This window comes from Iodobacter violaceini, from assembly GCF_011601265.1.
Lineage (GTDB): Bacteria > Pseudomonadota > Gammaproteobacteria > Burkholderiales > Chitinibacteraceae > Iodobacter > Iodobacter violaceini.
Map to the genome: position 1 here is coordinate 230,687 of NZ_JAAOLX010000007.1, position 98,429 is coordinate 329,115.

The window sequence follows — 98,429 nt, forward strand, 5'->3', positions numbered from 1 at the left end:
ACCAGGCAAGATGGCAGCTTTATTTACGCCAGCGAGCCTTTTTGCCTGCTCAGTGGCTATACTCAATCAGAGTTATTGCAGACCAATCGCTTTGATATTGGCTTGATTTATAGTGCTGAATCTTTGAAATCAATTCAGGCAATACTGCCCTATGAAACACTCAGGTTTGAAACCTGTGCAAAATCCAAAAACGGTGAAGAATACTGGCTGGAAACACTTCTGGTTCCAATGATCACAGAAACAGAAAAAAACTATTATGAAATAAGCTGCAATATAACCGCCAGCAAACTCCGTGAAAAACTGCTGGAGAATGAAGTAAAAGACAGAATTCTCGAAGCTAATACCAACACACTGGCCTTAGAAAAAAGAAATGCAGATCTCATCAGGCTTAATGAGCAAATGAATAATATGCAGCATAAATTGCTTCAGTCTGAAAAACTGGCATCAATCGGCCAGCTGGCTGCCGGCATCGCACATGAAATTAATAACCCCATCGGTTATGTTGGTTCAAACATTAGTGCACTGGATGGCTATTTAAAAGAAATATTCACAATGCAAAGTAAGTATGAGTCATCCTTAGAAAAAAAAAGCATTGAATATATTACATTAGCGGAAGAAAAAAAATCAATTGATTATGATTTCATAAAAAATGACATCAGCTCTTTAATTATGGAATCAAGGGAGGGTATTAAAAGGGTAAAAGGCATTGTGCAAAATCTGAAAGAATTCTCCAGAATAGACAGCAACCAGATATGGGAAGAGGCTGACATTCATGCGGGCATAACCAGCACACTAAATATTGTGCAAAACGAAATAAAATATAAATCCGAAGTCATTCTGGATTATGGTGAATTACCATTGATTAAATGTGTTATTTCTCAGTTGAATCAGGTTTTTTTAAATATTCTGGTAAACGCCAGCCATGCCATTGAAAAACAAGGAAAAATCTTTATCAGTACACGTCAGCAAAACCAGCAGATTTGTATTTCATTCCGGGACAATGGCAAGGGCATTGCGGCTGAGCATTTAAGTAAAATTTTCGACCCTTTTTTTACCACCAAACCCGTTGGGCAGGGCACTGGCCTGGGCTTATCCCTTTCCTACGGGATTATTCAGGAGCATCACGGCCGGATTGATGTACACAGCAAACAGGGAGAAGGCACAACCTTCGATATTTGGCTGCCAATACAGCAGGAATGATTTATAAATAATGTCACGGATAATTGCATGCCTGTTTATTTCTCTGGTCAGCCTGAAAAAATACTCAGATTTAATTGCTGATCAGAATTTTTTTAATCAGATTTTGCTTAATATTTTATATTTACCCCGAACTGTGAAGGGATTCAATCGTGCCAGAAGCGGATCTTATCGATTACACAGCACCTGCTCTGTGCGAAGAGTTTACCGTGCTATGCGTCGATGATGAGGCCAATATTCTTGCGTCACTTCGCCGCTTATTGCGCAGATCCGGCTATCAAATTATTACGGCTGAAAGCGGTGCAGCGGCGCTGGTTATTCTTGGTCAAGAGAAAATCGATCTGATCATCTCTGATATGCGTATGCCAGAAATGAACGGGGCCGAATTCCTTTCTATTGCGCTTAATTACTGGCCCAATATTCCGCGTATTTTACTTACTGGCTATGCAGATATTCATTCAACAATTGATGCCATTAATAAGGCCAGAATCAGCCGCTATATTTCCAAGCCCTGGGATGACCAGGAGATGCTGGGTATTGTTGAAGAAGCGCTCACCGTAAAACGGTTGGAAAGAGATAAAAACCAGCTTAATTCACTGATAGGCGAGCAGAATAAAAAATTACAGGAATTAAATCAGTCACTGGAAGCCCAGGTGAAGGCCCGTACTTATGAATTAGAAGCTGCCATTAGTGAATTGCATGCCATGCATGAAAAACTAAAAAAAGGTTTTGTGACATCAGTCAGAGTTTTTGCAAATTTAATAGAAATGCGGGCCAATAATTTATCCGGCCATGCCCGTGTTATTGCCGATTTAAGCCGGAAAGTAGCAAGGCAATTAAGCCTGACAGAAGCAGAAATACAAGACACATTTATTGCCGCCCTGCTGCACAGCATAGGCAAAATAGGCCTGCCGGACTCATTGCTTGCAAAGCCATTTGTTGAAATGACGCTGCAAGAGCGCAATATTTATGCAAATTACCCCGGCAAAGGCCATGCTGCGCTGATGGCACTGGAGCAGCTGCAAGGCGCTTCTGCCATTATTCGCAGCCAGCATGAGCGCTATGATGGCCTGGGTTACCCCGATAAGCTGGTGGCAGCTGAAATCCCGATAGGCGCGCGAATCTTAGGCCTGTGCAGTGATTATGAATCTCTTCAGGCCGGTTTTCTTACCGGCAAGCCCATGCTGCAATCTGAGGCCATTAAAAACATCGAAAGCAGCAGCGGCAAACGTTACGACCCCAGGGTGGTTGAAGCATTTCTTTCCGTGATTGCAAGGCCGGAATACAGCCACGAGCAATTAATCCGCAGTAAAGACCTTAAACCGCAAATGGTGCTGGCCCGTGATTTGCTTGCCTCCGGCGTGATGCTGCTGGCAAAAGATCATGTTCTGGATGAGCGCCTGATCAGGCAAATTTGTGCATTTGAAAAAAGTGATCATTCCGCATTAGAAATCTACATTCAGGTGAAATAATGTCCCGGATACTGATAGTTGACGATGAAGCAAATATTCTTTCTGCTTTAAAACGCACGCTCAATGCCAAAGATGAATTTGACGGCACATCCCCAGGCTATGAAATTGATACCTATACCGATGCCAGAGCCGCCCTTGTTGCCAGTGAAGAAAAGTCTTTTGATTTAGTGATCTCTGATTACCGGATGCCCGAACTGGATGGTGTGGCTTTTTTAACGGATTTTCGCTATCGCCAGCCCGATTGCATACGCATTATTTTATCGGGAATGACTGATTTAGCCGGTTTGGTCCTGGCCATTAATGAAGTGGAGATTTACCGCTTTATCAGTAAGCCATGGAATGATTTTGAATTACGCTCTGCCGTTGCAGGCGCGCTGCGTTTTCAAAAACTGGCCATTGAAAACCAGCAGCTGGCTGATGAGCTGCGAAAAATCCGCAGTGAATCGCATAAACACAGCCTTACGCAAGTGAACTGGGGGCCGGATGGCTCTGTGCTTTTAGATGATGATGAAACGAGTTAAGCCAAAAAACGCTTTGTCATTTATTACATTTTTTTCTTAAAAATCATATTGTTATATTCGTTTTCTGGATTAAAGCCGCCAAAATGCGTAGAATGCTGCAATTCATATACTTTTGCAGAGATCCGTCACCATGATGAAGCTGTATTCCGGTACATCCTGCCCGTTTAGCCACCGCTGCCGCATTGTCTTGTTTGAAAAGGGCATGGATTTCGAAATCATCGACGTCGATGTTCACAGCAAGCCAGAAGATTTAGCAGTGATGAATCCATACAATGAAGTGCCAGTATTGATTGAGCGCGACCTGACATTGTATGAATCAAACATCATTAACGAGTATATCGACGAGCGTTTCCCGCACCCGCAGCTGATGCCAGCGGATCCTGTGATGCGCGCCCGTGCCCGTCTGATGTTGTTTAACTTCGAACGCGAGCTGTTTATCCACGTTAAAACACTGGAAACCAGCGGCACAACCAAGAAAGAAATGGAAAAGGCCCGCGCAACCATCCGCGATAACCTGACCCAAATCGCACCTTTGTTTGCCAAGCAAAAATTCATGCTGGGCGAAGAGTTCTCCATGCTGGATGTAGCCATTGCTCCACTGATCTGGCGCTTTGAGCACTACGGCATCGAAGTAACCAAGGCACTTGCGCCAATTATGAAATACGGCGAGCGTCTGTTCAGCCGTCAGGCCTTTATTGATTCGCTGACAGCAAACGAAAAAGCGATGCGTAAGTAAATTGCAGGCATAGAGGGAATCGTGAGTGAGCACTTACATCATCCCGCTCACCATTCCCCACTCTCCAGTCACCAAGGACAAACTATGCAAACCGTATCCACCAAGCCTTATTTAATTCGTGCTCTGCATGAATGGTGCTCGGACCATGGCTACACGCCTTATCTGGTTGTGCGTGTGATGGGCAAGCTGCAAGTACCGATGGAGCACGTTAAAAACAACGAAATTGTGCTGGATATCAGCTATAACGCCACGCACAATCTCAGCATTGGTAACGACTACATCAGCTTTTCTGCGCGCTTCAGCGGTGTTTCCAGAGAAATCATGGTACCCGTTGGCTGTGTGGTTTCTATCTTTTCGCGTGAAAACGGAGAAGGGATGGGCTTTGAATACGAAGGCCCGAATGAAGCAGCAGAAACAACGGACGAAGGCCCGGATGACACCCCGCCCCGCCCTACAGGCAAGCCACAGCTGCGAGTGGTTAAGTAAAAAAATCCCACCCCTGCGGTGGGATTTTTTATACCTGCCAGCGGTAAACAGCACCCGCCTGCGATTCACCAAATAAGCCCCCATCTGCGGTGTACATCTGCCCGTTTCAAACTACACTCATTTTATCTTCTTATTGCATTTCATTAATCTTGATTCAGGCTGGCTGCTTGCTGACTATTGAATCATATGGTCTCCGGCCACTCATCGCAAAGGGCACCTGATGTTTATTGCCGTCAGCCGCTTTACCGTAGCCAATAACACCCATGATGCTGTTGCTGAAGCCTTTCTGCAGCGGCCCCGTCTGGCAGATGACAGCGAAGGATTTATCAGGATGGAGGTGTGGAATCCCGAGTCAGATCCTAAGCAATTTATGCTGATCACCTGGTGGAAAAATGCCGAAAGCTTTCACAGCTGGCACCACAGCCACAACTACCGGCAATCCCATCAGGGCATCCCCAAAAACCTGAAGCTGATTCCAAATACAACACGCATCGAGTACTACAGCTTTCTCTGTGATTAAAGCGTGTGCATAAGGAGAACCATGATGCCCATTCTTAGTGAGATCCTCCTTGAGCACAGCAATGCAGCGGCAGACTATGCCACCACCCGAATTTATGCCTCCCACCCTGATCTGCAACATCGCTTTGGCGAGCAGGGAAAACGCAGCTGCCGGGCCGATATTGCACTGCATATCTCATTCTTAACCGGTGCTTTGAGCAGCGGTAACAGCAGGCCCTTTACTGAATACATCTGCTGGCTAGACAGCGTGCTGGCTGCGCGCAATGTGCCCGGCAGCTCGCTTGCAGAATCGCTGCACTGGCTGGCAGACTATTTTGAACACAAACTCACCCCCATTGACCACGCCATTGTTTCAGGCATTTTCAACGATGCCAGCAACGCTCTTTCTGCTGCCAGAGTATCAGCACAGATTCCCGCATTTATGCAGTGCCTGCCTGTGCCTCACCATTCTGCTGACTTACTTACATGCAAACTGGCAGCAGGAAATATTCGTGAAGTCCATGAGCTGCTGCAGCAAGCCCGCCTGGATGGAGCCGGGTATATATATATTGCGACCCACCTCTTACAACCCGCGATGTATCAGATTGGCCAGATGTGGCAACAAAACCTAATTAGCGTTGCCCAGGAACACCTGGCGACCACCATTGTGCAAAATGAGCTGGCCTGTCTGTATGGCCTTGCGGAATTCTCCCCCCCCAATGGAAAACGAGCCTTATTTGCCTGCGCAGAAGGCAATATGCACTCAATCGGGATACGGATGGTGGCTGATTCATTCGAGCTGGCAGGCTGGCAGGTACAACAGCTGGGAGCAAATCTGCCCATAACGGCTTTGCTCTCACAGATTTCAGCATGGCAGCCGGAGCTGGTTGGCTTATCGGTTTCTCAAGCCCAGCATTTAGATGCCCTGAGGCGGACGATTGAAGCGATTCACGGGGAGTTTGGTGAGCATCGCCCGCAGATCATGATAGGAGGGCTTTGCACCAACGCACTAAGCGAAATGTGGCGAATGCTGAAGGCCGACAGCTGGTCGCCTTCAGCAGATCTTACTCAGATAGTAACAAGCTGATGCCCTTCTCTGCCCCGCTGCCCCCGCAAACGATGATTCCCCCCATGCTGAGAGCCTTGGTTTCAATCAGCTATGCCATTCTTAACAGGGAGGGCAATATCATCGACGCCAACGATGGCTTTTATCAGCTGCTCCGGCATGACCCAGCCTCAAGGCCCCTCGATATCAGCCCTTTTATCATTAACCCTGATTTCAACACCCTTCTCGCTCAGATTGGGAGCAATGAAGATGGCATTTTGCACCGGGGTATTCTTAACTTTCTGGACAGCCAGGGTTCCGGGCATTCGCAGAGGGGCATCGTGTATTGCCGCAATGGCAATATCGAGATAATCAGTGAATACGATATAAAAGAAAGCGAGCAGCTTATCCAAACCGTGCTCACCTTAAATCAGGAGCTGGCCGACAAACAACGCGAGCTGGTGCGCGCCAACCGAGCCCAGGACAGCCTGCTCAAAAAACTGCAAGAGACCCAAAGCCAGCTGCTGCACAGTGAAAAAATGGCCTCAGTTGGCCAGCTAGCTGCGGGTGTTGCCCACGAAATCAATAATCCTGTCGCCTTTGTCAGCGCCAATTTAGGCGTCATGGGCGAATATATCAACGATCTGTTGAGCGTGCTCGATGCCTACACCGCGGCCGAAACACTACTCCCCGCCGGTACCCTCGCAACAATCCGCCAGCTTTATCAAAAAAAAGATATCAGCTATCTGCGGGAAGACAGCCAGCAGCTGCTGAATGAATCCCGCGATGGGCTGCGGCGGGTACGGGATATTGTGCAAAATCTGAAAGAATTTTCTCAAATTGAACAGACAAGCTGGCGAATGGCAGACCTGCACAAAGGCCTTGAAAGCACGGTGCAAATGATTCAAAGCAAGCTCCGCCCCGATACCATCATCCGGCGCGAATACGGCAATATCCCGCTGCTGCAGTGCCATTTAGCAGAGATCAATCAAGTTTTTCTTAATATACTTACGAATGCCTTACAGGCCGTTGGCAAAAAAGGATTAATCAACCTGCGCACAGGCTGTAATCAGGACTGGGTTTGGATAGAAATTGAGGACAACGGCTGCGGCATAGCACCAGAGCAGCAATCCAGGGTTTTTGAGCCATTTTTCACCACCAGACCCGTAGGCAGCGGCACAGGCCTTGGGCTTTCTCAGGCATGGAAAATCATCACAGACCACGGTGGCCACATAGACTTAAACAGCAACCCAGGCCAAGGCAGCCTCTTTCGTATTCGCTTGCCCTTAGTCAGGGCATGTTGACGTTTCATTCACAAGAGAGCTGAGCCCATAAAGCCATGCTAAGCAATCCTATTAAATTCAAAACTGCGCTTACATGCGCCACTTTATCAACCTGATACTATTTCAATATACTTACAAAACACTGTGTTACAGTGAGGCACAAGATGCAAAACCTGCCCAATGCAGCTATTGCCCCGCCCATAAGCTATTGAAAAAGATCCTATGCGCCTACTTTTGCTACTTACCCTGATGATGAGCCCTCTTGCTATGGCTGCCTATCAAACCCCGCCAGCCGAATTACAAGCCATCGCTGATGCCCCGCGTGGCCCCTTATTCCGCCTGGGGCCTAAGCACGGCACGGCACTGCTGCTCAGCCTGCCGGGTTTGCCCGGCATCAGCGATGTGGCTCAGCCCGAATTAAAACTCGCGGGCCTGCGTATCAACCCAAAAATGAGCAGCCAAAGCCGCTTTGATTTTGCCAATGGTGCCAGCCTGCTGGATATCAAAACCGGACTAAGCCGCAATATCAGCGGCCTGCCGAAGGAAGCGCGGATTGCAGATACGGCATGGTCGGCCAATGAGCGCTGGATTGCCTTTAGCCGCTGGGGCGATGCAGGTGTAGAGCTTTGGCTGATTGACGTCGCCCAAGCCAGTGCCCGGCCTTTGATTAAAGACCCCATCAACGCCATTGCAGGGGCAGGCTTTAGCTGGCTAAGTGCCAGCGAGCAATTGCTGGTGCAGCTTAAACCCGCAGGCACAGCGCCTACGGCAGCACTCACTCCAAGTGGCCCCAATACCCAGGACAGCCAGCCAGGCGCTAAAAGCGCAATCCGCACCTATGCAGATATGCTGAAAACACCGGCAGACGCCGATCTGCTCGACTGGCATCTGCAAAGCCAGCTGGCCACTGTCAGCCTGAAAGGCGAAATCAAAAAAATCGCCCAGCCACTGACCCTGCTGGCTGCCAGCGCGTCCCCTGATGGTGAATTGATTCTGACCACCTCGCTGCGCCGTCCTTATTCTTATCTGCTGCCGGTTTCTTACTTCCCGCAAGCGGTAGAGGTTTGGAATAAGCAGGGCAAGCTGCTTAAAACAGTGGCACTGCCGCTGCAAGACCGTATCCCGCCGGGCAACGACGCCGTATCCAAAGAGCCGCGTGATTTTGCATGGCGCAAAGATCTGCCCGCCACACTCACCTGGCTGGAAGCGCAGGATGGCGGCAATCCGGCGACAGAAGCAAAAACACGCGATGCGATCTTCCAGCAAAGCGCGCCCTTCACCGCCCCGCCACAAAAGCTGATCGGGCTGGCCTGGCGTGCCTCATCTCTTCAATGGGGAAGTGGCGATCTGGCACTGGTTGAAGAATCATGGTGGAAAACGCGCGATACCCGCACCTGGCGCATCCACCCCGATCACCCGGAGCAGGCACCTGAGCTGCTGGTGGCCCGTAAATCTGAAGACCGCTACGCCGATCCCGGCGAACCGGTAATGGCAAAAAACGCCTACGGCCAGAACATCATTAAAAGCGATGGCAAGGCTATTTATCTGATTGGTGAAGGCGCAGGCCCTGAAGGCGACCGGCCCTTTTTAGACCGCTATGAATTGGCCAGCAAAAAATCGGTACGCCTCTGGCAATCGCAAGCCCCATTTTATGAAATCCCCGTTGCGATGCTGGATGAGAACCGCTTTATCAGCAGCCGTGAAGCCACGACCGAAAGGCCCAACTTCTACCTGCGGGACTTAACGGGCAGCAGCCGTGCGCTCACCCAATTCCCGCATCCCACACCACAGCTTAAAGGCGTGCAAAAGCAGAAAATTCAGTACCCACGTAAAGATGGCGTGATGCTGGATGCCACGCTTTATCTGCCCGCAGGCTACGAAGCAAAACGCGATGGCCCGCTGCCGATGCTGATGTGGGCTTACCCGCGCGAATTTAAAAACGCCCAGCTTGCCAGCCAGGTGCGCGAATCGCCTTACCGCTTTAACCGCATCAGCTATAACGGCCCGCAAGCCATGCTGGCCCGTGGCTACGCCGTGCTCGACAACCCCGCCATGCCGATAGTGGGCGAAGGCAAAACCGAGCCTAACGATAACTATCTGCCGCAGCTCACCATGAATGCCGAAGCCGCAGTGGATGCCGTGGTAAAGCTGGGCGTTGCTGATCGCAATAAAATCGCCGTCGGCGGCCATAGCTATGGCGCATTTATGACGGCCAATCTGCTGGCGCATACCCGCCTGTTTAAAGCAGGCATCGCCAGATCCGGCGCGTATAACCGCACGCTGACTCCCTTTGGCTTTCAATCTGAAGACCGCAATTTTTGGGAAGCCAAGCCCGTCTACCAGGCCATGGCCCCCTTCAACTTCGCAGATCAAATCAAAGACCCGCTGCTCTTAATTCATGGCGAAATGGATAACAATTCCGGCACCTTCCCCGTGCAAAGCGAGCGCATGTACCAGGCCCTGCAAGGCTTGGGCGCAAGAGCACGCCTCGTGATGCTGCCCAATGAAAGCCATGGCTACCGCGCCCGCGAATCCATTATGCAAATGCTGTGGGAGCAGGATCAGTGGCTGGAAACCTATTTAAAAACCAAGCCATAAAACAAAAAAACCCATCCCTGGATGGGTTTTTTGCTGAAAATTGAAGCGGCACTCCCGCAAAATTCTATTGGCATCAATCAATATATTTGTCATGCTTACATGCAGACAGAAAACAACAACCGTTTAAAAAATTGACACAAAGCTCATGCCGTTTTACCACGCCATGGGCCCATTCATAAACAGAAGAGCAAGATGATTAAAGTAAAACAAACGGTACAGTTTCGCAGAAGCCAGATTCAGTACCTTAAACCCGAAATTGGCCGTCTGCTGGACCGGCGCAAAGGCTATGTACTGGATGTGTTTGTGCCCCTTGGCGGAACAAAAAGTCTAGTCAAAGTCCGCTGGATAGCCCGCCGCCCCACCGAAAACGATGTCACGATGGAACATCCGATCGAAGACTTAGAAGCGATTGCTTAACACCTCTGCTTACCTATGATGGCTTTTTTCAATGCCCATCAGGAAACACACCAAATTTAAACCATCATTCTATGGCGCCTTAACGGATCATGACGATACTGACTACTGCACGCCTGCGCCTCGAAGCAATCAGCGACCACCATTTTGACGGGCTGTTCAAAATGAATAGTCAGCCAGAAGTCATGCGGTACATCACCGGCAAACCAGAGACACCAACAGAAACCCGGGCAATGATAGAGCGCGTCAAGGCCCGCTGGACAGAATACGGATTCTCCTGGTGGAGTTTCATCGAAACCGACAGCGATGAAATCATAGGCGCAGGCTGCATACAACACTTGGGGCGTGACCCGGCCAATCCTCTGGAAATAGGCTGGCGTCTGCGTAAAGACAAATGGGGGCTGGGTTATGCATCAGAAGCCGCACAAGCGATGGCCGCATTTGCTTTTGACAAACTGGAAGCAGACTCCTTATACGCCGTCTGCCATCAGGATAATCATGGATCAGCCCATGTTATGAAAAAATTAGGCATGCAATATCGCGGCACAGAGCACTGGTATGAAATGGATACTGCAGTATGGTCTATGGATAAAGCAGCCTGGAGAGCAAAAGAGTAGTTCTGGCAGATGAACATTCAAACCGTGTGTTCACTCCGGATTTGCCAGTTTATACCCAAAAAAAGCCCATCAACGTGATGGGCTTTTTTTCATAACGCGGAAGCCATTAATCTCTTTGCATTACCGCCGCAAAGAAAGCATCGGCCTGATGCAGATGCGGAGATAATTTGAAGTAAGGGCCGGTCAGCGGGATTTCTACTTGTTCGGCTTTCAGCAGCTCTGCCGCATCCAGCAGTTTGAAATCTGGGTTAGCGGCAAGGAAGGCTTCAACAATGGCTTCGTTTTCGGATGGCAAGAAGCTGCAGGTGGCGTAAACCAGGCGGCCAGCGGATTTTACCAGGCGTGAAGCGGAGGCCAGAATACTGGCTTGCATGGTGTTCAATTCGGCCACGCTTTGCGGGTTCTGACGGAATTTCAGATCGGGATTGCGGCGTACTGTGCCCATGCCAGAACAAGGTGCATCCACCAGAACAGCGTCGATTTTGCCAACCAGACGCTTCACTTTCTGATCATTTTCGCTGGAAATCAGCTGTGCATTCACATTGGAAAGCCCGGAGCGGGCCAGACGGGGCTTGAAGTTATTCAGGCGTTTTTCTGACACATCAAAAGCATAGAGGCGGCCGCTGGAATTCATCATTGCACCCAAGAGCAGGGTTTTACCACCCGCACCCGCGCAGAAATCCACCACCATCTGGCCGCGCTTTGCGCCGGTAAGCAGACCCAAGAGCTGGCTGCCTTCATCCTGTACTTCCACACGGCCTTCGGTAAAGGCGCGGTATTTATTAATGGCTGGCTTGCCAGTCACACGCAGCCCCCAAGGAGAGTAAGGCGTTGGGATGGTGTCGATTCCGCCCACGTCTTTCAGCTCGGCAGCTACCTGCTCACGCTTGGCTTTTAAGCTGTTTACACGCAGATCCAGTGCGGCAGCGCCTTGCAGGCCAGCGCCCAGCGCAAGGATATCAGCGTCTGTCATGCCGCCAGCGATCAGATCATTCACGACCCATTCCGGCAAATCGGCACGTACATATACCGGTGCTTCGGCGAGTTTTTTGCTTTTACAGAGAGCAAAATTGTCTTTTTCTGTATCCGGGAACCAGTCGCCGCATTCACGCAAATTGCGGCGCTCTACCACTACCAGGTAAGCAGTAAGCAGGCTGCGCGCATTAGCCGGGCCACCTAAAACCCATTCCAGGCGAATTTTATTGCGCAAAATGCCATACACGCATTCGGCAATCATATGGCGGTCCTGCCCGCCCAGATTGGGATTGCTGCGAAAGAAACGCGACATGGTGGCATCGGACGGGGCGGCAAACACCAGCATTTCGGACAGAACAGAAATAGCGGCGTGGTAACGGGTATTATTTAAAGCAATCATGTCTTTTATCTTCGCATCATGCGGTTGGAGTTGGAGTTATGGCTATTGCTTGGAGGCTCCAGCACCATTTCCCCATTAATTTTTATATCATTAGCCCAGATATCGAAGCTGCCTTCGCTACCCAGTGATAAGGTCATTCGTACTGGCATATTGTGCCACTGTGGTGCCAGCCAAAAATCAAAAGTGCGGTCTTCAAAACGGCCCCGCAGCAAAATGGCTTCGATTTGCCTGTCACCTAATCGCAGGCTGGCCTGACCGCTGATTTCAAACGGTACGTCTTTATAAATCTTACGGCCGCTGGCGACGGTAAAAGTAAAATCTTTCATCCGCGAGCCTTGTAAGGCCAGTTGAAAGGCCGCAGAGAAAATATCCTGATCGCCCGCTTTTAAAGCTTCAACCTTGCTGCTGCCACCATCTTTAATGGTGACTTGCATATCATCCCAGTTAAACAGGGCCTCATTAATCAGCTTTTCGTCACGATAATCTGCAAAGCGATGCGGAATCACCCCTTTTTGCCCTACTTCACCATCACTGATAAAAGTGCGTGATTTGCTAAATAATGCGCCACGAAGCTTTAGCGAATAATGGCCATTTACGGCCTTCCAGCTCATACGGATAGGGAAGATCCCATAAGCATAGGTAATTTCTACCGCTGCGGGATAAGTTTGCTCCGCCACTAAAGGGCTTTCTTTGAGCGGAGGCAATTCTTCTTCAACCACTGCCGAGGCAATCACCACCACAGGTTTAACACTGCTTGCGGCCGAAGCCTGCGGCAGTTCTTTTACAACTTCGCTGGCAGCCACTGCCACACTGCTTGCAACGCGCTCTGCGGCAGGAGGGCTGCTTGCAACCATCCTGACCGGAGATTTTTTGGCCGCCAGCACCACAGGTTTCTCTGCGGGTTTTTTATGCAGCACAGGCCCATGGTGTAAATAGACGACTTGATGATCCGCAGGTTTTACCCCTTTCAAACCAGCAGGGCGGGCATCGTCTGCCTGCGCGATATCGCTCAGTTTTTGCGTGACTTTTTTTAGCTCACTTTCGGTGTAAGGTTGCTGCGTCAGCCAGGCATAAATTTGCTCATTAAATATAGAGCCCAGATGCAACAGCAGGGACAGCAGAGCCGCAATCCCCAGCAGCAAGCCCGGCCAGCGCAACATTAAAGCACCGGTGGCGCGATCAAAACGGCCGCAGGTGCGGGGCTATCCACGTGCACCCTGCCATTGATCAGCTTCAGGCGGTCTTCTACAAACCAGCGCACTGCCTGCGGGTAAATCAAATGCTCTTGCTCAAGCATTCTTGAGGATAAACTGGCTACTGTGTCGTCATCCAGCACGGCCAGCGCGGCCTGCAAAATAATAGGGCCATGATCCAGCTCGGCTGTCACAAAATGTACAGTGCAACCCGCAATTTTTACGCCATCAGCCAAAGCCCGCTCATGTGTATGCAGGCCAGTGTAAGCAGGCAGCAGGGACGGATGAATATTAATCAGGCGGCCAGCGTAGTGATTTACAAAGCCCGCCGTCAGAATACGCATAAAGCCCGCCAGCACGATTAAATCCGGGGCATAGCCATCAATCAGCGCAGCCAGTGCGGCATCAAAGGCCTCGCGGCCAGCATACAGCTTATGATCAAGCACGGCGGTGGCAATACCACGCTCTGCAGCCCAGGCAAGGCCTGCAGCATCGGGGCGGTTTGCAATTACGGCGCAGATATTTGCACCCGCAATTTGCGCGTCCACAATGGCCTGCATATTGCTGCCACGGCCGGAAATCAGGATAACGATATTTTTCATAAGTCTCAAAAGAGAAAGGGCGAGGTAAGTGCCCCTCGCCCAGTGTCTGCTCAGGCAGGCACGAGTGCCTGCCCTGCAACCATTACATGACCTGAGTCTGGTGCTCATCACCCACACGGGCACGGATCGCGCCCAGGGTGTAAACGGTTTCACCTTCTGCCTGCAGCAGGGCAATCGCTGCATCGGCCTGGTCTGCCGCCACAATCACCACCATACCCACGCCACAGTTAAAGGTGCGGTACATTTCCTGCGCGTCCACATTGCCTTCTTTTTGCAGCCACTGGAATAACTTAGGCATGGTCCAGGACTTGGCATCGATGGCCGCAACGACGTTAGCTGGCAATACACGCGGTACGTTTTCGCTGATGCCGCCACCGGTAATATGCGCCATACCCTTGACCGGCAAAGCTTGCATAAGTTTCAACAACGGCTTCACGTAGATGCGTGTTGCAGCCATCACTACATCGGCCAGGCTCTTGCCGCCATCAAATTCTGCAGCGTAATCAGCTTCTGCGCGGTGCATAATTTTACGAATTAAGCTGTAGCCATTGGAGTGAGCACCGTTAGATGCCAGACCAAGCACCACATCACCCGGCGCAATATCGTCGCCGGTAATGATTTTGCTTTTTTCGACCACGCCGACTGCAAAGCCAGCCAGATCGTATTCACCCACCGGGTACATGCCTGGCATTTCTGCAGTTTCACCACCGATCAGCGCGCAGCCAGCCTGCTCGCAGCCATTGGCAATGCCGCGGATTACTTCAGTTGCATTTGGCACATCGAGCTTGCCACAAGCGAAGTAATCGAGGAAGAATAATGGCTCGGCGCCTTGCACCAAGATATCATTCACACTCATCGCAACCAGATCAATCCCCACGGTATCGTGACGATTCAGCTCAAAAGCGAGCTTCAGTTTAGTGCCCACACCATCGGTACCGGACACTAAAACAGGCTCTTGGTATTTTTTACTGATTTCGACTAAACCGCCGAAACCGCCAATACCACTCAGCACCTCCGGGCGCATGGTACGCTTAGCGTAGGGCTTAATATTTTCAACCAACTGATCGCCGGCATCGATATCGACACCCGCATCGCGGTAGCTCAAGCTTTGATTGGTCATGCAAGGCCTCGTGAAACTGGCAGCGCCACTAGGGGCTTCTGCGCTAGAATGGCGAACATTCGTTATATTAGTGCAGGTGAATGCCCCTTTTAGGAACCGCACCTGCCGCAAAGCCAGACATTTTATCGCATCTTGTGAAAAAACACCCGCACGCTTGTCATCGACCTCTTGGAGCCCCTCCCGCATGAAGCAACTCGTGCTGGATCTGCAACTGCCAGCCCTGCCCTCTTTTGAGGATTTTATCCGTGGCGAAAACGCCGAGCTGCTTTATCAGCTTGGTTGTTGGAGCCTTGGTGAGGGAGACGTGCGCTTTCTCTATTTTTGGGGAGAACGCGGCAGTGGCAAGAGCCACTTACTCGCCGCCGCGCGTGCCATGCTGCCCGCCGGCACTCAAATATTTTTTACCGATGCCGCCCACGATGCCCTGCCTGCATCGCTGCCCAAAGAGGCAGCACTGATCGTAGACAACGTTGATGCCCTTAGCCGCGACGAGCAGATTCGCCTGTTTGATCACTTTAATACGCTCAAAGATGGCGGAGGCCTGCTGCTGGCGGCCGGCCCTAAGCCACCGATGCTGCTGCTGCTCAGGCCAGACTTAAGCACCCGGCTGGGCTGGGGCTTGGTATATCAGCTAAAACCACTCTCTGACACCGACAAAGCCGCTGCCCTGAAGCGCCGCGCCTATGCACTGGGTTTTGAGCTGGGGGATGATTTAGCCGATTACCTGCTGCGCCACGCATCGCGTGATTTGCCAACTTTGTATCAGCATCTGGATGCGGCCAATGATTTATCGCTGACTGAAAAAAGACCTGTAACGGTTTCTTTACTGAGGGAAGTGCTGCGCGGGGATTGGACAGAGTAAAAGCTAAATTACAAAGAATCGAGGGAACTGACCTTCGCAGTCCCCCGATTACATAAACCTCAAATTAAAATCCAATCAATAGCTAAGGTAAAATTTGTACAGACAACGACTGTTGCCCTGTAGTGATAGCCCAGCAATCAGACAGAGCGGTATAAACAGTCCCCCCATTGCTGCGGATATTTCCTGTTGTTGGTACACCGTCGTCAAATTTTTGATCCATCGCGCAGACATAACGACCATCAACAGCAGCATTACCGAGGGCCGTAGCGACCAAATAATTGCTCGTTGTTGCTGTATTAGTAGCAGCCGTCCCAACCGCAACAGCCCAAACAGAACCAAATGGATTTGTCCGCTCAGCAAGCGGTAAAATATTAGTACCGGCCGGAGGAGCAGAAGTCAGCACAGTCCAAAAACCAGCGATCTCATTAGCTCCTGCAATCAATCCGTTGTGTGCGCCTGCACTACAAGTTGTAACCGTTGCCGCAGCCGGGCAACCATCTCCTGGATAGCTGCTATAGCGCTCAAAATAAATATTCATGCCCGCTTGAATCTTATTAATGTTTGCTTGAGCAGATTTCACCTTCGCCCCATCAATCAAATCCTTGCCCTTAAAAGCCATCCCAAGGATCAGACCAATAATCACCAGCACAATGGCCAGCTCCACCAGAGTAAAACCACCTTGTTTAGCCTGACACCCCGCCTGATTCACACTCATTGCCCAGCTCCTTCGTCGATTTAGCCTCTCAGAGAATAGGGCCTGAACATCAGCAGAAGCATGTTATTACAAGGCCTTACAAGGTTTATAGACTAAATCTGGCCTTTGGGTGCATGGCGATTTAAGAGAGAAGCTATGGCCTGCCTTAAAGGCCCCTCTTCCAGTGTGTCAGCCAACTGCGAGAAAGCAGCGCAGGCCCCCTCTTTCAGATGTAAGTCTTTGCTTCGCATGGTATTTGTGGATTGCAAGCCGACTTGCACCTTGGGCTGAACTACGGTAGCTTTCCATCCGCCGGCTTGCAGTGCAGCAAGAATCTGAGGCGCGTTCAGACGTACTCTGGATGCCGCGGCACTACCACTTACACCAATTAATAAAGTATCGCCGGACCAGGCCACTCCAAGACAATGCGCTGACATCGCTGGCGGCAATACAGAGCGCACCAGCGTTAATACTCTCGCCAGATCATCAACCTGATGCATCAGACTGGCGAGCTGTCTGTCGTGCCCGACTTGCTGCAAAGTGGTTTTTTTCATGGCTGATGGCCTGTTAGGATAATGAAATGAATGTCATTGTGATGTCTGATCGCCTGGGCAAAACACTTACCCTTGATACACGGCAAGTGATCGTTCTGGGCCTGATTACGGCCCTGCTGATTGCTTCGGTCAGTGTTGCTGTTACAAGCAGCTTTAAGCAATCCCCTGCGCTGTGGAGACTGATGCCCCATAATAATGCCCGCCAGACCGAAATTGATGCTCTTGCCATCCGGGTGGGGGAGCTGCAGGCTAAATTATTACGCCTTGATGGTCTGGCCAGCCAGGTTGGCAATAAAACCGGGATTGATATTAAGCCCTTTTTATCCAGCCAGCCTGTGCCCCAGGGCGGTTTGCAACACAAGGGCACGGCACTGAGCACCGAAACGCTGGCCAATGAAATTGACGCGGCCAGCCAGAATCTGAACGCCAGGCTGGATCAGCTATCCTTAGCAGAAAGCGTGTTACTGAGACCTAAGGCGTGGCAACTGCCTTCAAAAGCCCCTCTCAATGCAGGCTTACAATCGTCAAGCTTTGGTAAACGGATTGATCCGTTTAATGGCAATCAGGTATTTCATGAAGGCATCGATTTTGTAGGCGATAGTGGCACACCCATTATGGCGGCAGCCAGCGGCAAAGTCAGCTTTGCGGCCTTCCACCCCCAATATGGTAATATGGTTGACTTAGATCACGGTAATGGCATCACAAGCCGCTATGCTCACGCTTCTAAGCTTGCAGTAAAAGTGGGGGATCAGGTTAATGCGGGTCAGACAATAGCCTTACTTGGATCCACAGGCCGCTCGACAGGTCCACACTTGCACTTTGAAATAAGATATAAAGGGATTGCACAAAATCCCTTACGATTTATTGGCCCTGCCACGAATGAAATTAATATTGCTGCGACAAAATCCGGCGATTGATCTTGAATTTTAATTGAAACGGCAGCATATACGGCGGATGAGGATGCTTATCCGCCGTTGTCACAATAACCGGGCTTAGCCCATTGCTGGTAGCTTTAGATGATTGCAAATTTGCTCAAAAAAGTTTTCGGAAGTCGTAATGACCGCCTGCTCAAACAATACGGCACCATCGTAAAGCAGATCAACGCCCTTGAAGCGGGCATTGCCGCTCTTTCCGACGATGACTTGCGCGCTAAAACGGCAGAGTTCCGCAGCCGCGTCGCCAAGGGTGAAACACTTGATCAAATTCTGCCAGAGGCCTTTGCTGTTTGCCGCGAAGGCTCTAAGCGCAGCTTAGGCATGCGCCACTTTGACGTGCAGCTGATGGGTGGCTTAGCGCTGCACCAGGGCAAGATCTCTGAAATGCGCACGGGTGAAGGTAAAACACTGGTTGCCACGCTGCCTGCTTACCTGAATGCACTCTCCGGCAATGGCGTACACGTTATTACCGTGAATGATTATCTGGCCAGCCGCGACGCGGGCATTATGAGCAAGCTCTATAATTTCCTGGGCCTGACTTGTGGTGTGAATCTGGGCCAGATGCAGCATGACGAAAAACAAGCTGCTTACGCCTGCGATATTACTTACGGCACCAATAACGAATTCGGCTTTGATTATCTGCGCGACAATATGGTGTTCACTGTGGGTGAGCGCGTGCAGGGCAAGCTGAACTACGCAATTGTCGACGAAGTAGATTCGATTCTGATCGATGAAGCACGCACACCGCTGATTATCTCTGGCCCGGCTGAAGACAGTATCGAGCTTTACCAGCTGGTTGACGATATTCCAGGCCAGCTGACCCGCCAGAGCGAAGAAGAATCAGAAGGCGATTTCTGGGTGGATGAAAAAGCACACTCGGTATTGCTTTCAGAAGCTGGCCACGAAAAAGTGGAAGCCATCCTCACCAAAAAAGGCCTGTTAAAAGAAGGCGACAGCCTGTACTCGGCCGGCAATATCAGCCTGGTCCACCATCTGTATGCAGCGATGCGCGCCCATGCCCTGTTTCAGCGTGACCAGCATTATGTGGTCACAGACGAAGGCGAGATTGTCATCGTTGATGAATTCACCGGCCGTTTAATGTCTGGCCGCCGTTGGTCTGAAGGCCTGCACCAGGCCGTTGAAGCCAAGGAAGGCGTGGAAATCAATCAGGAGAACCAAACTCTTGCCACGATTACCCTGCAAAACTACTTCCGAATGTATACCAAGCTCTCCGGCATGACCGGTACGGCCGATACTGAAGCTTACGAATTCCAGCAAATTTACGGTCTGGAAACCGTGATTGTGCCAACCAACCGCGATATGGTGCGGGACGACAGGCAGGATCAGGTTTACAAAACCGACCGCGAAAAATACAACGCCATCATCACCGATATCAAAGGCTGCCAGGAACGCAAACAGCCGGTGCTGGTAGGTACAACATCGATTGAGCAATCTGAATTACTCTCTGAAATGCTGACAAAAGACGGCTTTAAGCACAATGTGCTGAATGCCAAACAGCATGCGCGTGAGGCCGATATCGTGGCCCAGGCCGGTGCGCCTGGCGTGATTACCATTGCCACCAATATGGCAGGCCGCGGTACGGATATCGTGCTTGGCGGTAATATCGAGCGCGAAATCAAAGCCATTGAAGCAGATGCAGAATTAAGCGAGGCCGATAAAGCCGCCAAAATCACTGCCATGAAAGCAGACTGGAAAATCGTCCACGAAGCCGTTGTTGCAGCGGGTGGCTTGCATATTATTGGTACCGAGCGCCACGAATCACGCCGTATCGATAACCAGCTGCGCGGCCGCTCTGGCCGTCAGGGTGACCCCGGCTCCAGCCGTTTCTACCTGTCGCTGGAAGACTCGCTGCTGCGTATTTTTGCCGGTGATCGCGTAGCGATGGTGATGGATCGCTTAAAAATGCCTGAAGGCGAGCCAATTGAAGCAGGTATGGTTTCCCGCGCGATTGAATCTGCACAGCGCAAGGTTGAAGGCCGCAACTTCGATATTCGTAAGCAATTGCTGGAATACGATGATGTGTCCAACGAGCAGCGCAAAGCAATTTACGGCCAGCGTAATGAAATTCTGGAAAGCGCCGAAGTCAGCGAAACCATCGGTGCGATGCGCGACAGCATGGTTTCTGATCTATTCGACACCTATATTCCTGCTGATTCAATGGAAGAACAATGGGATGTTGCGGGCTTAGAGCGTGCACTGGGCGAGTTTAATATCGATCTGGCCATTGCTGAGTGGATCAAAAACGACACCACGCTGACCATTGAAGCCATGAAAGAGCGTGTGCAGGTTGCTGCCGCTGAAAGCTACAATAAAAAGGTTGAAACTGCGGGCGAGGACACTTTCCGTCAGTTTGAACGCTCGGTTCTCCTGCAACACGTTGATCAAAGCTGGCGCGAACACCTGTCGTCCTTAGATCATTTGCGCCAGGGTATTCATTTGCGCGGCTATGCACAAAAGAATCCTAAGCAGGAATACAAGCGTGAAGCATTTGAGTTGTTCTCTCAGCTGTTAGAAAACATCAAGCGTGAAGTAATTCAGATTGTGATGACCGTACAAGTACGCTCACAAGAAGATGTTGATGCCGTTCGCCCGCAAGAGCGCCCTGCTTCAGCATTGCAATTTAATCATCAAGAGCTGGAAGCTTTACTGGCAAGCGGTGATGAAGAGCAAATCAAAGCAGCGCTGATGCAAGCGATGGAAGGCGGTGCGAAAGTGCAGTTCTCCGGCGTAGGCCGCAACGACGCCTGCCCTTGCGGCTCGGGCAAGAAATATAAGCACTGCCACGGGCAAATTGCTTAATACCCTGCAGCCACAAAAAAACCCCGAAGCGCACTTCGGGGTTTTTTATTTATAAGCCCTTATAACAAAACCCAAATCATCAACTACGGAGAAAAAAAGAACACAGAGAACAATGTAATGAATAATATTTTCTCCGGGCAACTCTGTGTGTCCTGAGCCCTCTAAGTTACAAGAATGGGTTTTGCTGCATCACAGCTCTGCGAACAATCGGGTTGGCGGCGGGCGGGATTGGCTCGTTCCCCGCTCCGGCGAGTTTAAAGGAGACGTTAAAAAGCCCAATGCAAAGAGCGTGGTTGTTATGCTTTTTCAGTGTTTCCAAATAAAAAACAAAGTGCTTAGCGCACAGTGACGCCCGCCCAGCAGCACCCAGCCAGCACATCAAGGCAGCTTACCCGCCGCCAGCATTCTTGCCGCCAGAATAGACGGGCTGATCCAATCGGTGAAGTCGTCGTACTCTTCATCAGCGGGCGTTGCAGGGTCATCCTCTGCCCTGAGTTTGCTCACAAAATTAACATCATTATTGGTGTTTTCCTGCTCATCAGCAGAGCCTGCCACACCATTTGGCGGGCCATGGCGGTAGTGCATCACAACAACAGCGATAACATTTGAAGCGAGGGGTGCAGCGGCCCCCGATGTCGGGTAAATCAAAATATCCCCTGATGAGCAAAGCATAAAACTCATGCCTGCCGGAGCCACACTGCCCAAGGGGCAGCTGCCTGCCACACCCAGTGTTTGATTACTATCGGTCACCACAGGCGGCAGTGATGCGGGGCCGTTATCGGCAAAACCCAGCGTTAGCCGGTAAGTAAATGGCTTATTAAACGGATCAGTTGAACGCGGTAAACCCAGAGTTGCGCCTGGAATGCTGCCCTGGGCCCGGTTGCACGTGCCATTTGCCGCGCGATCTTCTGTAAAAGTCGCCAAAGCCGGATCAGCCGGGCAGGGTAAATATCCATGCTGCACAGCAAACCCCAGCAAAGACTCTTTAATTTCAGCCATCTGAGCCCGCCCGTCACGCATTCTCTGGCTGTCTGTTTGTGCCTTAAAAGCGCCCAGGCCCCCTGCCAGCATAATGCCAATGATCACCAATACAATTGCGATTTCGGCAAGTGTAAATCCCCTCTCCTTCATGCTCTTTCCTTTAGGGACGTAAAATCCCCTGAGCCACCCGCCTGCAGCTTGCCGGTGATCGCCGGAACGATGGTCATTTCAGCAGGAGCGAATCCCCGGTCCCTCATGGTCTGTCCTTTGGCGCATAGGTCCATTGGTTTGCAACACGATAATAAAGTCGATCATTACCAGCATCGGCAGGCCCAAGCTTGGCGTACTGATCTGTCTGCGGCGGCACCGCATCCCATGCCCGGCGGTTAATATCGGGCGCTGCGGCATAGCTGCTTACCGGGTCCAGGTAATTATTTAAGAGCGCTTTATCAGCAGCAGTCACACGGGTTTGCCCCGTTTGTGCAACCCCGGCCCCTATCATGACTGCATTCACAGCAGCTGCCGGCGTTTGCATATTTCTTAATGTAAGTGCGATGGGCGCAGGGCAGTTGGGTGTATTAGCCACAGCGTAAAAAAACATTTGCTCCCAACGATTGCGGTAGAGCCAGTCGTATTCAAGCAACACGTTTTGCCATGCCGCCTGGCCAGGCATTGCAGCGGGCCGGTTGGCCGGATTAACCAGATACTCAGGCAAAACAGGCAACAAACCCACGCCTGTCAGTGCAATCGATTTAGGGATGTGCCCGCGGCAAACAACAGGCGAAGGCGTACAGGCATTGCTGTTGACTGCCGCCGTATCCGCGCAACCTGGGTCCGCCGGGCTGGCCGGGTTGGGTAAAGACCCCGCTCCCGCCTGCACTGCCCAAAGATTAATCAGCTGCTGGTACTCCTGGGCTGCGCGTTTTTCTAAAGGGGCCAACAACTCACTGCGCCGGATGGTAATCAGGCGGTCATTCAGTGTTGGGTTCGCATTGGCATCCAGCCGCGGTCCATTCAAAAACCGCCCTTGTGTAGCGTTGTAATTTGCATAGTTATTGGGCGCACCAAGACATGCACCTCCCACAGTCAGCCGATTACATTCCAGATAATTATTCGCATTTCGCTGCTGTGCCGCCGTACTGCGGTTTTGCCCGCTAAGTGCCGCTCCGGGGGCCAGAATCACCACAATCACCGGATCTGCCGCATCTGATAAAGCCTGAGCACCATTATTGGCGGCAGCATAAAACCAGGGATTTGCCCCCGCAGGCGCAGTATCGCTATTGAGCGGAGTATTTCTTCGCTCTTGAAAACCATCCGCCACCGCCATCCAGAGCGGCTCGCCCGAGCTGTCGCGCAGCTCTGCCGCCTGATAACTTCTCCATGGAATACGGCCAATACGCGCCGCAGCGCCCGGGCAAGCTGCACCGTTCAAGCCACTCTGCCCATAAGCGGCTTCACCCGGGATATTCAGATCGGGGCAGAAGAATTCCCCTGGGCGGGTCACGGGCACAGTATTGCCGCGTTTGGATAAAGCCTCCGCCAGGAGTATTTTTTTGGCTTCTGCCAGCACATTTTGCGTTTGCTGCTCTCGATAAACCTCAAGAGCATGGCGGCTGAACCCTGCCAGTATCGCCCCGGCTATCCCCAGCCCTACTACCATTAACAACATCAGGGCAATGGCACCCTGCTGGCGTCGTTGCCTAAGGTGCGGCTTGATAAACATCACGCCTTACTCCGCGGCTTAGCGTTTGTCCTACCTTAAGCCCGGCAGGCACAGAGGCCGTGCTTAGCGCACCATTCAGCCAGCGTATTTTTTTGCCATTACGGCTAATTTCACCATCCAGCCTGAGCGAATCCGCGCCGGTGGCCTGTACTGATTGCGGCGCAGAGGCTTCACCACGCGCGACAGCCCGCTCTTCCGGGCTAAAAAATAAACGCCCCCACCCGGCATCAGCCAGCGGGCTGAGAATCAGATAAATCAAAAGGATGTATTTCATTGACTTGCCTCAGGGGCGGCCACCGGCCCTATGCTTAACCATTCAATATCACAAGCCACTTTCAAACCTGCACCGGCCTCTGTCTGGCGGGTCATCACACACTGCTCCGGCGCTGGCCAGCCGGATAAGCGCCTTAAACCTGCCAGCAGCTGCGAGAACTCATCTTCATCACCTGGCTCAAAGCTGAGCATCATTTTGCTGCCATAAAGCTGCACGGTTTCTGCGGTCGCGGTAAAAACGCGCTGCGGCTCAAAACGAAACAGAATGCTGAGCCCCGGCGAGCGTCGGTTCAGCTCGGTAAGATACTCAATCCAATCCAGCCGGTGCTCGCCATTGAGTATTCCGCGCTGACTGAGCGTCTGATAAAGCGCACGGTATTGCTGGGTGTTATTCCAGGCATTCTCCTGGCCATCGGCTTGCAGGGTTAAGCGTTGCACATTGCTGCGCAAAGCCTGCTGCTCATCCTGTGCCCGCCACAGATAAATGTGCGACAGCACAATCAGCAACACGCCAAGAGCAAGGGTTGCTCCACTCATAATCAGATCATGGCGGATCAGCTGCAGGGGCTGAAGATCAATTTTCATGTTTTTTTTGCTCCCAGCTCAGGCGCAGAAAAAAATCAACCCGCTGACTGTCCTGCTGTAATGGTTTTGCTTCAACGCCCGATTTAGAGCTGGTATTAAGGGGCAGCGTAACCGGCTGTACAGTCACACCGGGTAAGCCTGCCAGCCTGGCACTCAAGCGCTCCACACTAGCCAGCGCCTGCCGGTACTGCAAATCAAAGGGCTCTACCCGGCCTTTCAGCTCCATCACTACAGGGATTGTGGCGGGCGCCGATGCATCCGCGGCCTCTGCCTGATTAGCAGGGTCAACCGGACCACGGCCAGATTGCCAGCGCAGCTCATCAAGAATCAGCTCAGGAAAATCCAGCAAAACGTTGCTCACTTGCTGCGCCTGATCTTCCATATCCGGCCAGGTCAGAAATTCCCTGGTATAAAGCTCAACCGTGCCCTTCATCGCCGCCGGGTCACTTGCCTGGCTTTGCTTGAGCAGCAGATTAAAACGCCGTAAACGCTCATCAATCTGCCCGGTTTTTTTAAGCGACTGATGAATGGAAGCCTGAATCTCGCCAGCCTCCCAGATCGCCTGCCCGCTCCAGACACAGGCCAAAAATAAGCCAAGATATGCAGCACGGCGCAGCAAAATACCGCGTTTTCGCCATGTGGCATGAATAAGATGGCGGCCCTGCCCGTAATGATTGGCTGGCGGGTGCAGCTCCAGCCAGCTGCATAAAATATGCAGCAAGGAATCTGCCTGAGGCAGGTGCAGCTTACGTGCAAGTAAATCCAGCGGCACATCACTCAGCACAAACTGAGCGGCGTCCCCGCTGCTTGCCAGGCGGGCACGAATTGCCGGCAGGCAATCACCATCTGGCGAAAGCACCGCAAGCTGCAGCTTATCTTCACGCCCCAGCAGGCGCAGCGTGGATAAATACTGCCTGGCCCGCAGCGCCTCCACCACAATCACCTCAGCAAGGCGCTCTGTATCCTGCAGATTGCTGCCCTCGGGCAGGCTGCTCACACGGCTGAATTTAAGCCCGTCTGCGGCCAGATAAGTCTGGCGCATTCCGCCGCCGGGGGTAAATGAAACCAGCAGATAATGCGTCAGCCCCAGGCCTGATCTGTGCAGCATTTCTCCAGCCAGAAGGGCAGCAGAATAAATACCCTGCAAGACCATTTTTTTTGCCAGCAAAGCATTCACAATGGCGTCAACTGGTGCCGCCAGCGTTAATGCCGACATCAGCACCTTATCCTGCTCACCCGATTTAGCAAATGTCTGCACAAAAGCACGGCGGTAGGGCGTAGTCCGGTAGTTCTGATCCAGGCGTCTGGCCAGCAAGGCAGTGCGATCACTGCGCCCCAGATGCGGTATTGATTCCAGCTGAAAATCTTCCTCAACCACATCCACCAGCAGGCTGAATATGGCTTCTTTCCATGTATCCAGAAAAAGAGAGAATGCCGCAGCACCTTCATCATCCAAAGCAAAGCGCGCATGCTCCAGCAGCTGCCCCTTTTCGATATGAAAAGCGATCAGCCGGGTATTGGATAAAAAGAGTGTGTAGTGGCTCATCGCAATTTGCTGATGGTGTCAAAAATAGGGCCAAGCACCGAGGACATAATCCAGGCCAGAATCAGGCCCAGCACCACCGTGAGCGATGGCTCAATCAAAGCCTGTACGCGCTCTATGGATTCTTTTACGTCGCGGTTATAAAAGTAGGAAACATTCATCAGGGCATGATCCAGCTGGCCGGTGCTCTCGCCAACTTTCAGCATGCGCAGTACCAGTGGCGGAAACATTTTTTCCTGATTAAAACTCGCCGTCACCCCCTGCCCCTCGCGGATTTGCGCCTGAATCCGCTGCAGCGATTCTGCCACCATGCTGTTGCTGACAATCCCTTCTGATATTTTGATGCAATCTAAAATTGGAATCCCTGCCGCATACATCAGTGCAAAAAAGTTAGCAAAACGCGCCAGAATAATTTTATGCAAAATGGGGCCAAATGGCTGAATGGTGAGTTTCCAGCCATCAAAGCGATGGCGAAACTTAGCGTCATGACGCAAACGCAAGCGAAACAGCACAAATAAAATAATGGGTGTGCCAAATAAAGCCCACCAGTAATAAATAAACAGATTGGATACCGCAATTAAAATACGGGTATTCAAAGGCAGGGTTTGCTGCATGGCGGCCACAAAAGAAACTAATTGCGGCACTAAATAAATCATTAAAAAAGTAATCACCCCCACCACCAGCACGCCAACAAAAGCCGGATACATCACGATTTTTTTTGTTTGCGAAACCAGCTCGTCCTGCCACTTTAATGAATCAGATAAATTAAGTAATACTTCCGGCAATTTGCCGCTCGCCTCTCCTGCACGAATCAGATTCACATAAATGGCATCAAAAACCTGAGGATGGCCTGCCAGCGCCTGCGAAAACTGGTGCCCGCCTTCAATATCTTCAATTAAATTAGCGATCACTTCTCGAAAATGCGGCTCTTCCAGGCTATCGCGCAGATCAGATAAGCCTTCCAGAATCGATACCCCTGCGCGGGTCAGCTGCTCCATATGAAAAGTAAATGTAATCAGCTCGCGCCGGCTGACCTTTTTTCCACCCAGCCCGCCTCCTGGCGATGCGGCTTTCGCCGTAATCAGGCTCAGGCCAATCCGCTCCAGGCGCTGCTCTAAATCCGTCAGATTATTGGCCTCTGTTTTGCCCTTCTGAACCAGGCCCGCATTGTCTGCCGCACGATAAGTAAACTGCATTGGCTTTCCTCAGGGATCAAGCCACAGAGGGCTCTTTCCCCCTCACTCCGAAGGATTAAACCCGCGTTCCAGAAACACTCCGCCGCCCCTTGGCGATTCTTTTTCATAAAGAATTTTTTCCAGTTTCAGCAGGCAATAGGCGTTCAGGGTGAGGTTATGCTTGGCGGCCTGGGCAATCAGCTGCGCCTTGGTCATTTTGTCTATTCGCAGAGTCAGTGTGGTGGCGTCCGCTTCGCTGCTGGATGCAAAAATCTTTTCTTTACGCCACGGGCAGTATTTTTCTACCCACTCCTCAGCCTGCTCCAGCGTGATGGGTGTAAGGACATCAGTGGGTATACGTTTTTCAGTATCCATATGAGGATGAGGAATATTGTGCTCAACCAAAAAATACTGATCTCGCTTGGTGCGATAAAGCTCGATCAAATGCGGCACGCCTTGCTCATCTTTTGATTCGGTATGCATATGGCAATTTAATGCGGTGCGCGTGTTGTAGGTTTTGCCATCCACCACGCGCGAAATATGTTCGCGTACATACATTGCAATCCTCCTTTTTACTGGGGCACTTAAACCACCCTGTCGGTTAAATCAATTACACGGGAAATCTCTGCAAGCGAAGTCAGCCCATCCAGCACATGCCGGCATGCATCATCGGCCATGGGTCTGAAGCCCTGGGCTTCCGCCGCTTTTTTGATTTCCAGGCGCGTGGCATGCCGGGCAATCAGTTCATCCAGCTCGGCACTCATTTTTAAGACTTCCATCACGGTTAAACGGCCCTTATAGCCCTGGTGATCACACTTGGGGCAGCCACTGGCACGGTACAGCGTGATCGACTCACCTTCAGGCGCGATGCCCAATAAACGCCGCTCAAAAGCATCCGGCTCATAAGGCTCACGGCAGAGCGGGCACAGTTTGCGGGCAAGGCGCTGGGCGATAATGCCGATGATATTGCCTGCCAATACATCGGGCAGCACGCCGATATCCAGGAGGCGCGGAATCGAGCCGATGGCAGAATTGGTATGCAGGGTTGAGTAAACCTGGTGGCCGGTCATGGCGGCGCGAAATGCCATATCGGCGGTATCGCGATCGCGGATTTCACCCAGCAGGATGATGTCCGGATCTTGCCGCATCATCGAGCGTATGCCGTTCACAAAATCCATTTTGGCGGCTTCATTAACCGACGTTTGCCGCAGCATGGGAATCGGATATTCCACCGGGTCTTCCAGCGTCATAATGTTGACGGCTTCGGTGTTCACGCTGCTTAAAATCGAATAGAGGGTGGTGGTTTTACCCGAGCCGGTGGGGCCGGTCACCAAAATAATCCCCTCTGGCCGGGCAATCATCAGCTGTAATAAATAGAGGTTTTCTTTGCTCAGGCCCAGCTTATCCAGCTTCACCAGGCCTTTTTGCCGGTCTAAAATCCGCAGCACAATATTCTCGCCCCAGGTGGTGGGCTGAGCCGCCACCCGAAAATCCAGCGGCCTGCCTGCCAGGGTAAGCGAGATGCGGCCATCTTGTGGTGAGCGGGTTTCGGCGATATTCATATTGCTCATCACCTTCAGCCGCACCACCATCGCTGGCCAATAGGTTTTGTGCAGAGCGCGAATTTGCCGCAGCACGCCGTCTATACGGTAGCGAATCCGCACAAAAGACGATTCAGGCTCAAAGTGAATATCCGATGCGCCGCGCGTGCAGGCATCGGCCAGCAGCGCATCAATCAGGCGCACCACCGGCTGGTTGTACTCGGCCTCGGCGTGCTGCAGGCTGGCGTAATCAATCACCCCTGTTTCTATTTCATTCAAAATGCCGTCGATAGACAGCTCAAAACCATAGTATTGGTCGATGGCATGGACTAAATCAGATTCCGCAGCCAGCAGCGTTTCCAGCTCGTATTTGTCTTTAAGCAGAATACGAACCTGATCCAGCGCAACCAGGTTATTCGGATTAGACATCGCCAGCGTCAGCTTATTCCTCTCCGTATCCAGCGAGACCGGCAGCAGCATATGCCGCTTGGCCACGTCTTTGGGCACCAGCTTAATCGCCTGCGTGTCAGCCAGAATCTTGGACAAATCGACGCTGACCTGCCCCAGGTTTTCTGACAAGGCATCACGCAAAATACCTTCAGACACAAAGCCCAGCGACACCATCAGCTTGCCCAGTGGCACGCCGCTGCGCCGCTGCTCAAACAGAGTAATGCGCAGCTGATCCTCTGACAGCAGGCCTTTGGAAACCAGCAGCTCGCCCAGCGGAAGCTTTCTGACCGGCGCGTTCATAAGCGCTCCATGGCATGCAAGCTTGCTTCAGCAAACGCCCGCACCACCGAATCTGATCCGCTGTCTGGCGCTAACTTTGTGGCGGCAATCATTATTGCGGCTCCAAAGCTTTCAATCTTGCTTCGGCAATTGCCCGGTCAAAAGTCCCTTTGCCTGCTAAGGCCTGCCGGTAATACCTTGCTGCAGATTTGTTTTCTTGTAAGTGCTCCAGGCTGATAGCCAGATTAAATGCGTAATCTGCATTGCCTGCATCCAGTGACAATGCCTGAAAATACGCACCCTGTGCCTCGCTCCATCGATTTTGCCCTGCGTAAAGATTAGCCAGGGCAAATGCGGCATCGGCCTGCTGAGCCGAGAGCTGGCGCAGGCCTGCTTCCGAGCTTTCATTCGCAGGGGTCAGCGAATACAAAGCCGACTGCGCCACTTCATCTCTTGGATACAGCGATAATATTTGCCGGTAAAAATGAGCGGCCTCTGCCCCTGCGCCCCGCTTCATCGCCAGAGCGGCCATTCCCAGCAAGGCATCACGATTTCGGGCATCCTGCTGCAGCATGCGGCGGTAGCCCTCTTCAGCCGCCCGATAATCGCCCTGCTGAAACGAGCGGTATGCCATCGCCAGCGGCAGCGGAACGGCAGCCTCATTATTTTGGGTTTCAAAACGAATGCCTGCGCCATTGGGTGCGCCGGAACGCTCCTCCACACTGGCCGCATCCCCTTTGTAGCGGGCAGGAGCAGGCAGGGGGGGAGGAGTCAGCACGGCCACCACGGCACTGGCGGCCAGCACTGGCGCCGGAGTGGCTGGCACCGGGCTGGCGGCGGGTGTGGCCAGGGCCGCCTCTGCGATTGCTGGTGCTGGTGCTGGTGCTGGTGCTGGTGCTGGTGCTGGTGCTGGTGCTGCAACAGCAGACACGGTCAGGGCCTGATACTGCCACCAGAAATAGCCGCCCATTCCCCCCACAATCACCACGCCCCCCAACACCAGCCAGGGCAGCGTTTTAGAACGCTGCTGCAGCTTAAGCACGGGCGGCGGAGCAACGATGGGGGCAGGAGGAGGAGGCGTCATTGTCACAGGAGCCGCTGGCTCTTCCGGAGCGGCAGGCGGAGGTGTGCTTTTCAGCCATGTGAGATCTTCTTCAGGCTCTGGCTCATTAAGCAGCACTGGCGGTAAATTAGCCTCATCCACGGCTGAATTAACCTGACCGGTTTGATTGGCTTGACCGGCTGGAGCCGGATCGCCAGACGGAAGAGGCGGTACCAAATCATCTAATGGCAGCGGCACAAACTCCCATGGTGCATCAGCAGAAGGGGCTAAGGGCTCAGTATCTTCCAGAGATAAAAAAGTAGTTTCTTCCTCCTGCGCATCTGGCGCTGGCTCCTCAGCAGCATCACTTAGCTGCAGGGGGGCATTCAGATCAGCGGCCTGATCAGTTGCAGCATTGTCATCACCAGCGGCCAGAGCTGCCGCCTCACGCAGCCGTTTGGCTTCCTCCGCTTTTTTTAAGGCCTGCAGCAATAAGCTCATGGTTTAGTCCCCAAAGGAACACCTCCGGACTGAAATGCCGATAAATCATGATCTGCTTCATTCTTAAAAAACTGATCATTAGGTAAAAACTGCTGATAATTACCTAAATCGCTGCTGTCCCTGATTAAAACAGGGCGTAAAAAAACCACTAATTCAATTTTTCTGACTTTATCATTGCGATAGCTGAATAAATCGCCCACATAGGGCATTCGCGATAAACCCGGCACCCCCTGCCTGTCATTATTTAATGAATCCTGAATTAACCCGCCCAAAATAGCCACTTGCCCGCTGGCTACTTTTAAAGTGGAATCAAACTCCCTGACCTGCAATATCGGCACAAGACTTTTAATTTGCGTATTGTTGGCGGCCGCCAGAATGGCCACAGCAGGGTCTTCAATAAATGAATTAATATTGGTAATGGTTGGCCTTACATTCAGGGCAACCTGGCCATCTTCAGAAATTTGCGGCGTCACCTGCATCACCAAACCAATAGGCACTGTATGCAGCTCGCTGTCGTAAGTAGCCTGAGTGGTGACTTTTCCATCAGTTACAACGGGTGGTGTTACTTTAATTGTAAAATACACCTGCTCTTCCACAACCTTCATTACGGCCGTCTGATTATTTAATGCCATGATTTTGGGGCTGGATAGAACACGGGTACGGCCAAATTGCTCCAGCATTTTAATAGTGAAATTAAATGTGCCGCTTAAAATACCCCCCGTTTTGGTATATGAAAGAATACTTAAAGGGGCAGTACCCAGATTATTAGCCAGGGATTTCTGTTGAAAATTTAACTGATTATCTGTTTCGCCAATCCGGCTCCAGTCCACCCCCGCCTGATACTGATCAGATAATAAAACCTCTACAATCGTGGCCTCAATCAGTACCTGACGCAAAGCACCGCTTTGTACTGCATTTAAATACTCTGCTACTTTTGCGTGTTCTTTCTGGCTGGCCCTTACTGTAACAACACCTGTTTCCGGATTAAGAATAACGAGTCTGCTGCTATCTGCCGGCGGGCTGGTTTTATTAATGGGCTGCGATTCACCTGATTTTATTTTTTCTGTTTCTGCATTGGTTTTATTAGCCTGAGCTATATCTTTGGCCGCTTTAGCTGCTTCTGCAGCTGTTTTAACGACTTCTTTTTTATCAGCAGAGACATTGCTTTTAACAGCCTGCGCGCTTTGATCCTGCACAATAGCCCCCAGCTGCGCCCCGCCATTTTTCGCATCAGCAGATATACCCAGCAGCTCTTTTAAATTTAAATCGATCTGTTTCCACAGATGATGATCGGCCAGCATATCAATTTGCGTATTAGAGCTATTACCAGACCCGCCACCACTGCCACTGCTTACCGAATTAGCCAGCGTAACGTTAGATTTAACGTTTCTGGATAAATTAAAATAATTCATTCTGTAGGTTTTAAGATAAGGCAAATCTGGCGTAACGGTTAATACGCCGTTTTCTAATTCCCAGCGCAAATCAACTTGTTTACTCATCCGCTCTAATATTTGCGGCAGCGTCTGATTGATGGCATTTAATGTAACATTGCCACTTACCCCGGCATGCACATCCACATTTATTCTGGCATCCCGCCCAAGAGCAAATAAAATTTCATTTACAGGCACCTGATGCACCACGACGCTATAGGTAGCCGTTTTAGCAGCAGGCTGCGGTTTAGGTAAAACAGGCATTGCACTGACCGGTTTTGGAATCTCAGAAGAAACGGCTTTAGCTTCTAAATGGCGGCCAGTTTCCATCTCCAGGCCCGATTGACCGGCGCAGGCACTGAGCAAGAAAACCAGAATTAAAATTTGCCACCGCATTATTGAGCACTCATACAGAAACATCTGCTGTTTAATAGCCGGATCAATACATCATCAGGCCAGCCATTTAAGTTCGGCATGAAATAATTTATAGAATGGAATAATTAATAATTCCTGATTAATAGCTTATCTCTGCTATTTATTCACGCTTACAAATTCCACAATTCGTCCCGCATCCCTCCCACAGTGCGCAAAATAGGCTTATTTTTTCTGAGTGATTCCGGCAGACTGGCCATTGCAGCTTTGGCACTGTTTTTATCAGGAAAAAGGCCATAAACCAGGCCCCAGCCTTTACTGCCCCTGACTTCAGCGGGGTAAATTAATAATTGCTCATGGGGTAATAACAAAGCGGCCTGTGCCAGGAATTTTTCTAATTCAGCCGTTTTGGATTGAGAAGTCACCAGCAGCATAACCGCCGTATCACTCGCCTCAGCACGATTCATTTTTTGCCTGGATTCAGTCAGTTTTTGCCGCAAAGCTGCAGTAAGCGGCAAATCCGGGGCCAGGGCTTCCGGGCTGCTGGCTAATGCCAGAGGAGCCGATGCCACAATCACTTGTGCCGGCGGGTTTGCGGCTTGCATCAGGCCAGCCCACACACCTCCGGCCAGCCCCACAGACAGCACAATCCATCCCCATCCGGTGCGCTTTTTAACCGGTTTGAAAGCGCTGTCTTTCACCGCCGCGCTTACATGCTTTGCTGTAATTGAATGCTGGCTCTGGCAAAATGCAGCCATTAAAGCTTTATCCGCCAAAATATTTATCCGCCGGGTTAAACCTTCCGAAGCGCGATAAATAGACGACAAAGCCTCGGCTTGAAATAACTCTGGCCCACGATACCCAGCCGTGCGCATCCGAAAATCGATATAAGATTCAATATCTTTTGCTTTAAGCGGCGCCAGCTGAAATACATGGGTAATCCGCTCGCGTAATTGGCGTAAATCCTGCCTGGCCAAACGCGCATCCAGCTCGGTTTGCCCAAACAATACAATTTGCAATAATTTATGGTGGCCATGATCCAGATTTGAAAGCAGCCTGACGGCCTCCAGGCTTTCTGTTGGCATGGCATGGGCTTCATCGATCAGAATGACCACCTGCCGCCCTGTGGCAAAGCGCTCGAGTAAGGCCGCCTGTAAATCCCTGACTCTGCCACTCGTGTATGTTGCATCGCAGACTATGCCCAGATCGTCAGCAATCATCAGCATTAATTCATCCGGCTTCATGGCGGGATTAGCGATATAAACGCTGTCCACGCTGGCGGGTAAACGCTCCATCAACACCCTGCACAGCATAGTTTTGCCACTTCCAACCTCCCCCACCACTTTAACCAAGCCTTCTCCTGCCAGGACGGCATAAATCAAGGCATCCAGAGTAGCGCCCCGCTCAGCCCCGACAAAGAAAAACTCAGGGTGCGGCGTAATCCGGAAAGGGGGTTCGTTTAAGCCAAAGTGTTCCAGATACATTGATGATCCTGTCTATGGATGAACGCTTGCTTTCATACTAGTACGAGGATTCAGTAAAAATTAAACAAATATCTGGACGGACAAGCCTTTACCTGAGCGCAATAAAACGCTGCAGATGCAATGCTCATCAGTCGTTAAATAAAGCGGGGATTAAATTGACAACCAGCAGGAATAAATACGATAGAAATGTTGTTTTTTCGTGTGTTTGCATGCCGTTTTTGGCGGGTTTATCAGGGCAAAAAACACAATGAATCAGGGCTGATTCCGCGGCAGCAAAAGCGATACAAGACTTGCCGTGACAAGCCAGCTTTGCTGCATGGCAATAATTCCATACATTTTCATACAAAGTTAACCTACCTGATCAGGCCAGACACACCTACAATACCCCCTTTTTATGCCAAGAGTATCGTGAACCATGCCTTCCTCGCTGGTCCAGTTTGAGAATGTGAGCTTTGCTTACGGTGAACGTCCGGTGCTTACCGATGTATCGCTGAGCATCAAGCCCGGCCAGGTGGTCGCCATCATGGGTGGATCCGGCTCGGGCAAAACCACCATCCTCAAGTTGATTGGCGGGCAAATTCAGCCCCATATGGGCAAGCTGACGGTTGCCGGAGAGGATGTGGGCAGGATGAACGAGGCCAGTCTTTATAAAATGCGTAAAAAACTTGGCATGTTGTTTCAGTTTGGCGCGCTTTTTACTGACTTATCTGTATTTGATAACGTGGCATTTCCGCTCAGAGAGCGCAGCAATCTGCCCGAATCCATGATCCGTGATTTAGTGCTGATGAAACTGAACGCCGTAGGCTTACGGGGCGTCAGTGATCAGATGCCATCAGAGCTGTCCGGCGGCATGGCAAGACGCGTGGCACTGGCAAGGGCAATTGCCCTTGACCCTGCTGTGATGCTTTATGACGAGCCATTTACGGGTTTAGATCCCATTTCGCTCGCCACGATCGGCCAGCTGATCCGCAATTTGAATGATGCCCTTGGCACGGCATCGGTGATTGTGACGCACGATGTTGAAGAATCGCTGTCGATTGTGGACTACGTCTATTTTCTGGCCGACGGAAAAATTGTTGCCGAAGGCACGCCAGAACAAGTTCGCTCATCAACACACCCTTTTGTAAAACAGTTTATCAATGGGGAAACAGACGGCCCTGTGCCTTTCCACAAACCCGCTGTCCCCTATGCCAGCGATCTGGGATTGGAGCCACCCCGTGCTTAATTATCTGTTTAACGCCATCTCAAAATTTGGCCGGCCGTTCAGCAACATCATCATCAAGCTGGGCTTTGCCTGCCGCTTTATGCTGGCTATCCTGCGTCATTCCCCTACCTCCTTGCTCAGGTTTCAGCTTACAATGCGTGAAATCTGGTTTGCGGGTGTGCTCTCTGTATTGATTATTGCGGTATCAGGCCTGTTTGTAGGCATGGTCCTGGCCCTGCAAGGTTTTGATACGCTGCAGCGCTTTGGTGCTACCGAATCGCTGGGCATTTTAGTGGCCCTGTCATTGGTCCGAGAGCTGGGGCCTGTGGTGGGTGCTTTACTGTTTGCCAGCCGTGCAGGCTCGGCCATTACCGCAGAGATTGGCTTGATGAAAGCCACAGAACAACTGGCGGCAATGGAAATGATGGCCGTTAACCCCATCGCCCGCGTCGTTGCACCGCGTTTCTGGGGGGGCGTGATCTCTATGCCTCTGCTTGCGGCCATGTTCAGTGCAATGGGTATTTTTGGCGGCTATCTGATTGGGGTAAAGCTGCTTGGGCTGGATGAAGGCGCTTTTTGGTCGCAAATGCAAAGCGCAGTGGATTTTCGCCAGGATGTCATCAACGGCGTGATCAAGAGCGTGGTATTTGGTGTTGCCATCTCACTCATTGCGGTCTTTGAAGGGTATGATGCGCCGCCTACCGCTGAGGGCGTATCTGGAGCAACAACCCGTACGGTTGTGACCAGCTCACTTGTCATTCTGGCGCTGGACTTTGTGCTCACCGCCTTTATGTTCAGAGGAATTTAAGAATTTCCGGATGTCCCGGCTTATGGCCGGTGCATCCGCTGTTAAGTGTCTAAGGGGTATTAAAATGAAAAGAGGCATGATTGATTTCTGGGTAGGTCTGTTTGCCGCTGCAGGCATTGCCGCCTTGCTGTTTTTATCTTTGCGCGTCAGCAGCCAGACCACTTTACCGGCTTCCGACAGCTACGAGCTTACAGCTAATTTCGACAATGTAGGCGGGCTTAAAGTACGTGCCCCTGTGAAAAGTGCCGGGGTTTTGGTTGGCCGTGTGAGTAGTATCACTCTGGATACAGAGCGTTACGTTGCACGGGTGAAGCTGGATATGGATAGCCGCTATCATTTCAGCAAAGATGCTTCTGCAGAAATCCTCACCTCAGGTCTCTTAGGTGAACAATATATCGGCGTTACATCTGGCGCAGACGACAAAATGCTTCAGGCTGGAAATAGCTTCACCATTACTTCTTCAGCCATTGTGCTGGAGCAATTGATCAGCCGGGTGCTGTTTAACAAAGCAGAAACCGCTGCTGAGAAATGATCGTAAGCAATATCAATGGAGTACACAAAATGAAAAAATGGATCCTCGCCCTCTCAATGGGTTTTATCGCAACCTGCAGCCTTGCCGCGCCAGTTGAATCGCCAGAATTGATTGTAAAAAATGTCAGCCGTGATGTGCTGGAAATCATCAGGAAAAACGATAGGGATCAGCTGAAAGCCAGAGATTTAGTCGATACACGGGTTGCACCGCTGGCTGACTACAACCGCATGACTATGCTGGCTGTCGGGCGCAACTGGAAAACAGCAACGCCGGAACAACAGCAGGCTTTAACACGCGAATTCCGTACGATGCTGGTTCGCACTTACTTCTCTGCGCTGTCTATCTACAAAAACGCACAGGTTGATGTAAAAGGCACTCGCGCGGGCAACGACTCCAGTGAAATGGTCGTGCTGACCGAAGTCAGCCTGCCTGGCCAAAAGCCTATTCCGCTTGATTTCAGCTTTGAAAAAACCGATGCTGGCTGGAAAACTTACGACATCGCAGTTGATGGCATCAGTTTTATCAATAACAACCGCAATCAGTTTAATGCCATCATCCGTAAAGATGGCCTTGATGGCCTCATCAAGCAATTATCTGATCGTAATAACGCGCAGCGTAACGCCAGCAAATGAAAACCTTTCAGCCAGATGGTACGCTTACGCTTGAATCCGCAAGCCGCCAGCTCGCCACATTGCCCAGCCTGGGGCAAGGCGAGCAGCTGAATGTAGACTTAAGCCAAATCACAGCAGCAGATTCCAGCGCTGTTGCGCTGCTCTTACACTGGATGCGCACCGCCCAAAAGCAAGGGGCAGAATTGCAATTTTCTGGTGTGCCTGAGGGGCTGGCCGGTTTGATTCGCCTCTACGAAGTAGATGCTCTTTTACCACTGAGTAAGCAGATATAAATTTTCTGCCCCGATTGCACTGAGCGCCGTTCTATAAAGCAGCGCTCAGCTGCAAATCAGCCTAGAATATCGACCTTGCTCACTTATTTACGACACACATGCGCCGTCTTCTTCCTTTTTTTGCCCTCCTGCTTGGCGCATGTGCGACGCCACAGAATAACTACGACCCTATCGAGCCTGTGAATCGCGGTATTTATGCGTTTAACAACACGATAGATAAAGCCGTGGTTAAACCTGCCGCCGAAGCACACGAAAAATACTCCCCTGGCCCTGTTAAGCAGGGTGCGAGTAATTTCTTTGACAATATCGATGATTTCTTTGCATCGTTTGGTGCCCTGCTGCAAGGCAAAGGCAGCGAAGCAAGCCACAGCATGGGCCGAGTCTTGGTTAACACCACACTGGGCATGTTTGGCTTAGTCGACTGGGCCAGCGATATGGGCCTGAAGAAAAGCGATGAAGACATTGGTCAGGCTTTGGGCAGCTGGGGAATGGGTTCCGGCCCCTATTTAATGATTCCTTTTCGTGGCCCAACCACGCTCAGAGACAGCAGCGATTTAGCTGTACGCTTCTTTGCTGATCCGTTAGATATCTGGGATGGCTCCCAGGAGCTAAGCACACAAGTGATTCGCTATGGAGCATGGGGCATTGAGCAGCGCCGTCAGCTGCTGCCGCTGGATCAGCTGGTAAATTCACAAGCTGACCCTTACGCCTATATACGTGATGCCTATCTGCAACGCAGATACTTCAGAGTATGGGACGGCAACCCGCCCAAGCCTCTGCAATTAGGCCCGACAGACGAAGAGCTTGATGCGATTGATGCAGCGAAAGAGCAGCGTGCAAATGCATCTGCGGCAAGCGCACCTGCCAGCCTGCCAGCAAGCGCTGTTGCCGGGGTAGCCCCTTGAGCGCAATTGTTTTTGAATCAGTAGCCAAGCAATTCGGCGATTTTCATGCACTAAAAGGCGTGAGCTTTACGGTAGAGCAGGGTGATTTTTTTGCCCTGCTGGGCCCCAATGGTGCCGGTAAAACCACACTGATTTCTGCCCTTGCAGGCTTATCCCGGCCCACATCCGGGCATATTTCTGTAATGGGCTTTGATGTTCAGAAAGACTACCGCGAAGCCCGCCGGGCAGTAGGCATTGTTCCGCAAGAGCTGGTCTTTGATCCCTTTTTTACAGTACGCGAAACGCTGACATTCCAATCCGGCTATTTTGGCCTGCGCAATAATGGCGACTGGATTGACGAGATTCTTGCCAACCTTGGCCTCACCGACAAAGCCAACACCAATATGCGGGCCTTATCCGGCGGCATGAAGCGCCGTGTGATGGTGGCGCAAGCCCTGGTGCACCGCCCGCCCGTCATCGTACTGGATGAGCCCACCGCTGGTGTGGACGTAGAGCTGCGCAAAACACTGTGGGATTTTATCCGCCGCCTTAATAGTGACGGCCACACCATTGTGCTGACGACGCATTATTTAGAAGAAGCCGAAACTCTGTGCAACCGCATCGCCATGCTTAAAAAAGGCGAGCTGATTTCCCTTGAAAACAAAGACACGCTGATGAGCCGCGGTGCGGCGCGTGAATTGTTTATTAAAATCAAACCTGCCGTACTGCCTGCATCCCTTGCCCCGCTGCTGATTTGCGAACGTGATAACGGCTTTGAGCTCAAACTTGCAGACTGCAAAGATCTGGAAGCCATCCTTACCGAGCTCAGAAATAACTCGGTTCAGCTCAGAGATATCGAAGTAGGCAAGGCCGATCTGGAAACGATTTTTGTCGACATGATGTCTGGCAGCTAATTCGCCACCAGCACATCACTGCCCACACACCCTCTGCGACAAGAAGACACTATGCAAGGTTTTTACACGCTGTTTTACAAAGAAGTACTGCGCTTTTGGAAAGTTGCTTTTCAAACCGTAGCAGCGCCTGTGCTCACTGCGCTGATGTACCTGCTGATTTTTGCCCATGTGCTCGACAGCCATGTAGAGCCCTATCCCGGCGTGCAATACACCGCGTTTCTGATTCCGGGCCTTGTAATGATGTCGGTGCTGCAAAACAGCTTTGCCAATTCTTCCTCCAGCCTGATTCAGTCAAAAGTAACCGGCAGCCTGATTTTTGCCCTTTTGCCACCGCTTTCACATATGGAGTTTTTCCTTGCCTATATGCTGGCAGCCATGGTGCGCGGGCTTGTTGTGGGTGCGGGCGTTTTAGCTGTCACCATGTGGTTTAACCTGCCGGCTTTTGCTCATCCGCTGTGGATTTTAGTTTTTGCGCTGACCAGCTCGGCCTTGATGGCCGCCCTGGGCATCCTGGCGGGCATCTGGGCAGAAAAATATGATCAGCTGGCTGCATTTCAAAATTTTCTGATTATGCCGCTGACGTTTTTATCCGGCGTGTTCTATTCCATTCACAGCCTGCCTGCCTTCTGGCAGGGCGTTTCGGCCTGGAACCCAATATTTTATATGATTGACGGTTTTCGCTACGGCTTTTTTGGCGTAAGCGATGTATCGCCATGGCATGCATTAGCCGTTGCAGCGCTTTCTTTAGTGATCGTTGGCAGCGCTGCCTACGCATTGATTAAATCTGGTTATAAATTAAGGCAATAACCCCATGACTCCCGAATCAGTACAAGCCTTGCTTACCGATCGCCTCAGCGCCACTGCGGTTGAAGTAACAGGCGATGGTCATCATTTTTATGCGCGTATCGCATCCCCCCGCTTCGAAGGTCTTGGCCTGCTGGCCCGCCACCGTTTAGTAAAAGATGCGGTTAAACCAGAAATTGATTCGGGTGAATTACACGCCCTGTCGCTGGAAAAAACGCTCACGCCAGCCGAATGGGCAGAGCGTGCAGTGTGAGTAAAGAAGATCGCTTCAACCTTGATGGCATAGAAAAAAACCGCGCCAGGCTGGAACAAGCCATCGTTGACGCAAAAAAACCGCCAGACCGCAGCTCGCAAAAGCTGGCTGCCTTAACCAATCTGCCATGGCTGATCGCCGGCGTTGCCGCGCTGCTTTGGTATTGCCTGAAATAACTTCAAGAGTTCGACAAATGGACAAATTAAAAATTACTGGCGGCACCCCGCTGGCTGGTGAAATCTCTATCTCTGGCGCAAAAAACGCTGCATTACCTATTTTATGTGCCAGCTTACTGACTGCGGGCACTTTACGCCTCACCAATGTTCCCCAGCTTGCTGACGTAAAAACCACGCAAAAATTGCTGCAGGGCATGGGCGTGCGCGTCATGACCGATAACGTACACGAGTACGAAATCACCGCCAGTGAAGTCACTACCCTGATCGCCCCTTACGAGCTGGTTAAAACCATGCGCGCATCGATTCTGGTGCTCGGGCCTACACTGGCCCGCTTTGGTGAAGCTCAGGTTTCCCTGCCAGGTGGCTGCGCCATTGGTGCCCGCCCGGTTGATCAGCACATCAAAGGCCTGCAAGCAATGGGTGCCGAGATTGTGATCGAGCACGGCTATGTAAAAGCCACTGGTAAGCTCAAAGGCGCACGCATTGTTTGCGATATGGTTACCGTAACCGGCACAGAAAACTTGCTGATGGCGGCCACTCTGGCAGACGGTATCACCATTATCGAAAACGCTGCGCGTGAACCCGAAGTCGTCGATCTGGCAGATTGCCTGATCAAAATGGGCGCAAAAATCAGCGGCCACGGCACAGATACCATTACCATCGAAGGCGTAGCCGAGCTGCACGGTGCAGAACACGCCATCGTGCCGGATCGCATCGAAACCGGCACTTTCCTGATCGCCGCCGCCGTAGCACAGGGCAAGCTGGTATTACGCAATACCCGTGCGGATATCATGGAAGCCGTGCTGGAAAAACTGCGCGAAGCGGGTGCTTATATCGAAGCGGGCGACAACTGGATCGCCATTGATATGAAACAACGCCCTAAGGCTGTAAATATCCGTACCATGCCCTATCCTGCTTTTCCAACCGATATGCAAGCGCAATTTATGCTGCTGAACTGCGTAGCGGAAGGCACGGGCGTGATCACAGAAACCATTTTTGAAAACCGCTTTATGCACGCACCCGAGCTGATCCGCATGGGCGCCAAAATCAATACCGAAGGCAATACAGCCATTGTGACCGGTGTTGAAAAACTGGAAGGTGCTACCGTGATGGCCACCGATCTGCGCGCATCGGCATCCTTAGTGATTGCAGGCATGATTGCCAGTGGTGAAACCATTGTTGATCGTATCTATCACCTGGATCGCGGTTACGAGCATATCGAGCGTAAGCTGTCTGCTGTTGGCGCCCAAATCGAGCGGATTTCCTGAGTAAAACCGGGCTCGCATAAGCTGCCAGGGAGAGAAAACCCACCCTGGCAGGCTTAAACGCTCAGGCTGCTTTGCAAAAATACTTTTTCCTGGCCGCTTTGCATAAGCAGACAGATTAGGGTAAAACCTAGCCTGCACACACACCGACCCTGGGACATAACCATGCTGATTTTCAATCCCAAACCTGCCCCGGAAGAACAAGACAATAAGCCACGCCTGCCTTCACAAAATGAAAAAGGCGCAGCCGCTTTAGCCCACCTTGCAGGCGTATTCTGGCTCCCCATCCTGCCGATGGCGGTACTGGCCCTGATGATCCCCCTGATCGTGCTGCAATTTGCCCGTGTGCATTCTGACTATGTAGAGCAACACGCCATCAGTGCATGTAATTTCCAACTGCTGATGGGCTGCCTGTACGCCCTTGCGATGCTGGCTGGCTTTATTGTGCACAGCCCGCTGCCACTTTGGTGGATTGCCATTGGCTCAGCTATTTTTGCCCTGTGGGAAGGCGCAAAAGCCATCAACGGCTGGCCATCAAAATACCCTGTCAGCTTAAAATTATTTAAGTAATCCAATAAACGCCCGCACCCCCCCTCGCCAAAGAGATTAAATCTCTGAAACACGGGCTGGCGTGCGGCATGGGCAAAAACATGCAGTATCTGCGGCCTGTTCTCTGGCCTTCAGCCAGAGAGGCTGATTGCAATGCCGCTGCCACATTAAATCTACCGGACGTATTTATGATCACCATCGCGCTATCCAAAGGTCGTATCTTCGAAGAAACGCTGCCCTTACTGGCCGCTGCTGGAATTGTCCCTTCTGAAGCGCCAGAATCCAGCCGCAAGCTGATTATTGGCACCAATATGGAAGACGTCCGGCTGATTATTGTGCGCGCCACCGATGTGCCCACCTATGTGCAATACGGCGCGGCAGACCTGGGCATTGCCGGTAAAGACGTGCTGCTGGAACACGGCGGCGCTGGCCTTTATCTGCCACTGGACTTAGATATCGCCAAATGCCGGCTGATGGTGGCCGTGCAAAATGGTTTTGATTACGAAGGCGCGGTAAAACAAGGCGCCCGTTTACGCATCGCCACCAAATACACTGAATGCGCGCGCGAACACTTTGCCAATAAAGGCGTACACGTCGATTTAATCAAGCTCTACGGCTCTATGGAGCTGGCCCCGCTGGTTGGCCTTGCCGATGCCATCGTCGACCTCGTATCCACGGGCAGCACACTCAAAGCCAATAATCTGGTGGCCGTAGAAGACATCCGCGAAATCAGCTCGCGCCTCGTGGTAAACCAGGCCGCGCTGAAGCTCAAACACAGCAAGCTGCAGCCGATTATTGATGCGTTTGCAGCGACTGTTGCGGCCAGGCAAGCTGAGCATCTGACTTAGGTCGGGTGAAAGCCTTGAGCAAAGCTGAAAAATGCACGGGCTTCACCCCATGTGCACTGAGTACTATGTTTTTTCATTAAAAAACCGCGAAAAAACACAATAACCACGCTCTCTGCACAGGGCTTTAAAGTCCCCTTGAAACACGCAAGCTCCGAACAAGCGGGGCAGGAGATCGCTTGAGGGCGAGGCAGCGGGCCAATGCCAGCCGCAGCCGACGGTCCGCAGCGCAGGGGCCTGCGTGTTTCGTGAGATCGCCTTCTTTGCTTACTTTCTTGGCGAAGCAGAAATCAAATACTTCGCGGGGATTGCGCACCTAAACAACCTGCGTATTTTTCAACATTGCTCGCGGGCTTCTCCCGCCCTGCGATGATTCAATACTTGTAATGCTCCCCCGGCACACAACCACTTCATCGTTGTACTCCAAATAAACCAATCCAATATAAACTGAGTAAATTCATTTATTCCGCTTTGTCATAATAAAAATAATTAATTCCGCAGCCAACAACATGCCTTTCGCATTCAATTATTATTAATATTAATTAATCAAACAATTATTGTTGACATTAATTATCTGATCAGTAAAATGCCCTGCATATTAACTATCTGAGAGGCTGTCTGTGGACAACGACGGATGTAATCGATCTGTGTTGGTTAACCGCGGTATAGCAGGATAAACAGATTCAATCTGCCATATCCTGCAACGCAGGGTGTGGTGTCTTTGGGCTTAGCCCCGCTCACCTTCTCCATTACATAAAACAGCAAACTGCTGTTTTATGCCTGTGGCTGGGTTTCATCCTTATTGATATCAATCGTCCTCCCTTTATTTTTCGGAGGCTGAAATGCACTTTCTAAAACGACTTATCATCGCCATACGGGGCACGCATGCCCGTGAGATTCATCAATCACAGTATTTTTTAAATATCAGCAGCTCTGAATCAACGATCAGCGATCTGCGCAAGATGCTGATTCACAAGCTAAATCTGCTTGGATTTCAGGCTCAGCAGCTAAAAATCTTTCGTCAGCCCGAAGGCACATTCTGTCTTTCGGTACTGCTTAATTTATCGGCAGACTTGCGCCAGAGCTTTATCCAGATGGCCATAGGCTTAAGCCAGCATCAGGATGTGCGCCGTATTCAGTGGGGATTAAGAAGCAATAGGCCCCGCTTACGCAGCTAAAGATGCCAGGCATATATTTAATGATTTAACAGGCTCTGCTTAATTAAGCAGAGCACATAAATAAAATTATTCATTTTAAACATGAAAGGTATTTGCTCGCCTTAAACATTTTAAATTCATCATTATCATTTAAATCAGACAGGACATAAAAAAATGCCAGACGAACCGATATTGCCCGCTGAATTGCTATTAAGTTATTCAGCGGGCCAATTAAATCTATTCCTTTTATTTCAGCGCCCCGCCAGCGCGAAAGGGGATTGCTTTGCCTGAATAATGCAATGCATTCCTGCTGGCGCACAGGAAGATCAATATGCACCAAAACTACAGCACCGCCATCAGGCAGCCGGCACCACAAGCCAGCGCTTTAAGTGATGCAGCCGCCGCCGGGCTGCTCAAAACCAACGGCCTCAACGAGGTCGCTCACGACAAACCGCCTCACGCCCTCGTCCAGCTTTATCTCGCTTTTAAGAATCCCTTTGTCATGGTGCTTTTGGTACTTGCCTTTATCACCTACTTCACCGATGTGCAGTTTGCCGAAGCGGGCGAGCAAAGCTGGGTTGGGATTATTATTCTCACCACCATGGTGACTTTAAGCAGCTTATTACGCTTCTTTCAGGAATATCGCACCGGCAAATCAGCTGAAAAACTCAAATCTCTCGTCAGCAATACCGCAACAGTGCTGCGTAAACCCGCCAAAGGCCAGACCCGCAAGCTGGAAGTACCCATGAGCCAGGTGGTCGTCGGCGATATTGTCTGCCTGCAGGCGGGGGATATGATTCCGGCAGATATCGAGCTTTTAGAATCACGTGATTTATTTGTCAGCCAGGCCGTATTAAGCGGTGAAGCGCTGCCGGTCGAGAAATACGACACGCTGGGCGACGTGGCGGAGAAATCCGCCCAGACGGCATCCAGCGAAGATGTGACCGACAGGACATCCGCGAAGCCGGGTCATCGCAGCGATGAAAGCCTGCTTGATCGCAGCAATATCTGTTTTATGGGCACCAATGTGGTGAGCGGCATCGCCACCGCCCGGGTGATTGCCACCGGCAACCATACTTACTTTGGCTCGCTGGCTAAAAATGTACTCAGCCATAAACGCGCAGAAACCAGCTTTGATCGCGGCGTAAGCAGTGTTTCATGGCTGCTGATTCGCTTTATGCTGGTAATGGTGCCGCTGGTATTTATGATTAATGGCCTGACCAAGGGTGACTGGCTGTCGGCACTAACCTTTGCCATGGCCGTTGCCGTGGGCCTGACGCCAGAAATGCTGCCGATGATTGTTTCGGCCAATCTGGCCAAGGGCGCAATCGCCATGGCCAGGCGCAAAGTGGTGGTCAAACGGCTGAATTCGGTACAAAACTTTGGCGCAATGGATGTGTTATGCACAGATAAAACCGGCACGCTGACGCAGGATAAAATCATTCTGGAACAGCATTTTAATTGCGATGGCGAGCTGGATGAGGGGATTTTGCATCTGGCATGGCTCAATAGTGTGCATCAGAGCGGCATGAAAAACCTGATGGATATTGCGGTGATCGAGCGCGCCGCCGAGCTGAATAACCTGCCACTTGGCTATAGCAAAATCGACGAGCTGCCCTTTGATTTTATCCGCCGCCGCCTGACCGTTGTGCTGGAAAATCGCAAAGCTCAGCAGTTGATGATTTCCAAAGGTGCGGTCGAAGAAATGCTCGCCGTATCCACCCATTTTCAGGATGGCGATACCGTTCGCGAGCTGACACTGGCAGAGAAAATCCGCATCTTAAAGCAAACGCAGGATTACAACGCCCAGGGTTTCCGCGTGTTGCTGGTTGCCAGTAAAACCATCAGCAGCAATCAGAATCAATACAAAGTGTCCGATGAAAAAGATCTGGTGGTGCGCGGATTTCTAACCTTTCTTGACCCGCCTAAAGCATCCGCCGCCCCAGCGATTAAAGCGCTGCAAGAATATGGCGTGGCCGTCAAAGTACTGACGGGCGACAATCCGATTGTCACCAGCAAAGTCTGCCGTGATGTTGGCCTCAACCCTGGCACGCCACTCTTAGGGCCGGAAATCGAGCTTATGGACGATATCGGGCTGTGCCAGGCAGTAAGGGAATGCACAGTCTTTGCCAAGCTCACACCAATGCATAAATCACGCGTGGTGAAAGCCTTGCAAGCCAATGGCCACACTGTGGGCTTTTTGGGTGACGGGATTAACGATGCACCCGCGCTGCGTGATGCCGATGTAGGGATTTCAGTTGATAGCGGGGCCGATATTGCCAAAGAAACTGCCGATATTATCTTGCTGGATAAAGACTTAATGGTGCTGGAAGAAGGCGTCATTAAGGGGCGGGAAACCTTCGGCAATATTCTGAAATACCTGAATATCACAGCCAGCTCTAACTTCGGCAATGTGTTCTCGGTGCTGGTCGCCTCGGCCTGGCTGCCCTGGGAGCCAATGCTGGCCATGCATTTGCTGATCCAAAACCTGATTTACGATATCTCCCAGCTGGTCTTGCCTTGGGACAAAATGGATAAGGAGTTCCTGAAAAAACCACGCAAATGGGAAGCCGGGAATATTCGCCGCTTTATGGTCTGGCTTGGCCCGACTTCATCGGTGTTTGATATCACCACCTACATCCTGATGTGGACGGTATTTGGTGCCGGAGCCGCGTATTACGCCGACGGCGGTGGCCAGAGCATTATGAATTCAGGCTGGTTTATTGTGGGGCTGGTATCACAAACCCTGGTGGTGCATATGCTGCGCACCCGCAAGATTCCGTTTATCCAAAGCCGCGCCTCGCTGCCGGTCATGGTATCCACCGTTGTTGCCGTTGCTATCGGCTGCTGGCTGCCTTTCTCGCCACTGGCTGAATCCATCGGTTTTATATCGCTCGATTCATCCTACTGGTACTGGCTGGCCGCCACAATGCTGGGTTATATGATGCTGGCGCAGCTGGTAAAAACCATCTACATCCGCCGCTATGGGGTGTGGTTTTAAAATTGTAAGTATTTAAGCTTAATCACTTCACGGCTTCAAAGGCTCCCCCTTTGAAGCCATTTTTTTACCGCTTAAAACAAGGTGAATTTTTATGAATGCGCTCAGAAATTCAATTGAAGTTTTAAGTACTTGTTGTAAAAAAACAAAGAGATAGCAAAAATCAAACTACTTAAAATCGGTGTATCTCATAGCTTTTCCTCGTGTATTTCCCCCTTTTATATGCAATAAGAATAGCATTAAACTCTTATTTTCTGACTGCCAAAAACAGAAAAAAGAAAGCCTCATGTATATTTGTCTTGCCTGTATAAAGCCGTTTTATGTAGGAAATATTGGGACTTGCACTAATTTCAGTGCTTTTTTTGATCAACAATATAAGCAGGGATAGCTATTCATGAAGCTTAAAACCATTACTCATTCAATTCTTTTCGCCAGCGCAATCGTCTTCTCATCCAGCTCGTTTGCAGCAGTGATCGATGTCGACTTTAATAGCTATGCTGCAGGCACTCAAATCTCAAATCAAATTGATGGCGTTACTTTTGCCGTGCTTGGTGGCCCAGGCCCATCGGGTGCTGCGGTCATTAATCATGGCGGGCTGACCAATAGCACAGTTGGCAATTATCCAACCGGCTCAATTTTGGAGTTAAAGTTTACCGGGCTGGCTAATCTGGTGAACTTCACTTTCAATAATTATGGAAATCCAAGTACGGGTCGTGGAGCTACCTTTTATACTGCCTATGATGCTTTAGGCTCTGTGCTGGAAACCGGCAATGTGGGAGGAGGAGGCTCATTCTCCCTTGCATCCGCTGGCATTACTGACTTACGTTTTAACAACAATACTAATGGCAGCGAAAACTGGATTTTTGCTTTAAACACATTAAAAGCAAATGTCTCACCTGTTCCAGAACCAGAGACCTATGCCTTGATGGGCTTAGGTTTAGTGGGTTTATTTGCTGCACGCCGCCGCAAAGCAGTGAGCGCTTAATCCTCCTCACCAAGCAAAAAATCCAGCGATTTTCGCTGGATTTTTTGCTTTATACATCCTCACCTTATCAATGCCCCAGCAACAACTGTGATAAATCCAGCGCCGAGCGCACGCCCATTTTGGCAAAGACATTGGCGCGGTGGACTTCTACCGTGCGGATGGCGATTTGCATTTCGTCGGCAATTTGCTTGTTGAGCTTGCCCTGTAAAATCCAATCCATCACCTCGCGCTCGCGGGGTGTAATCGAGGCAAGGCGTTTTTCTAATAACTGCTGATTACCGCGCACAGAATGGCGGCCAATAGCCACCTCCAATGCATCATTAACCCGCTCCAGCAATTTCTTTTCACTGCATGGCTTTTCTAAAAAATCAAAAGCGCCCTGCTGAATCGCCTGCACCGCCATCGGAATATCACCGTGCCCAGATAAGAACAGCACAATCAGCTCGCTGCCCAGCTCGTACATCTGCCTGAATACTTCCGGCCCGCTCAAGCCCGGCATACGCACATCGAGCAGCACCACGCCTTCGCTGCCGGCATCGATGGCGGCTAGAAATTCTTCGCCCCCCTCAAAGGCATGCACGGTATAGCCATGGGAAAGCAATAACAGGCCAAGTGAATCTCTCACGGCAATATCATCGTCAACCAAATAAACTGTTTTCATCGTGGAAGGCTCATATAAAAATAGGTGCCGCCCTGTGGGTGGGCTTCAAACCATAGTTTGCCACGATGCTGCTCTAAAATAGAACGACAAATATTCAGCCCAATGCCCATTCCCAGCGATTTGGTGGTAAAAAACGCATCGAACATCCGGCTAGCCACTTCAGGTGCAATGCCTGAACCACGATCACAGACGGATAAATACACTGTCGTTTCGTCGCAATAGGTAGCCAGCCACACATCACGACGGCTTTGTGGTTGCTCACTGCTGGCATCCAGCGCGTTTCGCAGCAAATTCAGGACCACTTGCCCCAGCAAAACTTCATCCGCCGCAATCAGAGGCAGTGTGGCTCCCAAATTAAAATGTAAACGCACTCCCTGGCTGCGTGCACTGGCATCAATCAGCTCAAAAGCATTACTGGCAATATGATTGATATCGCAAGGCGCGCAATGAGGCGTGCGTTTTTGTACAAATTCGCGGATACGTTTCACCACGGCGGCGGCACGGTGTGCCTGACCAGCAATTTTGCTGAGCGTTGAATCCAGCAACTCGTGGTTATTCTGATTGGCAAACTGGCGGGCTGCGCTGGCGTAATTGCTCATCGCCATCAAAGGCTGGTTTAACTCATGCGCCAGAGTGGACGCCATTTCTCCCATGGTGATCAGCTTGCCGGTGTGACGCAGCATTTCCTCCTGCTCGCGCTCCCTTGCTTCAGCTGCTTTTAAGGCCGTGATATCCACCACTGAGCTCATCCAGCCTCGCTGCTTGCCAGTGGCATCAATCAAAGGCGTGGTGTAAACGCGGGTGGCAACCAGATGGCCATCCCGGTGCCGCACCATTGATTCAAACCCATCATGCGGCGCACGGCCACTGAGCACGATCTCGTTTTGCGCCTGATGCCCGGCAATATCTTCCGGATTCCAGTAAGGATAAGGCGGCAGCGCACCTATCAGCTCTTCGGCGCTATAGCCCACCATGCCGCAAAAGGCTGGATTTACATAGACAATGCGGCCATCCATATCGCGGGCGCGCATCCCTACCGAAAGCGAGTCTTCCATGGCGGTGCGAAATGCGTGCTCTTCCCTGAGCGCGTTTTCTGCCAGTAATCGCGCCTGCATCTGGCGGCGCAAACGCCACCAGCTGAACAGCACAATTAAGGCCAGCCCCAGCACACTGGCAATCAGCAGTTTTTGTACAAGCCCGGTTGGATGACGGTAAGCCGTGATGCGCAGCAGCAAGCCACTGCTGACTAAATCGAAAGGAAGCTGATAGCTGAGATTAGTTTCGTCTGCCTCGATTTTGGATTTACTGGCGACTTCCCTGCCATCCGCATCAATCATCTCCAGCCGGTATTTGTAGGCAAACCACCACGGCACCTGCTGCTCCAACAGCTTGTGCAGCGCAATGGATGCCACCAGCTCTAAATCATGCTCGGCCAAAATCAGCGCAATCATTCCCTTGGGATAAAGCGGCAAGGTATAACTTGGCCGCCCTATCCCCTGCGCCAAAGCAATCGGCTCACGGGTCACTTCTGCCGATAAATGCTGACCATAGCTAAAGCTCTGGTTTTTAGTACGCAGCTGAATGCCGGTAATCGCCGCATTTGCGCCAATAATTAAACGCGCACGGCTTCGAAACTCGGCCTCGCTTAAGCTGCCATCACGGGATTGCTCCAGGAGCGCGGCCAGGCGCTCTTCAGATTGCCCCAGCACAAAACGCAAATTCTGCTCTACCCACAGCACATCATTAATCAGCACCAGCCGTGCTTCTTCACGCTCGCCATGGCGCAAATAGGCAAATAACCCTAATACCGTGGCCAAAAACAAGACCAGTGCCACCCTGGGCAGAAACCAGGGGTGAGTACTCAGGCGAAGTGAAAGAGTAGTAAGCAAACGCATGCTCCAATGTTAGCACAGCGCAATTTCAGACTTACTGTGGTTTACCACAGTCGTGACAACCACAATTGAAAGCGCATTCTGACTGATCAACAATCATCTATACATTCAACAGCTTTGGAGATTGTAATGCGTACTTTACTAACGGCCATTCTGGCTCTTACTGTCACTTCTTCCTTCGCGGCCGAAGCGCCGATCGTGATCAAGTTCAGCCACGTTGTTGCCGTTGATACCCCCAAGGGCAAAGCTGCTGATTACTTCAAAAAAATCGCCGAAGAGCGCACCAAAGGCCGGGTTAAGGTAGAAGTTTATCCAAACAGCCAGCTGTACAAAGACAAAGAAGAAATGGAAGCGCTGCAATTGGGCGCAGTACAAATGCTGGCCCCCAGCCTGGCTAAATTTGGCCCGCTGGGTGTGAAAGAATTCGAGATTTTCGATCTGCCTTATATTTTTGACAGCTACGCCGAAGTCGATAAGGTCATGAAAGGCCCGATTGGCGCCAAACTGTTTACCAAGCTGGAAACCAAGGGCATTAAAGCACTGGGCTTCTGGGAAAATGGCTTTAAAAACTTCTCGAGCAACAAACCCATCCGCACGCCAGACGATCTGCGCGGCATGAAAGTGCGCATTCAATCCTCCAAAGTACTGGACGAAGAAATGCGTGCCGTGGGTGCCCTGCCACAGGTGATGGCATTTTCTGAGGTTTACCAGGCACTGCAAACCGGCGTAGTAGACGGCACCGAGCTGGAGCCATCGAATCTTTACACCAGCAAAGCCTTTGAAGTGCAAAAACACCTGACACTGACCAACCACGGCTTCCTTGGCTATGCAGTGATCGTCAACAAAACCTTCTGGGAAGGCCTGCCTGCCGACATTCGCGCCACGCTCACTACGGCAATGAATGACTCATCCAATTACGCCAACCAGATTGCCAAACAAGAAACCGACAAAGCTCTGGCCGCCATCAAAGCCAGCGGCAAAACCACCATCTACACCCCAACCACCGCCGAGCGCGCAGCCTTTCGCAAAGCCCTCATCCCCGTCCACCAAAAAATGTCCTCCCGCTTTGGTCAGGACTTGCTGACCGAGATTTATAAAGAGACCGCTTTTAAGCCGGTTGAGTAAATTGACTTAAGGGGGCTCAACGCAAAGTGGTTTGCATTTGCAAACAAATAGACAAGCAATAACCACGCTCTGCGAATGGGGCTTAAGAGCCCCCCCTTGAAACACGCCGAGGCGAGGAACAAGCGGGCGGGATTTCGGCGAGGACTGTTTGAGCGAGCTTGCGAGCGAGTTCCGCAGCCGCCGCTGTCCGCAGATGAGGGGCTTTCGTGTTTCGCGGGGTCGCCTTCTTTGCTTCCTTTCTTGGCCGTTCAAGAAAGGGAGTCCCCTGCGGGGGATTCCCGCACCTAAATCAACGTGCCGAAGGCACTAAAAAGACTTTTTTGACCTTACTTAGCAATCAAATAAAAACCGCGGCGTCCACCCGCCCTACGAGGGGCCACAAGCCCCTCTTAAAACAAAACCACCGTCCCTTCGGAGACTTTCATGAAAATACTCGATCACCTGGAAGAGTGGCTGATTGCCTCGCTGATGGCAGTGGCGACGCTGGTGATTTTTATCGCCGTGCTCCATCGCTACGCCTCCGGAGCCCATCTGCCCATCATCCAAAACTGGCTGCTCAGCATCAACCTCTCATGGGCTCAGGAGCTGTGCATTATTTTATTTGTATGGATGGCTAAATTTGGCGCGGCCTATGGGGTGCGCACCGGTATTCACGTGGGTGTGGATGTGATGATTAACCGGCTGGAGCCAAAATATCGCGCCACCTTTGTGATGCTGGGCCTGCTTGCTGGCGCACTGTTTACCGGCATTGTGGCCGTGCTTGGCTCGCAATTTGTTTGGGGAAATGGCGCGCACTATGCCTTTACCCACGCTTTGGGAATGACCGTGGGCAATCTCTACGAAGGCCCGACCACGCCTGATCTGGAATGGCCAACATGGATGGTGTACAGCGCCATTCCCCTTGGCACCAGCCTGATGTGTTTCCGGTTTTTACAAGTAGCAGCCACCTTTATGCGTACCGGCGAGCTGCCTCATCATGACGTAGCGCACGTTGAAGGCTTAGAAGAAGAAGAAGAAGAAGGAAAACCAGCATGAGCACCATTCCGGCACCAGAAGCGCACTGGTCAATCAAAATACCCGCCCTGCTATTTGGTTCTTTAGCCATTATCGCCATCGTTGGCGGCAAAAAAGCCGTTGTATTCTGTCTGCTGCTGGCGCTGATGGCCACCGGCATGCCCATATCTATTGCGCTGGGGCTGACCGTACTTACCTTTTTATTCACCATGACCAATGTGCCTATCGAATCGGTGGCACTTAAATTATTCACGGGGATAGAAAAGTTTGAAATTATGGCCATTCCCTTTTTTATTCTGGCCGGTAATTTCTTAACCCACGGCGGGGTAGCCCGCCGCATGATCGACTTTGCCACCAGCATGGTTGGCCACTTTCACGGTGGCCTGGGCCTGGCTGGCGTGCTGGCATGCGCACTTTTTGCTGCCGTTTCCGGCTCCAGCCCGGCTACTGTGGTGGCGATTGGTTCCATCCTCTTGCCCGCCATGATTAAGCAGGGGTTTCCACGTCAGTTTGGTGCGGGAGTGATTACGACAGCAGGCGCTTTGGGGATTCTGATTCCGCCATCCATTGCGATGGTGATGTTCTCGGTGGCCACCAATACCTCGGTGGGTGCGCTATTTATGGCAGGGGTGATTCCTGGCCTGATGCTGGCGTTTTTTCTGGGGCTGACCACCTGGTGGCGCGCACGCAAATTTGGTTATCCCCGCATGCCCAAGGCCACAGCGGGCGAGCGCTGGGGTGCATTTCGCCGCTCGGTGTGGGGGCTGATGCTGATCGTGCTGGTGCTGGGCGGGATTTACACCGGCGTGTTTACCCCAACTGAAGCCGCTGCCATTGCCGCCGTGTACGCTTTTATCATCGCCGTTTTTGTTTACCGCGATTTACCACTCAGCCGCGTGCCTAAAGTGCTGCTCGATTCGGCCAGCATGAGCGCCATGCTGCTCTACATCATCACCAATGCCGTGCTGTTCTCGTTTGTGATGACCAATGAAGGCATTCCACAGGCTATGGCAGACTGGCTGCTGAGCATGGGCCTTGGCCCGATTACCTTCTTGCTGGCGGTGAATATTCTGCTGCTCTTGGCAGGCAATGTGATGGAGCCATCGTCCATCATCCTGATCATGGCCCCTATCCTCTTCCCGGTAGCGGTTAAGCTGGGGATTGATCCGATTCACTTCGGGATTCTGATCACCGTAAATATGGAAGTCGGCATGTGCCACCCACCCGTGGGGCTGAATCTTTACGTGGCATCCGGCATTACCAAGATGGGGATTACCGAGCTGACCGTGGCCGTCTGGCCATGGCTGCTCACCATGCTGGGCTTTTTGCTGCTGATTACCTATGTCCCTGCGATTTCACTCTGGCTGCCAAGAGCGATGGGAATGATGTAAGCCCTTACTAACACTCAAACTACACAGGCCCCAGCCGCATTGATAGCGGCTGGGGCCTGTGTTAGTTTTAATCCTACCGCCGGAAAAAAAGCACAATGATCCAGCCCCGCTATCAGGCCAGAATCGACGCCCTGTTGGCCAGTGGCCAGCGCAAACTGCTCGGCATCGCCGGCCCGCCCGGCTCTGGCAAATCCACACTGGCTCAAGAGATTCAGCAGCTTTATCCAGAGCAAAGCATCGTCGTACCTATGGATGGCTATCATCTGGCCAATAACGAATTAGCCCGCCAGGGCAAAGCAGCCAGAAAAGGCGCAGAAGATACCTTTGACAGCGCAGGTTTTGCAGCACTGATTCAGCGGCTGAAAATCCAGCCTGCAAGCGAAACCATCTACGCCCCCGAATTTCGCCGTGAAATCGAAGAGCCCATCGCCAACGCCATTCCCGTGCAGCCTGAACACCAGCTCATCATTGTGGAAGGTAATTACCTGCTGCTGGATAGCGGCCACTGGGCCAGCTTACCCAGCCTGCTCGATGAAACCTGGTATGTAGACGTCAGCCATGCCCTGAGAGAATCCCGCCTGATCCAGCGCCATATGCAATTTGGCCGTAGCGAAGCCGCCGCTATCGAGTGGGTGCGTACCACCGATGGCCCAAATGCAAGGCTGATTGAAGCCAGTAAAGATCGGGCGGATGTGCTGTTTAGCTGGGAATAAATAACCGGCAAATCAAGGCAATAAGCCATGCAGATGATTTTCTGACGCAGAAGTGCAGTTGGGTATAATCGAAGCACGAAAATTTTTCTGGACTAAGCCATGTTGCGTCGCCTTGATTCTCGTTCTGCTGATTTCCAATCCCAACTCGCCGCCCTGCTGGCTTTCGAAACCTCGCAAGATCCGGATGTAGATAGCAGGGTTGCGGCCATTCTTGACGATGTAAAAGCACGTGGCGATGCGGCTGTGGTGGAATACACCCAGCGCTTTGATGGCGTAGCAGCGCAAACCATGGCCGGGCTGGAGCTGAGCCAGGCCGAGCTGAAAGCCGCTTTTGAGCGCCTGCCTGATGTGCAGAGGGATGCCTTAGTCGCCGCAGCAGAGCGGGTGCGCAAATATCACGAACACCAGAAAATGGCTTCCTGGCAATACACCGATGAAGACGGCACGGTGCTGGGCCAGCAGGTAACAGCGCTCGACAGAGTGGGGATTTACGTGCCGGGCGGCAAGGCCAGCTATCCATCCTCTGTATTAATGAATGCCATTCCCGCCCATGTGGCCGGTGTAGCCGAAATCATCATGGTAGTGCCCACACCGCGTGGCGAGCGAAACGATCTGGTGCTGGCCGCGGCCTTCGTGGCCGGTGTCAGCCGTGCCTTCTGTATTGGCGGCGCGCAGGCAGTGGGCGCGCTGGCTTTTGGTACCGAAACTGTGCCCGCTGTAGATAAAATCACCGGCCCCGGCAACGCCTATGTGGCCGCGGCCAAGCGCCGTGTATTTGGTGTGGTTGGCATTGATATGGTGGCGGGCCCGTCAGAGATTTTAGTGATTTGCGATGGCACAACCGACCCGGATTGGATTGCGATGGATTTATTCAGCCAGGCCGAACACGATGAAATCGCCCAAGCCATTCTGCTTTGCCCGGATGAAGATTTTATTCAGCAAGTCGCCGCCAGCATCGAGAAACTTCTCCCCACTATGCCGCGCCAGGACATTATTCGCGCGTCCCTCACCGGCCGCGGTGCTTTAATCACGGTAAAAGATTTGCACGAAGCCTGCAAAATTGCCAATTATATTGCGCCGGAACATCTGGAATTATCTATCGCTACCCCAGAAGTCTGCCTGGCTGAGCTGCGTCACGCGGGTGCGATCTTTATGGGCAAGTTCACCAGCGAATCTTTAGGCGATTATTGTGCCGGGCCAAATCACGTACTCCCCACCGCCCGCACCGCCCGTTTTGCCAGCCCGCTGGGTGTTTACGACTTCCAAAAACGCACCAGCATTATTCAGGTTTCAGAAGCCGGCAGCCAAAAACTAGGCCGCATCGCCAGCACCCTGGCCCACGGTGAAGGCCTCACCGCCCATGCCCGATCGGCGGAATATCGTCTGAAGGATTGATAAGTGAACAAGCTACGGCGAAAAGCCCGCCGCAGCTTGAAGCTGAAAACCCAAATCTTGAAACACGGAGAAAAGAGGACTTTAAATGAAGTCCTTTTCTTTGGTTTTAAGTAGTTTCAAAATGAATAATCTGAATTTTAATCACCACTCATAGCACAGGGCTTCAATATCCCCTTGAAACACGCCGTAGCGAGGAACAAGCGGGGCGGGGTTTCGGCCAGAGGCAGCGAGGCACGAGCGAGTCTCACCCGCCGCCGACTCGATTGTCCGCAGCGCAGGGGCTTTCGTGTTTCGTGGGGCGGCCTTCTTTGCTTCCTTTCTTGGCCGTTCAAGAAAGGGAGTCCCCCGCGGGGATGCCGCACCAAAATCAACGTGCCGAAGGCACTAAAAAGATCTTTTCGATTTACCCGACGCTGATGAAATACAGCCCACCACACAAAAACTCAAGCCATCCCCCCGCAACGCAACATTCAATCCCCCCATCCCACAACAGCTAAGCTAAAATGAATCACACCAATGCCCTAAGCCTTAATCACTTTCAAGCTAAAGAATGACCACTGACCAGACTAAACAATTAATTGAACAACTTGAAATGAAAATCAGCTCATTTCAATATGTACTCGCCTATCGCAATATTTTTGTGATTAGCTTTTTCAGCTCGGGCGAGATTCTGGATCACAATTACCCTTCGCACGAAACCGCCACCCAGCTGGATCATTTTAGCTTTCTGATTGGGCAGGATAATCTGGCGGCGATTAAAGCACTGATTAAAACCTCGGTCAGTGGCGCCGATGGCTGGAAATTTTATAACCGCGATTTAAAACTGCATTTATTCCGCGTTAATCAAACACTTTGGCATATCGAAGTCGGTTCTTTAGAAGAAGAAAACGACGCACATAATCCTAACTCCGATTTTGCCAAATTCTATAGCCTGACAGAAACACTGACCGAATTCAGAGAGTGGCAAAACAGCGGCGAAATTGATGAAGTTTTAGAGCGTATCCGTAACCAGCATCTGCCACAAATCAGACAGGTAAAAGCCACTATTTCTGATCCGATTTTAATTATGTGCCTCGATTTAATCGAAGGTATTGTGTCTTCCGCCGTAAATGATAATGGCGATATTGATACCAGCCTCTATGCCCTGCTTACGCCTTCTGAAGTGCAAGTCGCCAAATTTATTAAAGTAGGCATGTCGACCAAGGAAATTGCCCAAAGCTTAAGCGTTGCCTCCAAGACTGTTGAAAATCACAGAAACAGCTTAAGAAGCAAACTGGGCATTACCAACAAAGGGATTAATTTGCGAAATTATTTAATTAGTTTGTCAGTCTGACATCAGAAAAAAACACGCAACAATCATTTTCTTTTTAAGTAAACAATGCAAAAAAATTAATAATAATTGAAGCTGAATAAATAAGCGTTATTTTTTAAAAACAATTCAATTTATCAGCTATAGATATCAACAATAAATGATTAACCTTTTGGTTTTTCGGAGCTCACATGGGATTTTTTGATCGCAATAATCATCAGCATCTTGCTGAAATCGCCCAGCTTCAAACCGCTCTGGAGGAAAAAACCAGGGCGCTGGAAAATGCCAATCTAAGAGCGGCTCAAGCTGAACAAAAAGCCATTGCATGCGAAACAAAAGCTCAGATTCTGACTGATTTAATTACAAATCTTTCAAGCTTCTCCGAATCCCTGGTTGCCAACCAAACCTCGCTCGCTGTACTCGCCAGTGCCATGCGAAATGAAAAAGAAAATGCGGCTAATGCAAAACGCGTGTCGTCCCAAAGCAGCCAGGAAATTGATCAGATTGCCGAAAGCCTGGCTCAGCTCGCTACATCATCCAACAGCGCAGCAGATCAGATTGGCCGGCTTGATGCTCGGGCACAAGAGGTTGGCGGCATTGTAAGAATGATTAAAGAAATTGCCGAACAAACCAATCTGCTGGCGCTCAATGCAGCCATTGAAGCAGCCCGCGCCGGGGAACAAGGCCGCGGCTTTGCTGTTGTAGCAGATGAAGTCAGAAAACTAGCCGAACGCACCGCCAATGCCACCAATGATATTACGATTCTGGTTGAGCAGATTCGCAGCGACAGTGGCGACAGCCGTACAAAAATGAGCAATTTAGCCCAACAATCAGCAAGCTTTAGTCAGAATGGGCAAAGCGCATCCAAAACAATGCAAACCTTGATGCAAATATCGAACAATATGGAACAAAGCAGCGCCGCATCTGCCCTAAGAGGTTTTTGCGAGCTGGCCAAGGTAGATCATATTATTTTTAAATTCCGGGTTTATAAAGTGCTGTTTGGGCTTTCCAATGAAGATGAAAGCCAGTTTTCCAGCCATACATCCTGCCGCCTGGGTAAATGGTATTACGATGGCGAAGGCAAGGAGTGCTTTTCTAAGCTCAATGGTTACCGCGAAATTGAAACACCCCACATGAAAGTACACAGCGCAGCATTGAACGCTTTACGCGCCTATTTCAGCGGTGATTCGCAAAATGCAATTGCAGCCGTTTCTGAAATGGAAACCGCCAGTTTATCTGTGTTAGCTAATTTGGAAAGAATGTCCATTAGCGGCGAGAGAGACAGTGAAACGCTCTGTCAGCATGCATAAAAAACAAAGCCCTGCCAGATGGCAGGGCTTTGTAATCAAAACGGCTTAAAAACCATGCAAAGCTGCATGTTTATTGGCAAGCAGCGCCTTTAGTCCATACATCGTTTGTGCCTGGCTCATTGCCTTGTGTCCACCATTTATTGGTGTACTCAAAGCCTTTATGTGAAACCTTGGTTGGCGATGCGTAAACCTGAGTTGCAGACCATGCAGCTGCAGCGCAAGTATTTGAGCTGCCAGCTTCAAAACTAACTGCAACACTGCGTGGACCAGTCACATTTACCAGGGTAAATGAACTGCTGATGGCTTGTGCTGCACCATCTACAGTAATGCTCTTAATTTTGTAGCCAGTATTCGGTGTGATAGTGAAAACCTGATTGGTTTTTTCACGCACTTGCACCACGCCAGATGGTGCAATCACACCGCCAGTGCCAGCCGAAGCCGTTACCGGGAAGTAAACTGCAGTTGATGGATCATCAATCTTCATATCGCTGTAATTGCCGGTCACACCGTAGAAATTCTTGGCCGACAAATCAGAGATTTTCGTATTGAGTAAACGCAGCGCCTTCGTATCCCCGCCATTAGAAGCCGGGTTTAAGGTCAGCACCACATCAGCCCCCTCTTGCTTTAATGCTAACGCGCTAAAGTTGTAAGCAAATGCAGCTAAATTCACCGTTGTATTGGCGGCTTTAAAGTAATCCACGCTTTTTGCCTTGCCCCAGCCCCATGTGGTTGGGTTCAGCAGCACGGTGTACTCCAGCGCAGAATAGCTGCCGCTCATATTGCTGAACATATCTGAGGATACTTGTGCAGCGGTTACACCCGGCAATTCGATCCATGAATAAATGCCACCGTCAGCTGCTTGTGTACCAATAAACAAGCTGCCGTTGTCCTGGAATATTTTCAGGTGCTTAAAGCCAAGGCCAGCAGTACCCTGAATCTGATCCAGAGCCGGATTAAAACCAGTTGCGGTTTGCTTACCAGACCATGCCAGCTTGTACACGGCAGAAACAACAATCACGGCTGATGGATTAGCCTTTACAGCGGCAGCGGAAACTTTTTCAAGCAAAACAGACTGCCCGGCAAACTGCAGCAATGCACCACCTGCGCTATCTGTTACCGCTAAAGAAGCCAGCGGGTTAGAGCCTGTCCAGTTGCGTAATACAATTTTATCTTTACCCACCACAAAATCTTTTACTGTGGTTGTGCCGCCAGGGAACTGGCTCAGATAAATCGTGTTTTTGCCGCCACCGGTATAAACCGTGTCATTACCCTGCCCTGCAGATAAAACCTCATCCAGCGGGCCGCCACTAATGGTGTCATCGTTTGGCGTATCAATTTGCGTATCGTAATTACCAAATTTATCGATATATGTTGTTACGCAAGTACCTTGCTCATCGCAGGCTACTTTATTGGTGATCAATAAATCAGCCGCCCCCCATGCACCGCCTAAGTGAGCTGCAGCCAATAAACCGGACATAGTGGCTTTAATGGTAATTGGATTGCCGTTTTCATCTTTACCTGGCCAGGATTTAGCCAGGGCCTGTGCCCAGGTGATATTGGCAGCGGCCAGCTTTTCTGACATCACGCCATAGTTAAAGCGCATGGCATCACGAATCACATACTCTTGCTTGGCTGGATTTTTTAAATCAGCAAAGCTGTTCACGCCATTACGGCCAGAGAAAGTGCCTTCCCAACGATTATTATGTGTACCACGTACTTTATTACCGCCAGAACCAGGAATTTCAATTGTGGCTTCAGTAACACCGTTAGCCCATGTTGAATCAGGCGCGAAAATATAGAATTTATCCAGATTTTCTGTCGCTGAAACATATTTCACCGGTGAGTAATAACCGGTATCAATCATTAATGCTTCGCCAAGCTGATAACCAATAAAACCCCATGCATTCAGCGAGCTGTATTGCATTGTTTTAAACATGGCAGCCTGATCTGCTGCATTTGGATTGTAAATAGTATTAAGGCCCAGCTTAGTAAAGTACTGATTAACTGTTGTAGGCTCAATAATCAAACTACCGGTAGACGGATCACGCACCGGCACGCCTGGAGTAACAACTTTGGCATAGCGCAGAATCGGGGAATTAAAATTCTGTTTATAAAAATCGGCTTTAGCCGGATCAATACCGGATTCAAAAGCACGCATATTATCAAGGAAATCCTGAAAGGATCCCTTAGTTGCTGCAGGTGCGGCAATCGCAGCCATAGGCATAGAAACTAATAAACCAGCTAAAATGGTTAAGCGGTGTTTCATTGAATTTTTCATTCGTCTCTCTCAATTATTCAGGATAAATGCCGTTTAAAAAGCAAATTCTTTATATTTTTTGAAAAATCTAATACGCAAATCCAAAACCAGGTCTATTTAATTTCTGCACCTCCTTTTATAAAAAATAAAAAATCAAACCAAAGCCGCACTCGTCAATCAGCCATTCCCGCAGCCCTTTGCTTTAATCCAGCATAAAAAAGCCGGATCTGCGCGGGAATGGCATCACTGAATCAAACAGTCAGGCAAACCTGCGCCGCAGCCCGCGCGCTGCATTCACGGCTGCCGTAAGCGCAAACATGGCCAGCCAGTTCAGGCACAGGTTCATAGGCATTACGTAAACCGATCACCACCAATTGCGTGCCAAATTTAGCGGCAAGTTCCGCTACCAGTGCTGTTGATGCCGCTTGCTTAAAATCTTCACCAGGCAGCGGGTAGTTTTCGATGACAGCCAGAACCAGCTGATCCGCCGCTACGTTCACCTCAGCAAGCCATGCTTTGGCCCCGGTGTAATCCAGAATACTCAGCCTCTCTTCTGGCAGGAGGGTGCTGATTTCTGCAGCAAAATAATCAAAAGCGGGCGTTGCCTGATTTGGGCCAATACCGCGCGGATTCACCAGATTGGCGTAATCGGCCAATGGCGTGGTTTGCACAACAAATACGTGTTTATCCGCCTGAACCGGCAGATTACGTGCAGGGTCGGCCAGAATTTGTACGGCAGATTTGGCAGCAGCCTGCTCAACCTTGCGATTGGCCACCGGATTAAACTCACGGAACAGCGGCATACCCACCAGACGCGCCAGCTTAAAGGCCACAACGCGCTCTACAATCTGATTCAGCTCGGCTTCCGGCATACGGCCGTCTTCCACCGCGCTGACAATGGCACCAATCATGGCCAGCTGGTTTTCAAGGTAGTTATCGTTGTGATCGTAGTGCTCTTCAGAGAGCATCATCATGTCGATACCGGCTTTAAACGCAATAATGGCGGCCTCTACCGGCGGGAAATTACGGCGAATCGCGCCCATATTCATGCTGTCGGAAATCACAATGCCTTTGAAGCCCAGCTTCTCACGCAAGACATCCTGCAAAATAGCCCTCGATAAAGTTGCCGGATAAACCGGATCGATCTGCGGGTAGCAAATATGCGAGGTCATCATCAGCTCTACCCGCGCATCAATCGCGGCTTTAAACGGGGCAAGATCTTCCACCAGCAACGTAGCCAGCGATTTATCCACCACAGGGATTTCACGGTGGGTGTCGCCCGTAGTGTCACCATGGCCGGGGAAATGCTTGGCGCAAACGACAATTCCGCCATCGTGAGCGCCATGCACCGCCGCCCCCACTTGTACTGCCACTTGGGCTGGCACTTCACCAAAGGCACGGGTATCAATAATCGGTGAATTAGGTTTCAAATTAACGTCGGCACATGGGCCAAGCACGCAATTAAACCCGGCCGAGCGCATTTCGATACCAAATACGCTATACATTTGCGCACTGAGGGCTGGATTATCAGCACTGCCCAAGGCCAGATTGCCCGGCCCTGTTGTTGATTCAGGAGTAAGCACACTCCATGCACCTTCCTGATCCACGCCCAAGAGCATAGGTACGGCGTCTGCCCGCTGATTCACAATGGCGGCCATGGCCTGGGTGAGCTGACGTGCCTCGGAAAAAGTAGCAGCATTGTCCTGGCTCAGATAACAGCCGCCTAAGTTGTAGCGCTCGATCAAAGGGCGGGCTGCTTCGGCATCTTTGCCAGGGAAGGCCAGAATAAACAATTGCCCCACTTTTTCTTCCAAAGACCAGCCGCTTATTTTTTGTGCAGCCTGGCTGCGAAACGATTCAAACATACTAAAACTCCATTTTTAAGCAATAAGGGGCCACAGGCCATGTAAAACGCGGCCTGAAGTCAATAAGGAAACAGGTAAGTCTGGAAGAAAGATGTGCAGATACAGAGAACGCCGGGCGCACAAAGAACACGGAGAAAAACACACAAGCATTAGCTCTCAATTGTGTGCTCTGTGTTCTTCCCTTATCTCTGTTTCTGCAGACCTTTTTGAAGTTTGATCAGCGCTTTTTCTTGCGTAAATTGCCCATGGTCAGCGTCACGGCGAAGATGATAATCAGGCCACGGAAAATCATTTGCTGATCCACATTCAGGCCCATCAGCACCAGCCCGTTATTCACCATGCCCATAATCAGCGCGCCGATAATGGAGCCCATTACCGTGCCCTTGCCGCCAAACAGGCTGGTGCCGCCAATAATCACCGCAGCCACCACCATCATCAGGTCATTTTCACCCAGGGTGTAGCGGGCACTTTGCAGGCGGCCTGCGTATAAAATGCCAGCCAATGCAGCCAGTGCAGCGTTTAATACCAGTACATACAACTTGATCCGGTTAACGTTAATCCCAGAATACATCGCGGCGATTTTATTGCCGCCGCTGGCCAGCACTTCTTTACCAAAAGCAGTGCGGCGCAATAAAACATGGCCCAGCACGGCAATCAGCACCATCCAGATAAACAGCACCGAAACCGGGCCAATATCACCAGAGCCAAACACAAACACAAAGGTTTCATTCTCGACCGGAATCGATTGCAGGGCGGTAATCCAGCGTGTCACCCCTGTGATAATCCCCGCCATACCGAGCGTCACCAGAAAGGATGGAATACCGACTTTGGCTACAAACAAGCCATTAATCAGCCCACACAAAGAGCCTGCAAGTAAGGCTCCCAGCACCGCCCAGCCCATGCCATAAGGCATCAGCATGGCTGCGGTTACAGCAGACAGCGCCACAATTGCGCCAAAAGACAAATCAATCTCTGCGGCAGATAAAACAAACGTCATGCCCACGGCCATGATGGAAATCATGGCGGTCTGGCGGGCAATATTCATGAGATTACCCGCTTCTAAAAAGCCTTTGTCGTGCAGGGTAATTGAGAAAAATATAAAAATACCGATGAAAACCAGATAAATAACCGAGCTTTTCCAGTCTGTCTGGCGGGCAGGCACAACTGCTGCGTCTGCTTTATTTGCCGTGATGTCCATACCATCCCTCTTAGATTTAGGAATTAGATTTTCTTTTCGCATGAGCACTGCGCTTCGGGTGCGCCATGCTCTTTGATCCTGTCGCCTGAGTGCCTATACCCCTGATCCCTACTGCACCGCAGCCAGCAAACGCTCTTCTGTCTGGCCTTCTTGAATCAGCCCGGCAATCCGTCCTTTATTCACGATATATGTGCTGTCGCAAAAGCTGGCGATTTCGCTGTATTCGCTGGACACAAAAATCACGGCATTACCCTGCGCCGCGTATTCGTTCACGATGCGCATTATTTCGTACTTGGAGCTCAGATCAATACCAAAAGTAGGATCATCCAGCAGCATGACACGCGCATTGGTACTCATACATTTGCCAATGACTACTTTTTGCTGATTACCACCTGATAAAAATCTCACCACCTGATCCGGCCCGCTGGTTTTAATATGCAGACGTTTGATCAGGCTTTCGACTAATTCCCTGCCTCGCCCCTCATCCAGCAGTAAGGGAGACGACAATTTATCAAACAAAGACATTAGCATATTGTCAGCAACACTAAAATCTAAAACCAAGCCCTGGCTGCGCCTGTCTTCTGGCACAAGGTTAATACCCAGCTTAATCGCATCTTTCGGATTTTTAATTTTCACGCTCTGACCAGAGAGTAAAATCTGCCCGGATTCGATGGCATCAAGGCCAAAAATCGCTTCTAAGATCTCGGTACGGCCACTGCCAAGCAAACCAGCCAGGCCAACTACCTGCCCCGGATACACTTTGAAAGACACGTCTTCCAGTACCGAAGTCACTACATTACGCAGCTCCAGCAGCGGTGTTTGCTCCGTATCCACGGCTACGCGCTGCCAGTTTTCATTGGCATTACGATGGTGGCCCAGCATATCAGCAACTAATTCTTCGATATTGGTGGTGATCACCGGACTGCTGCGTACCAGAAAGCCATCACGCAGCACGCTGACCGAATCACAAATCTTAAAAATATCGCGCAAATAATGAGTGATATAGATAATCGAAACGCCTTGCGACTTCAGCGTGTTCACCACGGCAAACAGCTTTTCAATTTCTTTATCGGATAAAGACGCGGTAGGCTCATCCAGAATCAAAACCCTGGCGTTTTGCGAAATGGCTTTGGCAATTTCGATAAACTGCTGCTGCCCCATCGTCAGCTCGCCCACGCTCTGCCATGGGTCCAGAGCAATGCCCATTTTTTCCAGCACCGCCAGTGTGGCCTGCTCCATGGCGCGGTGATCAACCAGGCCGCCCCTGCCCAGCCAATTGCCCATAAAGATATTTTCGGCCACGCTCATGGTCGCAACCAGGCTCAGATCCTGATAAACCATCACGATTCCGGCCTCCCGTGCATCCCGCGGAGACTGGAAATCAACCGGCTGACCAAACAAAGACAGCTCGCCCGCATCGCGCTGATAATAACCATTAAGCAACTTCATCAGCGTTGATTTACCTGCACCGTTCTGGCCAACTATCGCATGCACCTCACCCTGCCTGAGGGTGAAATCAATGCCTTTCAATACAGCATTGCCATCAAACGCTTTAGTCAGCCCTCGTGCTTGAATTGCAGCTTCATTCATTGAGATGAAATCCCTGTTGCCTGGCGGGTTTTACCCGTCTTACAAGGCTGCACAAAAACCTTTGAAACACAGAGCGTACTCACAGCACACCACCTGCTGTAAACCGTCCGCTCTGTATTTAGATAATCAAGGTTTGTATCAGCCGCTCTGTATTATTTTTTTGCTGCCAGCGCTTTCACAACGGCATCAGGTGGCTGACGGAATAATGCTTTATTCCACTGCGCTGCCAGATTGCCTGAAGTCACCTTGATGGCGTCAACGGTCACAAAAGCGGGAGTAGGTTTATTGATCAGGGACATTGCGCCCATGGTGGCCAGGGTTTTACCCATATCGTAAGGCAGATCGCTCACAATCCCTGCCACATTGCCGCCCTTTACCATATCCAGCGCATTGGCCGCGCCCAGATCCATAGTGATCACTTTGACGTCTTTGCGGCCTGCGGTGCGTACTGCCGCAGTCACGCCTTCGGCAATCGCGTCCCATGGTGCGTAAATGGCTTTTACAGATGGGTTTTGCGTCAGAATCGCCGAAGCAATCACTTCGCCGTCATTTGGATTGGCAATGCCTTTATCGGCTACCACTTTGATATTTGGATAACGCGCCAGCACCGCCTTCACTGCGCTGTCACGCTGATTGGTGACATAGTAATTGGCCGCATGATGCATCACGGCCACATCGCCCTTGCTGCCAATGCTGTCTGCCATCAGCTCAGCAGCGGCCTTGCCCATGCCGAACAAATCGTCAGTCACAATGCCTGCGTAATCTTTACCCGCCTTAAAGCCTTGTGGTGCATTGCTGATAAACACCAGCTTCACACCCTGCTGAGTCGCTTGCTTAAACGCCACAGCGCCTGAAACGGGATCAATTACCAGTGAAATAATAATATTGGGTTTCAGCGCCAGAACGGTTTCAAGATCAGTGCGCTGTTTTTTAGGATCCATTTCTGCATCGGTAACAGCGACAACTTTAATTCCCAATTCATCAAAAACCTTTTTAGCACCCGCAATCAAAGCAATCGAAAAATCCGACGTGGTATGCATCAGAATCGCGGCTTTGTAATCCTTGCCCTTCAGCTGTGCCACATCCTGAGCGGCCAGTTTTACCTGAGTGTAAGACGTTGGTGTTTCACCATTTGGCCCTACGGTATGATCCACGGCCGCAAGGGCATTGGTACAGAACAGGGCAAGCAGCAGACCTTTTAAACTAGCACGCATTTTTCAACCTCTTGTTGTGGGTGTTCATGGGTGTAGTATAGGTGTTTTATAGGTGCCGTCAATCAATTGGCATGAAAAACACAAGATTTTGTTGGTATTCGTTCCCAGACTACATTTTCTTTTTTTAGTGGCAAAAAAAGCACTTCATTAAATATTTTATTCCAGAATTTAAACAAGCCACCTTAGACAAAAACAATATATAAAAAAAATTCCCCTGCCGGGGCAGGGGAATAAAATGCCGATTACCCGGCAGAGGAAAACTACAGGGAAAACTTTATTAAATTACTTTGCTGCAATACGATCATTCCATTTTTTAGCCGCTGCATCCAAAGCCGCTTTTGCTGACTTACGGCCTTCAATCGCAGCTTGCACTTCGTCATTAAACTCTTTGCTCATTGTTGTTGCATCTGGCATCAGTGCTGCTGGCAAGGTCAGCGTACGTGCAGCACCCATCGATTTAGCAACAGTTGCACGTGCAACAGCTACCGGATCGCCACCCTCTGCACCTGAGGAGAAGAAGTCGCTTTCAGCTGCTTTACGGGCAGACGGGAAGGTTGTACCAGTCGCTTTAGAGAAGCCTAATTGCTGCTCGCTGTTGGTCAGGAACAAGCCCAGTTTTGCAGCAGCTTCCGGGTTTTTGTAACCCTTAGGCTGTACAAAAGACATCAGCCAGGAACCCAGTACCAATTTACCTTCGTCCTGAGGGAAAGCCATAATAGCTGTTTTTTCGTAAGCTACTTTACTGCTGTCAGCCAGTTTGCCTAATGCGGTAGGTGCAGTTGTCATCATCGCAAGTTTACCTGCGCTGTAACCCGCAATTTCTTGCTCAAATTCAAGACGGAAGCTATCTTTTGGCAACACACCTTTCTTGTACATATCGGCAAATGTTTCAACTGCCTTGATGTGCTTAGGGCTGTTAAATACAGCTTTACCATTAGCAAAAATTGGCAGGCCCATGTATTGGAACCAAGGGATCATGCCGCCGTCGCCGCTCTTTGTTGCCAGCTTAGGCGAGAATGCAGCCACGCCGGTTTTAGCCGTAATGGTGCGGGCAGTGGCTACAAATTCTGCAAAGTTTTTTGGATTTGATTTAATGCCGCTCTTTGCCAACAATTCTTTGTTATAAGCAATAACCGATGCGGCATTGTAGAAAGGATAGCCATAGATCTTGCCGTTAACGGTCAGATCTTGCAAAGCGCCAGCCTGGTATTCTGCTTTGTTTTTGCCGATCAGTGCATCCAGTGGTTGCAGCAAATCTTTCTGAGCAAATTCATGCGTCCATGGCGTATTAAAGTTAACCAGCGCCGGAGGATTACCCGCAGCAATTGCAGAAATCAGCTTAGGCTGAATCTGATCCCAGTTCATATCAACCCAAACGGCTTCCAGCTCTGGATTTGCTTTATTGAAGCGCTGAACAGCATCGTTCCAGTATGGAGCAAACTTAGTAACGTTAAATGTCCAGAATTCAACCTTAGTTGCATCTGCGGCATGAGCAAATGTTGAAGACAACATAGCGGCCAGCAATAATGGACGGACTAACTTAAAGCGCTTTGACATGACTCTCTCTCCGGACTTATGAAGTGGGTTTTTAAACCCCACCATTTTTGGAATACGACGTTTTTTTACTCGACTGACAATCAGACATTTATTAAAAAACATCTATTTCAATTTTTTATCTGACAAAAAAATTGAATTTAAAAGCACTCAAGCAGCAAGCTGAATATATCGCGAGATAATGTATCTCAATCACTAAAAACGGCGCATATAAAGCACTTTGCTTAGGTGATTGAAAGCAAAATGTAGGCATTTTGTAGGTGCAAGTCAAGATATAGGCATATTCGTTGTATTTTTGGCATAAACCAAGCATCCACCTGAATGTAGCTTCAGCACCACAAACTACATAAAGTGCTTTTAATTCAAATAACTGAGATAAAAAATGCCAAAAAGAAATGAATTTGTAGAATTCCTGCTGGAACAGCTGGCCCCACTGGGCACATTGCGGGCAAAAGCCATGTTTGGTGGCTATGGGATTTACTGCGATGAGATTTTCTTTGCCATCGTGGCTGGCGACATCCTGTATATCAAGGCAGACGAGCAATCAAAGGCTGAATTTACCTGCCTTGGCCTCATTCCTTTCAGCTACAGCAAAAAAGACAGCTCAGTACAAAGCATGGCCTACTACCCTCTGCCTGAAGAGGCTCTGGAAGAAGCAGAAAGCATGATGTTCTGGGCCAGGAAAGGGATTGCTGCCGCCCTGCGTAAACGCTGATGACAGAAAAAACCATGCCGCTTTTAATGCGTGTAAACACTTAAGACTTCACGAAAAAGTCATTCTCGTAGACAATTGAAGACGAATGCACGGCCTTCAAAATGAGCAGCAAGTCATAATGAACGGAAGTGTTTCATAACCAGACTGCCATTTTTTGACTTGCCCCTTGATAGAGATTATCGAAATGCGTCAGATTACTGTTAGCCGTAATACGCTGGAAACCCAGATTACCGTCACACTCAATCTTGATGGAACGGGGGTATCTAAATTTGATACCGGCGTGCCTTTTTTTGAGCACATGCTTGATCAGGTCGCACGCCACGGCTTATTTGATATCGAAATCAAAGCAGTGGGCGATTTGCATATTGATGCCCACCACACAGTAGAAGACGTTGGCATCACCATGGGGCAAGCTTTTGCCCAGGCCGTTGGCGATAAAAAAGGCATCCGCCGTTACGGCCACAGCTATGTACCGCTGGATGAAGCCCTTAGCCGCGTTGTGGTCGATTTATCCGGCCGCCCCTGTCTGGAATACAACGTGCCCTACACCCGCGCCATGATCGGAGGCTTTGACGTTGATTTATTCGGCGAATTCTTCCGTGGTTTTATCAATCATGCCGCCATCAGCCTGCATATTGATAATCTGAAAGGGCAAAATGCCCACCACCAGGCCGAAACCGTATTCAAAGCCTTAGGCCGCGCGCTGCGTATGGCAGTAGAGCCTGATGAGCGCATGGCGGGCATTACCCCTTCAACCAAAGGTACACTGGTCGGCTGATGCCAAGGCTCATCGCTGTGCTCTGGCTCTTATTTGCCAGCCCCGCATATGCTGAACAATGGTTGCAATGGGCGCAGGACAGCGATTCCAGCAGCTGGATCGATACAGACTCGGTGATTGAGCGGCGAAACCATGTTTATTTCCGCTACCAGTGGCGCTATTTAAAAGCTCAAACCAGCCCCGATGGCGATTACGATAAACGCCAGACCAGCGCCGCTGTGGATTGCGGGGCCAGACGCAGCGCCAGCTTAAAACACCAGTTATGGCTGCAGGACCAGCCCGTTGCCGAACTTGCCGGCCATGATTTCATCACACAAAATCTTGCTGGTACCGTACATGCTGTTGCTTGCCTGATTGCAGAGCAGAAAAAACGTGGCACAGCCTTGCAACTGTGTCAGTATCAGGCAGATATCAATCACCCGATCTGTGGCGATGCGGCCCTGATCCAACACTGAAAACAACATGAAAATTGCTGTCGTCGATTATGGAATGGGTAATTTACGCTCGGTTACCAAAGCTTTAGAGCATGTCGCCGGTGATCATGCACAGATTGTGCTGACTGCAGACCCGGCCATCGTGGCTGCCGCCGATAAAGTCGTCTTCCCCGGCCAGGGCGCCATGCCCGATTGTATGAAAGAGCTGACCGGGCGCGGTTTAAAACAAGCCGTACTTGATGCCACCCGGGAAAAACCCTTTCTGGGGATTTGCGTCGGTGCACAGCTTTTATTTGAGCACAGCGAAGAAGGTGATACCGCAGGCCTTGGCGTTTTTAAAGGCAAGGTAGTGCGCTTTCCTAAAGATAAAATGTCTGACGCCCAGGGCCAGAAATTAAAAGTGCCGCATATGGGCTGGAATGAAATGTTTAAAGTGCATGATCATCCGCTTTGGGCAGGCATCAGCGATGCGGAGCGCTTTTATTTTGTGCACAGCTATCATTTTCAGCCTGATGACAATATCACCGTCTTAGAAAGCTGCTATCCATATCGCTTTGCAGCGGCGGTAGCAAGGGATAATATCTTTGCTATTCAATGCCATCCTGAAAAAAGTCATCAAGCTGGTCTAAGCTTATTAAAGAATTTTGTAAACTGGAATGGCAATACCTAAAAGGCAATGGTATGAAAACGCTTTGGATCAGTTGCTTTAAAGCACTACAAACAAGCTTGCTTATGACCGGTATTTTCAGCGTAATCAGCGTTTGTTTAGCCAGCAACTATTCTTTTGACTGGTATTCATGCCTTATTTTCTTTAGCTTTATGCTGATCTTTAATTTTTTAGTTCAAGCAAAAAACAACTTTTTTTCACACACAAAACAAAACCTGACTCCATCATGCTAATCATCCCTGCAATCGACTTAAAAGACGGCCAATGTGTTCGCCTGCGCCAAGGTGAAATGAGCGACGCCACTGTGTTTTCTGACGACCCGGCCAGCTTTGTAAGCCACTGGCTGGGCCAGGGCGCCCGCCGCATGCATCTGGTCGATCTCAATGGTGCATTTGCTGGCAAACCAAAGAATTTGGGTGCAGTAAAAAGTATTCTTAAAGCGATTGATGGCGAAGTGCCCGTACAATTAGGCGGCGGCATCCGCAGCTTAGAAACCATCGAAATGTATCTGGATGCGGGTATCGATTACGTCATTATCGGCACCGCCGCCATCAAACAGCCTGGCTTTTTGCACGAAGCATGTGATGCATTCCCAGGCCAGATTATTGTGGGGCTGGATGCCAAAGACGGCTTTGTAGCCACAGATGGCTGGGCCAAAATGACCGATCTGAATGTAATCGATCTGGCCAAACGCTTTGAAGGCTATGGCGTAGAAAGCGTGATTTACACCGATATCGGCCGCGATGGCATGTTATCCGGGGTGAATATCGAAGCCACGGTTAAGCTGGCCCAGGCGCTCACGATTCCCGTAATTGCCTCAGGCGGGCTCACTAATCTGGATGACGTCAGAAAACTTGCCGAAGTGGAGTCAGAAGGAATCGAAGGAGTCATTACCGGCCGTGCCATTTACGAAGGCACGATAGACTTTAAAGCGGCGCAAGAACTGGCCGACGAATTGTCTAATTAAAGTAAATCAGAAAAACGATGGCAACGCGCTCCGTTTTTCTAATGCACTTAAGACAGCGGGGTGCCCATGTCACAGCCTGAATGGTTTGATTGGGCACAAAGCGAGCGCAAAATTGGCGACTACCTGCAAGAGCAGGATCCCATCCTTTTTGCAGCAGTCTGCCAGTTACTCTTTGATTGTGATCCGATGATGATCCCGCTGGTGATGGAGCCTCAGGGCTATGCACCTGAAGTGGGCAGCATTTTGCGCATATTGCCGCAGTGCCAGTCCGAAGAAGATGTAAGAGAAGTACTGCACAACGTCTTTGTCCAGTGGTTCAGCTCTGAATTTGCGGGTGGCCTTGGGCAATATAGCGAGGCGGCAAATAAGCTATGGGCACTCTGGACCAGCCAGCAATCCGAATAAGCCCTCTTCTGAAGAAAACCTATGTCCCTTGCAAAACGAATTATCCCCTGCCTCGATGTGACTGCTGGCCGTGTTGTAAAAGGTATTAACTTTGTAGGCCTGCGCGATGCGGGCGACCCGGTTGAAATTGCTAAAAAATACGATGCTCAGGGCGCAGACGAAATCACCTTTTTAGATATCACTGCCTCATCTGATCAGCGCGATATTATTTTGCACGTCATTGAAGAAGTAGCAGCCCAGGTATTTATTCCGCTGACCGTGGGTGGCGGGGTGCGCGTGGTAGATGATATCCGCCGCCTGCTCAATGCCGGTGCCGATAAAGTCAGCATCAACACCACAGCGGTGACTAATCCGCAAATGGTGAAAGACGCTGCAGACCGTTTTGGCAGCCAGGCCATTGTAGTGGCCATCGACGCCAAGCAAGTCAGCCTGCCGGGCGAGCCATTACGCTGGGAAGTATTTACCCATGGCGGCCGCACCGCCACAGGGCTGGACGCCATTGAATGGGCAACCCGTATGCAAATGCTGGGCGCGGGTGAAATTTTACTCACCAGCATGGACAGAGACGGCACTAAAACCGGCTTTAATCTCCCGCTCACCCGTGCAGTCAGCGATGCGGTCGATATCCCCGTCATTGCCTCGGGCGGCGTCGGCAATGTGCAGCATCTGGTTGATGGCGTTATTCAGGGCCACGCCAATGCCGTGCTGGCCGCGAGCATTTTTCACTTTGGCGAATACACCATACGTCAGGCCAAAGAAGCGATGCGGGCAGCTGGGATTGAGGTGCGCTTATGAGCTGGCTGGACGAAATCAAATGGGATGAAAAAGGCCTTGTACCCGTCATTGCTCAGGATAAAGACAGCGGCCGGGTGCTGATGTTTGCCTACGCCAACCGCGAAGCCGTGGCGCTTACTGCCGAAAAAAACACGGCCCATTACTGGACCCGCTCCAGACAAAAACTCTGGCATAAGGGTGAAGAATCAGGGCACTTTCAAAAAGTATCGGCCATTCAGTTTGATTGCGATGGGGATGTGCTGATTTACCAGATCGAGCAAGTGGGCGGCATTGCCTGCCACACTGGCCGAAAAAGTTGTTTTTTTCGGACGCTGATCAATCAGGAATGGCAAATCACGGATGAAGTGATCAAAGATCCTGCCGATATTTATACTCACGGTCATGCTCACCCCTAATTACCGCCACAATTCATTGTCTTCTTAAGCCTTAGGTTTGAAAGTACGGACCGCTTAAGAAAAAGAATAGACAATCCGCAAGATTTCCGAAGAATCGCCACGTACTTGTAACCTAATGGCAATATAATCGGGTTCTGAATCGAATCAGGGATATAGATCTATGGTTTCCGCAGACATTCTGGAACGCTTATCGACCACGCTGGCCAGCAGGCATGGCGCAGATCCATCAAGCTCTTATGTTGCCAAACTGTTTCATAAAGGCACTGACGAAATCTTGAAAAAGGTGGGTGAAGAGGCGGTTGAAACAATTATGGCGGCCAAAGATGGCGACAAGCTGCATCTTGTCCGCGAAATCGCTGATCTGTGGTTCCATACTTTGGTGCTGCTTGAGCATGCAGGCCTGAGCCACGAAGACGTGCTGGCAGAATTAGCACGCCGCGAAGGTATTTCTGGCATAGACGAAAAGAATTCCCGTAAGGAGCAATAAAGTGAGTGACTGCCTTTTTTGTAAAATTGCAGCGGGCGAAATCCCGGCTAAGAAAATATATGAAGACGATGAAGTGATCGCCTTTCATGATATTCACCCTGTCGCCCCGGTTCATTTTTTATTGGTCCCTAAAACACATCTGGATTCTTTGGCCCATGCCGAAGCTCAGCATCAGGCCCTGCTTGGCAAAATGATGCTGCTGACCTCAAAACTGGCAGCAGAGCAGGGTTTGAGCGATGGCTATCGCACCATTATTAATACAGGGCATGGTGGCGGACAGACTTTCTTCCATCTTCATATGCATATTATTGGCGGCAAGCCGCTATCAACTAACATTTCAGAAATCAGCACGCAATAAGCGCGCTATCAGGAGATTGCATCATGGGTTCATTCAGCATCTGGCACTGGCTAATTGTTTTAGTGATCGTTGTACTGGTTTTTGGAACAAAAAAACTAGGCAGCATCGGTAAAGATTTAGGCTCTGCAGTAAAAGGCTTTAAAGATGGCATTAAAGAGGGTGAAACCCCTGCAGCCAAAACAGAAGACAAACCTGCCGATACCAACAAACCTTAAGGCTTGCCCGTGTTTGATGTGAGTTTTGGCGAGCTAATCACGATTAGTGCCGTCGCCTTAATCGTCATCGGCCCAGAAAAACTGCCTAAAGTCGCACGGACTGCAGGCGCTTTGCTGGGCCGTGTGCAGCGCTTTATCTCGACCGTAAAATCAGATCTGGATAAAGAGTTTCAGCTGGCAGAGCTGGCTAAAGTCGAAGCCGAGATTCGTGCCGAGGCCTCAGCGCTCAGCCAGACCATTCACCAGCCCCTGGAAGAAGCGGCTCAGGCCTTATCAGAGCCAGCCCCAATCCAGGAGATTGAGCTTGCTCCCGCCGGGCCTCAGGGTGATCTGTTTGCCCCGCCCGCAGCTCCTCCTTCAGGCTCCAGGCCAGATCGGCGTTAAACAATGACGGATAATCTCCAGCCCCTTTTAGTGCATTTAATCGAGCTGCGTACGCGCATTGTGCGCATAGCTGCGGTTTTTTTAATTGGATTTATTGCCTGTTTTGCTTTTTCAGAACAGCTCTATGATCTGATGGTTGCACCGCTTGCCCATGTTTTACCTAATCAGAAACTGATTACGATCGGCATTGCCTCGCCTTTTGTTTTGCAAATCAAAATCGCCTCTATGGCGGCCTTTATGCTTACTCTGCCCCATACGCTGTATCAAATGTGGGGCTTTATTGCACCGGGCCTTTATACCCATGAAAAAAAGCTGATTTTGCCGCTGGTATGCGCGTCCACCCTGCTCTTTATGCTGGGAGTGGGCTTTGCCTACTTCCTCGTTTTTGGCGTGGTGTTTAAATTTATTGTTTCGGTCGTCCCTGCCTCAATGCAATGGCTGCCCGATTCAGGTGAATACCTCGATTTTGCAATGGGAATGTTTATCTCGTTCGGGGTGACATTTGAAGTGCCCATTCTGGTGATTGTGCTGGTAAGAATGGGCTTTATCAGCGTTGCAAAGCTGAAAGAGATTCGCCCCTATGTTATTGTCGGGGCCTTTGTCATCGCGGCCGTTGTTACCCCGCCTGACGTTGTATCTCAATGCCTGCTTGCTATTCCTCTCTGGCTGCTTTTTGAAGCGGGAGTATTAGTTGCAGGCTGGATGTACCAGCCTCCTCAGAAAACTATCGAAAGCGCCCAATGATTCCGCAACTCCGAATATTTCAGACCCTGCTGTTTTTGCTTGCCGCAGTGCCCTGCGGCATTCCTTTTCGCTACCAGCCCAATCCGGTATTCCCATCCGAACTGGCCGCTTTAGTCCTGGCCGTACTGATGGTACTCACCGCCACAGCGCTGCCTTCCCGCGAGAAATCCAGCCCGCCCTATGCCAGCCTGATCTGGTTTGGCCTGGCTGCGGTGATTGGCTTGCAAATGGTATTGATGCCCGTGCTGTACTGGTCTGATCGCACCGAGCCTGTTCTTTATGCCCTGACCGCCGCATTCTCCGTATGGGCACTGGCAAGGGCGCGGGATCATTTTGGCAGCATGCAACTGGCTCCCTTTTTTGCATGGGGCTTGCTGGCAGGGGCGATTTTCAACTCTGCGGTATCCGTACAGCAGGTTGTAGAACTGCTGCAAAACGGTCCGAGGCTGATTTTTGGCCATTTGGGCCAAAAGAATTTATACGGCCATTATCTGACCTGGGGGTTAGCTGCCGCTGCATGGCTTACCGCCGAAAAAGAATTGCCTAAAACCTGGTTCTGGCCCATTGCCACCTGGCTGGCACTATCCATTGCCTGGAGCAGCTCCCGCTCGCCCTTTATGTATGCAGGCGCGTGGCTGGTCTTTGGTGCGTTATCCGCTTACCTTGGCAAAGACAGCGTACGCCGCTTTGGCCTGCTGCTTACGGCCAGTGCCGCGCTGATTATCGTAATGCAGTTTGTTGCTCCATGGATTAACGATGTGCTGCAATCATTGCTGCATGCCAAAAACGAAGTCCCTACCGGGCTGGATCGCCTTGATTCCAATGGCTCCCGCCGCCTGGTGGAGTGGCAAAAAGCATGGATAACCTTCCTGGCTCACCCATGGCTGGGTGTAGGCTGGGCTGCTTACCCTTCACAAAGTATTGCCCTGCAGGTCAACCCGGCTTTTGCCATTGTGCAGGAAAGCGTGCTGTTTACTCATGCGCATAATTCGCTGCTCAATATCATGGCCGAAACAGGTCTGGCAGGTACGCTGGTGATGGTTGGCGGCATGCTGTGGATGTTTATTGCGCTTCTGAAGCGCGAGCATGATCCGGTCAAAATTTTCGGTGCCGCTTTGGTGATTGTTTCGGTACTGCACAGCCTGGTTGAATACCCGCTCTGGTATTACCACCTGCTTGGCCCCTTTGCCCTGGCGCTGTTCTTTTTACGCTCTGATGCACCGCGCAAGCTGCAACTGCCTGATTGGGCAGAGCGTGCAAGCCTTGGTACTTATGGCGGAGCTGCACTGGCTACTGCGGTGTTTGGCGGCATGCTGTATATCCAGATTTATCCGATTATGGATCCATCTGATAAACCCGCTGAAAACGCTGGCCGGATTAAGACTTTACAAAAACTGAAGCAAAATCCATTAATCGATTTCTATGCTGATTTTGCGCTGTCGAATTACATCGTCGCCAGCAAGCAGGACATGCCCTGGAAACTGCAGATTCTGGACAGGCTGAATCAGGTACGCCCCTACCCTAGTCAGCTCAGCGATCAGGCCATTATGGAAACTATGCGCGGCAATACCAGCAAAGCACACAAGCTGATGCGCCAGGCCGCTTTCTCCTACCCGGAAAGCCTCAATTACTTCCGCGAAGCGATCATGGAATTCAAAGAGCCTGAAGTGCGTGCTTTAATCAAAGAAGTGGAAGACGCTGAGAAGTTATTTGGAAAGGAAAAGAAGTAAATACAGACTGTCGTTCTTCCTTAAATGAAAAAACGTGTCCAAGCCCTCAGCGCAGGGCTTTTACCCTCCCCTGAAAATACGCAGGGCGAGAAACAAGCGGGGTGGTGCCGTCGTCAGTTCGTGTTTGAGCGAAGCGAAATGACACAACGCCACTGTCCGCAGCGAGGGGATGCCGTGTTTTTAAGGTTGTGGCTTCGGTTTCGTTTCCTGGCCGCGCAAGAAATGAAGGCCCAGCGGGACGCCCGCACCAAAATCAACGTGCCGAAGGCACTAAAAAGGTCTTTTTGACTTTTTTAGTGCAAACAGGAAGCACGCCACCTCTACACCGCCAATGCATGAATAAAAAACTCGCGATTGCCATCGCCACCCGTGATCGGGCTGGCGAAGTAGTTTTGAGTTGCAAATCCAGCCGCTGTTGCGGCTGTTTTTATTTTTTCTTCTACCTGCGCATAAAGGCTTTCATCTTTCACAATGCCGCCACGGGCGATGCCGGCTTTGCCTACTTCAAACTGCGGCTTTACCAAAAAAAGCAGCGAGGCCTGCGGCTGCAGCATGGCGCGCAGTGCAGGCAAAATCAAGGTCAGCGAGATAAACGACACATCGCCCACAATCAGCTGCAGCGGCCCGTCCTGCACTCCGGCAATCAGCTCCGGCACTAAATGCCGGGCATTCACGCCTTCAAACTGCACCACTCTGGCATCGCTGAGCAGCCTTAGGTGAAGCTGGCCGTGGCCAACTTCCACACCAATCACTTTGCGCGCACCTGCCTGAAGCAGGCAATCTGTAAAGCCGCCAGTAGAAATCCCTACATCCAGCACCTGCCAGCCCGCTACATCCACACCGGCCTGCTCTAATGCGCCCGCCAGCTTGAACCCGCCCCGGGAAACAAAGCGATCACTCTCATCGCTTGCCACCGTGAGGGGCAAATCTTTATCCAGCCTGATACTGGCCTTAGTCAGCACTTTGCCATCGCAACTCACCCGGCCCGCAGCAATCATGCCTTGCGCGGCAGTGCGGGAAGGGGCCAGCCCCTGTTCTACCAATAAAACATCAACACGCAACATTAAAGCACCGGTTTTTTCAAACAGTCTTTAGCAACAACAACGGTATTACGCTCTAAAAAACTATCGCTGCCCTTAGTCCACCACAGCCACTGGCCATCGCCCCATGCCGCACCACTGGCCGTGCGCTGCTCATCCAGATCATAAATCCGGCCATCCACACGTAAACGTACCTGCGCCATATCAGCACTTGAGGTCACGTAAAACGACAAGCCGCTTTTGCATTGATAGGAGCCGGTTATTTCATTGGGCGTAGCGTAAGCCATGCCGCTGAGCAAAACGAAGACCAGCGCGCGCAGCATCAAAATTTCTCCGACGCCGATAAATAGCGCCATTTACCCGGTGGTAAGTCACCCAGCAGCACGCGGCCAATACGGATACGCTTTAAGCCAACAACTTCTAAGCCGACTAATTCGCACATGCGGCGAATTTGGCGCTTTTTACCTTCACGTAAAATAAAGCGCAGCTGATTTTCATTTTGCCAGCTCACGCGGGCCGGTTTCAGCGCCTTGCCATCCAGGCTTAAGCCATGATTCAGCTTTTTCATACCATCACTGCTCAGCTGGCCTGTGACACGAACCAGATACTCTTTTTCAACGTTCGAGTTTTCGCCGATCAGCGTCTTGGCTACCACGCCGTCCTGCGTCAGTACTAAAAGACCTACCGAATCGATATCCAGGCGCCCGGCAGGGGCCAGATCACGCATATGCGGCGGCACAAAGCGAATACCGCTGGTATCCCCTTCCCAGTGATTATCCGGCACCACCAGCGCCACAGCGGGGGTATAGCCTTTTTCGGCCTGCCCGGACACATAACCCACCGGCTTATTCACAAGGATGGTCACACGTCCTGCCTGAGTGGCTTTTGCCGCAGGCTCCAGACTCACCACCTGGCTGGGCAGAACCTTGCTGCCCAGTACATCAACGACTACGCCATCGACCTTCACCCAGCCCTTGGCAATATATTCATCGGCCTCACGGCGCGAGCAAAGGCCCAGTTCGGCTAAGCGCTTTGATAAACGTAATTCTTCCATAAACCTTTTATCCTTTCATTCCACTAACCCGCCCGGCAGGTAAGCTGCTTCTTTAATGACTGCAAAAAAACATCAATTCATTTAATGCCAATGAATCGCAATACTCAATGTCAACAGAAGCCATTAAGATGCAGAACTAACCATTTTCGCACGAGAGAGCCCTTCCGATGGAATATCTTGCTGTAAAACATTTGCATATGCTGTTTATTACCCTGTCACTGGGGCTGTTTTTGCTGCGGGGATGCCTGATGCTGGCTGAATCACCACGCTTGCAGCAGCGGTTTTTCCGCATTGCACCGCATATTATTGATACCGCACTTTTGATCAGCGGTATCAGCCTGGCCATGATGTATCCCGGCCCCAAAGCATGGCTTGCCGCCAAGGTAGCCGGGCTGCTGCTCTATATTATTCTGGGGACGATCGCGCTTAAACGGGGCAAAACCAAAACAATCCGCAGCATCGCCCTGGCCGCATCCGTGCTGGCCTTTGCCTATATTATTGGCGTGGCATTCAGTAAAAGCGCTTTACTGGGATTAGTTTAATTCAGGCAATAAATGCACCTGCCATAGACTGTCTGCAAACCGTGGTTTGAAAAAGCCAAAGTGTCCAATCTGCTTTACGCCAATATCCTGTGGCGACAGGCGTTTGGCACTTTGTGACGCATTCTGATAAAACGACTGCAATGAATTTGTATTATGAGCAGACATCAGCTCATCGTCGGTAAAGGAGAGCGCGGTAATATCCCGGGTAAACGCCGCAAACTGCTGCTTTACCGCCTCACCCTCCACCCCCAGCATATAGTCCGGGTGTAAGCACCATCTGCGCCACTGCTGCATAACACCACGCGGCAAATTGCCGACTTTACGTAAGCGCTTGCCTGGAAAATATCCACAAACAGGCAGCAGCACGGGCACCAGCACAAACCAAAGCCACCAGACTTTCCAGCGTAAACTCAGCGAATTTTCCAGCCAGTAACCGCTGCCACTGGCAATCGTAATGGCCTTGGTAATGCGCTCTGGCCCAGGCACAAGGCCAAGCAACTGCCCGCCAAGACTATGGCCCAGCCAGTAAAGCGGGCGGCCTGCCTGCGTCATCGTGCTCAGCATGGTGTCGCAATCAAACCTGGCCCAATCCAGGATATCGACTTCAAGCTGACGCAAATCGCCCTGAGCAGAAAGCCCCATTCCGGTGTAATCAAAGCTGGCCACCAAAAAGCCCTGCTCTGCCAGCCATGATGCCAGCGGCGCATAATAAGACTGGCTTACACCCATTGCGGGCACAATCAGTATCGCCGCTTTTGCTGCAGACTGAGGATAAAAAAACAAGGCCGTGATTTCCGAACCACGGCCTGTCATCAGCGTGTGAATTTGCCCTTGAATCATTTTATCTTCCACCATGCCGCAGCATTAAATTGTATGGCTGGCCTGCCAGTGCCCCGATTTACCGCCTTGTTTTTCCAGCAAACGGATCTGCGACATAATCATGCCCCGATCCACCGCCTTGCACATATCGTAGATGGTAAGCAAAGCAATATTGAGCGCCGTCAGCGCCTCCATTTCTACCCCGGTACGACCGACTGTTTCGGCCGTCACTTCACAACGAACCAGGCTGCCTGCCCTGTCTATGGTGAAATCGACGCTCACGCTGGTCAGTGGGACAGGATGGCAAAGCGGGATTAAATCTGCCGTGCGTTTGGAAGCCATAATTGCCGCAATTCTGGCCACGCCCAACACATCGCCTTTTTTATGGCTGCCTGTTTCAATTAAATGCAAAGTGGTGGGCAGCATACGAATCTCGCCCACCGCGCGGGCAATCCGGTGGCTGTCCACCTTGCTGCCCACGTCCACCATATGCGCTTCACCATTAGCATTAAAGTGAGTCAGGCCGGATGGAGCCGGCGTTTTCTGAGTCTGATCAGTAGCACGATAAGGCATAGGAATGGTGTCGACTCCCGATAAGCGGGCCGCACATACGGCCAGATCATCCTGAGTATTTAAATTAGGGAAGGCCAGCTCAGGAAAATCAACATACTGCAGCCTCAGGCTTTCCTGCCAGGCAGATAACTTAAGCTCTTGCCGCGACAACCTGTCCATTAAAGAGGCCAGTACATCATGGCACAGCATACATATTGTCGGATGAATTTGTCCGTCCGGAGTACGCGCCACCACCACGTCTGATTCGCCCAGCTCCAGCTGCGCCAATAGTTTTTCAACCAGATCAGCAGGCAAAAAAGGCACATCACAAGGCAGCACCAGCAGGTATTGAGCAGGAGAAGCCAGCAAGGCGGAATGAATGCCCGCTAAGGGGCCTGGATGGCCGGGGTAAACATCGCGTAATACAGGAGAACCAAAACGGGCGTAATCCGGCAAATTGCGATTTGCCGAGATCAAAATATGATCCACAAGCCGGGTCTGCCTGGATAAGGCTTCCAGGCTCCATTCAACTAAAGGCTTGCCTGAGAGCTCAACCAGACCTTTATCACGCCCTCCCATGCGACGCCCTTCACCGCCAGCCAGAATGACCGCATCCAAAATCATCTTAACCCACCCTTAAATACTGCCAGCGATCGAGCGCGCTCTGATCGCTCTCCCGTGCATCAAGCCATTTCAGGCAAGCGCCATTTCCTTCTTTTTTCCAGAATGGCGCCTGTGTTTTTAGAAAATCCATAATAAAGGCATTGGATTCATAAGCAGCCTGGCGGTGAGCCGAAGCCGTCAGTACCAGCACAATCTGCTCCGCAGCCTGTAAATCACCCACACGATGAATCACGGTTACGGCCTGTAAAGGCCAGTAGCCACAAGCCTCATCAACAATCTTAGCCAGCGATTTTTCTGTCATGCCCGGATAGTGCTCAAGGCTCATGGCAGAAATACTGCCGTCTAAATCCCTTACCCTGCCAACAAAAGCAACGATGGCACCCATCGCGGCATTGCCATCAAAGCGGGCGTATTCTGTGGCAAAGTCAAAATCTGCACTTTGTACCTGAATCCGGATATCAGCCATCAGCCATCAGCCCCCCGTTACCGGCGGAAAAATCGCCACTTCGGCCCCGGCGGGAATCTCATCCTGCAGGCGCGCCATTTCCTGATTAACCGCTACACGAAATACCTTGCCAGCCGATAATTCATCCGCCCAAACTCCGCCTCGCGCAGCTAAAACAGCAATCAGCTCTGCTACGGTAGCAGGCGCAGGCAGCGCTTCCTCACTACAGCCAAAGACATCACGCAGCCGGGCAAAATATAAAACACGAATCATTGTTTATTGCCTAAATAACAAGCACTTCGTTTAAATAAAAAATTTATAAATCGTTTGAGATCAGAGGGCCTGTAAACCAATACCGGTTTTTATTAGCCATAAATAAACTCAAATCTATACTCAGCGAATAAAGTATTAATTTATTGAAACACCATTTAATTGCTTAATAAACCAAACGTTTTTTTAGCCAGTTTGCCAGCCGCTGCCAGAGGATCCTGGCGAATAGCGCGCTCTTCTTCGGCAATCACCTGATATAAGCCATCCAAAGCTTTGCGGGTTACATATTGCTCAACGGTTGAATCTTCTGCTTTAAGCAGCCCCAAACCTGCGGCTTTACCAGCTAGGCGATTATATTGTTCTGCTAATTGCAGCCTGGAGGTTGTTTGCCGGACTATAGGTAAAAATTGCTCAGTTAGCGGCGCCTGGCTGGCCTGTTTAAAATATTGTGTGGCTGCATCATCTGCCCCAAGCAAAATATTTTTGGCGTCTTGTACGCTCATTTTTTTAATGGCATTAATCAGTAACTGCTTGGCCCTTGGTACGGCAGCCTCTGCAGCACGATTCATGGATGTTTGTAATTCATCTAAAGACTGTCCCAGCCCTAAGGTACGAAGCAAGGGTTCGGCCTGGCGCATGGCATCCGGCAAGGGAATACGCACTTTATCATTGGCTAAAAAACCATCGGTTTTACTCAGCTGCAAAGTGGCATTGCTTACGCCCTGTATCAATGCTTCTTTTAAACCACCCGAAGCATCGCGCTCAGAAAGCAAATCAAAACCACCCGCAAAAACAGGCCATGTCATGATGCAAAGTAAGCCAAGCAACAGGCTACGCCGAATATTTACTTTCATATTAAGATTCCGTAATTAACGCGAGTCTTACTTTGATCGAATAAATTGCAGCATAGCATTAATTAGCTCATTTAATGCAGGCCGCATAAGGAATAAAAGTAACCGTGTCTCCGGCGCTAATTGTTTCACCTGCGGCAATATCCACCAGACCCGTAGCCCAAACCAAAGAAGTTAATACCCCAGAGCCTTGATGAGGATAAATTTCAACCTGCCCAGCCGCATTTAATCTGCCGCGTAAAAACTCACGGCGATTTCCTGCTTTTTTCCATTCAAAAGCAGCACTTAGCTGATAACGCGGCGGAAATAAACTGATACATCCCTGCCTGGCCAATAAAAAGGGACGAACTAATAGCAAAAAGGTAACAAAGCTGGAAACAGGATTTCCCGGCAGGCCAATAAAATCACACCCGGCAATTCGCCCGTACGCAAATGGCTTGCCTGGCTTAATTGCGATCTTCCATAAGTTTAAGCTGCCCAGCTGCTCAACTGCGGCCTTAACATGGTCTTCTTCGCCAACGGACACCCCACCCGAAGTAATCAGCACATCATGATCCTGGGCTGCCTGCCACAAGATATCCCGGGTCTGCTCTGCATCATCTGGAACAATACCCAGATCAGTAACCTGGCAATCTGCTAATAAAGCGGTAATGGCGTAGCGGTTTGAATTATAAATCTGGCCCGCTGCAAGCGGCTGCCCCGGCTCTGCCAGCTCGTCGCCGGTTGAAAGCAGTGCAACCTTTAAGGGCCGCTTTACAGCCAGCTCAGCCACACCCACAGAGGCAGCCAAACCAATTGCGGCCGCGCTTAATCGTGTACCAGCGGGCAAAATCACGGTATCAGCCTGAATATCCTCCCCACGCAGGCGAATATTGGCACCTGCTTTTACCTTTTGAGCGATATACACCCGCCCTTCTTCACTGCGGCAGTCTTCCTGCATTACCACCACCGTGGCTCCGGCTGGAACCGGGGCTCCAGTGAAAATTCTTGCCGCCTCGCCCTCAGCCAGTGGCTGCCCCACTTCACCCGCGGCAATTCGCTGAACCAGCTCAAAAGATTCTGGCCAGACAGCGCCCACATTCAGTGCATAGCCATCCATGCCACTATTATCAAACGCCGGCACCGCCATTTGGGAAACCACATCAGCGGCCAGAATACGGCCAGCGGCCTGATTTAAAGATAAAGTTTCAACCGCAGTTTCTGCACGGGCCTGAGCCAGCAATTGGGATAAAGCAGAATCAAAATCCAGCATGGCAACTCGCAGCAATAAACGCTGCAATCTCTGCAGCCTGGTTAAGATCAAAAAGGGGAAGAGCACTTTCCAGCGAATAGTCGCTGGCAATCGCAATAATGTGCGGATCATCCAATGCAGGATAATCAGCCCGGCGCACTTCTATTTTAGGAATAGCGGCCGCTTTAAAACCTTCAACTAAAACTAAATCGACGGGTGCTAATCGAGCCAGCATCTCATGAAGAGGCAAGGCCCCCTCGTGAATCAGAGCAAACCCATGAGGCGTTGCCAGCAATACCTCGCCCGCACCCGCCGCACGAAAACGGGAGGTATCTTTGCCTTCCGGCTCAAACTGCACAGGATGGTGAGTATATTTAATCACGCTCACCGACAGGCCCAGCCGCACCAGCTCTGGCAGCAGTTTTTCAATCAGCGTCGTTTTACCACTGCCTGACCAGCCGGCAATACCTAATACGAACGGAGTGTGGGTAGCGGTCAATTAAATCCCGATAGAGAAATCTTGAGTTGGTAAGGCGCTGACCAGTGGCTGAAACTGCCCGCTTTCTTCATCAAAGCCCAATAAGGCTCCGTGTTCAAAATCAAAAAACCAGCCATGTACGCTCAGCGCATCTGTACCCAGGCGCTCTTTAATCCATGGGAATGATTCAAGATTCTGCAAGGAATCACGAATGGCTTCCAGCTCACAGGCACGGTAGCGATCAGCCTGATCACTATCTGGCAATTGCTGCAAAACACGCTCTTTTGCCTTGCTGGCAATGTGAATCCAGCGGCCAAGGAAGTCGTCTTTATCAACAATATCAGCGCTATCCATCAGCGCCTTAATCCCGCCGCAGTGGCTGTGCCCAAGCACCACAATACGGCTCACATTGAGCACAGTAACAGCGTATTGCAGCGCTGCAGATACCCCTTGATTGGTAGTACCCTGCTCAAAAGGGGGAACCAGATTCGCCACGTTGCGAATAATAAACATCTCGCCCGGCGCGCATTGGGTCAGGATGGCGGGATCAACACGGGAGTCACAGCAGCCTATCAACACGGTAGTTGGTGTCTGGCCTGCACGCAGACGGTCAAACAAAGCGGTTTCGCCAGCAAAATACTGCTGCTGAAATTCACGAAAACCTTCAATAAACTGATGCAAATCGGCCATAAGGGTTAACCCGTAAAAGAGACGGGCTGATTATCCACCAGTCTGGGCCAAAAATCGCATCCCGCCGTAAAATTACACAGGAAATTTAAATTTTTATCACTAACCCTGATCACCTGCCCGCAAAGGCGCATTTGCACCAGGATTAAAAATGGCCGGCATGGCCGGCCATTCTGTTTTGCACCAATAAGCGCAAAATATTCTTAGCAAAACAGATTTATACAGCCGCTGGCTCAGCGCCTGGCAGGGTGTAGCCTTCAATTTTGGCAGCATTAACCAAAGTTTGCAGATACTGATTCATTGCACGGCGGGTTGCGATATTGCTTAAAAACTCAGCCAGTTTTTCTTTAACTTCATCAAAAGCAACGGTGGCACCTGCTACTTTTTCACCCGCACGAATAATGTGCAAACCAAATTGGGTTTCCACCAAATCTGCAGCCACTTCGCCCGCATTCAGGCTAAAAACAGCCTGTTCAAATTCCGGCACCATCTGGCCGCGGCCAAATTGGCCCAGATCGCCGCCTTGCTGGCCCGATGGGCAAGCCGAGTGCTGACGGGCTAACTCTGCAAATTTTTCCGGATTGGCTTTTACTTCGGCCAATACGGCATTAGCCGTTTCACGAACGGCATCTAAAGACGCTTCTTCGCTTGGCTTGAACAAAATATGGCTGCCTTCAACCATTTCACCACGGACAAAAGACTGTGGATTATTGTTGTAATATTCCTGGCAAGCGGCCTCATCGGCATCGGTGATTTTTACTTCTGTCTGCAACAGCAAACCAATGGTTTCTTCCGGAGTTGCGGCCTCAATGGCCAGCGAAGCAGCACGTTGCAGTAAAAGCTCACGCAAAATAAGCTCTTGAATCGTTGCATCCAGCATCGATGGCGCATCTTGATGGTGCTGACTTTCGGCTTCGATCATTGCATCGGTAATTTCAACGCCATTAACAGTGATACTCATCATATTCCTTGAATGCTTGATTGGTTAAGAAACTGAAATGGGGGCTGAATGCGCAATTTCCAGCCCCCAAATTAAATTCCTTTTTACCGATCATGCCGCTCTTAATAATGATCAAAAAAGCCCTACATGCAGCTCATCAAACCAGTTAATAAAGCGTTCAACATCTTCCCCTGCATATACAGATCCATGCTGTGGACAGATCATGTCTATTTTTAAGCTTGCTGCTTTTTCGCACCACACCCGCTTTGCACTATTGGATCCCATCCAGCGCTTATGAAACCCTTCTGCAAAGCGAATATGGCGATCAAAATCGCTTACAAACAGATCGCTATTGCTCTCGGGTAAGAGCGCAGCACCTACATCCCCTGAAAATAAAATCTGGGCTTTTGGATCATAAAGATGAAAATTCCCGGAGGAGTGCAGGTAATGCGCAGGGATAGTGCTTAAATGCGCTCCGCCCACCACAATTTCACTGCCCAGATCAGGAATAGAAATCATGGTATCGGCCGATCCGCCAAAATGAGGAACAAATGTGGCCCATAAACCAGAGATATAGCACTTCATTTCCGGATTAAACTCCAGCCAAAGTGCCAGAGAAGAAATCACATCAGGATCCTGATGTGATGAAAAAATACTATGGATTAAGCGCGGATCGATCACCGTGCTCACCGCCGAAAACACCGAAGGAAAAACCTCCAGCCCGCCCGGATCGGTAATAAGCGCTTCATCGCCGTTGTTAATAACATATTCATTGGTATCGATTAAATAGCTGGGCCGCTCCGGATCGCGTGAAATAGCAAACCAGCGATGATCATCCTGCTCAAAAAGTATTTGTGCTTTTTTCATCTCATCTTCCCTGAAATACGCCGTAATTCTTCCAGCCTCGGCACGATAGAATCCACTTTTCTGGCGAAATCATTTGATAACTCTGCCAGTACATTGGAATGCTCACCTGAATAAGCTGATTCAATCCGGGCCGCACGCGCAATAACCACCCCAAACACGCAGGCCTGATAGGCTTCATCGATATATTCAGAAAGACGCTGGTGCACAATTCTTAAACGCTCTGAATGCTCATCAGCCGCCTTGCGGTTACGCCCCAGCGTTTCTGCCAGATACGTTGTGTTTTCTGCTGACAGCTCTGAAGTCTGAGCAAGCATCTGGCTGCGCCGCTCCTGGGTCATACTGTGCGACGATTCAGCCAGCATGTCCTGGCTGGCATTACTCAGCCGGTTCATACTGCCTTGCAGTTGCAAAGATAACTCACGTAATTCACCAGAAATCACACCAAAGCCCCGCGCCATTCTGCCAGCCCTTTTGGCCAATAAAATAGCGTTCAGGCCCATTAAATTAATTTCAAAGCAATTCCAAATCACCATCTTGATATTTTCATTTATCAAAACCGTGTTTTGTAATTCAGCTGCGATATCCGCCATGAGCTAGTCTCCACACAGCTCGTCCCTAATAACGAGCTATTCCTTTATAGATCACTAAGTCGATGGAAAGAAGAGCAAGTATTCATCCGGGCAAAAGCTGACAAACCAATCATGAAAACCATCTGAAAACTTAAATATTAAGCACACCCCAAAGCCGCACAGTAAGCTCGCACTGCAAATCGCAGACAAAAAAAGGGCCTTCCTCAGAAGACCCTTCTTGCAAAGTACCAACAATATATAAAGCCATTGTAAAAGCACTTCGCCCTGCATCTTAAATGAACAAGTTAATAGGCTTTACCGCTGGTAACTTTCTCTGCCTTGATTTTCCACTGCCCGCCCTGCTTTACCATCTCCAGAGTTTTCTGCACCACATCGGTATAGTCTTTAGATTTGTAGCTTTGGCTAAAGCTTGCTTCAGCCTGGGTTTCACTGATCTGTTTCAGCTTCATCTTGTCCAGAGTAATCGTCAGATCGCCCTGTTTACCCACGCGGGCGCGGCGGAATTCTTTCCATTTGGCGACGCTCATCCCATTACTTGGCACAAAGCTGTCTGCATAAAATGCCAGATAATCATCTGTGCGTTTTTCAGCCCAGGCTTTCGACCATTTATCTGCCAAATCATTACCAAACTGCACCAGCTCTTTGCTGACAGGGGCGCTGTCTTTAACCGCTTCAGGTGCTGCAACAGCAGCGGCCGGAACCAAAGGCGGCCGGGCGGCCATTGCTGCATCTCTGTCCATCACATAAGCCGCAGGCATCTCTGCGCTGCAACGAATACGCTCATCATCCAGCTGGCTGTCATTCAGCTCGTCTGGTACAGCAGCCTCAAGCGGAGCCAGTTTAAGCGCGGCCAGAATCTGGTGAGTCTGAGTTAAAATCCCTGCTTCGGACGTTTTTAAATCATAAACAGCAGCAACAACCGAACGCTTCGCAGTAAACAATTCGTTTTCGGTATCTAATAAATCCAGCAAAGTGCGCTGGCCAATATCAAATTGCTTACGATAAGCATCGCGGGATTTTTCAGTGGAAAGCTGATGCTGATCGAGGAACTTCATTTGCTCGTTCAGGCGGCGCACATCATTCCAGGCGATTTGTGTAGTCTGACGAATATCGCGGCAAGTTTTATCACGCAATTCATAGGCAGAATTAAGTTTTTCTACCGCACCGCGTGTTCGCGCGCTATCACGGCCGCCGCTGAATAAATTGTAATTTAAATTAAGCTGAATCGTGCGATCCTGGAAAGTGCCATTAATATTATCCCGATCGCGATCAATTGCCTGCTTTGCCACCAGCTCTAACTTAGGATAATTATTTGATTTGCGAGTTTCGGCATCGCTGCGCGCAGAACGAATATTGGATACCGCCGCCAAAAAGCCAGGATTTTGTTTTAAAGCAGTCGCTAAAGCAGTATTGCCTTCTTTAGGCAGTGCCGCCCGCAGATCCGGAGCAGGAGCCAGAGTGGCTGCAGGCGCTTCCCCTACAATGCGCTGAAAGCGTGCGGACACATCGTGTAAATTAGATAAGTCAGTCAGCCAGTTAGATTCAGCCAAAGCCAGGCGCCCTGAGGCTTGCTCCAAATCGACCCGGCGGCCAACGCCCGCTTTAACCCGCTCTTCAATCTGGCCTAAAATTTCTTTGTGCAACGCGAAATTGTCCTGAGCAAGCGCAACCAGCTCGCGATAACGAAGCACATCCTGATACGCGCGGACACTCTCATAAGCAATCTGATCAGAGGAAGAAAGCAGCTCGTAATAACGAGTCAGCCTTGCATAACCCAGTCGCTGAACTTCATTGCTTGTGGCAAAGCCATCGAATAACATTTGGCGCAGCGTTAATGTGGCCCCTGGATGATTAAAACCACCTGTATCGCCACTTGGACGCATTTCCCACTCACGGCCTGCATACGCCTGAAAATCAACCTGTGGCAAATACCCCCCACGCGCAGCAGAAACGTCTTCAGTTGATGCCCGGAACTCAAACCAGCGTGCACGCAATTCCGGATTGTTTGTAATGGCCCGCTCGGCCGCTTCCTGCAAAGTAGCAGGGGCAGCAGCCTGAACGCCCATTCCACTGAATGCCAAAGCAACGGCAAAGCAAAGTTTCAGGTTCATATTATTAATCCCATGTAATTCACAAGTAACATTTTTTATGCGCCGGCGGATTAAGCCGGATTATCTTTTTCTTAGCGGCAAACAAATTGTAACCTTACCATTATTCTTTCTGTCTTTATATTTATAATTGTAAGTTGGACAATTCTAGTGAATTAACCCACTATTAAGAATAGCTTCGTAAAACCATTCAGACTGATGCCGCAACACAACCTACTTCTCTTGCGTAAAAAAACAGTCGGGCTTTTAGCCATGCTGTCTTTCGTGTTGCATGCTGCCTCCAGCCTTGATTTTGACCGCTTGCAAAAATCACTGGTGCAGCGCTGGGGACAAACGCCTGTTCGTTTGTTTACCGACTGGCAAACCCTGATGAATGAAGCGCACAATGCACCTGAAGCCGATAAATTAAAACGGATTAATGACTTCATTAATCGCCGGATTCAATTTAGTGATGACCCCACTATCTGGAATGCGCCGGACTACTGGGCAACCCCACTAGAAACCATAGGCAAAGGCGCTGGAGATTGCGAGGATTTTGCAATTATTAAATATTTCAGTTTAAAAGAGCTGGGTGTTGCTAAAGAAAAACTTCGCCTTACTTACGTTAAGGCTAAAATTGGAGGCGCCACAAGCAATGTCAGCCAGGCGCATATGGTATTAACTTACTACTCCAGCGCAGATGCAGAACCTTTAGTTCTTGATAATTTATTAAATGATATTCGCCCGGCATCCCGCCGTCCTGATTTAACACCAGTATTCAGCTTTAATAGCGATGGTATTTTTACAGGAGCTGCTGCCCAGCCAACAGGCCCGGTTGATAAATTATCCCGCTGGAAAGATCTGATCAGCAAAATGAAAACTGAAGGATATGAAACTGATTAGGCATATAGTGCTTATATGGCCGGATTAAATGTGAACTTATTTAATTAAACGGGCGCTGAAAGATTAATTAAATGCCCAGCTCTAGCAAGGAAATACCATGTCACTCTTTCGCCAGCTATGGATGATGATTATTCTGGCTACCCTTGTGGCCTTTGCCGGTAGCTTTATCGTCAGTGTTTACACCGCCCGCGGTTATTTAGAGCAACAACTCTTTACTCAAAGTAATGACAACGCCTCGTCTTTGGCTCTTTCTATGTCGCAGCAAAGTAAAGACCAGGCGACCATCGAACTGAATGTGGCCGCCTTATTCGACACGGGGCACTTTGAATTAATCCGGTTTAGCGACAACCATGGAAAAACACTGGTTGAACGTAAGAACAACGATAAAGCCGATGGTGTACCCAATTGGTTTGTACAAACCTTTCCACTGCAGATTGCCTTTGGCAAAGCCCAGGTGAGCGATGGCTGGAAACAAGCGGGCACGGTGACAGTCGTTGCCCACTCCCGCTTTGCTTACCAGGCCTTATGGGAAGGAGCGATGCGCTTGTTTGTATGGATTATTGGAGCAGGCCTGGTCTGCGGGGCGGGTCTGCAGCTCTTACTCAACTGGGTTAAAAAACCCATCACTCAAATGGTAGAGCAGGCAGAAGCAATTAGTGAACGGCGTTTTATCACCATCCCTGAACCGCGTTACAAAGAATTAAAAAGCGTCGTCAATGCCATGAACACGATGGTCAGCCGCGTTAAAACTATGTTTTCCGAGCAGGCAGCCCGCATTGATGCACTACGCAGTGAAGCCAACCGTGATGCCCTCACCCAATTACCCAACCGCAGCTTTTTTATGGGCCGTTTGTCCCAGGCTTTAGAAGATGACGAAGCCGCTCCCAGCGGAATTTTACTTATTATGCGCCTGCATAATCTGGCGGAGGTCAACCGCCGCTTAGGCCGGGAAAGAGCCGATCAATTTTTGCAAATGGCCGCTGGACAGCTGGCATCTCTGACTGGCCAGGAACCAGATCGCTTGGTCGCCCGCCTGAATGGCGCTGACTTTGCTTTACTTGCCCCTGGTTTAGACCGTCAGCAAGGGCTGGATTTAGCCAAGGAGCTGCATCAGGGCTTAGCAGAGCTGCGTCAGCATGAGCTAACCGATGCCGATGACTTGGCCGCAATTGGGATCGCCACTTATCAGCACAATGACAGCATCAGCCAATTGCTGGCTGGCACAGACCAGGCGCTGGCTCAGGCCGAAAGCAGCGGAGCCAATGGCACAGGCCATGTCAGCAGCGCCAGTGCAAATCAGGCCTTGCCTGCCCAAGACTGGCAGCCCTTGCTGCAAAAAGCCTTTAAAAACCATAGTTTTGAATTGGCTTCTTTCCCCGCAATTATGATTGATGGCCAACCTCTGCACCGCGAATTATTACTGCGTTTACGCCACCCTGAGACCAATGAATTGCTGACTGCGGGTACTTTTATGCCCTTTATCAGCCGCCTCGGTATGAGTAACACACTGGACTTAGAATCAGTCCGGCTTGCCTGTGCCGAGCTAAAACTGCACGAAGCCCAGTTAGCAGTGAACCTTGAAGCCAAATCGATTGCAGACGAGCAATTTATTGAAGAGCTGCTCAGTATTCTGCAGCAGCATAAACATTCCACAGACCGGCTGTGGTTTGAAGTCAATGAGTTTGGCTTCAGAGATGAGATTACCGCCCTGGCAAATTTTGCCCAGAAAGTACGCCCTCTGGGTTGCAAAATCGGGATTAAACACTTTGGCCGCCACTTTGGCAGCATTCCGCAACTTTACGAATTGCAGCTCGATTACTTAAAAATTGATGGCAGTTTTATTCAATCTATTGATCAGCACCTGGGCAATCAAAACTTGGTTAAAGCCATTACAGGTATTGCATCAGGGCATGGTTTAATTACGATTGCCGAGCGGGTGCAAACTAAAAATGAATGGGAAATGCTTAAAACTCTGGGTATAAATGGCCTGAGCGGCCCAATTGCCAGCACACCATTGAGCTAAATAAACAGCAATTAAAAAAGAGGCCAGCATTGCTGGCCTCTTTAGTTTAATCAGTGATTAATTTACCCTTATTAAGCAGATCCTGAATGATGGCCGCATCAGCCAGACTGCCATTACTGGTTAAATCAACGCCCGACAAAATAACCCTCTGATCATCCGCACTTGAATTAAATGGCCCTGTGTAAGCACCCGAGCTGCTGACATGAACAATGGTATCGGTACCTGATTTTTCAAAATGCAGATACTGGGTAAGATTCCCCGTATTTACATTATGATTTTCACCCTGCAGTAAGTCTTTCAGATCCAGCCTGTCCCCTCCGGCGTTATAGCTTGCCACAGAGAAATCAGTGATTTTATCAATCACAGGTGCGCCCACAGCGCCCTTATCCGCCAGAGCCCAATGGAAGGTATCTGCCCCCAGACCACCAGTTAAGGTATCGCTGCCTGCACCTCCATCAAGCCGGTCTGCTCCAGCCCCTGCATTAATCACATCATTACCTGCTCCGCCATGGATAATATCGCGGCCAGCGGAGCCGGTAATCGTGTCAGACAGATTAGTCCCCGTAACCTCTTGCCCGCTGCGAACCAGATAATGCCCGTTATTGCCAGGGTCTTCGATAATGTCCTGCAGCTCGCTCAGTACAGGGGCTTGTGCACCATGGAACAAGGCCATGTCATCAATACCAAGGGTGACATAAGCACTGTCGGCTGAGCCTGAAGGTTTAAATTCTATTTTTAAAGCCGCATTACCACCCTGCTCCCAATACAGTACTTCAAGATTGTGCATCCCTTCACTGATAGCCACACCGGTTTGTACCCGCGTGGTTGGCGGCTGGTTCGCGTTATATTCAAACACAGACTGACCATCAACAGCGATACGGAAACCATCATCCGCATAAACACGAATATCGTAAGTGCCTGCCGCAAAGTAAGCACCACCCACCATACGCATAATTGAATCAGTGGTATTTCCGAATGTACTGGTTGCAGCAAGCCCGGCAGTATCGGCCCCTGCATTATTTGCACCAAGGAAGTTATACAGATTTCCCGACGTAATGGCCGAGCCTGCTGTTACAGCATTATTTGTACCCAAATTGCCGGTCACCGCTGGCGTAACGCCATATTTAATGGCATCGGCAATAAAGGTGGCATCACTGGCCGCAGCACTTGCTTCAGTTTGCGTGCCGACAATATTGCTGCCCTGACGGCCATTAATCACCGAAGTAATATCACTGATATTATCGAGATTGCCTACCGTGTTGTCCTGATTTTGTACGTTATATGTAACGCCTGCGCTCTTATCAGGATCATTGTTATAACCAAAGAACTCGCCATGCAAGCCACGGGCAGAATCAGCAATTGCCGTGGTTGAAGCCGACAGCTGCATCGTGTTGCCCTGAGCAGGCGGCACAATATTGATTGTAAGATGGCTGTTTGATGTATCCAGATCACCATCGTTATCAATTAAGGTAAAGCCTATGTTTTCGCTGGAGCCTGACGTTTTAATCACAGGCGGCGTATAGGTATATTTGCCATCATCCATATCAATGGCAAACTGCCCGCCCAGGGCCGTATTGACTTTTAATTGATGAGTAATCGCATCAAAGGTGTAAGTACCTGCAGCGGCGGAAGTCACCACTGAATTGTGTGCCACATCAAAGGTATATTTCACCCCATCAACCGTTATATCGTTCATATGCCCGCCATCAGCACCAAAGCCCGATGACGCGCCAGAAATAACGCCGCCTGTTAAATCACCCGAATCAGGCACTACGATCGTGTCGCGCAAGATGGGTGGCAGTTGTGCCAAATCAGTCACAATGATGGCATTGGCTTCAGATCCGCTGCCCGTACCATTGTAGGCAAGCGGATTCAGATTGGTTGCCGTTACTCCCGTGCCCAAGCCTAAAGCCAAAGAGTTAATATCTTTAGCGTTTAAGAAATTAGTCCAGGTGAGCGTTTCACCCGCATCCAAACCCAAGCCAGGATTAGGTGCGCCATCAGAGAAGAAGTAAGCAATATTCTGGCCTCCGGCAATCTTGCCTGCCTCGTCATAGTGCGTCATTACCTGCCCGACTGCAGCATCATAATTAGTCCCCCCATTCGCAGTGAGATTAGCCAGAATCGTTTTGGCTTCATCCACACTCATCCAGGTTTGCCCGCCACTTTGCTGAGTCGCTGCAGAGGTACTAAATGTAACCAGCATGACTTTCACGTCACCCAACACGTCATAGTCATCTATCAGCTTGGTAATTGCCTCTTTCGCAACCTGCAGCCTTGTTTTCCCTGGTATCCCGCTTGGATCCGCCATACTTCCGGATACATCGATTGTCAGGATCAAATTGCTGTCGACATTAGGGATCTGAACATCCGCTGTCTTGCTTTGCCCAACGGGTGCATCATCCTCAACATTAACAGTTAATGTGCCCGTACTGCTCAAGCTGCCATCTGAGACCTGAACACCAACATTAAATGATTTCACATCCTCAACACTGTTAACAGGATGATCAATCGGCCCGCTTAAAGTGACGGTATAGTGGCCTGCATTATCAATATGAATTGCCGCAATCGTTGTACTGCCCACTTTTGCGACCAGATCCTGCGTACCGCTGCCACTCCACACCAGCGCTTGCCCGCCAGAGGATAAAACATCGGCTGGTGCAAGCAGTGTTGTTGTTAAAGTTGTGCTGTCAGGATCACTGATCACAATCGTGCCAGAGCTGACCGTGCTGTTTGTTGTGTCAGTCGGGGAGCCCGTATTATCGATAATCCCGCCTGCCAAGCCCTCTTCTGAAACTGTAGCGCTGGCATTTGCAATAACCGGAGCATCATTTACTCCTGCAACATTAATCGTCGCTGTTCCAGGCGTTGCATCAATCAAGCCCGTATTGTCTTTTGCTGCATAATTAAAGTTGGTGCTCCCATTCCAGTCATGCGCCGGTTTAAAGTACAAAGTCAGGCTGTTGCTTGCCGCCGTTAAATCAGAGCCAGCAACTACCAATTGCGTCATTGCGGCATCGCGGTACAACGTGCCATTTCCAGGCAGATTCAATATTCTAAAGCCAGCTACCGTGCCATCTGCATCCGTACCACTTAAAGTGATCGCAATCGGCAGTGCCTGATCTTCAACCCCGGACGCGCTGACATTATTTGTATCCGGCGCAAAATCATTATCCAGAATTCCGCCGGTGGCGCTCACGCCGCCAATGGTCAGAGGAACGGTTTCCGGAGTGATTTCAACCAGTGCATCATCCACCGTTGGCAGAGTGACGGCGAAGTTGGTCACGCCTGCAGGCACGGTGATCAGGCCGGTGGTTGCGTTGTAAGTCACGCCATTGCTGAAGGTGGCTGTGCCGTAATCGGCGGCACTCGCTGATCCGCCACCCAGGTTAAAGGCATAGGTTTCTGGTTTTGTTGTTGCGGTGCTGAGCGAAACATTGAAGACAAGGTTATTACCTTCCACCACATTGTCATCGGCCACACCCGGATTGCCAACTTCGATGCCGGTAATGGCCGGGCTGTCGTTGTCCAGAATTCCGCCAGTGGCGCTCACGCCGCCAATAGTCAGAGGAACGGTTTCCGGGGTGATTTCAACCAGTGCGTCATCCACGGTTGGCAGAGTGACGGCGAAGTTGGTCACGCCTGCAGGCACGGTGATCAGGCCGGTGGTTGCGTTGTAAGTGACGCCGTTGCTGAAGGTGGCTGTGCCGTAATCTGCGGCTGAAGCGGATCCGCCGCCCAGGTTAAAGGCATAGGTTTCTGCTTTGGTGGTGGCGGTGCTGAGCGAAACATTGAAGACAAGGTTATTACCTTCCACCACATTGTCATCGGCCACACCCGGATTGCCAACTTCGATGCCGGTAATGGCCGGGCTGTCGTTGTCCAGAATTCCGCCGGTGGCTGAAACGCCACCTATCGTTAACGGTACAGTTTCCGGGGTGATTTCAACCAGTGCATCATCCACCGTTGGCAGAGTGACGGCGAAGTTGGTCACGCCTGCAGGCACGGTGATCAGGCCGGTGGTTGCGTTGTAAGTGACGCCATTGCTGAAGGTGGCTGTGCCGTAATCGGCTGCACTCGCTGATCCGCCGCCCAGGTTAAAGGCATAGGTTTCTGCTTTGGTGGTGGCGGTGCTGAGCGAAACATTGAAGACAAGGTTATTACCTTCCACCACATTGTCATCCG

The 98,429-nt window shown here is 50.6% G+C and carries 97 protein-coding genes and 1 pseudogene (1 of these 98 cut by a window edge); 56 read left to right on the forward strand and 42 right to left on the reverse strand.

The window, feature by feature from the left end; all coding sequences use genetic code 11:
- The 11 genes from HA050_RS14800 to HA050_RS14850 form a co-directional block, all read left to right on the forward strand.
- Window positions 1-1,200, forward strand: the 3' portion of a protein-coding gene (locus HA050_RS14800; protein ID WP_166827681.1) for a PAS domain-containing sensor histidine kinase. Its footprint begins 441 nt before the window's first position; only the last 1,200 of its 1,641 coding nucleotides appear in the window; the start codon falls outside the window, past its left edge; the stop codon is at window positions 1,198-1,200.
- A gap of 149 nt (window positions 1,201-1,349) precedes the next feature.
- Window positions 1,350-2,669 (forward strand): response regulator c-di-GMP phosphodiesterase, NosR family, encoded by a 1,320-nt coding sequence (gene nosR / locus HA050_RS14805; protein ID WP_205836448.1) that lies wholly within the window; start codon window positions 1,350-1,352, stop codon window positions 2,667-2,669.
- Entirely contained in the window at window positions 2,669-3,190 is a 522-nt protein-coding gene (locus tag HA050_RS14810; RefSeq protein ID WP_166827684.1) for a response regulator, read from the forward strand. The genes nosR and HA050_RS14810 overlap by 1 nt, the downstream gene beginning before the upstream one ends.
- 130 nt (window positions 3,191-3,320) lie before the next feature.
- Entirely contained in the window at window positions 3,321-3,926 is a 606-nt protein-coding gene (locus HA050_RS14815; protein ID WP_046351697.1) for a glutathione S-transferase N-terminal domain-containing protein, read from the forward strand.
- An 84-nt stretch (window positions 3,927-4,010) separates the two neighbouring features.
- On the forward strand, window positions 4,011-4,412 hold the full coding sequence (locus tag HA050_RS14820) for a ClpXP protease specificity-enhancing factor (RefSeq protein WP_166827687.1): 402 nt from the start codon (window positions 4,011-4,013) through the stop codon (window positions 4,410-4,412).
- A gap of 220 nt (window positions 4,413-4,632) precedes the next feature.
- Window positions 4,633-4,932, forward strand: a complete 300-nt coding sequence (locus HA050_RS14825; RefSeq protein WP_166827690.1) for an antibiotic biosynthesis monooxygenase family protein — start codon at window positions 4,633-4,635, stop codon at window positions 4,930-4,932.
- A gap of 21 nt (window positions 4,933-4,953) precedes the next feature.
- Window positions 4,954-5,997, forward strand: coding sequence for a cobalamin B12-binding domain-containing protein (locus HA050_RS14830; protein ID WP_166827692.1), 1,044 nt, complete (start codon window positions 4,954-4,956; stop codon window positions 5,995-5,997).
- 44 nt (window positions 5,998-6,041) lie between these two features.
- Window positions 6,042-7,259: an ATP-binding protein gene (locus tag HA050_RS14835; RefSeq protein ID WP_166827694.1), complete on the forward strand. Its 1,218-nt coding sequence runs from the start codon at window positions 6,042-6,044 to the stop codon at window positions 7,257-7,259.
- 201 nt (window positions 7,260-7,460) lie between these two features.
- Window positions 7,461-9,836 carry an alpha/beta hydrolase family protein gene (locus tag HA050_RS14840; RefSeq protein WP_166827697.1) on the forward strand — a complete coding sequence of 792 codons (2,376 nt, stop codon included), beginning with the start codon at window positions 7,461-7,463 and terminating at the stop codon, window positions 9,834-9,836.
- A gap of 192 nt (window positions 9,837-10,028) precedes the next feature.
- Entirely contained in the window at window positions 10,029-10,253 is a 225-nt protein-coding gene (locus HA050_RS14845) for a hypothetical protein (protein ID WP_115228704.1), read from the forward strand.
- Between the two features lie 89 nt (window positions 10,254-10,342).
- Window positions 10,343-10,867: a GNAT family N-acetyltransferase gene (locus tag HA050_RS14850; protein ID WP_166827699.1), complete on the forward strand. Its 525-nt coding sequence runs from the start codon at window positions 10,343-10,345 to the stop codon at window positions 10,865-10,867.
- Window positions 10,868-10,973: 106 nt separating this feature from the next.
- On the opposite strand, the gene HA050_RS14855 is transcribed toward HA050_RS14850, so the two are convergent.
- The 4 genes from HA050_RS14855 to purM all read right to left on the reverse strand — a co-directional run bounded on the left by HA050_RS14855 (window position 10,974) and on the right by purM (window position 15,157).
- The gene (locus tag HA050_RS14855; RefSeq protein ID WP_166827702.1) at window positions 10,974-12,242 is read right to left on the reverse strand and encodes an RsmB/NOP family class I SAM-dependent RNA methyltransferase; all 1,269 of its coding nucleotides are present in this window, start codon (window positions 12,240-12,242) and stop codon (window positions 10,974-10,976) included.
- Window positions 12,243-12,247: 5 nt separating this feature from the next.
- Window positions 12,248-13,402: a DUF3108 domain-containing protein gene (locus tag HA050_RS14860; RefSeq protein ID WP_166827705.1), complete on the reverse strand. Its 1,155-nt coding sequence runs from the start codon at window positions 13,400-13,402 to the stop codon at window positions 12,248-12,250.
- Complete coding sequence (purN, locus tag HA050_RS14865) at window positions 13,402-14,037, reverse strand: phosphoribosylglycinamide formyltransferase (protein ID WP_166827708.1); 636 nt, start codon at window positions 14,035-14,037, stop codon at window positions 13,402-13,404. The genes HA050_RS14860 and purN overlap by 1 nt, the downstream gene beginning before the upstream one ends.
- 82 nt (window positions 14,038-14,119) lie before the next feature.
- Window positions 14,120-15,157 carry a phosphoribosylformylglycinamidine cyclo-ligase gene (purM, locus tag HA050_RS14870; RefSeq protein WP_166827711.1) on the reverse strand — a complete coding sequence of 346 codons (1,038 nt, stop codon included), beginning with the start codon at window positions 15,155-15,157 and terminating at the stop codon, window positions 14,120-14,122.
- Window positions 15,158-15,341: 184 nt separating this feature from the next.
- Between purM and hda the strand changes: the two genes are divergently transcribed.
- Complete coding sequence (hda, locus tag HA050_RS14875; RefSeq protein ID WP_099397088.1) at window positions 15,342-16,019, forward strand: DnaA regulatory inactivator Hda; 678 nt, start codon at window positions 15,342-15,344, stop codon at window positions 16,017-16,019.
- 82 nt (window positions 16,020-16,101) lie between these two features.
- Here the strand turns inward: hda and HA050_RS14880 are convergent, their stop codons facing one another.
- Both HA050_RS14880 and HA050_RS14885 read right to left on the reverse strand, forming a co-directional pair.
- Window positions 16,102-16,734 carry a type II secretion system protein gene (locus HA050_RS14880; RefSeq protein WP_166827714.1) on the reverse strand — a complete coding sequence of 211 codons (633 nt, stop codon included), beginning with the start codon at window positions 16,732-16,734 and terminating at the stop codon, window positions 16,102-16,104.
- A 92-nt stretch (window positions 16,735-16,826) separates the two neighbouring features.
- Window positions 16,827-17,267, reverse strand: a complete 441-nt coding sequence (locus HA050_RS14885) for a DciA family protein (protein ID WP_166827717.1) — start codon at window positions 17,265-17,267, stop codon at window positions 16,827-16,829.
- A gap of 26 nt (window positions 17,268-17,293) precedes the next feature.
- Here HA050_RS14885 and HA050_RS14890 point away from each other — a divergent pair, with 26 nt between their 5' ends.
- Complete coding sequence (locus HA050_RS14890) at window positions 17,294-18,184, forward strand: M23 family metallopeptidase (protein WP_166827720.1); 891 nt, start codon at window positions 17,294-17,296, stop codon at window positions 18,182-18,184.
- A gap of 99 nt (window positions 18,185-18,283) precedes the next feature.
- Complete coding sequence (gene secA, locus HA050_RS14895; protein ID WP_166827723.1) at window positions 18,284-21,022, forward strand: preprotein translocase subunit SecA; 2,739 nt, start codon at window positions 18,284-18,286, stop codon at window positions 21,020-21,022.
- 378 nt (window positions 21,023-21,400) lie between these two features.
- Here secA and HA050_RS14900 read toward each other — a convergent pair whose 3' ends face one another.
- The 11 genes from HA050_RS14900 to HA050_RS14950 form a co-directional block, all read right to left on the reverse strand.
- Window positions 21,401-22,153: a type II secretion system protein gene (locus tag HA050_RS14900; protein WP_166827726.1), complete on the reverse strand. Its 753-nt coding sequence runs from the start codon at window positions 22,151-22,153 to the stop codon at window positions 21,401-21,403.
- A 103-nt stretch (window positions 22,154-22,256) separates the two neighbouring features.
- The gene (locus tag HA050_RS14905; RefSeq protein WP_166827729.1) at window positions 22,257-23,726 is read right to left on the reverse strand and encodes a hypothetical protein; all 1,470 of its coding nucleotides are present in this window, start codon (window positions 23,724-23,726) and stop codon (window positions 22,257-22,259) included.
- Complete coding sequence (locus tag HA050_RS14910) at window positions 23,704-24,000, reverse strand: hypothetical protein (RefSeq protein WP_166827732.1); 297 nt, start codon at window positions 23,998-24,000, stop codon at window positions 23,704-23,706. The genes HA050_RS14905 and HA050_RS14910 overlap by 23 nt, the downstream gene beginning before the upstream one ends.
- Window positions 23,997-24,584 (reverse strand): hypothetical protein, encoded by a 588-nt coding sequence (locus HA050_RS14915; protein ID WP_166827735.1) that lies wholly within the window; start codon window positions 24,582-24,584, stop codon window positions 23,997-23,999. Before HA050_RS14915 ends, HA050_RS14910 begins: the two co-directional genes overlap by 4 nt.
- Window positions 24,574-26,130, reverse strand: a complete 1,557-nt coding sequence (locus tag HA050_RS14920) for a hypothetical protein (protein WP_166827738.1) — start codon at window positions 26,128-26,130, stop codon at window positions 24,574-24,576. The genes HA050_RS14915 and HA050_RS14920 overlap by 11 nt, the downstream gene beginning before the upstream one ends.
- A complete protein-coding gene (locus HA050_RS14925) occupies window positions 26,127-27,323 on the reverse strand; it encodes a type II secretion system F family protein (protein ID WP_166827740.1) in 1,197 nt (398 codons plus the stop codon). The genes HA050_RS14920 and HA050_RS14925 overlap by 4 nt, the downstream gene beginning before the upstream one ends.
- A 42-nt stretch (window positions 27,324-27,365) precedes the next feature.
- Entirely contained in the window at window positions 27,366-27,860 is a 495-nt protein-coding gene (locus HA050_RS14930) for a hypothetical protein (RefSeq protein ID WP_166827742.1), read from the reverse strand.
- Window positions 27,861-27,886: 26 nt separating this feature from the next.
- Window positions 27,887-29,593, reverse strand: a complete 1,707-nt coding sequence (locus HA050_RS14935) for a GspE/PulE family protein (RefSeq protein ID WP_166827744.1) — start codon at window positions 29,591-29,593, stop codon at window positions 27,887-27,889.
- A gap of 91 nt (window positions 29,594-29,684) precedes the next feature.
- Complete coding sequence (locus tag HA050_RS21965; protein ID WP_205836449.1) at window positions 29,685-31,115, reverse strand: tetratricopeptide repeat protein; 1,431 nt, start codon at window positions 31,113-31,115, stop codon at window positions 29,685-29,687.
- Complete coding sequence (gene mshL, locus HA050_RS14945) at window positions 31,112-32,941, reverse strand: pilus (MSHA type) biogenesis protein MshL (RefSeq protein ID WP_166827748.1); 1,830 nt, start codon at window positions 32,939-32,941, stop codon at window positions 31,112-31,114. The genes HA050_RS21965 and mshL overlap by 4 nt, the downstream gene beginning before the upstream one ends.
- Before the next feature lie 149 nt (window positions 32,942-33,090).
- The gene (locus tag HA050_RS14950; protein WP_166827750.1) at window positions 33,091-34,401 is read right to left on the reverse strand and encodes an ExeA family protein; all 1,311 of its coding nucleotides are present in this window, start codon (window positions 34,399-34,401) and stop codon (window positions 33,091-33,093) included.
- Window positions 34,402-34,816: 415 nt separating this feature from the next.
- On the opposite strand from HA050_RS14950, the gene HA050_RS14955 reads away from it, so the two are divergent.
- The 14 genes from HA050_RS14955 (at window position 34,817) to HA050_RS15020 (ending at window position 44,717) form a co-directional block, all read left to right on the forward strand.
- Window positions 34,817-35,626 carry an ABC transporter ATP-binding protein gene (locus tag HA050_RS14955; protein WP_166827752.1) on the forward strand — a complete coding sequence of 270 codons (810 nt, stop codon included), beginning with the start codon at window positions 34,817-34,819 and terminating at the stop codon, window positions 35,624-35,626.
- Window positions 35,619-36,413, forward strand: coding sequence for a lipid asymmetry maintenance ABC transporter permease subunit MlaE (mlaE, locus tag HA050_RS14960; protein WP_308418906.1), 795 nt, complete (start codon window positions 35,619-35,621; stop codon window positions 36,411-36,413). Before HA050_RS14955 ends, mlaE begins: the two co-directional genes overlap by 8 nt.
- A gap of 64 nt (window positions 36,414-36,477) precedes the next feature.
- Window positions 36,478-36,945: an outer membrane lipid asymmetry maintenance protein MlaD gene (gene mlaD / locus HA050_RS14965; RefSeq protein WP_166827756.1), complete on the forward strand. Its 468-nt coding sequence runs from the start codon at window positions 36,478-36,480 to the stop codon at window positions 36,943-36,945.
- Window positions 36,946-36,974: 29 nt separating this feature from the next.
- The gene (locus tag HA050_RS14970) at window positions 36,975-37,577 is read left to right on the forward strand and encodes an MlaC/ttg2D family ABC transporter substrate-binding protein (RefSeq protein ID WP_166827758.1); all 603 of its coding nucleotides are present in this window, start codon (window positions 36,975-36,977) and stop codon (window positions 37,575-37,577) included.
- A complete protein-coding gene (locus HA050_RS14975; protein ID WP_166827761.1) occupies window positions 37,574-37,849 on the forward strand; it encodes an STAS domain-containing protein in 276 nt (91 codons plus the stop codon). The genes HA050_RS14970 and HA050_RS14975 overlap by 4 nt, the downstream gene beginning before the upstream one ends.
- Before the next feature lie 98 nt (window positions 37,850-37,947).
- Window positions 37,948-38,754 carry an MlaA family lipoprotein gene (locus tag HA050_RS14980; RefSeq protein ID WP_166827764.1) on the forward strand — a complete coding sequence of 269 codons (807 nt, stop codon included), beginning with the start codon at window positions 37,948-37,950 and terminating at the stop codon, window positions 38,752-38,754.
- A complete protein-coding gene (locus HA050_RS14985) occupies window positions 38,751-39,647 on the forward strand; it encodes an ABC transporter ATP-binding protein (protein WP_115228677.1) in 897 nt (298 codons plus the stop codon). Before HA050_RS14980 ends, HA050_RS14985 begins: the two co-directional genes overlap by 4 nt.
- Window positions 39,648-39,698: 51 nt before the next feature.
- Window positions 39,699-40,454, forward strand: coding sequence for an ABC transporter permease (locus HA050_RS14990; protein WP_166827767.1), 756 nt, complete (start codon window positions 39,699-39,701; stop codon window positions 40,452-40,454).
- Window positions 40,455-40,458: 4 nt separating this feature from the next.
- Window positions 40,459-40,704 carry a BolA family protein gene (locus HA050_RS14995; protein WP_166827769.1) on the forward strand — a complete coding sequence of 82 codons (246 nt, stop codon included), beginning with the start codon at window positions 40,459-40,461 and terminating at the stop codon, window positions 40,702-40,704.
- Window positions 40,701-40,880, forward strand: a complete 180-nt coding sequence (locus HA050_RS15000) for a hypothetical protein (RefSeq protein WP_166827772.1) — start codon at window positions 40,701-40,703, stop codon at window positions 40,878-40,880. The genes HA050_RS14995 and HA050_RS15000 overlap by 4 nt, the downstream gene beginning before the upstream one ends.
- 17 nt (window positions 40,881-40,897) lie before the next feature.
- On the forward strand, window positions 40,898-42,148 hold the full coding sequence (murA, locus tag HA050_RS15005; protein ID WP_166827774.1) for a UDP-N-acetylglucosamine 1-carboxyvinyltransferase: 1,251 nt from the start codon (window positions 40,898-40,900) through the stop codon (window positions 42,146-42,148).
- A 162-nt stretch (window positions 42,149-42,310) separates the two neighbouring features.
- Window positions 42,311-42,715 (forward strand): DUF4870 domain-containing protein, encoded by a 405-nt coding sequence (locus HA050_RS15010; RefSeq protein ID WP_099397116.1) that lies wholly within the window; start codon window positions 42,311-42,313, stop codon window positions 42,713-42,715.
- A gap of 167 nt (window positions 42,716-42,882) precedes the next feature.
- On the forward strand, window positions 42,883-43,542 hold the full coding sequence (gene hisG, locus HA050_RS15015) for an ATP phosphoribosyltransferase (protein ID WP_166827920.1): 660 nt from the start codon (window positions 42,883-42,885) through the stop codon (window positions 43,540-43,542).
- 839 nt (window positions 43,543-44,381) lie between these two features.
- Window positions 44,382-44,717 (forward strand): hypothetical protein, encoded by a 336-nt coding sequence (locus tag HA050_RS15020; RefSeq protein WP_166827777.1) that lies wholly within the window; start codon window positions 44,382-44,384, stop codon window positions 44,715-44,717.
- 70 nt (window positions 44,718-44,787) lie between these two features.
- Here the strand turns inward: HA050_RS15020 and HA050_RS15025 are convergent, their stop codons facing one another.
- Entirely contained in the window at window positions 44,788-45,015 is a 228-nt protein-coding gene (locus HA050_RS15025; protein ID WP_205836450.1) for a hypothetical protein, read from the reverse strand.
- A gap of 12 nt (window positions 45,016-45,027) precedes the next feature.
- Here HA050_RS15025 and mgtA point away from each other — a divergent pair, with 12 nt between their 5' ends.
- Window positions 45,028-47,697, forward strand: coding sequence for a magnesium-translocating P-type ATPase (gene mgtA / locus HA050_RS15030; RefSeq protein WP_166827782.1), 2,670 nt, complete (start codon window positions 45,028-45,030; stop codon window positions 47,695-47,697).
- Window positions 47,698-48,088: 391 nt separating this feature from the next.
- On the forward strand, window positions 48,089-48,679 hold the full coding sequence (locus tag HA050_RS15035; RefSeq protein ID WP_166827784.1) for a PEP-CTERM sorting domain-containing protein: 591 nt from the start codon (window positions 48,089-48,091) through the stop codon (window positions 48,677-48,679).
- A gap of 67 nt (window positions 48,680-48,746) precedes the next feature.
- Here the strand turns inward: HA050_RS15035 and HA050_RS15040 are convergent, their stop codons facing one another.
- Both HA050_RS15040 and HA050_RS15045 read right to left on the reverse strand, forming a co-directional pair.
- Window positions 48,747-49,340, reverse strand: coding sequence for a response regulator transcription factor (locus tag HA050_RS15040; protein WP_166827787.1), 594 nt, complete (start codon window positions 49,338-49,340; stop codon window positions 48,747-48,749).
- Window positions 49,337-51,229, reverse strand: coding sequence for a PAS domain S-box protein (locus HA050_RS15045; protein ID WP_166827790.1), 1,893 nt, complete (start codon window positions 51,227-51,229; stop codon window positions 49,337-49,339). Before HA050_RS15045 ends, HA050_RS15040 begins: the two co-directional genes overlap by 4 nt.
- 132 nt (window positions 51,230-51,361) lie before the next feature.
- Here HA050_RS15045 and HA050_RS15050 point away from each other — a divergent pair, with 132 nt between their 5' ends.
- From HA050_RS15050 to HA050_RS22665, 8 genes and pseudogenes are all read left to right on the forward strand, one after another.
- Window positions 51,362-52,357, forward strand: coding sequence for a TRAP transporter substrate-binding protein (locus tag HA050_RS15050; protein ID WP_166827793.1), 996 nt, complete (start codon window positions 51,362-51,364; stop codon window positions 52,355-52,357).
- 423 nt (window positions 52,358-52,780) lie between these two features.
- Window positions 52,781-53,392, forward strand: a complete 612-nt coding sequence (locus HA050_RS15055) for a TRAP transporter small permease (protein ID WP_166827796.1) — start codon at window positions 52,781-52,783, stop codon at window positions 53,390-53,392.
- Window positions 53,389-54,762, forward strand: a complete 1,374-nt coding sequence (locus HA050_RS15060; RefSeq protein ID WP_166827799.1) for a TRAP transporter large permease — start codon at window positions 53,389-53,391, stop codon at window positions 54,760-54,762. The genes HA050_RS15055 and HA050_RS15060 overlap by 4 nt, the downstream gene beginning before the upstream one ends.
- Before the next feature lie 95 nt (window positions 54,763-54,857).
- Window positions 54,858-55,475, forward strand: coding sequence for a nucleoside/nucleotide kinase family protein (locus tag HA050_RS15065; RefSeq protein ID WP_166827801.1), 618 nt, complete (start codon window positions 54,858-54,860; stop codon window positions 55,473-55,475).
- A 99-nt stretch (window positions 55,476-55,574) separates the two neighbouring features.
- Window positions 55,575-56,870, forward strand: a complete 1,296-nt coding sequence (gene hisD, locus HA050_RS15070; protein WP_439898219.1) for a histidinol dehydrogenase — start codon at window positions 55,575-55,577, stop codon at window positions 56,868-56,870.
- 550 nt (window positions 56,871-57,420) lie between these two features.
- Window positions 57,421-58,203 carry a response regulator transcription factor gene (locus tag HA050_RS15075; RefSeq protein WP_166827804.1) on the forward strand — a complete coding sequence of 261 codons (783 nt, stop codon included), beginning with the start codon at window positions 57,421-57,423 and terminating at the stop codon, window positions 58,201-58,203.
- A 407-nt stretch (window positions 58,204-58,610) separates the two neighbouring features.
- Window positions 58,611-59,021: pseudogene (locus HA050_RS22660) on the forward strand (methyl-accepting chemotaxis protein); the annotation flags it as partial.
- A 60-nt stretch (window positions 59,022-59,081) separates the two neighbouring features.
- Window positions 59,082-59,489, forward strand: coding sequence for a CZB domain-containing protein (locus HA050_RS22665; RefSeq protein ID WP_439898220.1), 408 nt, complete (start codon window positions 59,082-59,084; stop codon window positions 59,487-59,489).
- A 70-nt stretch (window positions 59,490-59,559) separates the two neighbouring features.
- Here the strand turns inward: HA050_RS22665 and HA050_RS15085 are convergent, their stop codons facing one another.
- From HA050_RS15085 to HA050_RS15110, 6 genes are all read right to left on the reverse strand, one after another.
- Window positions 59,560-61,755: a carbohydrate-binding protein gene (locus HA050_RS15085; RefSeq protein ID WP_205836451.1), complete on the reverse strand. Its 2,196-nt coding sequence runs from the start codon at window positions 61,753-61,755 to the stop codon at window positions 59,560-59,562.
- Between the two features lie 242 nt (window positions 61,756-61,997).
- Window positions 61,998-63,611, reverse strand: a complete 1,614-nt coding sequence (locus tag HA050_RS15090; protein WP_166827812.1) for a glycoside hydrolase family 3 protein — start codon at window positions 63,609-63,611, stop codon at window positions 61,998-62,000.
- Between the two features lie 217 nt (window positions 63,612-63,828).
- Window positions 63,829-64,809 (reverse strand): ABC transporter permease, encoded by a 981-nt coding sequence (locus tag HA050_RS15095; RefSeq protein WP_166827815.1) that lies wholly within the window; start codon window positions 64,807-64,809, stop codon window positions 63,829-63,831.
- Between the two features lie 108 nt (window positions 64,810-64,917).
- Entirely contained in the window at window positions 64,918-66,399 is a 1,482-nt protein-coding gene (locus tag HA050_RS15100; RefSeq protein WP_166827818.1) for a sugar ABC transporter ATP-binding protein, read from the reverse strand.
- A 152-nt stretch (window positions 66,400-66,551) separates the two neighbouring features.
- Window positions 66,552-67,613, reverse strand: a complete 1,062-nt coding sequence (locus tag HA050_RS15105) for a substrate-binding domain-containing protein (RefSeq protein ID WP_166827821.1) — start codon at window positions 67,611-67,613, stop codon at window positions 66,552-66,554.
- Window positions 67,614-67,895: 282 nt separating this feature from the next.
- Window positions 67,896-69,170: an ABC transporter substrate-binding protein gene (locus HA050_RS15110; protein ID WP_240929083.1), complete on the reverse strand. Its 1,275-nt coding sequence runs from the start codon at window positions 69,168-69,170 to the stop codon at window positions 67,896-67,898.
- A 379-nt stretch (window positions 69,171-69,549) separates the two neighbouring features.
- Here HA050_RS15110 and HA050_RS15115 point away from each other — a divergent pair, with 379 nt between their 5' ends.
- From HA050_RS15115 to HA050_RS15185, 15 genes are all read left to right on the forward strand, one after another.
- Complete coding sequence (locus tag HA050_RS15115; RefSeq protein ID WP_166827823.1) at window positions 69,550-69,882, forward strand: TfoX/Sxy family protein; 333 nt, start codon at window positions 69,550-69,552, stop codon at window positions 69,880-69,882.
- A gap of 184 nt (window positions 69,883-70,066) precedes the next feature.
- Window positions 70,067-70,660 carry an imidazoleglycerol-phosphate dehydratase HisB gene (gene hisB, locus HA050_RS15120; RefSeq protein ID WP_205836452.1) on the forward strand — a complete coding sequence of 198 codons (594 nt, stop codon included), beginning with the start codon at window positions 70,067-70,069 and terminating at the stop codon, window positions 70,658-70,660.
- Between the two features lie 17 nt (window positions 70,661-70,677).
- Window positions 70,678-71,115, forward strand: coding sequence for a surface-adhesin E family protein (locus tag HA050_RS15125; RefSeq protein WP_166827826.1), 438 nt, complete (start codon window positions 70,678-70,680; stop codon window positions 71,113-71,115).
- A 7-nt stretch (window positions 71,116-71,122) separates the two neighbouring features.
- Window positions 71,123-71,764 (forward strand): imidazole glycerol phosphate synthase subunit HisH, encoded by a 642-nt coding sequence (hisH, locus tag HA050_RS15130; RefSeq protein WP_166827829.1) that lies wholly within the window; start codon window positions 71,123-71,125, stop codon window positions 71,762-71,764.
- Between the two features lie 223 nt (window positions 71,765-71,987).
- Complete coding sequence (hisA, locus tag HA050_RS15135) at window positions 71,988-72,728, forward strand: 1-(5-phosphoribosyl)-5-[(5-phosphoribosylamino)methylideneamino]imidazole-4-carboxamide isomerase (protein ID WP_166827832.1); 741 nt, start codon at window positions 71,988-71,990, stop codon at window positions 72,726-72,728.
- Between the two features lie 66 nt (window positions 72,729-72,794).
- Window positions 72,795-73,133, forward strand: a complete 339-nt coding sequence (locus HA050_RS15140) for a hypothetical protein (RefSeq protein WP_166827835.1) — start codon at window positions 72,795-72,797, stop codon at window positions 73,131-73,133.
- Window positions 73,134-73,154: 21 nt separating this feature from the next.
- Window positions 73,155-73,928, forward strand: a complete 774-nt coding sequence (gene hisF, locus HA050_RS15145; protein WP_166827838.1) for an imidazole glycerol phosphate synthase subunit HisF — start codon at window positions 73,155-73,157, stop codon at window positions 73,926-73,928.
- Entirely contained in the window at window positions 73,925-74,323 is a 399-nt protein-coding gene (gene hisI, locus HA050_RS15150) for a phosphoribosyl-AMP cyclohydrolase (protein ID WP_166827841.1), read from the forward strand. Before hisF ends, hisI begins: the two co-directional genes overlap by 4 nt.
- A 160-nt stretch (window positions 74,324-74,483) precedes the next feature.
- Complete coding sequence (locus tag HA050_RS15155) at window positions 74,484-74,810, forward strand: phosphoribosyl-ATP diphosphatase (RefSeq protein ID WP_166827844.1); 327 nt, start codon at window positions 74,484-74,486, stop codon at window positions 74,808-74,810.
- Window position 74,811: 1 nt separating this feature from the next.
- A complete protein-coding gene (locus HA050_RS15160) occupies window positions 74,812-75,168 on the forward strand; it encodes a histidine triad nucleotide-binding protein (RefSeq protein WP_099397143.1) in 357 nt (118 codons plus the stop codon).
- A 23-nt stretch (window positions 75,169-75,191) separates the two neighbouring features.
- Window positions 75,192-75,383, forward strand: coding sequence for a Sec-independent protein translocase subunit TatA (tatA, locus tag HA050_RS15165; protein WP_099397144.1), 192 nt, complete (start codon window positions 75,192-75,194; stop codon window positions 75,381-75,383).
- Window positions 75,384-75,392: 9 nt separating this feature from the next.
- Window positions 75,393-75,767, forward strand: a complete 375-nt coding sequence (tatB, locus tag HA050_RS15170; RefSeq protein ID WP_099397145.1) for a Sec-independent protein translocase protein TatB — start codon at window positions 75,393-75,395, stop codon at window positions 75,765-75,767.
- Window positions 75,768-75,770: 3 nt separating this feature from the next.
- Window positions 75,771-76,511 carry a twin-arginine translocase subunit TatC gene (gene tatC / locus HA050_RS15175; RefSeq protein ID WP_099397146.1) on the forward strand — a complete coding sequence of 247 codons (741 nt, stop codon included), beginning with the start codon at window positions 75,771-75,773 and terminating at the stop codon, window positions 76,509-76,511.
- A complete protein-coding gene (locus tag HA050_RS15180; protein WP_166827847.1) occupies window positions 76,508-78,241 on the forward strand; it encodes a PglL family O-oligosaccharyltransferase in 1,734 nt (577 codons plus the stop codon). The genes tatC and HA050_RS15180 overlap by 4 nt, the downstream gene beginning before the upstream one ends.
- A 24-nt stretch (window positions 78,242-78,265) precedes the next feature.
- On the forward strand, window positions 78,266-78,529 hold the full coding sequence (locus HA050_RS15185; RefSeq protein ID WP_166827850.1) for a hypothetical protein: 264 nt from the start codon (window positions 78,266-78,268) through the stop codon (window positions 78,527-78,529).
- A 32-nt stretch (window positions 78,530-78,561) separates the two neighbouring features.
- Here HA050_RS15185 and HA050_RS15190 read toward each other — a convergent pair whose 3' ends face one another.
- Genes HA050_RS15190 through HA050_RS15200 form a run of 3 tightly spaced genes read right to left on the reverse strand, consistent with a single transcriptional unit; the run spans window position 78,562 to window position 80,335 of the window.
- On the reverse strand, window positions 78,562-79,305 hold the full coding sequence (locus tag HA050_RS15190) for a TlyA family RNA methyltransferase (RefSeq protein ID WP_166827853.1): 744 nt from the start codon (window positions 79,303-79,305) through the stop codon (window positions 78,562-78,564).
- Window positions 79,305-79,604, reverse strand: a complete 300-nt coding sequence (locus HA050_RS15195; RefSeq protein WP_166827856.1) for an MliC family protein — start codon at window positions 79,602-79,604, stop codon at window positions 79,305-79,307. Before HA050_RS15195 ends, HA050_RS15190 begins: the two co-directional genes overlap by 1 nt.
- Entirely contained in the window at window positions 79,604-80,335 is a 732-nt protein-coding gene (locus HA050_RS15200) for a pseudouridine synthase (protein ID WP_166827859.1), read from the reverse strand. The genes HA050_RS15195 and HA050_RS15200 overlap by 1 nt, the downstream gene beginning before the upstream one ends.
- Window positions 80,336-80,502: 167 nt before the next feature.
- Here HA050_RS15200 and HA050_RS15205 point away from each other — a divergent pair, with 167 nt between their 5' ends.
- Window positions 80,503-80,877 carry a SirB2 family protein gene (locus tag HA050_RS15205; RefSeq protein WP_166827862.1) on the forward strand — a complete coding sequence of 125 codons (375 nt, stop codon included), beginning with the start codon at window positions 80,503-80,505 and terminating at the stop codon, window positions 80,875-80,877.
- Here HA050_RS15205 and HA050_RS15210 read toward each other — a convergent pair.
- From HA050_RS15210 to HA050_RS15265, 12 genes are all read right to left on the reverse strand, one after another.
- Entirely contained in the window at window positions 80,869-81,717 is an 849-nt protein-coding gene (locus HA050_RS15210) for an alpha/beta hydrolase family protein (RefSeq protein ID WP_166827865.1), read from the reverse strand. The genes HA050_RS15205 and HA050_RS15210 overlap by 9 nt on opposite strands.
- 24 nt (window positions 81,718-81,741) lie before the next feature.
- Entirely contained in the window at window positions 81,742-82,872 is a 1,131-nt protein-coding gene (gene moaC, locus HA050_RS22670; protein WP_166827867.1) for a cyclic pyranopterin monophosphate synthase MoaC, read from the reverse strand.
- Between the two features lies 1 nt (window position 82,873).
- Window positions 82,874-83,338 carry a molybdopterin synthase catalytic subunit MoaE gene (moaE, locus tag HA050_RS15220; protein ID WP_166827869.1) on the reverse strand — a complete coding sequence of 155 codons (465 nt, stop codon included), beginning with the start codon at window positions 83,336-83,338 and terminating at the stop codon, window positions 82,874-82,876.
- A 6-nt stretch (window positions 83,339-83,344) separates the two neighbouring features.
- Window positions 83,345-83,590 carry a molybdopterin converting factor subunit 1 gene (gene moaD, locus HA050_RS15225; protein WP_166827872.1) on the reverse strand — a complete coding sequence of 82 codons (246 nt, stop codon included), beginning with the start codon at window positions 83,588-83,590 and terminating at the stop codon, window positions 83,345-83,347.
- Between the two features lie 155 nt (window positions 83,591-83,745).
- Complete coding sequence (locus tag HA050_RS15230) at window positions 83,746-84,441, reverse strand: DUF4197 domain-containing protein (protein ID WP_166827875.1); 696 nt, start codon at window positions 84,439-84,441, stop codon at window positions 83,746-83,748.
- Window positions 84,442-84,508: 67 nt separating this feature from the next.
- A complete protein-coding gene (locus tag HA050_RS15235) occupies window positions 84,509-85,717 on the reverse strand; it encodes a molybdopterin molybdotransferase MoeA (RefSeq protein WP_240929085.1) in 1,209 nt (402 codons plus the stop codon).
- The gene (gene mobB, locus HA050_RS15240) at window positions 85,677-86,168 is read right to left on the reverse strand and encodes a molybdopterin-guanine dinucleotide biosynthesis protein B (protein WP_166827878.1); all 492 of its coding nucleotides are present in this window, start codon (window positions 86,166-86,168) and stop codon (window positions 85,677-85,679) included. Before mobB ends, HA050_RS15235 begins: the two co-directional genes overlap by 41 nt.
- Window positions 86,169-86,837, reverse strand: a complete 669-nt coding sequence (locus tag HA050_RS15245; RefSeq protein ID WP_166827880.1) for a carbonic anhydrase — start codon at window positions 86,835-86,837, stop codon at window positions 86,169-86,171.
- A gap of 214 nt (window positions 86,838-87,051) precedes the next feature.
- Window positions 87,052-87,795 (reverse strand): peptidylprolyl isomerase, encoded by a 744-nt coding sequence (locus tag HA050_RS15250; protein ID WP_166827883.1) that lies wholly within the window; start codon window positions 87,793-87,795, stop codon window positions 87,052-87,054.
- A 111-nt stretch (window positions 87,796-87,906) separates the two neighbouring features.
- Window positions 87,907-88,641, reverse strand: coding sequence for an oxygen-binding di-iron domain-containing protein (locus HA050_RS15255; protein WP_099397160.1), 735 nt, complete (start codon window positions 88,639-88,641; stop codon window positions 87,907-87,909).
- The gene (locus HA050_RS15260) at window positions 88,638-89,231 is read right to left on the reverse strand and encodes a methyl-accepting chemotaxis protein (RefSeq protein ID WP_115228633.1); all 594 of its coding nucleotides are present in this window, start codon (window positions 89,229-89,231) and stop codon (window positions 88,638-88,640) included. The genes HA050_RS15255 and HA050_RS15260 overlap by 4 nt, the downstream gene beginning before the upstream one ends.
- 284 nt (window positions 89,232-89,515) lie before the next feature.
- Window positions 89,516-91,342, reverse strand: coding sequence for a TolC family outer membrane protein (locus HA050_RS15265; RefSeq protein WP_166827886.1), 1,827 nt, complete (start codon window positions 91,340-91,342; stop codon window positions 89,516-89,518).
- A 249-nt stretch (window positions 91,343-91,591) separates the two neighbouring features.
- Here HA050_RS15265 and HA050_RS15270 point away from each other — a divergent pair, with 249 nt between their 5' ends.
- Together HA050_RS15270 and HA050_RS15275 are read left to right on the forward strand one after the other, a co-directional pair.
- Window positions 91,592-92,221, forward strand: coding sequence for a transglutaminase-like cysteine peptidase (locus tag HA050_RS15270; protein WP_166827889.1), 630 nt, complete (start codon window positions 91,592-91,594; stop codon window positions 92,219-92,221).
- 97 nt (window positions 92,222-92,318) lie between these two features.
- Window positions 92,319-94,244, forward strand: a complete 1,926-nt coding sequence (locus tag HA050_RS15275; RefSeq protein ID WP_166827892.1) for a bifunctional diguanylate cyclase/phosphodiesterase — start codon at window positions 92,319-92,321, stop codon at window positions 94,242-94,244.
- 46 nt (window positions 94,245-94,290) lie between these two features.
- Here HA050_RS15275 and HA050_RS15280 read toward each other — a convergent pair.
- The coding region (locus HA050_RS15280) for a beta strand repeat-containing protein (protein WP_166827895.1) at window positions 94,291-98,429 on the reverse strand (4,139 nt) is incomplete at its 5' end.

Bases quoted from the DNA above. Each gene is read 5' to 3' on its own strand.
- HA050_RS14810 (WP_166827684.1), top strand. From the start codon at position 2,669: ATGTCCCGGATACTGATAGTTGACGATGAAGCAAATATTCTTTCTGCT.
- HA050_RS14815 (WP_046351697.1), top strand. From the start codon at position 3,321: ATGATGAAGCTGTATTCCGGTACATCCTGCCCGTTTAGCCACCGCTGC.
- HA050_RS14820 (WP_166827687.1), top strand. From the start codon at position 4,011: ATGCAAACCGTATCCACCAAGCCTTATTTAATTCGTGCTCTGCATGAA.
- HA050_RS14825 (WP_166827690.1), top strand. From the start codon at position 4,633: ATGTTTATTGCCGTCAGCCGCTTTACCGTAGCCAATAACACCCATGAT.
- HA050_RS14830 (WP_166827692.1), top strand. From the start codon at position 4,954: ATGATGCCCATTCTTAGTGAGATCCTCCTTGAGCACAGCAATGCAGCG.
- HA050_RS14835 (WP_166827694.1), top strand. From the start codon at position 6,042: ATGCTGAGAGCCTTGGTTTCAATCAGCTATGCCATTCTTAACAGGGAG.
- HA050_RS14840 (WP_166827697.1), top strand. From the start codon at position 7,461: ATGCGCCTACTTTTGCTACTTACCCTGATGATGAGCCCTCTTGCTATG.
- HA050_RS14845 (WP_115228704.1), top strand. From the start codon at position 10,029: ATGATTAAAGTAAAACAAACGGTACAGTTTCGCAGAAGCCAGATTCAG.
- HA050_RS14850 (WP_166827699.1), top strand. From the start codon at position 10,343: ATGACGATACTGACTACTGCACGCCTGCGCCTCGAAGCAATCAGCGAC.
- HA050_RS14855 (WP_166827702.1), bottom strand. From the start codon at position 12,242: ATGATTGCTTTAAATAATACCCGTTACCACGCCGCTATTTCTGTTCTG.
- HA050_RS14860 (WP_166827705.1), bottom strand. From the start codon at position 13,402: ATGTTGCGCTGGCCGGGCTTGCTGCTGGGGATTGCGGCTCTGCTGTCC.
- purN (WP_166827708.1), bottom strand. From the start codon at position 14,037: ATGAAAAATATCGTTATCCTGATTTCCGGCCGTGGCAGCAATATGCAG.
- purM (WP_166827711.1), bottom strand. From the start codon at position 15,157: ATGACCAATCAAAGCTTGAGCTACCGCGATGCGGGTGTCGATATCGAT.
- hda (WP_099397088.1), top strand. From the start codon at position 15,342: ATGAAGCAACTCGTGCTGGATCTGCAACTGCCAGCCCTGCCCTCTTTT.
- HA050_RS14880 (WP_166827714.1), bottom strand. From the start codon at position 16,734: ATGAGTGTGAATCAGGCGGGGTGTCAGGCTAAACAAGGTGGTTTTACT.
- HA050_RS14885 (WP_166827717.1), bottom strand. From the start codon at position 17,267: ATGAAAAAAACCACTTTGCAGCAAGTCGGGCACGACAGACAGCTCGCC.
- HA050_RS14890 (WP_166827720.1), top strand. From the start codon at position 17,294: ATGAATGTCATTGTGATGTCTGATCGCCTGGGCAAAACACTTACCCTT.
- secA (WP_166827723.1), top strand. From the start codon at position 18,284: ATGATTGCAAATTTGCTCAAAAAAGTTTTCGGAAGTCGTAATGACCGC.
- HA050_RS14900 (WP_166827726.1), bottom strand. From the start codon at position 22,153: ATGAAGGAGAGGGGATTTACACTTGCCGAAATCGCAATTGTATTGGTG.
- HA050_RS14905 (WP_166827729.1), bottom strand. From the start codon at position 23,726: ATGTTTATCAAGCCGCACCTTAGGCAACGACGCCAGCAGGGTGCCATT.
- HA050_RS14910 (WP_166827732.1), bottom strand. From the start codon at position 24,000: ATGAAATACATCCTTTTGATTTATCTGATTCTCAGCCCGCTGGCTGAT.
- HA050_RS14915 (WP_166827735.1), bottom strand. From the start codon at position 24,584: ATGAAAATTGATCTTCAGCCCCTGCAGCTGATCCGCCATGATCTGATT.
- HA050_RS14920 (WP_166827738.1), bottom strand. From the start codon at position 26,130: ATGAGCCACTACACACTCTTTTTATCCAATACCCGGCTGATCGCTTTT.
- HA050_RS14925 (WP_166827740.1), bottom strand. From the start codon at position 27,323: ATGCAGTTTACTTATCGTGCGGCAGACAATGCGGGCCTGGTTCAGAAG.
- HA050_RS14930 (WP_166827742.1), bottom strand. From the start codon at position 27,860: ATGTATGTACGCGAACATATTTCGCGCGTGGTGGATGGCAAAACCTAC.
- HA050_RS14935 (WP_166827744.1), bottom strand. From the start codon at position 29,593: ATGAACGCGCCGGTCAGAAAGCTTCCGCTGGGCGAGCTGCTGGTTTCC.
- HA050_RS21965 (WP_205836449.1), bottom strand. From the start codon at position 31,115: ATGAGCTTATTGCTGCAGGCCTTAAAAAAAGCGGAGGAAGCCAAACGG.
- mshL (WP_166827748.1), bottom strand. From the start codon at position 32,941: ATGCGGTGGCAAATTTTAATTCTGGTTTTCTTGCTCAGTGCCTGCGCC.
- HA050_RS14950 (WP_166827750.1), bottom strand. From the start codon at position 34,401: ATGTATCTGGAACACTTTGGCTTAAACGAACCCCCTTTCCGGATTACG.
- HA050_RS14955 (WP_166827752.1), top strand. From the start codon at position 34,817: ATGCCTTCCTCGCTGGTCCAGTTTGAGAATGTGAGCTTTGCTTACGGT.
- mlaD (WP_166827756.1), top strand. From the start codon at position 36,478: ATGAAAAGAGGCATGATTGATTTCTGGGTAGGTCTGTTTGCCGCTGCA.
- HA050_RS14970 (WP_166827758.1), top strand. From the start codon at position 36,975: ATGAAAAAATGGATCCTCGCCCTCTCAATGGGTTTTATCGCAACCTGC.
- HA050_RS14975 (WP_166827761.1), top strand. From the start codon at position 37,574: ATGAAAACCTTTCAGCCAGATGGTACGCTTACGCTTGAATCCGCAAGC.
- HA050_RS14980 (WP_166827764.1), top strand. From the start codon at position 37,948: ATGCGCCGTCTTCTTCCTTTTTTTGCCCTCCTGCTTGGCGCATGTGCG.
- HA050_RS14990 (WP_166827767.1), top strand. From the start codon at position 39,699: ATGCAAGGTTTTTACACGCTGTTTTACAAAGAAGTACTGCGCTTTTGG.
- HA050_RS14995 (WP_166827769.1), top strand. From the start codon at position 40,459: ATGACTCCCGAATCAGTACAAGCCTTGCTTACCGATCGCCTCAGCGCC.
- murA (WP_166827774.1), top strand. From the start codon at position 40,898: ATGGACAAATTAAAAATTACTGGCGGCACCCCGCTGGCTGGTGAAATC.
- HA050_RS15010 (WP_099397116.1), top strand. From the start codon at position 42,311: ATGCTGATTTTCAATCCCAAACCTGCCCCGGAAGAACAAGACAATAAG.
- hisG (WP_166827920.1), top strand. From the start codon at position 42,883: ATGATCACCATCGCGCTATCCAAAGGTCGTATCTTCGAAGAAACGCTG.
- HA050_RS15020 (WP_166827777.1), top strand. From the start codon at position 44,382: ATGCACTTTCTAAAACGACTTATCATCGCCATACGGGGCACGCATGCC.
- mgtA (WP_166827782.1), top strand. From the start codon at position 45,028: ATGCACCAAAACTACAGCACCGCCATCAGGCAGCCGGCACCACAAGCC.
- HA050_RS15035 (WP_166827784.1), top strand. From the start codon at position 48,089: ATGAAGCTTAAAACCATTACTCATTCAATTCTTTTCGCCAGCGCAATC.
- HA050_RS15040 (WP_166827787.1), bottom strand. From the start codon at position 49,340: ATGAAAACAGTTTATTTGGTTGACGATGATATTGCCGTGAGAGATTCA.
- HA050_RS15050 (WP_166827793.1), top strand. From the start codon at position 51,362: ATGCGTACTTTACTAACGGCCATTCTGGCTCTTACTGTCACTTCTTCC.
- HA050_RS15055 (WP_166827796.1), top strand. From the start codon at position 52,781: ATGAAAATACTCGATCACCTGGAAGAGTGGCTGATTGCCTCGCTGATG.
- HA050_RS15060 (WP_166827799.1), top strand. From the start codon at position 53,389: ATGAGCACCATTCCGGCACCAGAAGCGCACTGGTCAATCAAAATACCC.
- HA050_RS15065 (WP_166827801.1), top strand. From the start codon at position 54,858: ATGATCCAGCCCCGCTATCAGGCCAGAATCGACGCCCTGTTGGCCAGT.
- hisD (WP_439898219.1), top strand. From the start codon at position 55,575: ATGTTGCGTCGCCTTGATTCTCGTTCTGCTGATTTCCAATCCCAACTC.
- HA050_RS15075 (WP_166827804.1), top strand. From the start codon at position 57,421: ATGACCACTGACCAGACTAAACAATTAATTGAACAACTTGAAATGAAA.
- HA050_RS22665 (WP_439898220.1), top strand. From the start codon at position 59,082: ATGGAACAAAGCAGCGCCGCATCTGCCCTAAGAGGTTTTTGCGAGCTG.
- HA050_RS15085 (WP_205836451.1), bottom strand. From the start codon at position 61,755: ATGAAACACCGCTTAACCATTTTAGCTGGTTTATTAGTTTCTATGCCT.
- HA050_RS15090 (WP_166827812.1), bottom strand. From the start codon at position 63,611: ATGTTTGAATCGTTTCGCAGCCAGGCTGCACAAAAAATAAGCGGCTGG.
- HA050_RS15095 (WP_166827815.1), bottom strand. From the start codon at position 64,809: ATGGACATCACGGCAAATAAAGCAGACGCAGCAGTTGTGCCTGCCCGC.
- HA050_RS15100 (WP_166827818.1), bottom strand. From the start codon at position 66,399: ATGAATGAAGCTGCAATTCAAGCACGAGGGCTGACTAAAGCGTTTGAT.
- HA050_RS15105 (WP_166827821.1), bottom strand. From the start codon at position 67,613: ATGCGTGCTAGTTTAAAAGGTCTGCTGCTTGCCCTGTTCTGTACCAAT.
- HA050_RS15110 (WP_240929083.1), bottom strand. From the start codon at position 69,170: ATGTCAAAGCGCTTTAAGTTAGTCCGTCCATTATTGCTGGCCGCTATG.
- HA050_RS15115 (WP_166827823.1), top strand. From the start codon at position 69,550: ATGCCAAAAAGAAATGAATTTGTAGAATTCCTGCTGGAACAGCTGGCC.
- hisB (WP_205836452.1), top strand. From the start codon at position 70,067: ATGCGTCAGATTACTGTTAGCCGTAATACGCTGGAAACCCAGATTACC.
- hisH (WP_166827829.1), top strand. From the start codon at position 71,123: ATGAAAATTGCTGTCGTCGATTATGGAATGGGTAATTTACGCTCGGTT.
- hisA (WP_166827832.1), top strand. From the start codon at position 71,988: ATGCTAATCATCCCTGCAATCGACTTAAAAGACGGCCAATGTGTTCGC.
- HA050_RS15140 (WP_166827835.1), top strand. From the start codon at position 72,795: ATGTCACAGCCTGAATGGTTTGATTGGGCACAAAGCGAGCGCAAAATT.
- hisF (WP_166827838.1), top strand. From the start codon at position 73,155: ATGTCCCTTGCAAAACGAATTATCCCCTGCCTCGATGTGACTGCTGGC.
- hisI (WP_166827841.1), top strand. From the start codon at position 73,925: ATGAGCTGGCTGGACGAAATCAAATGGGATGAAAAAGGCCTTGTACCC.
- HA050_RS15155 (WP_166827844.1), top strand. From the start codon at position 74,484: ATGGTTTCCGCAGACATTCTGGAACGCTTATCGACCACGCTGGCCAGC.
- tatA (WP_099397144.1), top strand. From the start codon at position 75,192: ATGGGTTCATTCAGCATCTGGCACTGGCTAATTGTTTTAGTGATCGTT.
- tatC (WP_099397146.1), top strand. From the start codon at position 75,771: ATGACGGATAATCTCCAGCCCCTTTTAGTGCATTTAATCGAGCTGCGT.
- HA050_RS15180 (WP_166827847.1), top strand. From the start codon at position 76,508: ATGATTCCGCAACTCCGAATATTTCAGACCCTGCTGTTTTTGCTTGCC.
- HA050_RS15185 (WP_166827850.1), top strand. From the start codon at position 78,266: ATGAAAAAACGTGTCCAAGCCCTCAGCGCAGGGCTTTTACCCTCCCCT.
- HA050_RS15190 (WP_166827853.1), bottom strand. From the start codon at position 79,305: ATGTTGCGTGTTGATGTTTTATTGGTAGAACAGGGGCTGGCCCCTTCC.
- HA050_RS15195 (WP_166827856.1), bottom strand. From the start codon at position 79,604: ATGCTGCGCGCGCTGGTCTTCGTTTTGCTCAGCGGCATGGCTTACGCT.
- HA050_RS15200 (WP_166827859.1), bottom strand. From the start codon at position 80,335: ATGGAAGAATTACGTTTATCAAAGCGCTTAGCCGAACTGGGCCTTTGC.
- HA050_RS15205 (WP_166827862.1), top strand. From the start codon at position 80,503: ATGGAATATCTTGCTGTAAAACATTTGCATATGCTGTTTATTACCCTG.
- HA050_RS15210 (WP_166827865.1), bottom strand. From the start codon at position 81,717: ATGATTCAAGGGCAAATTCACACGCTGATGACAGGCCGTGGTTCGGAA.
- moaC (WP_166827867.1), bottom strand. From the start codon at position 82,872: ATGATTTTGGATGCGGTCATTCTGGCTGGCGGTGAAGGGCGTCGCATG.
- moaE (WP_166827869.1), bottom strand. From the start codon at position 83,338: ATGGCTGATATCCGGATTCAGGTACAAAGTGCAGATTTTGACTTTGCC.
- moaD (WP_166827872.1), bottom strand. From the start codon at position 83,590: ATGATTCGTGTTTTATATTTTGCCCGGCTGCGTGATGTCTTTGGCTGT.
- HA050_RS15230 (WP_166827875.1), bottom strand. From the start codon at position 84,441: ATGAAAGTAAATATTCGGCGTAGCCTGTTGCTTGGCTTACTTTGCATC.
- HA050_RS15245 (WP_166827880.1), bottom strand. From the start codon at position 86,837: ATGGCCGATTTGCATCAGTTTATTGAAGGTTTTCGTGAATTTCAGCAG.
- HA050_RS15250 (WP_166827883.1), bottom strand. From the start codon at position 87,795: ATGAGTATCACTGTTAATGGCGTTGAAATTACCGATGCAATGATCGAA.
- HA050_RS15255 (WP_099397160.1), bottom strand. From the start codon at position 88,641: ATGAAAAAAGCACAAATACTTTTTGAGCAGGATGATCATCGCTGGTTT.
- HA050_RS15260 (WP_115228633.1), bottom strand. From the start codon at position 89,231: ATGGCGGATATCGCAGCTGAATTACAAAACACGGTTTTGATAAATGAA.
- HA050_RS15265 (WP_166827886.1), bottom strand. From the start codon at position 91,342: ATGAACCTGAAACTTTGCTTTGCCGTTGCTTTGGCATTCAGTGGAATG.
- HA050_RS15270 (WP_166827889.1), top strand. From the start codon at position 91,592: ATGCTGTCTTTCGTGTTGCATGCTGCCTCCAGCCTTGATTTTGACCGC.
- HA050_RS15275 (WP_166827892.1), top strand. From the start codon at position 92,319: ATGTCACTCTTTCGCCAGCTATGGATGATGATTATTCTGGCTACCCTT.